General features: G+C 44.0%; 54 protein-coding genes and 5 pseudogenes (1 of these 59 running past the window's edge). 8 read left to right on the forward strand and 51 right to left on the reverse strand.

All coding sequences use genetic code 11. From position 1 onward, the window contains the following. A protein-coding gene (locus tag AB4Z30_RS08565; RefSeq protein ID WP_441925241.1) for a WXG100 family type VII secretion target crosses the window boundary here: on the reverse strand, positions 1 to 838 show its 5' portion. It extends 440 nt beyond the left edge of the window; only the first 838 of its 1278 coding nucleotides appear in the window; the start codon lies at positions 836 to 838; its stop codon lies off the left edge, out of view. Between the two features lie 194 nt (positions 839 to 1032). Next, positions 1033 to 1836 (reverse strand): DNA-binding protein, encoded by an 804-nt coding sequence (locus AB4Z30_RS08570; RefSeq protein ID WP_441925243.1) that lies wholly within the window; start codon positions 1834 to 1836, stop codon positions 1033 to 1035. Positions 1837 to 2003: 167 nt separating this feature from the next. On the opposite strand from AB4Z30_RS08570, the gene AB4Z30_RS08575 reads away from it, so the two are divergent. Further along, a complete protein-coding gene (locus AB4Z30_RS08575; RefSeq protein ID WP_441925245.1) occupies positions 2004 to 2357 on the forward strand; it encodes a helix-turn-helix domain-containing protein in 354 nt (117 codons plus the stop codon). A 74-nt stretch (positions 2358 to 2431) separates the two neighbouring features. On the opposite strand, the gene AB4Z30_RS08580 is transcribed toward AB4Z30_RS08575, so the two are convergent. Both AB4Z30_RS08580 and AB4Z30_RS08585 read right to left on the reverse strand, forming a co-directional pair. Continuing rightward, entirely contained in the window at positions 2432 to 4132 is a 1701-nt protein-coding gene (locus AB4Z30_RS08580; RefSeq protein WP_441925247.1) for a diguanylate cyclase, read from the reverse strand. Positions 4133 to 4464: 332 nt separating this feature from the next. Then, a complete protein-coding gene (locus AB4Z30_RS08585; RefSeq protein ID WP_441925249.1) occupies positions 4465 to 4800 on the reverse strand; it encodes a winged helix-turn-helix transcriptional regulator in 336 nt (111 codons plus the stop codon). A gap of 154 nt (positions 4801 to 4954) precedes the next feature. Between AB4Z30_RS08585 and AB4Z30_RS08590 the strand changes: the two genes are divergently transcribed. After that, entirely contained in the window at positions 4955 to 5626 is a 672-nt protein-coding gene (locus tag AB4Z30_RS08590) for an NAD(P)H-dependent oxidoreductase (RefSeq protein WP_441925251.1), read from the forward strand. Positions 5627 to 5724: 98 nt separating this feature from the next. On the opposite strand, the gene AB4Z30_RS08595 is transcribed toward AB4Z30_RS08590, so the two are convergent. The 4 genes from AB4Z30_RS08595 to AB4Z30_RS08610 all read right to left on the reverse strand — a co-directional run bounded on the left by AB4Z30_RS08595 (position 5725) and on the right by AB4Z30_RS08610 (position 11070). Continuing rightward, the gene (locus AB4Z30_RS08595) at positions 5725 to 6489 is read right to left on the reverse strand and encodes an AAC(3) family N-acetyltransferase (protein WP_441925253.1); all 765 of its coding nucleotides are present in this window, start codon (positions 6487 to 6489) and stop codon (positions 5725 to 5727) included. A gap of 293 nt (positions 6490 to 6782) precedes the next feature. Further along, the gene (gene araA / locus AB4Z30_RS08600; RefSeq protein WP_145335123.1) at positions 6783 to 8207 is read right to left on the reverse strand and encodes an L-arabinose isomerase; all 1425 of its coding nucleotides are present in this window, start codon (positions 8205 to 8207) and stop codon (positions 6783 to 6785) included. Between the two features lie 545 nt (positions 8208 to 8752). Continuing rightward, a complete protein-coding gene (locus tag AB4Z30_RS08605) occupies positions 8753 to 9448 on the reverse strand; it encodes an L-ribulose-5-phosphate 4-epimerase (protein WP_441925255.1) in 696 nt (231 codons plus the stop codon). Between the two features lie 2 nt (positions 9449 to 9450). Continuing rightward, positions 9451 to 11070 (reverse strand): xylulokinase, encoded by a 1620-nt coding sequence (locus AB4Z30_RS08610; protein WP_441925257.1) that lies wholly within the window; start codon positions 11068 to 11070, stop codon positions 9451 to 9453. Positions 11071 to 11569: 499 nt separating this feature from the next. Between AB4Z30_RS08610 and AB4Z30_RS08615 the strand changes: the two genes are divergently transcribed. Beyond that, positions 11570 to 12661 (forward strand): GntR family transcriptional regulator, encoded by a 1092-nt coding sequence (locus AB4Z30_RS08615; RefSeq protein WP_441925259.1) that lies wholly within the window; start codon positions 11570 to 11572, stop codon positions 12659 to 12661. 118 nt (positions 12662 to 12779) lie between these two features. On the opposite strand, the gene AB4Z30_RS08620 is transcribed toward AB4Z30_RS08615, so the two are convergent. From AB4Z30_RS08620 to AB4Z30_RS08630, 3 genes are all read right to left on the reverse strand, one after another. Next, on the reverse strand, positions 12780 to 14711 hold the full coding sequence (locus tag AB4Z30_RS08620; RefSeq protein WP_441925261.1) for a hypothetical protein: 1932 nt from the start codon (positions 14709 to 14711) through the stop codon (positions 12780 to 12782). Positions 14712 to 14827: 116 nt separating this feature from the next. Further along, complete coding sequence (locus AB4Z30_RS08625) at positions 14828 to 16042, reverse strand: ATP-binding protein (protein WP_441925263.1); 1215 nt, start codon at positions 16040 to 16042, stop codon at positions 14828 to 14830. Positions 16043 to 16220: 178 nt separating this feature from the next. After that, a complete protein-coding gene (locus tag AB4Z30_RS08630; protein WP_441925265.1) occupies positions 16221 to 16766 on the reverse strand; it encodes a 50S ribosomal protein L25 in 546 nt (181 codons plus the stop codon). 384 nt (positions 16767 to 17150) lie between these two features. On the opposite strand from AB4Z30_RS08630, the gene AB4Z30_RS08635 reads away from it, so the two are divergent. Then, positions 17151 to 18014 (forward strand): hypothetical protein, encoded by an 864-nt coding sequence (locus tag AB4Z30_RS08635; protein WP_441925267.1) that lies wholly within the window; start codon positions 17151 to 17153, stop codon positions 18012 to 18014. A gap of 167 nt (positions 18015 to 18181) precedes the next feature. On the opposite strand, the gene AB4Z30_RS08640 is transcribed toward AB4Z30_RS08635, so the two are convergent. The 4 genes from AB4Z30_RS08640 to AB4Z30_RS08655 form a co-directional block, all read right to left on the reverse strand. Beyond that, on the reverse strand, positions 18182 to 20047 hold the full coding sequence (locus AB4Z30_RS08640) for a hypothetical protein (RefSeq protein ID WP_441925269.1): 1866 nt from the start codon (positions 20045 to 20047) through the stop codon (positions 18182 to 18184). An 11-nt stretch (positions 20048 to 20058) separates the two neighbouring features. After that, positions 20059 to 22350, reverse strand: a complete 2292-nt coding sequence (locus AB4Z30_RS08645) for a glycosyltransferase family 2 protein (protein ID WP_441925271.1) — start codon at positions 22348 to 22350, stop codon at positions 20059 to 20061. Beyond that, entirely contained in the window at positions 22350 to 23444 is a 1095-nt protein-coding gene (locus tag AB4Z30_RS08650) for a GtrA family protein (protein WP_441925273.1), read from the reverse strand. The genes AB4Z30_RS08645 and AB4Z30_RS08650 overlap by 1 nt, the downstream gene beginning before the upstream one ends. Positions 23445 to 23830: 386 nt before the next feature. Then, positions 23831 to 25099, reverse strand: a complete 1269-nt coding sequence (locus tag AB4Z30_RS08655; protein ID WP_441925275.1) for an L-lactate MFS transporter — start codon at positions 25097 to 25099, stop codon at positions 23831 to 23833. A gap of 248 nt (positions 25100 to 25347) precedes the next feature. Here AB4Z30_RS08655 and AB4Z30_RS08660 point away from each other — a divergent pair, with 248 nt between their 5' ends. After that, entirely contained in the window at positions 25348 to 26070 is a 723-nt protein-coding gene (locus tag AB4Z30_RS08660; RefSeq protein ID WP_441925277.1) for a YheC/YheD family protein, read from the forward strand. Positions 26071 to 26198: 128 nt separating this feature from the next. Here the strand turns inward: AB4Z30_RS08660 and AB4Z30_RS08665 are convergent, their stop codons facing one another. Both AB4Z30_RS08665 and AB4Z30_RS08670 read right to left on the reverse strand, forming a co-directional pair. Continuing rightward, entirely contained in the window at positions 26199 to 26534 is a 336-nt protein-coding gene (locus AB4Z30_RS08665; protein WP_441925279.1) for a hypothetical protein, read from the reverse strand. A gap of 208 nt (positions 26535 to 26742) precedes the next feature. After that, complete coding sequence (locus AB4Z30_RS08670; protein ID WP_441925281.1) at positions 26743 to 28872, reverse strand: 5'-nucleotidase C-terminal domain-containing protein; 2130 nt, start codon at positions 28870 to 28872, stop codon at positions 26743 to 26745. Between the two features lie 554 nt (positions 28873 to 29426). Here AB4Z30_RS08670 and AB4Z30_RS08675 point away from each other — a divergent pair. Then, positions 29427 to 29666, forward strand: coding sequence for a hypothetical protein (locus tag AB4Z30_RS08675; protein WP_441925283.1), 240 nt, complete (start codon positions 29427 to 29429; stop codon positions 29664 to 29666). Positions 29667 to 30259: 593 nt separating this feature from the next. Here AB4Z30_RS08675 and AB4Z30_RS08680 read toward each other — a convergent pair. The 13 genes and pseudogenes from AB4Z30_RS08680 to AB4Z30_RS08740 form a co-directional block, all read right to left on the reverse strand. Next, a pseudogene (locus AB4Z30_RS08680) lies at positions 30260 to 30517 on the reverse strand (CD3324 family protein); the annotation flags it as partial. 11 nt (positions 30518 to 30528) lie between these two features. Further along, positions 30529 to 31233, reverse strand: a complete 705-nt coding sequence (locus AB4Z30_RS08685) for a hypothetical protein (protein WP_441925285.1) — start codon at positions 31231 to 31233, stop codon at positions 30529 to 30531. Between the two features lie 118 nt (positions 31234 to 31351). Then, a pseudogene (locus AB4Z30_RS08690) lies at positions 31352 to 31432 on the reverse strand (hypothetical protein); the annotation flags it as partial. Positions 31433 to 31488: 56 nt separating this feature from the next. Then, positions 31489 to 31611 (reverse strand): annotated as a pseudogene (locus tag AB4Z30_RS08695) (VOC family protein); the annotation flags it as partial. Between the two features lie 380 nt (positions 31612 to 31991). Continuing rightward, positions 31992 to 33521: a serine hydrolase domain-containing protein gene (locus AB4Z30_RS08700; RefSeq protein ID WP_441925287.1), complete on the reverse strand. Its 1530-nt coding sequence runs from the start codon at positions 33519 to 33521 to the stop codon at positions 31992 to 31994. 340 nt (positions 33522 to 33861) lie between these two features. Further along, the gene (locus AB4Z30_RS08705) at positions 33862 to 35637 is read right to left on the reverse strand and encodes a hypothetical protein (protein ID WP_441925289.1); all 1776 of its coding nucleotides are present in this window, start codon (positions 35635 to 35637) and stop codon (positions 33862 to 33864) included. A gap of 255 nt (positions 35638 to 35892) precedes the next feature. Further along, the gene (srtB, locus tag AB4Z30_RS08710; RefSeq protein ID WP_441925291.1) at positions 35893 to 36669 is read right to left on the reverse strand and encodes a class B sortase; all 777 of its coding nucleotides are present in this window, start codon (positions 36667 to 36669) and stop codon (positions 35893 to 35895) included. A gap of 22 nt (positions 36670 to 36691) precedes the next feature. Next, positions 36692 to 42778, reverse strand: coding sequence for a DUF7601 domain-containing protein (locus AB4Z30_RS08715; protein ID WP_441925293.1), 6087 nt, complete (start codon positions 42776 to 42778; stop codon positions 36692 to 36694). 404 nt (positions 42779 to 43182) lie between these two features. Continuing rightward, positions 43183 to 44673, reverse strand: a complete 1491-nt coding sequence (locus AB4Z30_RS08720; protein ID WP_441925295.1) for an aldehyde dehydrogenase family protein — start codon at positions 44671 to 44673, stop codon at positions 43183 to 43185. Positions 44674 to 44723: 50 nt separating this feature from the next. Next, the gene (locus AB4Z30_RS08725; RefSeq protein WP_441925297.1) at positions 44724 to 45809 is read right to left on the reverse strand and encodes a 5-methyltetrahydropteroyltriglutamate--homocysteine S-methyltransferase; all 1086 of its coding nucleotides are present in this window, start codon (positions 45807 to 45809) and stop codon (positions 44724 to 44726) included. A 281-nt stretch (positions 45810 to 46090) separates the two neighbouring features. Then, entirely contained in the window at positions 46091 to 47830 is a 1740-nt protein-coding gene (locus tag AB4Z30_RS08730; protein WP_441925299.1) for an ABC-F family ATP-binding cassette domain-containing protein, read from the reverse strand. 332 nt (positions 47831 to 48162) lie between these two features. Continuing rightward, positions 48163 to 49026: an aldo/keto reductase gene (locus AB4Z30_RS08735; protein ID WP_441925301.1), complete on the reverse strand. Its 864-nt coding sequence runs from the start codon at positions 49024 to 49026 to the stop codon at positions 48163 to 48165. Continuing rightward, positions 49026 to 49412 (reverse strand): ArsR/SmtB family transcription factor, encoded by a 387-nt coding sequence (locus tag AB4Z30_RS08740; protein ID WP_441925380.1) that lies wholly within the window; start codon positions 49410 to 49412, stop codon positions 49026 to 49028. The genes AB4Z30_RS08735 and AB4Z30_RS08740 overlap by 1 nt, the downstream gene beginning before the upstream one ends. Positions 49413 to 49775: 363 nt before the next feature. On the opposite strand from AB4Z30_RS08740, the gene AB4Z30_RS08745 reads away from it, so the two are divergent. Further along, positions 49776 to 50756, forward strand: coding sequence for a YndJ family transporter (locus AB4Z30_RS08745; protein WP_441925303.1), 981 nt, complete (start codon positions 49776 to 49778; stop codon positions 50754 to 50756). Between the two features lie 130 nt (positions 50757 to 50886). Here AB4Z30_RS08745 and AB4Z30_RS08750 read toward each other — a convergent pair. Beyond that, positions 50887 to 51077 (reverse strand): annotated as a pseudogene (locus AB4Z30_RS08750) (ABC transporter ATP-binding protein); the annotation flags it as partial. A 230-nt stretch (positions 51078 to 51307) separates the two neighbouring features. Continuing rightward, a complete protein-coding gene (locus AB4Z30_RS08755; RefSeq protein ID WP_441925305.1) occupies positions 51308 to 51559 on the reverse strand; it encodes a hypothetical protein in 252 nt (83 codons plus the stop codon). A gap of 513 nt (positions 51560 to 52072) precedes the next feature. Between AB4Z30_RS08755 and AB4Z30_RS08760 the strand changes: the two are divergent. Further along, positions 52073 to 52893 (forward strand): annotated as a pseudogene (locus AB4Z30_RS08760) (IS30 family transposase). A 24-nt stretch (positions 52894 to 52917) separates the two neighbouring features. Here the strand turns inward: AB4Z30_RS08760 and loaP are convergent. The 19 genes from loaP to AB4Z30_RS08855 form a co-directional block, all read right to left on the reverse strand. Continuing rightward, on the reverse strand, positions 52918 to 53442 hold the full coding sequence (gene loaP / locus AB4Z30_RS08765; RefSeq protein ID WP_441925307.1) for an antiterminator LoaP: 525 nt from the start codon (positions 53440 to 53442) through the stop codon (positions 52918 to 52920). Between the two features lie 112 nt (positions 53443 to 53554). Beyond that, entirely contained in the window at positions 53555 to 55210 is a 1656-nt protein-coding gene (locus AB4Z30_RS08770; protein ID WP_441925309.1) for an ABC transporter ATP-binding protein, read from the reverse strand. Further along, positions 55207 to 57003, reverse strand: a complete 1797-nt coding sequence (locus AB4Z30_RS08775; protein WP_441925311.1) for an ABC transporter ATP-binding protein — start codon at positions 57001 to 57003, stop codon at positions 55207 to 55209. Before AB4Z30_RS08775 ends, AB4Z30_RS08770 begins: the two co-directional genes overlap by 4 nt. Next, positions 56997 to 57248, reverse strand: a complete 252-nt coding sequence (locus AB4Z30_RS08780) for a phosphopantetheine-binding protein (RefSeq protein ID WP_441925313.1) — start codon at positions 57246 to 57248, stop codon at positions 56997 to 56999. The genes AB4Z30_RS08775 and AB4Z30_RS08780 overlap by 7 nt, the downstream gene beginning before the upstream one ends. Before the next feature lie 23 nt (positions 57249 to 57271). Continuing rightward, complete coding sequence (locus AB4Z30_RS08785) at positions 57272 to 60517, reverse strand: beta-ketoacyl synthase N-terminal-like domain-containing protein (RefSeq protein ID WP_441925315.1); 3246 nt, start codon at positions 60515 to 60517, stop codon at positions 57272 to 57274. After that, a complete protein-coding gene (locus AB4Z30_RS08790; protein WP_441925316.1) occupies positions 60510 to 68450 on the reverse strand; it encodes an amino acid adenylation domain-containing protein in 7941 nt (2646 codons plus the stop codon). Before AB4Z30_RS08790 ends, AB4Z30_RS08785 begins: the two co-directional genes overlap by 8 nt. Beyond that, entirely contained in the window at positions 68438 to 72232 is a 3795-nt protein-coding gene (locus AB4Z30_RS08795) for a beta-ketoacyl synthase N-terminal-like domain-containing protein (RefSeq protein WP_441925318.1), read from the reverse strand. The genes AB4Z30_RS08790 and AB4Z30_RS08795 overlap by 13 nt, the downstream gene beginning before the upstream one ends. A gap of 12 nt (positions 72233 to 72244) precedes the next feature. Next, on the reverse strand, positions 72245 to 73522 hold the full coding sequence (gene fabD, locus AB4Z30_RS08800) for an ACP S-malonyltransferase (RefSeq protein WP_441925320.1): 1278 nt from the start codon (positions 73520 to 73522) through the stop codon (positions 72245 to 72247). A 42-nt stretch (positions 73523 to 73564) separates the two neighbouring features. Further along, positions 73565 to 82927, reverse strand: a complete 9363-nt coding sequence (locus AB4Z30_RS08805) for an amino acid adenylation domain-containing protein (protein ID WP_441925322.1) — start codon at positions 82925 to 82927, stop codon at positions 73565 to 73567. 58 nt (positions 82928 to 82985) lie between these two features. Further along, positions 82986 to 90218, reverse strand: coding sequence for a beta-ketoacyl synthase N-terminal-like domain-containing protein (locus AB4Z30_RS08810; protein ID WP_441925323.1), 7233 nt, complete (start codon positions 90216 to 90218; stop codon positions 82986 to 82988). Next, the gene (locus AB4Z30_RS08815) at positions 90215 to 91501 is read right to left on the reverse strand and encodes an ACP S-malonyltransferase (RefSeq protein WP_441925324.1); all 1287 of its coding nucleotides are present in this window, start codon (positions 91499 to 91501) and stop codon (positions 90215 to 90217) included. The genes AB4Z30_RS08810 and AB4Z30_RS08815 overlap by 4 nt, the downstream gene beginning before the upstream one ends. A 471-nt stretch (positions 91502 to 91972) precedes the next feature. Next, positions 91973 to 93124, reverse strand: coding sequence for an acyl-CoA dehydrogenase family protein (locus AB4Z30_RS08820; RefSeq protein WP_441925326.1), 1152 nt, complete (start codon positions 93122 to 93124; stop codon positions 91973 to 91975). Next, a complete protein-coding gene (locus AB4Z30_RS08825; RefSeq protein WP_441925328.1) occupies positions 93121 to 93363 on the reverse strand; it encodes an acyl carrier protein in 243 nt (80 codons plus the stop codon). Before AB4Z30_RS08825 ends, AB4Z30_RS08820 begins: the two co-directional genes overlap by 4 nt. 15 nt (positions 93364 to 93378) lie before the next feature. After that, positions 93379 to 94221 carry a 3-hydroxyacyl-CoA dehydrogenase family protein gene (locus AB4Z30_RS08830; protein WP_441925330.1) on the reverse strand — a complete coding sequence of 281 codons (843 nt, stop codon included), beginning with the start codon at positions 94219 to 94221 and terminating at the stop codon, positions 93379 to 93381. Between the two features lie 40 nt (positions 94222 to 94261). Next, positions 94262 to 102415 carry an amino acid adenylation domain-containing protein gene (locus AB4Z30_RS08835; protein ID WP_441925382.1) on the reverse strand — a complete coding sequence of 2718 codons (8154 nt, stop codon included), beginning with the start codon at positions 102413 to 102415 and terminating at the stop codon, positions 94262 to 94264. A 21-nt stretch (positions 102416 to 102436) separates the two neighbouring features. Beyond that, on the reverse strand, positions 102437 to 103198 hold the full coding sequence (locus AB4Z30_RS08840; protein ID WP_441925332.1) for a class I SAM-dependent DNA methyltransferase: 762 nt from the start codon (positions 103196 to 103198) through the stop codon (positions 102437 to 102439). A 24-nt stretch (positions 103199 to 103222) separates the two neighbouring features. Then, positions 103223 to 104371: a serine hydrolase domain-containing protein gene (locus tag AB4Z30_RS08845; RefSeq protein WP_441925334.1), complete on the reverse strand. Its 1149-nt coding sequence runs from the start codon at positions 104369 to 104371 to the stop codon at positions 103223 to 103225. A gap of 14 nt (positions 104372 to 104385) precedes the next feature. Beyond that, entirely contained in the window at positions 104386 to 105129 is a 744-nt protein-coding gene (locus AB4Z30_RS08850) for a thioesterase II family protein (RefSeq protein ID WP_441925337.1), read from the reverse strand. 44 nt (positions 105130 to 105173) lie between these two features. Next, on the reverse strand, positions 105174 to 109136 hold a 3963-nt coding region (locus AB4Z30_RS08855; RefSeq protein WP_441925339.1), incomplete at its 5' end, for an amino acid adenylation domain-containing protein.

A 109136-nucleotide genomic window follows, 5' to 3' on the forward strand; every position in this document is an offset into this window, starting at 1 on the left:
TCTCTGCCACTTTATCATAATCCTTCATCCCGGAGCCGGTAAACTTATGACTTGGATTCACTTCGTGAATCTTGTTGTTTACGCTGGCCTTCTCTGCATTTGCCACATTAGCCTTCATCTTCGCCACAGTCGGATGAGAGGAAGGCAAGTGAAACGGGCCTTTGCGCCCAGGCATACTTCCGCGAACCATCTGAAAAGCCATTAAAATCTGGCTGAACTTCAGAGAAATCACCATCATCTGAGCATATCGATCATTCACTGGCTCACCTGTGAAGGGATGAATTCCATTTTCAAAGGCTTTGATCTGCAAGGCAATAATATCCTCCCCTGGTTCCTCAGTCCCCACAGCTTGCATCCGATTAAAGTCCAAATGCCCCTGATCCTTCTGATATGCCTGCAGAGCTGCCTGATCGGTAACGCCATCCTCGTTCACAGGCATCTGCACCAGTCTCCCAAACACATTCACTTGTGCCATTCGGTAGCCTTTATCCTCTGAACCCGTATCACTCCCCGAGCTCTTCATCAGCATTGCCGCACCTACAGCACCAATAACACCACCCAGACTGCCCTTCTCAGCATCTGCCTGCTCAAACCGCGTAGCAATCTCCGTTAACTCCTTCGAAGTATATACCATACTCTCCAGTGCTTTCTGTAACACGGTACGTGATCTTGCAAAATCACCATAAAAGCGCTCCTGTGTCACACCCAGCCATACGGCCTGAAGAAACATGATCTGCTTTGAGAGGTTATCCTGGATATGCTCCAACTGTTGTCTCGCCTGACCCACTTGATTCGATACGTGATGCAATTGTTCAGGGGTTACTTTGATTGTACTCATACGCTTTCTCCGCTCATTTGAAATAGGATTATCCTATGTTAGCAGAAGTATAATGTATTAAACCATCCGGCTAACATCCTGATTTGACCTATAACCCGACATCTAACACCCCACTCATCGGTGCTATAGTCCTATATGCATATACCCACATCCAAGCACACCCTACCATTTTCAGTAAACCCAATAACGCCCCCCTACTTTATCCCCTCCAAAAACACCCGAAACCGCTCAATCTGCTCCTCCGTCGCCATTTCTCGCAACGACTCCAATACCGCTGTACACTTGATCATATGCCTCTCCATCCCCAGTCTGTCCGCTACACACATCGCCTTCAAAATAAATTCCACCACCTCCTGTGGCCTTCCCATCCACTGTTCATATAAAGCCCTTTGATAAAAATAATGGTACACATCATCGTTGTTTAACGAATCCATCTCCACTCCTGGCCCATCGACCTTCTCCTCAAGCATCTGTATGACAAAATCAATCGGCCACCCATGCCTCACCGCGGCCTCTGTGATCACCTTCAACCCTGACAAACGTTCCTCCGGATACTCCAGCAACAGGTTCACATAACCCTCCAGCAGTTCAACCTGCCCTGCTTCAATCTCAAGTGCATACCGATGGATTTCAGCTTTACGTTTGAACTCCAGCACAACTTGTAGCTCTACCTCATCCATTCCTTCCATACACCCCAATACTGCATACTGCCGGATACAAGCTCGCGCTTGATCGATCTGCCCCAACTTCTGATAAGCCATGCCTCGCATCATATGACTCCATCCCATGTAATAAACCAATGGACGTTGCGTATGAATATGATGTTTAGCCCCACCTTCCTGCTGGCACTCCATCCGTTCTTCATATATACACTGCGCACACTGATACAACACGTCCGCTGTCTCCAGCACCTTGTTCCAATTTTCAAAAGCCACAGCCATATTCAGCATCTCAACGATAATATCCGGTTTGAGTGATTTTAGGATAGATTTTCGCAAAAAAGGAATCCTCCTTTAGTAAGCTCTTTTGAAATTATTGTATAAATAAACAAAAAGAAGATCAATATAAATTGTACTAATAAGTACTATTATGTCCGAATTTATTTCACATCCGTTAGTCTGTCATGACTCTATATCCTCTTCTAACCTTAAGTGGAGGTGATCAAATGAGTTTACCAGAAACTGTTGGTAATCGAATACGTGAATTAAGAAAGGCCAAAGGCTGGACTCAGGAGCAACTGGCTGAAGCTGCGGGTCTTCATTACAGTTATATTGGTGGAGTTGAACGAGGAGATCGCAATATTTCTTTGGAGACGTTGGAGAAAATAATGAATGGCTTGCAGGTTCCTGCGGAGGAAATCTTTAAATTCAAAGAAGACTCTTTGTACAAAAGAGCCTTGGATGAACATATAACTTTAATCGGCGGTCAAGATGCAGATCAAATCAAATCTTTAACCAGAATAAACAAGGAAATTTTGATCTCCATTGAAAATGCAAAAAAATGCTCAGATGAACGTTAATTTTAACATGTATATCATACATATTCTTTTTAAGAGTGGAGCAATTGTCTCCACTCTTTTTCACATTAACCATTTCACACCACACCCCTCGCCAACACCCCATACTCCACCCGATTACGCCCATTCTGCTTCGCCTGGTACAGCGCCTTGTCCACTGCATCAAATAGCTGAATTAAATAGCGTTCTCCATCTTCCGGCACATCTTCGTCCTCATACGCAAAATCATCAATCGATAGAATACCGACGCTAATTGTAATTGCTATTTCTCCCATCCCATAATTCAATGAAATACGGTTGGACTCCACGGCCTGTCTTACACGCTCCGCCATATCCATCGCTAGATCATGCTCCGTATGCGGCAGGTAGATCATGAACTCCTCTCCGCCATAGCGAGTCAAAATATCAGTACTGCGCACAGATTGCCGAAGTGCCTCTGCCGTGCGCACCAGTACTTCGTCCCCAACAACATGACCATAATGGTCATTAATGGCCTTGAAGTGGTCGATATCGAGCAGCATGAGGGAAAACGGCGTTTTATATTGCAAATTCGTGAGTACTTCATGATTCAGATGTTGCGTTAGGTAACGGCGGTTATAACAATGCGTCAGACTATCCGTCAGCACCAATTCTTCCAGCTTACGGTTGGCCTCAGACAACTCCTGACGAATCATATCCAATGCCTCATTGCGCTCATGAAGTATCTTATTCTGCTGATTCATCGCCTTCGCATAGAAGCGCTCCTGCGAGACATCTTGGAACGTCAGCAGGTGCCCCAGGGGTGCAAGAGCCGAGTCTACAATCGGAGATGATTGCAGAATGTAGTGACAGAGCTGGCTGTCTTTTTCGACGATTACTTCGATCTGGCACAGCTCCATTTTTTTCAAACGATACTTGTTCAGAAATTCCTGACCATTGCCATCGACAGACACCCCAGCGAGAAATGCCTCCATGTCCCAGACATCCCCCACCTGTTTTTCTATAAAAGAACGAGAGGCTTTATTCTCCTCCACAATGACTCCGTTCTCATCCAGCACCAGGATGCCATACGGAATCGTATTAATGACGTCCTCATGGGCGATGGAGACCAGATTGAACACGTTGTACCTTTTGATCACATACACGAAGAACAGGTCGGACAGGAAAATACCCAGCGAGGTCAGACCCGGAATAATTGGCAACCAGCGGCTCAGCAGCACATTAAGGATCGCATCCAGCGTTGCAAACATAGCCAGCACAAAAATACCCCAAAGGGTTATTCTGACCTGCTTTTGAATCATAACAGGTGTCTTGGAGGAAAATACCGCACGAAACATAATGACGAGGGAAGTAAGGAAATAGMTCACCAAAATGAACATGACCACCCAGAACCACGGGCCGTAGGCACGCTCGATATAACCGCCCTCCAGAGGCATGACAAAATCATGCCAAGGGTTCGCCACGACCCCAATTGCTCCGATCACAGCGGGTACAAACAGCAACACCAGCCGCCTTTGGCTCAGTCGTTCCGCATAACCGGTAATAAATAACGTCAGCAGCAGCCACCCACTCCCCAGTAGCGAGACCGCTACAAAGGACAGCAAAACATAGAATAATTGCAGGCCCGGATCATCTGTGAGCGTACTCGCAAATTGACAGAAAGGCCACATCATCATCAAACCGTGAAACAAAAAATACACCTTATGTAAATTCGTAATTCTAACGGTAGCAAACACATACACGCCCACACCAAACAATAGCACGAATAACGAAAGATCATACCACACTAATGGGTTCACGAATCTTCTCCTTCTTGGATGTGACACTGTTCCATGGTTATCAGGGATAACTCTGATACGTTACCAAACATTGAACTTTTATTTTTCTTCTGATCATTCTACAAACAACTAATATGAGATACATCTGCCAAGCTTTGATTTTGTTATGGTTAAATTACCCATATCGTACCACACCCCTGATACGCTGAGTAGCCCATTCACTGGAAGTCCGACCAACCTCTGATTGAAATCATGATCTATTTTGCACTTTTGTGAAAGTTTTTGAAGGTTATACGCAAAAAAACGCCCAGCTTGCAACTGAGCGTCATCCAGCACGTAGCGGGATACGTGATCTATTCGGTTACGTTAAATCCCTTGTATTCCTCACTCCAGGCCATAATGGAATCGAGAACAGGCTTTAGTTTATGTCCGATATCGCTTAATGAATATTCAACTTTAGGGGGAATTTGAGAATATACGTGACGTACAACAATTCCGTGTTTCTCCAGAGCGCGGAGCTGTTTAGTTAAAGTTGCATGCGTAATGTCCGGAAACAACCGCTGAATTTCATTAAATCGCATCGTTTTCTCACTCAAAAACAAAATAATCAGCATCGACCACTTGCCCGACAATACCCTTTGAGCGCTTGTAATTCCGCATTCTTCCAACATCTCATTGGTATAGTTCATCCTGATTTCCTCCAGTATCTATTCGCATACTAACGCTACAACAAGAGCGTAGAAACCCACCTGAACCTGTTCTATGATATGAATTGCACGATACAATCGTATCATAAGTACCCTTTTTGGAACATTAAAATAATACTCAGAGGAGGACAATAAAATGAGTACCCTTTTACCAAATTGCAAAGAACATGTACTATCCGCTTTTCATTATAGACACGCGACCAAGAGGTTTGACCCCACCAAGAACATATCCGAAGAGGATTTCAACTATATCCTGGAGACGGGAAGATTATCGCCTAGTTCAATCGGATTAGAACCGTGGAGATTTGTTGTTGTGCAAAATTCAGCTTTAAGAGACAAGCTGAAAGCTGTCTCACCCGGAGCCCAAGGTCAACTCGACACGGCGAGTCATTTCGTGATCATCCTTGCTCGCACAAATGTAAGATATGATTCCAAATACATTACCGAACAGATGAGGAATGTGCAAAACAGGCCTGAAGAGGTCGTTGCGTTGGTCTCCGGCGCTTTAAAAGAATTTCAGGAGGTAAGTGGAATGCTGAATGATGAGCGTTTAATGTACGAATGGTCTGCCAAACAGACGTATATCGCTATGGGCAACATGATGACTGCCGCTGCATTAGCCGAAATTGATTCTTGTCCCATTGAAGGATTCGACTATGCAGCAGTAGACCGGATTCTAAATGAAGAAGGTTTGTTAGAAGAAGGAAACTTTAAAGCATCCGTTATGGTTGCTTTTGGATATCGAAATGAAGAACCTAAACGGGAAAAAACAAGAAGTCCTATAGACCAATTGGTGAGATGGGCATAAAGAGATTTTCTTTGGATCGAGCCTGATGGCAATAACGGAGGTAGACAACTTACATTCTAATGAAGGAGCCGGCATAGCTCGGCCAGTCTGCCCCGTTATTACCTTTTCAATGGCTCATTGTCCGAGAACAGATCCGGGTTTTCCTTCAACATCTCCGTAAGCACCTCGGTGGTTCTGGCGGCATCACAGACACTTGCTACAGCATCCCCGAAGCTTCCTTTGTGCATCGCACCTGCTTGAACCAGCACCTCATCCACCTTCCAGAAATGCTCTGACCAGGATAGTCCGCAATGTCTGCGTGAAGGCACGGAAATTTTAGCTCCATCTGGCAATACGGTATACAACATCTCATGTTCATCGGTCATTCTGCCCGGAATGTCCACCCACTCCTCGATTCCATGAATAAACGTATTCCGTTTCAAATCCACGCCCACCAATAAGATTGTCGCTTTGCGATCGAGCAACTTACCCCATGCAGAACCTCGTGCACATGGCGTATCGAAGAGATGGTCGTCCTGTGTAAACTCCCGTGCATCCTTACCTAGTGCCGCTACAGAGTGTGTAGGATGCCAGGAACGTATCACGTTAGGACGTTTACGGAACAACTCAGGCAGAATGCCCACACAACAGGAAGACGTTTCCACGTGGAACAATGGATTGCTTTTGTTAATGGTAGACCACGTATGTGTAGGCAAAACGAGCAAGCCATCCTTCATATATTCGCTCAGCGCATCCAGTACGGTATCTGCTCCGCCTTCCACCTCCCCCATACTCTTCATGGAAGAATGCATCAGCAATGTGCCGTGACGATCTATGCCTAATTCCTCTAGCTGCACGATAAGACTGTCGTATGTATGTGTCATCTTGGAATAACCTCCTTAGGGATCAGTGATGTATCGAAAAATAAAACAAAGAGCCGAGATAGGTTCTCGGCCTCTGTAGTAAACTTTTATACAGCAAGCAGATGCTCGCTTTAACGTTGAATATGCTGATAAGCTTGATCTTAGATACTCTGATCATACTTCAGGCTTGATCGGATTACAACCGAGATTCTTTCTTTGTATTTGGAATCAAGGCATAGATTAAAGAACTTAGTGATGATTCTACAACGATATATACAATTTATAATCTCATAATTCCATGTTTGTCGGTATGACTATTTAATTACAACGTACTCCAAGTTCACCAGCTTCGCATACGTGATAATCTGATCTGTCGTCAGGTTCAGGGATACCACCGTGTGGTGTCCGCCACCGTTTTCGATCCAAGCTTTAACTCCGTCTTGGAAGTTCGGTTTAACCGTCCACAGAACACGAGCAACTGGCAGATTTGGCGCTGGAACCGTTGGCTCGAAGGCAGATACTTCGTTGATCAGCAGTTTGTAATGTGTACCGAAGTCTGCCATGGATACTACAACACCTTCGCCAGCTTTGCCGTCAAAGACGAGACGAGCGGGATCTTCACGATCGCCAATACCCAGTGGGGACACGATGATTCTTGGTTTTGTGCTGGCAAGTGTGGGGTCTACTTCAAGCATGTGAGATTGAAGAATCGCTTCTTGGCCCGCTGCCATTTCATACGTGTAATCTTCCATGAAGCCTGTGTTTTCGTTATGAGCCATAATTTTCAACAAACGATCCAGTGCCGCTGTTTTCCAATCTCCTTCACCCGCAAATCCGTAGCCTTGAGCCATCAGGCGTTGTACTGCCAGACCCGGAAGCTGCTTCATGCCGTGCAGGTCTTCAAAGTTCGTTGTGAAGGCTGTGTAACCGCCATTATCCAGGAACTTTTTGATCGCAATTTCATAGCTTGCTTGCACACGTACGCTGGCTTCCCATGCTTCTTTGCTGTTGGTGCCATAATCGAATTCATACAGATCTGCATATTGCGTGATCAACTCATCGATTTCTTGCTCAGTTACAGCGTTCACGTACTCGACGAGGTCGCCGATGCCATAGTAATCTACCGTCCAGCCAAACTGGATTTGAGCTTCTACTTTATCGCCTTCTGTTACCCCTACATTACGCATGTTATCGCCGAAACGAGCAACTTTGATGTTGAAGCTCTCGTTGTACGCCACCGCTACGTCCATCCAGTCTGCAACCTGCTGCTGCACTTCGGGACGCTCCCAGTAACCCACAACAATTTTATTTTGTTTTCTCAAACGAGCATTGATGAAGCCGTACTCACGGTCACCGTGTGCCGCTTGGTTCAAGTTCATGAAGTCCATGTCGATGGTTGCCCATGGGATGCTCTCGTTATATTGTGTTGCAAGGTGAAGAAGCGGCTTTTGCAGCAATTTCGTACCGCGAATCCACATTTTTGCTGGAGAGAAGGTATGCATCCAAGTGATAACGCCTGCTACTTCATCGCGATAGTTCACTTCTTTCATAATGCTGGTGATCTTGTCTGCGGTTACAGCCAGATCTTGAAGTACAAGTGGATAAGGGAGTACGCCACTAGCGTTCAGGGCATCTGTAATTTTCTGTGCGTTTGCTTTAACTTCACCGAGTGCTTCTTCACCGTACAAATGTTGTGAACCGACAACGAACCAAAACTCTTTTGCTGCTGTTGCTGACATGGAATCATCCTCATTTCATTAATTTATAGTTGGATAGGGTAGTTACACCGGGTCACTGCGATTGCAGTACCATCTTTCGATCGCTGGTTATCCTCGGATTTCTTTCCTTCCCCTCTTAAGGGGGAAATCCGAGGATAAACGCGAGCGCTTCGCTTCTACAGATTGGTTCTGCACTCTCCGTTTAATGGTGTAAAAGTTCTATACAACCTTGGGTTGGATAAGATAGTTACACGAGGTCACTGCGCAGACAGATTAATCTTCCGATCACTGTTATCCCCAGATTTCTTTGAATCCCTTATATATAAGGGGAAATCCGGTGATAAAGGTGAAGCATATCCTTCCGAAGTAGCTTTCGTGCCGAAAGCTTTTAGCTCCGCTTCTACAGCTTTCTTCTGTCTGCTCTGTTAATGGTGTAAAAAGGTTATTCAACTTTGGGTTGGACAGGGTAGCTACACCGGGACACTGCGATTGCAGTACCATCTTTCAATCGCTGGTTAACCTTCGGGATACTCTGATTGCACCATCCCAACCTCTACAGTTCCAGATTACTTCTGGCCGTAGTATGCGTCCTTGCCGTGTTTGCGCAGGTAGTGTTTATCCAAGATGCCTTGTGGCAGTTCTTTAGCAAAGTTGTTCAGTTGGCGCGCGTACAGGTTCATTTTGCACACTTCCTCCAGCACAACGCTGTTCACCACCGCCGACTTGGCGTCTTTGCCCCATGTAAACGGTGCATGACCATGCAGAAGTACTGCCGGAATCGCCATCACATCCAGTCCGCGCTGTTCGAATGTTTCAATGATTACGCGACCTGTCTCCATTTCGTATCCGCGGTCAACTTCGTCCTGATTCAAGAAACGGGCACACGGTACAGCTCCGTAAAACGTATCGGCGTGAGTCGTTCCCATGACAGGTACGTCCAGACCGGCTTGCGCCCAGATCGTTGCCCAGGTGGAGTGTGTATGCACAATGCCACCAATTTCCTTGTAGTGTTTATATAAGACAGCATGGGTTGCGGTGTCCGAGGAAGGTCTCATCTCCCCTTCCACCACGTTACCGTCGAGATCGACGACAACCATGTCGCTGGCTTTCATTTTTTCATAATCGACTCCACTTGGTTTAATAACGAACAGACCGCTTTCCCGATCAATCGCGCTCACATTGCCCCAAGTGAACTTCACCAGTCCGTGCTTTGGAAGCTCCAGATTGGCCTCAAATACTTCTTGTTTTAGTTGCTCCAACATGTTTAGTTTCCTCCGTTCTCTACCAGATGCTCTACAGCGGCATGTTCAATGGCAAGTCCGCTTCGGTAGCGTTCGATAAATGCTTCAAAGCCCTTCACATCGGCTGCGTCTGGTGCCACTTCGACCCCTTCTACGTCCTTGAACACCTTCTGCTCAAGGAATACGTCCAGCGTTTCATGCTGATCTTGGTTAATCAGGTACGATGCCAGCAAAGCCATTCCCCATGCTCCGCCTTCACCAGCTGTAGACATCACAGATACCGGAACATTCATAGCTGCTGCTACGATACGCTGTCCCACTACAGGTGTTTTAAACAGACCGCCATGTGCCAAAATGCTGTCGATGGCTACCTGCTCCTTCTCGGTCAAGATGTCCATGCCCAGCTTAAGCGCGCCGAAGGCACTGAACAGATGCGTGCGCATGAAATTCGCCAGATTAAACTTGCTTTCAGGAGAGCGAACAAACAGCGGTCGTCCTTGCTCCAGTCCTGTAATATTTTCACCGGAGTAGTACCCGTAGCTAAGCAATCCGCCCCCATCCGGGTCAGCCTCAAGTGCCTTGTTGAACAATACACTGAACAGCTTGCCGGAATCGGCCTCGATGCCCATTGCCTCAGCAAACTCGCGGAACAAACCGATCCATGCGTTCAGATCACTCGAACAGTTGTTAGCATGCACCATGCCGACTGGACTGCCATCTGGCGTGGTTACCATATCAATCTCGGGATATACGCTGGACAATTCCTTCTCCAGTACGATCATGGCGAATACTGATGTGCCCACCGAAATATTACCGGTCCGTTTGCGCACACTGTTTGTGGCAACCATACCTGTTCCCGCATCGCCCTCCGGGGCACAGAGTGGAATCCCCGCTACCAGTTCTCCTGACGGGTCAAGCAACTTCGCTCCAGCTTCCGTCAATGCACCTGCATGTTCTCCTGCGAGGTACACTTTCGGCAACAAATCTTCGACCTTCCACGGATAACCTTTGCCAGCGATGTGCTCATCGAACTGCTTGATCATTGCCGGGTTGTAATTATGCGTTGTCTCGTCAATCGGGAACATACCCGATGCATCGCCGATCCCAATTGCCTTATTGCCTGTCAGCAACCAGTGGATGTAACCCGCCAGTGTAGTCAGGTAATCGATCTGAGGTACATGCTGCTCTCCGTTCAGAATCGCCTGATACAGATGGGCAATGCTCCATCGCTCAGGGATGTTGAATTGCAACAATTCTGTGAGCTCACGTGCAGCCGCACCCGTCGTTGAGTTACGCCAGGTACGGAACGGTACGAGCATTTCGCCTGCCTGATCCAGCGCAATATATCCGTGCATCATTGCCGAGAAGCCGATGGAGCCTACGGTCGTCAGCGGTACACCATACTTATGCTGCACATCCTGCTTCAACTCGCGGTAAGCCGTCTGCAACCCGGTGATGATATCCTCCTGATTGTACGTCCAATAGCCGTCTTTCAGCAGGTTCTCCCATTCATAACTGCCGGAGGCAATTGTCTCAAAATGCTCATCAATCAATACTGCTTTAATGCGCGTTGATCCAAGCTCAATCCCAAGTGAAGTTGCCCCCTTGGCGATGGTTTCTTTCACATCCACATGACTCGTCACTTCCGCATATCCCCTCTCTTGTTGCCATCTACGTCCGAGGAATGGCATCTATTCAGGTGCAAGTGTAATAAAGTGCAGCTCCACTTCCGTTTATGGCTATAATCTATTTGAGCATTCCAAGAATGCGCTTTCCTGTTCTGACAGCCTTAGTATATTTTTTGTACGTACATTTGTCAATGAGATATCCAAGTTATACTCACAAAGAACCGATTTTGCAAAAAATCCAATAATACCAACGAATTTTTATTCATTTTTCTAGCATATATGTAAGGTTCAATTTGACAAATTGATTGCCAGTTGTACGTATCATTCCGATAAATGTACGGTTTATCTTGCAAGTAAAGCGATTCATGCTAGAATATGTACGTACAACTTAAGCAATGATTGAATAACTTATTGATCGAATTAATATTAATAGAAGGTTATTCTGTCATCGAAGCACAGTGCAAAGACCTATAATTCAATTTATATAGAAGTTACAACGAAAGAAGTGGATGATTTGAAGCCGAAATACCAAGTGATTATTGATGATATAAAGAGCGATATCCTGTCGGGAATATACAGCATTGGTGAGCAGATTCCCACGGAATCGGCTCTGCAAGATAGTTATAACGTGAGCCGCCAGACGGTTCGCAAGGCCATTTTAGAATTATCCAACGAAGGATTTTTACGCAGCGAAAAGGGGTCCGGCACCTATGTCAGCAATCAATACCGATCGCGAACAGGTGGCAGTACCTCCAAGAAGACGATTGGTGTCATCACCACCTATATCTCGGACTATATTTTTCCGTCCATTATTCGCGGTATCGAACGTCGTCTGAATGAGGACAACTACTCGCTGTTGCTCGCCAGTACGAACAATGATGTCGCCCAAGAGAAAAAGGCGCTTGAAATGATGCTCTCGTATGGTGTGGATGGTTTGATTGTGGAACCGACCAAAAGCAATCTGTATAACCCGAATATTGCGTACTACCTGTCCTTTAAGGAGCAGGACGTGCCGTTTGCGATGATTAATGCGTATTATGAGGAGTTAGAGGTACCCTTTTTCTGTCTGGATGATGTGCAGTCCAGTTATCTCGCCACTAAAGAGTTAATCTCTAAAGGACATACCCAGATTGGGATTATTGCCAAAATGGATGATCTGCAGGGCAAGTACCGGATGAAGGGATACATTAAGGCTCTGRGGGAAGCAAAACTGAGGTTCCATCCCGAGCATGTGCTCTCGTTTGACACCGCATCAAAGGCTGATCTGTCTGCGAACGTGACAGCCTATCTGCAAGAAAATCGGGATGCACTCACCGCAATCGTTTGTTACAACGACGAGGTTGGTTTGGAGGTAGTACATGCCTGTCGCCAGCTCGGTATTTCGATCCCGGATGAGCTGTCGATTATTGGTCAGGACAATTCCTACATCGCCAAGAATGCAAACATCCGACTCACCACACTCACTCATCCCCAAGAGCAGATGGGGCGTGACGCTGCCGATTGGGTCATTCGCAAGCTGCAGGGGAAGAAAGACCTTCCCAATCAAACCTACTATCAGCCTGAACTGGTGGAGGGTGAAACCGTGAAGGAGATGGAGATCGAGTAAGTATCAGAATAAGAAAAGGCTGTCCCACGGCAGCCTTTTTTGAACTTTTTTTAAATTCAGATGCGCTCGAACTCTTATTTTCATATTATTCCGCTGTGGTTCTCTTCAACGCTCTCAATCAAGGAAGGTTAGCCGCGACAATCTTGCCCGTGTTACCAAAAACGTAGATCTTTCCTCCGAACTCCGCAACCTGATACCAATCTTCCGTAGATAAGACCTCTTGCTTCGTCCATTTCTTTGCATCCCTAGATACGAAAATAGAACCCTCACTGCCTACGGCAATAAACAGCCCTCCGGCATGTGCAATGCCGAAGAACCCTGTTTCCATCCCATGCGCATATAATTGGTCAGGGAAACCGGATTCCACCCACTTTAGGCCATCAACCGATGTCAGAACCACTGCAGTGCTCGCATTGCCATAATAACTCGCTGTGGTTACGACAAATTTGCCATCGCCCCATGTTATATCATAGTTATGACCTGGAAACAGCGCCCGAATCTCATTCCATGTCACCCCATCTTGGGATGCTAGAAGAAGCCCGTTATCTCCTACGGCAACCAGCGTCTTGCCATCCGATGCCATGGCATTAATTTTTTTCTTCACCTTCGTATTTAACGTCTTCCACGTCTTACGGTCTTTGGACGAAAGAATCGTGCCGGCCTCACCCGCTACGTAATACGTATTACGACTATATATCACACTTGTGAGAGAGCGAGTAGTAGGGGATTTAATATTCTTCCACGTAAGCCCGTCCACGGAAGACATCATCTTCCCATCATCCCCTACAGCGAAGAAATCCTGACCAGACCAGATCACATCCCGAAGAGGAAATGTCTGTTTCACTTGCGCAGATGCCCATTTGCCCGAGGTGTTCATCCGAGCTGATCCTTGAGAGCTTATGGATATAAAGTCCAACCGACTGCGATTACCACCTACGATAACCAGTCGGTCTTTGTTTACTGCGGCTCCATATACATTCGTCGGGATTTGAAAAGAATGCTGTTTGGCCAGCTTCCACTTCCGTCCATCTGATGAGGTTTGAATACCGGCATCTGTAATCGTGACATACTGCTTCCCGTTATGAAGAGTAACGTAAGGATATTGCTCTGGCTTGGATACAAAACCTGCATCACTCCAGTTCTTCCCATCCTTGGATGACCAATTGATCTGCTTCAGAATATGTTTCTTTCTATCGACGTATTCAAAACCTGTAATGTAAAATCGGTCTTTCACCCAATGAACACTGGACCAAAATACATTGGATGAAACAAAGCTCCACTTCTGCCCATCTCTGGAGGTCATTATCGTCGCATCGCCTACGGCAACAAAAGCCCCGCCGCCATAGGTCATATTCCAGATCTGCTCAAAGTTTGGCTGATTCGTCTTCACCTTTTTCCATGTGATCCCGTCCTTGGATACTGCAGTTATTCCTCCCTCATATCCTTGAGCCACAAACATCTGATTGCCCCAAGCTACACCCGTGAAGTTGGTTTCAATCCCTGTTTTTCGCTCCGTCCACTTCACAGCATCTTCAGAAGAAAAAATCTGCCCGTCATATGACGTACCGCCAACTACGACATACCTCTTTCCATTCCATGCTGCGCTTCTCGGAAAACTTATATGTATTGGTTGATCGGACTTCTCCCAAGCGAGACCATCCTTGGATGTCCATACACTGACGAATTGTGCTTCCTGACGAAAACCTACAAATTGGTTCTTGCCCCATATGATCAAACTAAAATCTACTGGATAACCTGTATAGGTCGTCTTCCAGGACAGCCCGTCTTTCGACGTCTTCACATTACCTCCAACAGCCGGCATAACATATGTCCCGCTGCCGTAAGCAACGGAACGGGAAAAGTGATCATTCAACTCGTCCAGCGATGACCAATTCAGTTGCAGCAGGCTTTCTACGGCATCTCCATTCAGGTTACTTTCCTCATCTGCCGCGTAGGAAGATGTAGCGAAAACGGATAGCAGTACAAATAGCATAGCTGTTATCAACAGCATAAAACCCTTTTTCGTTGAACCCCATTGTTTACGAATCATACGTACCTCCTTCATGATGTACATTACAGTTTTACGTTATATTAGATATTACTTCGAATTAACCTCGACATAGCTAAGCTCGCCACAAGCAGGTAGATATCTACTATCCGCGCAACTCAGCTGCGGTCTGCAGTCGGAAACGTCAGGAGCACCGTCGTACCCACTCCCTTCTCACTCATATACTTGATCGTTCCGTTAACCTTCTCCACGATGCTGAAGCAGATCATCAGGCCCAGTCCCGTACCATTCGTTTTGAGCGAGTAAAACGGCGTACCCAAAGCTTTCACCTCCTCCTCGGTCATCCCACAGCCTTGATCCACAATCTTGATCTCTACCTTTTGCTTCACAACTCTTGCTGTTACGTGAACCATGGCTCCCGTATCCGAAGCTTCAAGGGCGTTTTTGATCAGATTAATGATAACCTGCTTGAACTCAACGGCATTCATGAGGATAGTACAGCCCTCCCCAATCTCGATATCGATATGTTTATTCGACAACATGGCGTAGGAGCCTAATAGACTGGCTACCCCCTCAAGCACCTCCTGCACATCCACCTTCTCGTCTACCAATATTTCTCTGTTCGGTTTGGCAATGGACAGAAATTGAGAGGTCACCTGTTCCACTGTATTCAGCTCATCGATCATCAGCGCAAACTTTGAGCGATCTGCAGCGTCGAAGGCCGGATTTTGTTGATACAACTGTAGGAATCCTCGTACTACCGTTACCGGGTTACGAATTTCGTGAGCAACCGCTGCCGTCAGATGTCCTACCATTTTGAGGCGTTCAGATTGTTGCACCTGTTCCAAATATAATTCTTGCTTTCGTACGCGATCAAAGGTCAGATAGAAAATGAGAAACAGGAGCAGCTGGCTCGCCAAAATATTAATCAGATTGCCAGTCAAATCTATATGTATATATTTGTATATATTATCTTGCTTATGAATATAAGTCGTCACAACCACCAACATGATCGTATTCAAACTGAGCGAAATATAAAACAGCTTGAAATCATAGAACAGAATCGCGAGTGCTGGAAGCAAACAGATCATAATGTACGTTGTCCACGTCTGAGGATATATCAAAGCAAGGGTGTAGAAATAGACAAACCCGAGCAAAATGATGCTCAATCGAAACGCAAACGTTTCATAGCGGGGGTAAATAAGTAAGCAGGCAGGTATAGTCACAGCACATAACAAATGAATGACATAACCGGTTGTAATACCCTGAAGCTCTGCGGTCGAGACTGCTAATCCGGCTGCCATTAGAACGATCATCAAAAGCATGGATATATAGTAGGTCTTTCGATTCATTGGGCTATGCAATTCCTTCATATATTCACCACCTTTGTTCATGAATTTCATATATATAGTATTGTATCTTATTTCCTGTATTCCCTTCCATGGATGCGAAATATTTTATTTCCCCCACTCCTTACTGCAACCAAAAACAAGCTGCATGGGCTAGTCGCCCATGCAGCATTTCAAAACATTTTTCAACATCAAGACATCGTTAAGGTTTAATCACGGAAAGAAGTGACTCATTGCCCTCTGAGATCACCGTTACTTCCGGTGCGAACTCGGCATCCTCAACATGTAGCGTTTGACCAATTTTCATCGCGCTAATATCAAACTCGACCACGGTTGGTAGATGACGAGGCAGCGCCTCCACTTCAATTGTAGCTAACTGAATCTGCACAACCCCGCCGTATTTCGCATCCACTGGGGTTCCGTTGAACTTGACCGGAATTTTGGTACGTAGCACCTCATTATTCTGCACCTGCTGAAAATCAACATGGAGCAATTCCCGTGTAACGGGGTCACGTTGCAAGTCTTCCAGCAACACGGTAAGTGAAGGTTTTTCTTCAAATTGCAGTTCAATGAACCCGGACGCACCTTGTTTCAACCATTTTTGAAAGGGTACCGACGGGATATGAATCATCTCATTCTCTGTATTTTTGCCAAAAACAATACCTGGCAGGCGGCCAGATTGGCGTAAATTCTGAAGTTTGGACGGCTTTAATTTGATACGGTTCTCCGCTTGTATAAGAGTAGTCATGCTATGTTCGCTCCTCTGTATTCTATGATTTTCTGTATACATTCACTTTCCATCATCCAACATTCCCCTACGGGGGCTAAAGAGAGAAACATAGCATCACCACCTCCACATGCTTTCATATAAAATACATTAAATGTAAACTCCCGTAATATACAGCAAGGCACTCTACTCGGAAAAGTAGAATGCCCTTGGGATATGCTCAGCCTATCATAGAAACCTATTTTTGTCGATATGAACCAGCTAACCGTCAAACTATAATATTCATCACTTAACAAACCGATAAAGTATTGGTATATTGTGGATTATAAGAAGTCATTTTACACTTATTATAATATAATTTAGAAATTGGAGCATTTATTCATTTACGAATAGGGGTGTTTACGAATGAAGGTTCAAAGCACAACCCCGTTTGACCTCAATACCTACACTCATTCACAACAACGCACGGGACAAGCGGCTCAACCAACAATAATCTCAGGGAAGTTCGAATTATCTCATGACACAGATACCGTAGAGATCAGCAATGCTTCCAGACAGCTCGCCTCCTCCGATATCGTAAATCATGCGGCAGTTTTCTTCGGAACCGTTCAGATTAACGAGTCACTGGAGCGCCTGCTCAAGAGTCAATCTTCTGAGGTTAAAGAAGCAGTGTACGGCATCATCCAGTCCAATCTGATTACGGATGTAACAGATGAGGACCAACGATCCACTTTACTAGAACTTGGTCTAACTCAAGCACAATACATAGCGAACAACTACATGAAAGGCAATCAGGCCACCGAGTTCATGACTACGATCCGCCAGATTGGTGCGATCTCCACAACCAGAACAATCAACCCTGAAACGAAACAAATCCAGTATAATACACCACCGCAACGGCCGGTTGGTGCACCAGAGGATTACGTTGATCTTAATTACATGATGCGTAAATTCCAGCCTCAGACCTATGATAAGTTGCAAGATGCCATTATAAACAACAAAGACTGGAGCAGCATTCTACAGAATTTTGCGAAACAGGCATCAACGAATCAGGCATGGATCAAAGAATACCGTGAGGATGCGGCCCGCTCTGCTGATAACATGCCCATCCAGAACCGGTTTGAGAAGGCTGACACGACCAGCCTAAGCACATTTGTCCATGCAGTGAAAGAGATCATTACCCGGACCGATTCGCCAAACAACAAGCTGCTAATCGATAATATCGAAGCCTTTATGCGAAAGCTTAAACCCGAGGGTAAGACCGTCTAAGCAGAAGTTCCACTTCATATATATCAAAAGCTCCACTCACCGGTTTCATGGGAGTGGAGCTTTTGTTCAGTCCGTCCTGGTTGCTTCCGCAGCAGAAGGATACAGACGGAATCTGCGCTTTTTTTTCGAATGATACATACCTTGGATCACTTAGTCGTAAGCTTCAATTAAACGGTGGTCAATGTCAGCACGATCCGGTCACCGGATCGGGTGATTTTGTAGATTCCTTTTTGCATATCAATGCCGTAGTGTTTTTTTAACAACCATTTGGCATCGAGATCCGGCTCAATCACCACTAGATAGTCATAGTTACTCAGCAGATTGTCCATATTATCCTCATAGAACAGCACAATACCGTCCACATTGGGAGCATATAAGAAGTATCTACCCACGTATTGCATGTAATAACTGGTGACCTGTTGATCCCGGTCGGATCCATAGAACAGATACTTGTTCATATCCTCCTTACCGCCTGTATACCACCGATCCCCTGTCACCGTGTGCACCTCGTAGGGAAGAGTCTGGTCATACGTTTTAGTGATCGAGATCATCCCGTTATACTCCGACAAGAGTGTGGTTGCTGCGAGTGCCATACAACCGATAATTCCCTGTTGATAATGCCTCTTCGTCTGAACCGTCTTGAATGCTTGAAAATCGGGAACCTCACCAATGCGGTAGTGGAACGTGCGCTCAATGTCAACGGCTGCACAAAGTACCAATCCACCAGCAAAGAGTACAACGATACTTGAGGCGTAACGCTCGAATCCTGCCAAGCGGACAGCCTCATCCACAGGCATGGAGAACAGATATAACGCCAGAATTCCGGCATAGTACAGTACAACGACCACGTTCAGTGCAATCAGCACTTTCCACAGGTTCCACTTCTTCTTGAGCACCACATAGGCGACGATGGAAGCAGCGATTGCAGCGATCTCAAAAATGACAATGCCTAGCACAGGTCTGGATGTAATATCCACGCTAGATTTCAAGAAGAGCACCAGAATGTCCCACTTTTGCTCCGCTGTTTTACCAGACTTTAGCGCTGCAGCGGCTCCCTCGAACTTGTTATTCACACCTTGGAATACCGTTGCCATGCGCCAGCTCCAGCTGAAATACGGCAACAATGCCCCTATAATCGTACCGAACACAGCGAGTCCAATCTTCCAGTTGGCACGTTGCTTATTCGCAAGCCAGATGTAGACGAGAAAGATAAGACCAACGGCCGCAAAAATAATGCCTGTGCTTTTAATCACCGTCAGCAGACCTGCCAGCGGCAGGATAATGATGCAAGCTCGCTTAAGATCATGACGATACTGGTATATCGCTGCCATAATCGCGAGTGCATAGATTGGAAGCAGGAAGTCTACCAGCAGGTTGGTGATACGAATCGTCAGGTTGAAAAAGGATAACGTGGATAAACCTAACCCGAGAAAAGCATACAATAGAAACCTTTTTTTCTCTGACACGATGCCAAACATGGCATAGAAACAGGAAAAGATTAGTAGCCCCTGCGCCAGCAGCATAATCGGCTCAGCATGTCCCATGAATCGGCAGATGTAGTAGATAAACGACGAAGTGCCGAGCGGGTAATTTTTAAACTCAATCAGGTCCGAATTCGGCGTTGGAAACGCATTAGTGCTCAGCATCTCCTTCACTACAATCGCCCAATGTGAGAAATTATCGTAGTGAGTCAGCTCCGTGTGGAACAGAATGAGCAGAAATACGAAAACCCCACCCAGAAAACTTAATTGAAATAACGAAAATGAAAAAGACCATGCTCCCCGTTTGCTCTGGTACAAGGCTTGAATCACTCTGCCTCTGAGTAACAATAGACCTGTGACCAGCACAACAATGCTGCCCGTGAAGAGCTGCCCTGTTAATCCGGCGAAATAGACGATACAGGCAATAGCCGAGAACACAAATATCGGAATAAACTCCCACCGGATGGACATGAATTTACGGACAAACTGCATATAACCAACCATAGATATTATGAGTAACATGCCCATCACAAGTTGAAGCAAAAACAGCATTTCTATCTCTCCTAACCCTCTTTGGTGAACCGCTCAGCTTGTGGACGGATCAAATCACTCAGCAACTGATCAATCAGACCACGCCCCAAGATCTCATCGATATTCTCTACGGAGAGAAGCACTTCACGTTTGTTCGCCGTTGTTTTTCCTGTATGTTTTAAGACCACTTCAATATTGCTTTCGGTGTAAAAGGTTACCTCTGCCCCCTCTGCTATCTTACCTTGCAGATTTGTGGCAGAGAAGAAACGATAATTGAAGCTGAGCAGTGTACAGCTTGCATGATTTGTGAACGTCACGGGAAGATGAAGGGACAGCCTCGGCATTTTCCGCTGATCCGACTTAGGCTGGATGATCCGCTTTTTCACATTGCGAAGCATGTCATCGTATGCCGTATCCCATAGATTCATCTGCTCTGGCAGCGAGTGCTTCCGGTCATAAATGAGCTGCATGTATTGCCGATTATCCGTCTCACTGAGCGGTTTAACCGTTGCGGAATAGCGCCATCCCTCGCCATCGGCCTTAACATATACAATAACAGCATCAAGTTTGGCTTCATATCGACTCGATTTGACGATCAGAGAGATCGTCTTCTGCTCCGGCAAATAAATAGGGTATGGAACGTAAAATGCGATGCCATTTTCCGACAGATCAACGGTTTTGGCCTCATATCGTAGCGTACTATCCGGATAACCGATGATAACATCCTCCTGTGCTCGTATCCGCTCATTCTCCCGATATGCCCGGCGTCCGATCATGAAGAAGAGGGCATAGAGCAAGGCAATCATATTGTGAACGAGCCAGAAGATGATAATGCTGCTGAAGAACAAGGCGATGCCGTATTTGCCGTTCACATACCGAATAATGGCGGCGATGGATAACAGGAGTAGAAAAATATGCGGCAGTGCATATTTCATCGAGGCAATCCACTCACGTCCGGTTGAACGGTTTTTATTCGTCACCTTGAACTTACGCTCACGGATGCCCACTGTCTCCAGAATGACTGGCCAGATCAGATAAGGCATGAAGATCGTATCAATGACCTGACTCCAGCGTTGATTTCGTATATTACTCGACAGATAACGCATCGACAGACTGTAAAAGAAATACGAAGGCAGCCAGAAGATTAGAATCTGCCAGAAGGTCGTATTTACAATCTGGAAATCAAACAAGGCAAACAGAATAGGAGACAGGATAAAGATCAGTCGATTAAAAAAAGACCACCAGTACAGGAAACTGCTTACATAGGTTATCCTGGTCCAGAAAGGCAGCTTCCTGGAGATCGGTGCACGCGTATTTTGCAAACTCTGGATAATGCCCCTCGCCCAGCGAATCCGCTGCTTGATCATACTCGAAATTGTGGTCGTGGTCTGCCCTGCTGCCTGTACTTCCTGGGTAGCATACGTGATATATCCTTCCTGCTGTAACCGGATGCTTGTCTCAAAATCTTCCGTAATGGTGTTCAGTGGGAATCCACCGATATCCACCATACCTTGCCGGGAAATCACCGTATTACTGCCCGTATATGCAACCGCATTGGACGCATTGCGCAGAATGTTAACCTCACGCGAGAAGAAATCCTGTTCATTCGGAATCCCTTGCTCCGCATATAGGTTGAACTGGAACAGATCGGGATTGTAAAAGCTTTGCGGGGTCTGAACCAGCCCCAGCTTAAAGGTCGGATCCATCTCATCCTCACGGCGAAGCCGCCATTCTCCATTCTCCTCGGTAAACGTGGAGAGCAGGAAATACGGGACAGTTTTCATTAGAAATGTATGCTGCGGAATCATGTCTGCATCAAAAGTGGCGATCAGCGGAGAAGAAGTCTTGCTCAGCGCATTGTTAAGGTTACCGGACTTGGCATCCTTGTTGCCTGGGAAACCCAGATACCCTACGCCGAACTCCTTCGCCAGTTCTTCCACTGCAGGTCTCGCCCCATCATCACACAGATAAATGTGCACCTTCGACTTGTCCGGATAATCCATGAACGTACAGGCATTCACCGTTTTATATAGAAGGTCAACGGGTTCGTTATGTGTGGCGATAAACACATCGACATGCGGGTAATATTCATCCGGGATCACCGGAAAATCGAGCTGTGCCCGTTTCTTTTGCATCTTTTGAAAAAACAACTCGAAGGTCGTGCCCACCGTGACCGCCTCCGCCATAATGAGCAGTATGCCAAAGATAACATTCAGCACCCCTTCTCCCCATGGTAGCGTAAAGAACATACGCCAGATCAGATAAATCGTCATGAGAATCATGGTGATGATGAAAAAAACATTTTGTCTTTTCTCGTTTTGCACTACAGCTGTTTCCTCCTTGCTGCAAATACCCACCTCCGCTGCAGTTGAAAGCTCAGCAGGAATAGAATGGCGTCACAGACGAATTTCGCCGCCTTCTCATCCACGAGGAATAGGGTATGGAATAAATAAACGCCTGTACTTGACAGCAATATAACCAAGCCGCACAACGTTAAGTAACGCCATAGACTCCCCCGGCTGTCTTCCTTTCGGAACACAAAATATCGATTCAGTACATAATTCACAACAATAGAAATGACTCGGGCGATGACGGTGGCGAGCAGAATTCTTAAATAATGCTGATCCCCCATCAGGGGACGCAGGAAATCAATCAAAAACCAGGCAATGCCCAAATCGACCACTGAGCTCGCGACTGACGATGAAATAAAACGAAAGAAATTAGAGAATAGTACACCCATCACCCGGGCACTATCCTGAATAGCTTTGAAATGTGTACCTGCATTTCCGTTTTCATAGATCACCTGAATGGGCACAGTGTGAATGGCTATACCGGATTGAATACAGGAAATCAGCATCTGCAGCTCATATTCAAATCGCTTGCCGCGCACATCTAGCATAAATGACAATAACTTTGTGCTGAATGCGCGAAGTCCCGTCTGGGTATCCGACAGTTTCTTTCCATATAACAGGGCAAAAATAAAAGAGGTCATGCGGTTGCCTAACAGGGATTTCGGCGGAATACTACCTTCGTTAAAATCACGCACACCGAGCAGTAAGTTATGGGGATGAAGTTTGGCTTCCTGGGCAATGCGATACACATCCTCCGCAGCGTGCTGACCATCAGAATCTGCAGTAACGACGTAATGAGCCTGTCCGTAATGCTGTGCTATGTAACGAAATCCGGTCTTCAGCGCCTCACCTTTCCCCTGATTTTCCGCGTGTCGCAGCAAAACACATCCATTATCTCCCAATTCTTCGAAAATGTGTTGATAGGTTTCACCAGATCCATCATCTACAATGACCAAATTCGTAAACCCGTAGTCTCGCAACTGACGCACATAGGACAAAAGCCTATCATCTGGTTCCAACGAAGGAATGAGGATAATTGTTTCGTCCTTTTCTTTTGCTATAATCATCCGAAATGAGCCCCAATTCGACATATTTTCATGAAAATTTTGTCGCAAATTAGCGTTATTATCTTCTTTGAATATAGGAGAGTATACCATCGAAAAGGTGGGTCGTAAACGAGCAATTTTGTAATCTAATGGTAAAAAAGTTTGACATTCTCATGTACATATATTAGTCGTAACAGACTATATCACTCTGACATATTAATCTTGCAGATGCCACATAAATAATAAAGAACCCCCGTCTATTAAACGGGGGTTCGGATGACATCGTATGACTTATACAACAGCTTGGTAAAATGAAAGAATCTTTGATATCCAATGCTGTATGAATCCCTTGATAAATTAATGTGGTGATTGCAGATACTTTTGATTTTCTTTTGAGTATCTTTCGCTTAAACAGTCAGTTTAGAGTTGTTACTTGTGCCTTTATTCTGATATTTGATAGCCCATTTGTATACAAAGGTCAGAACAAATCCAGTAAGACCACAGATCGCTGCAATAACAAAGGCTCTCTGATAACTGCCATCCGCGCTATACACATTCCTCATGATGGATGGTCCGAAATAACCCGCCAGTGCAAATCCGATAAACATGATCCCGTAATTCACACTGTTGTTTTTGGCCCCAAACTGATCTGCGGTGAAGCCGGGGAATACGCCCATCAGGGATCCAAAGCTTAAACCAATCATGGAAATCCCTATATAAAATGTCCCCACACTGCTCTCTCCTGAAAAATAAAGCATAGTCAGCCCAGCGACTGATAAGAGAGAGGTAATGGCAAGTGTATTGATTCGGCCAATTTTGTCTGAGATATATCCTGCCAGAATCCGTCCGCCTGTATTAAACAGCGCCAGGATCGAAACGACTGTTGTTGCGGCAGCAGCCGACAAACCAACCATTTTCTGAGCGATAGGTGAAGCTTGAGAGGTGCACATCAGTCCGGCAAAAGCTCCGCTGATTAACAGCAAGATCATCACGTAGAAGATCGGGCTTGCAAGCATACCTTTCCAGTTCTTATCTTCTCTCACAGCACGGCCAAGATTGGCTGCCTTCGGTGTCCAACCTGTCGGAACAAAATCGACTGGACATTTCTCAATAAAGAATGAAGCCACGCAGATAATAAGAAGAAAGGCACTCCCAATGATAAAAAATGCAGAGGTTACACCCGAGTTACTGATGAATGCATTGGCAACCGGAGGAATGATTACAGAGCTTAATCCATAGGCCGCCGTAGTGACGCCCCCAACCAATCCACGTTTATCCGGGAAAAACTTGATTGAGTTGCTGATGGTGCACCCATAGATCATACCTGTTCCCAAGCCAAGCACAATCCCGTATGCAAATACCAGAAAACCTACAGACGTCGCAAAGCCGGATAAAATCATACCGCCCCCAAATAAAATCCCTCCAACCAGAATGACATTCTTAGGTCCAAACCTGTCATTGATCCATCCACCCGATATCATTGTAATAGGCCCAACCGAATTGCAGATCGTAAACACAATAGCCAAATCTCCTGGTGTCAATGTACGCCCTGTGAGACCACTTAGATATGCTGCCATCGGAGCAGCGAATACACTCCATGCATAAATGGAGCCAATACATAGATTGATAAAGCAACTTGCAATCAGAATAATCCATCTCTTTTTTGTCAGTTCCACTGAGATCGTTTCCCCTCATGATTGTATTGTGAAATAATTCACTAACTTATGCGATAAAGTGTAGCACAGCTTTTGATATCCATCTATGACAACACGTATAGCTTTATCAGGGATTTTTTGTAGTTACCGAACGGAGTAAAGACTCTCATATTTAGACGAATGGTAGGTTATGTAAGAAACAGGTTTGAACTAAAATAAGATGAGAGTCGTATATTCTGATTTGACCCTGATTAAAGGCTGTGATGTCAATGTTATTTCAACGGGACAAATGGCTACAATATCGGGCCTTGAGCAGTGTCCCTTTACTCGCCAGCCGATTGCCGGAAACACAGTTGCTTGAGCAAGAAGCCTTCGACCAAATGCTGCTACAGCATTCCAGTGTCGTGCTGAAACCCTGCGATGGGCGCTATGGCAGAGATATTATGTTTATCCGGCGTCTGAAGACGGGCACCTATCGAATCCAGAATGAGAATAGTACCATTACGATGCAAAACAGAGACGAATTACAGGATTGGCTTGATCAAGTTGGTAAGGATCGTGAGTATATCATTCAGCAGCGTCTATATTTAGCTCGTATTCAGCAAAGGCCTTTCGATCTTCGAGTTATGGTTCAACGCCAGAAGACAACCTCTTCTGTTTGGCGCGTGACCGGCTCCTATGCCAAGATCGCGTCACGCGGATATCTGGTGACTAATGTGACCAACCGTACCATTCCTGTGCTCAAAGCGTTACAATTAGCACGTGCTGGTGGACGAAAGCAACTTCTTCAAGTGGAGCGCACTGCTCTGCTGGCTGCAAAGAGTCTCGAAGTGCACTACCCTGATCTGAGACAAATCGGTTTTGATATCGGCATCGATAAGAAAGGCCGAATCTGGATTATTGAAGGCAATTATCGACCCGACCTTCGTCCTTTTCGGCGCTTGAAAGATTCCTCGATGTATCGCCGAATATTGTGGTACCAGAAACACTAATTTTGAAGCTTTATGACGCAAAGAAGCGACTCACCGTTGATCTGGAGAGTCGCTTCTTGCGTTGCATACATTTTTTTACGCAACAATCTGCTTGATCTCGCCTTGCTCTACCATATTACTGATCATCCTTAACATTTCCGGCGATGTCTAGCGGAGCCTACCACACGCGTTACCCGAAACTGGTTCGGGCCGACCTGGATAATGGCAAATTGGCTGTAAGATGTCCCTGATGACGTGTACGGTTCGGCCTCGATGTTTCCACTCGGTGTGATCACAGTAGCTGTTATTCGAGTCACCAGACAAACACCGCGCCCTGAAGACTGCCACGTCCCTTCGCGTTGAACACTGTAACGGTCATTGCTACAGAAAACAGATGGATACTCGACCGTTCCATACGCATTAAACGAAGTAGAGTTATAAATCTGCACCGGATCATAACCACCTGTAGGTCTACGATTTCCCATTCTCAAAACCTCCTTATTGTTGATAGTTTATTAGATACAGTAGAGGGATTTTGGTGAGGGATAGACGTGGACAAGGCAGAAAAAAGTGTTTTTGCCTCACAAAAAAACCACCCGCTGGATTAGCGAGTGGTTCGTAACTGTTGTAGCCATGTATAATGCTCGTCACATGTTGATCTTGATTCGATCATTCATTGCTTGCAGGTGAGGATTAAGAAGCTTTAGCCGCTGCTGCTTTTTGAATCAATGCTTTGGCATCATTCATCGAAAGGCCTTGCTTAGGCTCTAGCATTTTTTTGTCTGTTACATTGAAAATACCTTTATCAATCAGTTTCGCCAGTGGCTTCACCGCATAAGCAGATACGGATGTTCCATCTTCAAAACCAGCAATAATGGTTGCTGCCTGCGCTTCGGACGCCGGGCTGTTTACCAATTTGGCCAAAATTGTTGCTGCCTCTTCCCGAGTAATATCACGTTCAGGATAGAAGTTACCGCCGTAACCTTGAATAAATCCGGCTTTGGAAGCTTCTGCAATTGCATCTGCATATGCGGCATTAGGAGAAACATCCTGATAAGATGGTGCTGTAGATACTTCGTTAAGCTTTAACAGATCGACGAGTGCAGTTACAAATTCAGCACGAGTAATAGGCTCATTGTTAACTGGTGCTGGTGTTTCTGCTGGCTCTGTAGCGACAGCCAGATTTGTGATACGTCCTTCTTTCTTAGCTTGGATGTCGCCGCCTTTGAACGTATCTGTGATGTACTTGTAGAACACATCCAGATCAATCGGACCAGCCAAAGATGATTTCGCATCCAACAGTACTTTGTAGTTATCTCCACCTGCGGCCATGAAATTGTTTACAACAGCGGTGTATGATTTTTTAGGATCAACCGGTGTACCATCTTCAAGCGTAAGAGCCGTCACACGCTCAGCAACCGGCTTGCTGAAGTCAGCGGTGTATTTCAAACCAGCGATTTGCAAAGTTTTTGTGTTTGGTGTGCCGTCTGCATTCGTTCCCCATTGCTGTTGCAGTAACGTTTTCACTTGCTCACCTGTCAGTTCCAGCTTCACGAGTGTATTGCCGAAAGGCTGGATTTTAGCCAAATCCGCAAAAGTCACATCACCTTTTGGCAGGTCTGCACGGATGCCACCTGGATTCATGAACGCAAAGTCAGCCTTGCTTGCTTTATCTCCAAAGTCCGCTTGACGCATCGCATCTGCGATCAGGTTGCCCAGCGGAGCTTCGTTATTGTAAGCATCTGTACGCAAAACGGAGCCATCTGTTGTACCTACTGGCTTAGTCAGCTCAGGGTGCTTGTCCAAAGACTTTTTAATGATAGCGAGTGTTTCAGGGTCTTCTTTTACACCCTCTTGGAACGTTGTTGTTACGGTAGCTGATTTTTCAGTTACATCCCCGGTAACAGGGTCAATCATCAGCTTGATATCTTCAAAAGCCGTACCATACGAGTACGCTTGCACAATCAGTTTGCCATTCACGACACCGTTTGCCAGAGCATGGTTGTCACCCGCAACGATAACATCAACAGGTGAGTTTGCAGGCAAGGCTTTTGCCAGATCAGCTGCTTCACCAGTTGTTACGCCTTCTTTAGTCGATGCTGGGTCATGGGCCAGAACGATGATCGTTTCAACGCCTTGGTCTTGCAATTCTTTTGCATATTTATTAACGGCTTCAACCTCTTCTTCAGCGCTCAGGAAACGTACGCCTGCTGTACCTGCTGGAGATACTTTGTTCGGCGTCGATTTCGTCACAAGGCCAATAAATCCGATTTTAACGCCGCCTACTTCTTTAATCACATACGGTTTAATCAGGGGTTTACCCGTGGAGTTTTCGATCACGTTTGCATTTACATAATCAAATTTCGCGCCGCCATGAGTTACTTTACCTTCTTTTGGATCAAGACCGCCGAAAATCTGTGCTTTCAATGCTGCGATCCCTTGGTCGAATTCGTGGTTACCCAGGGAACCCACATCAAATCCCATCATATTCATCCACTCCATCGTAGGCTCATCCCGATCAAGAGATGACACTGGAGCCGATGCGCCAACCGAGTCCCCGTTATGAAACAACAGAGAATGCTCATACTTGGCTTGAGCTTCTTTGAGATAGGTTGCTAGAATTGGAGCCGATCCTGCCTTTTTATCACCAACTATGGATGTTGTATCTAGCTGGCCGTGAAAGTCATTGATTCCAATCAAATGTACTTCTACATCTTTGCCTGCGGCAGAAACCGAACCTGCTGCACCGAATAGCTGAGTGAGTAATAATGTAGCAGCAGCCACACGAATGGTGCTTTTCCCCAAAACTTTTTTCCAAGACATGAGTAAACAAAACCCCTCTCCAATTTCAGATCCTGAGATATTTTACCATAGTTCAATTCATAAAAGGGGTTAATTCTATTAAATCTATGTAAAAAAATTATAGAAAAGATATAACTCTTCATATTGAATATGTTACATTTTATATTTTCCACTTGCTGTAATGGAATAAAATGTTATATATACTTTTTGTAATCACTTTCCGACTCTGTTACATGCATAAACTACCCTCTTTCACGACCACTACGCCTTCCTGCAACTTCTATATACATCCTAAATCTCATAACGATATAAACCATCTATTCTAGCACTTCATTTTCCATTAAAGGAGGTGACTATCGATAGACCTTGTAAAAACCGGCACGTTATAATACTCCCCAAATCCCCTCTCGTCAAGAAATAATGTGCGAATGAGCGATATAACGAGAGAGCCCCCCTTATGCTTTCTATACAGTAATGAATTTCCGGATATGCAGGGCAATATCGCTTTTTCCAATTCATCCGGTATCACGTAAAATATTGTTCAGATTGATGAGGAATTAAGAAAGGAGCTCAACATGAACAGCGTGGATAAAATCCAATTTTTGCTCTTTTATGGTGAAGTGCCTGAGGGAAATTGTTACGGGTATATGGAGATAAATCAGGATGGCAATATGATTGCTCTCTACAACAGTTATGGCGAGGAGATCGACCTGTTTGGCGGGCATGAAATGGTCAAGGTGCGGACGCTTGGCAAATTCGATGATGAAGACCGCGATAATTTTTACTCCCTGTTAGAAAGTGATGGCGTAGGATAAACTGCACAATGTTTGCTTTACTATTAAACTTTGCAGGGGTTCTCCTGTTTTTATCCCTGGCTTGAACCCTAGAGATCGTACTACAAAGAAAGAATTCATTTTCCGAATTACATTAAGGGCCTCCTTTACAGGATGGCCCATGTATGCAATCAAACTTTATCAACAAAAATAAATACATTGCCGAAATGTTTCATGAATCTTTTATATCCGGCATTTTCTTTCAAAACAATGATGGAGGGATAGGCGTTTACTTTGCGTTGTTTCAACGAAGCGAGTAATTCTTCCTGCATCATACAATGAAACGTTCCTTCCCTATACTGAATAAGGAGGGGGAGGGACATAGATTTACCATCACTTTCACTTTCGCTTGCTACGTTCTCCACGTTATCGAATTCTTCATGCTGAATGAGGCGTAACGGAAACTTAACCACTCCAAAGTATAAATCATCCTCCCCCAGGAGCTCCTGCTCATCGGGAGAGGCTTGCAGGGTGAGCAGCAAATAGCATTGAATCCATTCTTCAAGCATGCCGCTATTGGCGTAGCTTACAGCTGATTCGAGTGTCGCAGAATAAGCTAGTTGCACATCATTTTGCTTCGAGTAGATGATTTTCTTAATGGAGTCCAAGGATAAATAATACTCGTCCGCAAGTTCTGATACGGTACGCCCATGAGCGTACTTGGTTCGGATCATTCGATTGCGCTTTTTTAGTTGGGTTCGGTAACCGGATGTTTCTCCCCAGGCCCTTTTTTCCTCTCCAGAAGGAATATACAATAGTTTGCCTGCCGCATACTTTTGAATTTCTTTTATCAGTTCCTCGGGAAGGACATCGCTAGCATTGATATATTTCATAGCATCACCATCTATAAGGCGTAAATTCGATCTTTTAGTTCACTGATGGACTTCATAATGGACCGGCAAGACTCCGTATCGTCAATGGATGCATGCCAGCGCAAGACATCAATGCCTTTATAATAAGCCATACATAGAAATCTTTCCTGAAAATCTGGTATGTCCATATCCCTTTTTTTGCAATAATCGAATAATAATTCTGGAATACGCAAGTATGGCTTATTTAAATCCATAATAACAAAATCGAGAAGGAAATCACCGATGCCGGATCTGCTCCAGTCAGGGAATCCAACTGTTGTTTTGCCATCCGTGATCATATTAACGAAGAATGTATTGTTATAAACCAAATAACGTTTCCCCTCACAATACGGGATTCTATCCTTCATTTCCTGCAAATATGTTTCAAAAAATTCACGATCAAGTATCGTTGTCTCGAACATCTCCTGCCAATTGTACCAATAGCCCTCTTGTGGTTCTGCGAATGTTTCGATCAGAAATTCTTTACAGCTTCCGTATTCTGTTTTGCATTCCTCATCAAATTCACCGTAGCCCTCAATTCCCTGAATATCAGATACATGAATTTCCATGATCTTGTCGAAGAATAACTCGTGGCACTCAGCAAACTCTTCCGGGTTTAATTGATCGGCGATACGTCCATTCGGCGTCATATTTACTTTTTCAGATAACATCGAACGAATCATGTGGTCTTTACTCATCTCTTATTCTCCCTTTCCAATTTAAGGATTGATCAGGTGCGCATCTGACATAGGAAAAGGATACCACTCGAATGGTGCGCGATATAGGTAATGAATACCTTAAGTAAACTTTACATAGCAACGTTTCCGGGAACGGTCCGAAAGCTTCGAATACGGCCCACGTCATTGCGGGGACTTCTAGTTTTGCAAACCTATCTGGGAACTCCTCGAATGATGAGCTGTTTTTTTATGTGTTTATTTACGGATCAATGTCCCTCATTTTATTCGTTGAATTGCTTCCTCGGTTACCGGTTGAAAAAGGTTCACGAGGTTGCCCGCCGGATCGCGGAACAGCATCGAACGGTTCCCCCACGGCATCGTCGTCGGCTGCTGTATCCAAATCATACGTACAGAAGCAAATTTCACAACAGATCATCCTTCCTAGTCTTCTTCATTATTTCTCCCTAAGTCTTGATACTTACCTGTCTCCTTTGCTGTACTGATCTGATTATAAAAAAACACCACTGACAACGTTATGTCAGTAGCATTTATAGGCATGGTTCCGGACTTACATCTCACGAAGCAACGAGGTATCCAATTCCCCTCTCCCCAAATAACCACTGCAGAGGACAGGACGGCCAAGGATTTCATAAAGTTTTTTATTATTCCTTGAATGATCCTGAGACCACATTTCAAACGAATCAAATTCCTCCTTAGATATCTGATGGTACTCCGGGGAGTCTGTTACGCCGGTTAAAATCTCATATGCATAGATGCTATCACCAAACTTCCCTACAGACTGGGAACTGCCTAGATGTTGTCTTATGGGTGAAACTACGTAATATAACGTACAGATAATAAAGACTTATTGTAATGAAGGTACTATACAGTGACACACTTACCGTTGTTGGAGCCCAAACTTTCACAAATGACCACGATAGGCCCCCCATAAAAATAGGTGGTAATATAATTATACATTCTGTTACAGCAACCGCTGCTATCGTATGCACAAGAAAAGAGTTGCTCCTCCTAACATTCAACGAATTCCACATCCGCTCCTTCTTGGCAAGGTTCCGGATCATGCTCACAATGAAAACAATAAACAACGCACTGCAGCAGCCAAGAACGATACATACGAGAGTCAATATTTTATCCAATTCTTGAAGCATGTCGGTATGGTGCGTATTGACGTCATTTCCTTCCCAAAGATCCAGTACACCCTGACCTATCGCTGTCGTATAGGATGTATTCATATTGGATAAAATGGCCACACCCACCTGTTCCTCAGGCTGCAGGATAAAGTAGGAGGTGTAGTTGGGATTTGCTCCTTCGTGCAGTATATATGTCTTATCTCTTTTCTTATGAATAACCCAGCCACTACCGTAATAGCTGTCTTTATCAAAAGGTTCTACAGATGAATCAGGGACATGGGATAATTGTACGATTTGTTGATCAGCCTCATTACCAGTGCCCACTCCTAACTGGAAATTCATCCACTTTGCAATATCATTCGTGCTGCTGATCAAATATCCGGCAGGTATGTTGCCTCTATAGATCGGTGCTTCATAAGCCTGTGCTTGCATAAATCCAAGTTTGTATCCCGCCGCCACTTCAGCAGACTGTACTTGATGTCTTCCAACCAAAGAATCGTTCATTCCGATCGGCTCTAGAATCTTCTGTTTTATATATTGGTCATAAGGTTTCTTGGTTACTTCCTCTATAATGAGACCAAGCACATCATAATTGATTGTTGCATATTTCATAGAACTCCCTGGTTCACGATCCAGTTCCTGACCTAAAAGCGTCCTGACGGTCAGTTCAAGCGCGTTCTCTTCGTTACTCTCAGGAATATGTGCTATGGATTGAAAGGCAATACCACTGGTGTGATACAGAAGTTGATTAATCGTAATCGTCTGTGGGTTCCCTTTATAGTTCAGTTTGAACCAGGGAATATAGGACTGGACATCATCCGTTCGTTTTAACATCCCTTCCTTTTCCAACTGCAATATAGCTAGACCTGTAAATGCCTTTGTTGTTGATCCAATCTCAAAACGAGTCTCTGCAGTTACCGGCTGCTTCGTCTCCAGATCGGCATATCCAAACCCTTGCTGATAAACCGTCTGCCCTTTCTCCACGATTACGAGTGAAATACCAGGAATTTGACTGATTTTTTGCTGCTCCTCAATATATTTCTCAATGTTATGTACTTTGCTGTTTGGCTCGGCATCGACTGGAAAGGCTGATAAACCGTATGTTATTATCCCTACTAGGGCAACTAAAACTATTCCTGATTTAATATATTTTTTCATGCCGCCTCTCCTTCATCGAATTTAATTTTTCTGTGTAACCATGTGTGTAATTCTATGTAACCATAGAAAATCATGAAGGAACTGCACTAAATTTTCACACTTGATCGTCCACACTTTTTATTGTAGTTAAAGGTTCTGCCTGATCGTACAGGCTTGAGACTGATTTGTTCTTAGACCTAAGCCTGGGAAAAAATGATTCCGCTCTCCGATAGTAAAACTAAACTTGCAGGGTGCCATGAAATAACAGAAAAGCTGAACGGAAAACAGCACATTTTCCATCCAGCTTTGCTTCACTGATTTATTCTGCTATCAGGTTGGTTAATCAGCACCAAAACTTGCTTTACGGTTTGATACTAACAACTCTTAACCTTCCATTATACGTGTACGCCCAGTAGACAAGGCCTTCATGGTATATCGGCGTTTCATATGAATTTAACTGCATACTGCCAATGGAGGTTGCTGGTGTAATCACATCACCTTCCGCAGACAGCACCATATAAAAGGATTTGAACTCTGATTTCTGATCTTCTTCCGTCCACATGATCACAATACGGTCATCCGCAGTGACCACCTGAGGTGCGATAACATCCTTGTCTGTATAGTCGGTCAGCCAGATTACCCCACGATCCGTCACCTCTGTTAAAGGTTTGCTCTTGCTGTCATTAATATCAAACGAGGTTGCACCACTGCGATTAGTACCTCCGATAGCAGAAGACGAGGATAATTGGGAAGCACGTGGGTCAAATATTTGTATGAACAGATTTTGCTTTTCACTCTTGGCTGCCTCGCTGATCGACTTGGCAGATGCCCCTACAAGTACAATTCCTTTGCTTGTCTCGGTAAGCCCACCAAGCTGCGCAAAAGTTTTATTTACGATTCCCATATCATAGTTTGCATTGGCTCCAAGATAGAAATGGAATACAATTTCATCGTTATTTCCATATTTCCCATGACTATCATTTATTCTGAACCCACGCGGATATGCATCACCTTGACTCGCAAAAAGGAATCTTGAAGACAGCTTACTGTAAATGAGACTCTGATTAAATGAGTGGCCGCTGAAGGTATCATTAGGCAGTGAATAAGCTGACATATCTGATATTTTGACAGCAATTGCATTATCGCTTTGATGACCGTCATATCTTAACTTGGAATGATAATTGACCAAGATACCATTTGCGATCACAGAAACACTGTTACCATGCCGAAAGGGTGACTTCGTTTTGGCGGAGCTGCTGTCATGCCAAGGAGAAGATTTTCCTTCAAAGCCCGTTGTTTGGATGTGCTGACCATCAGATGAGTACTTTGAAATAAACACCGTTTCCACTACATCATTATTATCGTTTTCTTTTCCCCATACTACGTAAAAATTCCCATCATCATCGGATATCACATCCCCCAATACGGGATATTTCATCTCTATGCTCAACTTTTTACCAGATGTTACCATTTGAAGGGTGCTGTCCTCGACATAAGCATATGCCAAGCCTTCATTTTTGTAGGAAAACTGCTGTACTGGTGAAATTCTAGCCCAATTGCTTAAATAATCTTCTTGTGAATTATCTACTTTAATATTACTTATGTACGTTGAGGTGTCACTCGAATTTTCTGAAACATAACTGAACATGGATTCTATTTCGAGTGTATTGTTTCTTTCATCCCAATTAACATAGAAATCAAGTGTACTGCCCAGGTCTCGAAGTTTAAAATAATTGCTGCCATCGACCGTATAAGCCGTTAGGTTGATTTCTTTATTATCAAGATACACTTTTGATGTTGAACGTATTGCACTCTTTGTTCTGCCCCACGGTAACTTGGCCATCTCACCACCAATAACAGTATACGGTCTGCTACTTAAAAGGCTGATTGCATTCTTTTCTCCATCCCATGCCACATCAAACTGCTTTGTTGTACCAGACAGTAGGTTAGCAATATCACGCAGTTTAAAATAGTTATTACCCCCGATATTGTAACCGTCTAACGACTTCTCCATACCGTCGATCATGACATTTGATGCATTCTTCGTGGCGGGTAGAGAACCATCAGCAAACGCCGCGACGGGTACAAACGTGAGTACCATCACGATGGCCAGTAAACTGGAAAATATTCTTTTCAATTCGTCTTCCTCCTGTGTTTTATTGAACTGAGCTTTATATCCGCGACAATTACAAACGAAAAGAGACCTTGGAGTGATTATCCAAGATCTCTCTTCCAAACACGATGCTCAGCTCTTCCTAAGTCTATTAGCACTACATATTCCTGTCAATTGCAATTGCTGCAGCATTTAGAGGTACTTCTAAGTTTTAGATGGCCCCTCAAAATGATGATGGAAGGATAAGCATTCGATTATTTTCTTGTTTTTACAACGACCTTAACGCTTTACAGCCACCACCGCTAGCCGGCCATTTTCAGTCGAATATTCACATGTGGACAGTACAACAAGCTTATCACCATACTGAGCTGTTACACCTGTGTCATAAAGAGCGAGTTTTTTAATATTCTGAACATATGCATCGAACTCGGCTGGCGTCTTTACATTCTCAATCTGATAGTACTTAAACACGTCATCTGATTTACGATACACTTTGGACAGAATCACGGCAACAATCTCGTACTCTTCCTTCTCGTAAAGCGTGCTAAACTCAAATGTATTGTGCTCTTTATAAAAGCTTTCAGTCTTGTATTTCATTAGATCTTTAAACATCCAGCCACTCTTCATATGATGTCCGTGAATCAGCAAAATATCTGAACTCTTGATCTGGCTATTCCTGTCCAAAAAAGGAAGGCCCGCCTCGGTTTCATTCTTATCGAAATCATGATTGAGATAGTACCCCGCATCCTGTGGATTTTGCATGACTGGATACTCAATTCGAGTGCCGTTAATTTTCAGCCAGCCGACAATGTCGGAGTTCCGCTCGTAAAGGCCTCGAAATTCAGGAAGCACGACTGGCTTATCTTTCTTATTGAACAAAAAAGAGGGGATAGCATCCCCTCCGTTTTTATTCGACCCTTCCTCCCACATGCTCGTCAACTCATTCATTTTCTGTTGCTCCGCATAATCTCGCAGCAGTGATCTCGAAACACCAATGAGAGAAAATATTAACACAAGGGAGGAAATGGCGATAAGAATTTTTTTAGTTTTACCCATGTTCTTACCGCCTTTCCGGTCATTAAATGTGCTTTTTCTTCTTGTTACCGAGCAGACAGAATACAATCGTGATCAAGGACATTAATGCCAAAATCATATAAGACATTGGCGATATGCTGTTGTCTCCTGTTTTCGGAGCATCGTCCAGCTCATTGTTGCCACTACCTGTTTCGTTGCTACCCGTGTTCGCTCCACCGTTGCTGTTGTTCGTTTCTGGTGTTCCGGCGTTCGTTCCACTATTGTCAGTGTTTGTTTCTGGAGTCCCCGTGTTCGTTTCACTGTTGTCAGTGTTTGTTTCCGGAGTCCCAGTGTTCGTTCCACTGTTGTCAGTGTTTGTTTCCGGAGTGCCCGTGTTCGTTCCACTGTTGTCAGTGTTTGTTTCTGGTGTTCCGGTATTCGTTCCACTGTTGTCAGTGTTTGTTCCTGGAGTCCCCGTGTTYGTTCCACTGTTGTCAGTGTTTGTTCCTGGAGTTCCTGTGTTCGTTCCTGGGGTACCGTTATCGGTTCCACTGTTGCCATTGTTACCGCCGCCGGTGCCACCACCTGAACGGATTGGCTTCATTGGCACGTCGTATTTGACAATGTCAAAATCTACAGAAATCGTACCACTTGTGTGCGTTTCGTATCCGTCCTTCGTTACGACCAGATAATAATCCGCTTCTGGAAACACCATGTACGCATAGAATCCATTGGCATCGCTATCCTGCTCTGGACTCTTGTTGTCGTGCGGCGGGAAATTCGGAACCGCTGGAAGTGTTACTTTTGTACCCGGAATGCGGCCCTTATCTCTGTTCCGCTGTGTATCCGCATAATACAGTGTAACTTTGGCTCCTTCAATCTTCTTGCCCGTGCTCGCATTCCCTGTAGTTTCGTCATAGACCGTACCATAAGGGTCAACTAACTCTTCAGAGATATTGAGCTCTCCGTTAGCTTTCACGTCAAGTTGCGTCACTTTGAGGAGCAACTCCTCACCAGTCTCCACTTGATAACGGACTTCCATTGTGTACTTCTGTTCGCTTAACCCTTCCACTGAGAAAGTTCCGTTCGAAGCCATTGGAAAAGCCTTGGGACTACCATTCTCCATAATATAATTACCGTCTCTGTCCTTCAGGTAGATATACATATGGCTGGTATACAAGTTGTTAAATAGCTCTGTTGTTCCGTCCATTTGTTTGAGCAGAATGATACCTACAGCCGTAATATCCGCTGGAACGGTCTCGTCAGTAACACTGCTGTTCACATTCGCTTTTTGTGTGAACTTGACAGGCACATCTTTCCCGCCTACCCGATACACCTTCGTATATGTGATCGTGTAGTCCGTGTCAGCTACGGCTGGAACCGCATATTCACCCTTCTCGTTCGTCTTAATCTGAAGCTCTTCGCCTGTATTCAGATCGGTCACGGTGATGGATGCATTCGGAATGACTTCTCCTGTATTGTTGTCACGCAGTACACCTTCCAGATAAGGGCGAGTATTCATAAATTTAGCCTCCGCCGCTTTTTTCTCTGGAATCACACCCGTACGAACAAAACGTTCAGGATCGGTCACAAAACCATCTTTCGTATAATCGTCTTGGGTTACCTTATACTCGAGAGATGCCGGCAGTCCTTGCACAACAAGTGTCTGGCCATCTGTCAACTCGAAGCTATCGCCGTTCTTGATCATGCCCTTGCTGCCGTCTGACTTCTCGTAGACGTAGGATTCGTCCGCTCCCTCGCCTGTGAAGTCAACTGTGTACTTGAACAGCTTCTTCTTGTCGTCATCTTTGCCTTTAACGACGTTGCTGATGAGTAGTCCGCCCTTCAAGACGCGCACGTTCGTGAATAGAGCTTCTTCATCCTTGCCTTTCATCACTTCGGTATAATACCGTTCCTCAGGAGTAGTCATGTATTCATCGGTTGTGTAGTCTTTTTGGTTAACTGTGTATTTCAGATTTTTAGGCAGACCTGAAATATTCAGTGTTTCTCCGTCCTTGAGGCGGAAAATGTCGCCAGACTTGATCGTACCTGCACTACCATCCGACTTCATATAGGAGTAACTTTCATCTTTGCCTGTATTCTCAAAGTGAATGGTGTACTCAAACTCCTTCGTCTTATCGCCACCGTTGCCCATGACCGTATTACTAATGGTCAGCTTGTTAACGATTCGTTCGTTAATGAAGTCCGCTTTATGATCACCTTTGTTTACAATGGAGCCGGATAGCTCTCTCGTAGCAGGAGTGGTCGTATAGCCATCAACGGTTGTATAATCGTCCTCGGTTACGGTATAACCCAGATTCGCAGGCAACGCCGGAAGCATCACAGATTCCCCGTGCTTGAGGGTGATCTTGTCTCCATTTTTGAGCGTTCCAGACGTATTATCCGATTTCTTATAGCTATACTCTCCGTCCTTACCTTCACCAGTGAAGGTCACGGTGTATACAAACCCTTTGTTCGGATCACTGCCGTTGCCTTCTACCTTATTGGTAATGGTCAGCTTGCCTTGGGCAGGTGTAGGCACAACCAGCGGTTGATCCGAGGTTACTTTTACTCCGTCTACCCAGATCGGTTTCCCCGGTGTATTGCCTACATATACTTGATAAACTCTTGTCGTTGGCAACCAAGTATTTGTGTCAATATATGTTTCCTTCAGCTCATAGTATCCTGGGTCAGGGAATAGCAGATTACGTTTCCCTAAGCTATCGGTTTTCCCTTTGACAACTATAGTTCCTGTGTCCTTTTTATAGAGTGTAAATTCTACATCTTTCAGCGGATTCCCATTCGGATCTACTTTTATCAAAGGCAGTAGGGCATTAGAGCTTGAGCTACCTGCTACATCTGAACTGTCCAGTGTACTTTCACTTCTGGCACTGACAGCACTCAGACTGTCATCGCCCTCCAGTTTGACCTCGTTGCCCATTTTGTCTCCAGCTTTGGCTGTAGTAGGATCAACTTCTGTCTGGTACACAAACTGGTAAAATTTATTAGGATATTTCATTTTGAATTTCAGAACCGTAGTTCTTTCTGGGCCTGGTGCAACTTCTACTTGAACTTCAGCATTCGGGTCGCTCAGGTTAATTGCTGTGTCTTCTCGTTCCAACTTACCGCTGGCAGTCAATTTAGCAGGATAGACTGCCATACTAGGTGAAGACAGCACCAGATCTCCATTTTCTTCATAACGCAGGTTCATACCAGCACCCAGAGTATCCTCCAGATAAACGCCCTGCTTCATGTTAAATGGCGGAGTATAATTTACCGTCCATTCCAACACACCTGGAACAGGTTTAGTTACCGACTTGCCCAGAGTCTGAATAGGTACGATAATCTTACGCTGTTCAGAGACAGTCTTTTCGACTCCACCCCAAGACATATGGAGTTTAGCTTTGTTATATAACACCTGCTTGTCCGTACCACTCGTCGTGTATTCGTTCAAATATTCCTCTAAAGCTTCGTTAGATGGTCTTGCCTTCACTAAGATCACATAAGGACTTTCCAATTTAGAGAAAGTGAACGTTCCTACGTTGCCATTATGAGTGAAGGAGCTTACGACATGAGCAGCCGTGCCTGGTTCAATTACCGATTTAGCATCGTTTCTCGTACCGTATTCTGCACCTGCACCGTTGTCGGAAAGTCCTTTCCAAAGCTCATAATCTTTACCTTCAGAAAAAGGAACAAACTCCCAGCCTTCAGGCAATGTATCCACTAGCTTGATGTTGCTAATGACTCGATTACCGCCGTCCTTAGCCATCTCTTCTGTGTTATATCCAGGCATATTTACCCCTAAACGGAAGGTGACCGTCTTGGTTGTCCTGTCATAAGCAGAAATCGTCCATGCTTCATTGTTATCGTTTCTAATGTAACTGTTAACGTTATTTGGGCTAACATTTTCAAGTGTGCCATCTACTTTCAATGGCCTCGAAGCAAAGAGCATATCCTTGTTAAGCATACGTAGATGTAGATTGGCGTTGTTTTGTGCTTGTCTTACACTTTCGCCATCAATGAGCAACGCGCGATTCGTACTTGTTTTCCCTGCGTTGATATCCTGTCTGAAAAGGATGTCCGGGTTCGTTTCTAGTGCACGGAAGCTAAAGGATGCGGAACTATCCGTATATCCAGTCACCTTGATCAAATCCGCTACCACTTTTCCGTCTACCGTTAAAGGGATTGCCTTCATCGTCAGATTGGCTGCACTCGTCTTCAGCGTTCCTGCCTTATACTGCTTCCAAAGCTGCGCGGAAGTTACATTTGCTTTGATCTTCGCAATGGTTTCTGCACTCACTTCACCACTTACATCCAAGGCATTGTCCAAGACGTCCAAATTACCGCCATGTACCAGAACATCATATACTGCCGCATTCGGCAGAGCATATTGTGGAGCAAGGTCAACCGTCCACGTGATGCTGCCTTGGTTATAATCCTCTATTGAAACAGCACTTGATTTGGTGAAATCATGTGCACCGATGTTGACGATAGCCTCGTCCGTTACTGCTACCGGCCATTTACCCGCCTTCACATCGTTGTTTTGTATGCCAGCCGGTGTATCCAAATTCCAGTTGGCACGAGGATCAATTCTGAAGCTGGAACCACTTACTACTTTACTTTTAATAACTAAATCCACTTTACCGTTAATGTTTCCAAAGGAATACACGCCATTTGCATCCGGTGTAATAGGTGTTACTCCAGATCCAGCGCCCTCCTCTTGCCATTCAGCCGATAAAAAATTCAGCCCGGTAGGTAATACATTGGTAATTGTAAAGTCCTTCAATCCATTTTTGTTATATCGGTTAGCTGTGACTCTCCAGGTAATGGTTTCACTCGCATGATCGTAAGAGGCACTGGATTGAATCCAGTCGGGAGCAAAAGTTATCTCCAGTCCAGCCTGTACCAGCATGCTATTGTCTTGCCTCAGTTCCACTTTACCATTCGTATCCCGGTGGCTACGCCCCAGATTGCCTGGTGGGTTCCGATACTCGAAATAATACGATTCCTTAGGAATCCAGGTTTTATATTCCACTTTTGGTTCTGGACCTGTTCCTGATGGAAAGATGTAAGTCAGCGATCCGTCTTCTCCAACGTCTGGGGTTACGTTCTGATCGTTAACTTTGAAGGAACCCTCCACATAAATACCGCGTGAATTTCCAGGGAGCGTATTATATGCTGAGGGATTCGTATAAAATGTCTTCCCGTCTAATGGTAATTTGATCGTTTTATCAAACTTGTCAGACGCGGTTACGGTTGACTGCCAAGTTACCGCACCTTCTACGAACTGAGCCAGTTGAAGTACGCGATAACTATACTGATCCCATTTGACCATTCCAGGTGAGATTAGATTGATACTATACTCCGCTGTAACATCGGGATTCTCCAGTTGATATGTGCTACCAAAGATGTCGACAGGCTTTTTCTCGCCATACGCCAATCCCTTTACATCCGCTTCGGCGGTAGTTTCCAAGCTGATGACAATTCCTCTTCGGACACCATTGAAAAAGTCATCATCACCGTCAAAGACAATCCTGATGCTATTTGGAGTGAACATGGCTGTTCCTAGCGGCCTTGTACCTGATTCTGTCTGTGCCATCAGCGCTTTAGTCGCTGTTGGCAGTATTACTTCCTTGAAGTAATCTTCTCTTTTCAGCTCAATCCAGTCACCCTTTTGAATGTATTGCTCCGCATCTGCATTCGTTGGATTGGAGTCATCACCATTCACGGGTATCTTGAGCCCTTCTGATTTAAGCGTAAATGGCTGTCGCCCTTTAATAATACCGTTCGGATCAATAACAGTATCTCCCTGCTTCACTTCCAACGGAAATGATGAATTAGTTCCCATAAATACCGATGTTTTGTCCGTTGGGGCTGCTGTCATCATTATGGAATTGTCAGGTACATCCTGCACTTCCTCAGATACTGAGGGCGATTCGTCCACAATCGGCGTTTCGGGCTCGTTGACCGTTTCCTCGGATGTTTCTTCGTCCACAATCGACGAGTCGGGCTCGCTAACCGCTCCCACTTCAGTATCGTTAGGTACACTCTCTGCATATGCAGCAGTGGAGAACATCACTGTCTGCATAACAAGCATAATTGCCAATAATAAAGACAATAACGGTTTACCTACATTGCGTCTTTGCTTCAATACGAGAATCTCCTCCATTTCTAAAATTTTAAACAGAATCGAGAGACTTTTTCTCTCCCCTTACCCGCTTTTCTCCTTACGATAGGAAATGGATGAAAGATCTCATCACATTTGTATGGCATACTTGATCATTATAAATTAGAGGTCTAACCAAATTCTGACCACGGTTATATATGCACTTTAGACATGATTCGTACTGAGTTTCCTCCATTTAATATGTGCTACATTTTTAGCGATAATATGGATTACGAATCTTGTATGAAAGCAAAAAAGCGCCCTGTCTACTGATTTAACAATCAGTAAACAAAGCGCAAATGGGGAGCCTGAATTTAATTTTTAATTCTAAATCCACATCATATTTACTCCCTGCACGATGTAGAAGTCGTGGGCATTTCAATTAAAATCTATTCGGGTATATACGGAAGATCCAGCATGTTCGGAACGTTGATCACATGTTTTTCCGTATACGTGCGGATACCCTCCGCTCCGTATTCACGACCAATACCCGACTGCTTGAAGCCACCAAAAGGGAACCGGACATCAAGCCCCTGCACAGCAGCTGTATTGATCATCGTTGTTCCAGCTTCGAGTTGGCGGGCCAGAGAGATGGCATCCTCTTCTTTCCCCCACACAGAACTCGTCAGTCCATATATACTTTCATTGTGTAAACGAACAACCTGATCTTCATCGTCAAATGGCAGAATCGGAACGGTAGGGCCAAACTGTTCCTCCACCACAATCGGATCATGAACATCGCAATCCAAAACAAGCGTAGGTTGCAGGTAGTACCCTTGTTCAAATAGCTTCTGATCAAGAATTTGACCGAGAGGGATGACCTTAGCCCCGCGCTTTTGCGCATCTTCTACCAAACCCTGCACATAATCTCTCTGTTTCAGGTTATTAACAGGACCTATTGTCGTATTGGAATCAAATGGATCACCAATTCGAATCCAGCGATTTGCTGCCTCTATATATTTTTCCACAAAAGCATCATAAATCGAACGGTGTACATATACGCGTTTGGCAATCATACAGATTTGGCCTGTCGTCAAAAAGTTAGAGATGACAATCCGGCGCATCGCTCGCTCATCATGAACATCAAAGCTTTCCAAGAAGATTGCCGCGTCGTTCCCACCAAGCTCCAGCGTCATGTCTTTAATCGTTTCGGAAGCAGCTTTGATAATATGCTTCGCTGTTGCAGTTCCACCTGTAAAGGCGATTTTCGTAACAAGAGGATGACTCGTCAGTTCAACGCCCACATCCGCATCACCGTATACAACGTTGATTACACCAGCCGGGAACTCACTCGCAATGATCTCAGCCACCTTCGCCGCCGCCAGTGGTGCATATGGACTCGGTTTAAGCACGATCGTGTTGCCCGCAAGTAATGCAGGAGCGATCTTGATTGTAGATAGAGCAATCGGGTAATTCCATGGACTAATCGCTGCCACCACACCGATTGGATCATAGGATACAATCGTTTTACCATGGTCATGCTCATGGATCTCTTCTGCCAGAACGGATGTAGCTTCATTACAAGCAAACTCCATCCACATCAGTGAAACAAAAATTTCACCATGTGCATCATACAGAGGCTTGCCATGCTCTCTGGACAGCAAATGTACAATATCATTCTCCGCTGCTCTAATTTTCTCTATCGCCTTGCGCATCCGAATAATGCGCTCTTCAACGGAGGACTGTTTCCATGTTTTAAAAGCCCCTGCCGCCGCTTCAATGGCAGTGGCCGCTTGTTCTTTGGTTGTGACAGGAAAATAGCCTACAATTTCAGATGGATTAGCCGGATTTTCTTTTGCTAACTGCGAGAGGGATTTTATATGTTGACCGTTAATAAAGGCCTCAACTGTAACTTTCTCTTGATTTGCTTGAATCGTCATATGAAATCCCCTCCGTTAATGTGTAAATGAATTCAACTTATGAGAACTCCTTAATTCCACACTTCTTCTGCAATTTCCTTAACGTAACGAAGTTTACGCCATTGTTGTTCTTCAGTTAAAATATTGCCTTCTTCGGTAGAAGAAAAGCCACATTGTGGGCTCAAACAAAGTTGATCCAGAGGTACGTAAGTTGCCGCTTCTGCAATCCGGGCTTTAATCTGTTCTTTATTTTCTAATTCGCCGGTTTTGGATGTGATTAACCCAAGCACGATTTTCAAATCAGGTCGATTGACATATTTTAATGGCTCGAAACTACCTGAGCGCTCATCGTCAAATTCTAAAAATAAACCATCTACGTTTAAGCCTCCAAAAATAACCTCGGACGCGTAATCGTAACCACCCGTTGAGAAATAGTTGGATTTATAGTTACCCCGACAAATATGCATCGTCACAACTAAATCTGCCGGTTTATGAGCCAAAGTTTCATTAATCATACGCTGCATCGTTTTCAACTCTTTTGCCGGGTCCAAACCTTTAGCGCGCAGTTTATCATGACCAGCCTCTGAGAAAAGATCTGCCCAAGCTGTATCGTCTATTTGCAGATAACGACACCCTGCATCATAGAAGGTTTGAATGGCTTTTTGATAGGCCGCAATCGTATCTTCAAGAAATTGCTCCCGATCCGTATAGCTGTTGGCGCCGTTTTCCAATCGATAAAGAAGCATATTCGGACTTGGAATGGTTTGTTTTGCCACGGCGTCACCTGCATGTTTTTTCACAAATTTAAAGTGCTCCACAAAGGGATGCGTAGAGAAATCGACCTTACCTACAACCCGAATTCCACCCTTGCGAGTCTGCATGTTATGGAACTGAGGTCCATCAATCTCCTCATACAGCTCTACGCCATCCAAGCCGCCCAGAAAATCAAAATGCCACCAGCTTCTGCGGAATTCACCATCCGTAATAGCAAATACGCCATTTTCTTTTTGTTTCTCAATCAATCGGATAATCTCTTGATCCTCGACATCCCTTAGTTCCTCATATGTAATCGTGCCAGCTTTATATTGTTCACGTGCCTGACTCAAGTTCGCAGGACGTAGGAAGCTTCCAACATGATCGTTACGAAATGGTATCATAGAAAAATCTCCTTCTAACTTTTAGTTTACTGAGTATAGCATGATCAAAATGATTACCTGTAATATGAAAAAAGCATGACTGGTCATAGCTTTTAGGAATAACAAAAAGATTCCAACAGCAAAAAATCCACAACCTGATAGGGCAGTGGATTTATAGGCTGGAGCGAAATGCTGTGGTCATCATGATCATCTCATGTGCGCTGGAAACAAGCGTTATCATTTTGCATTGAATATAATCGAGATTACAACTTGGTCTACTTGCTGAGCGCCAGCATTGATGATTATAGCTGCTTGATAATGCCTTCCAGCTCATCGACCAAGCCTTTTGCACGTTCAAAATCGGTATCTTTCAAAGCCATTTCAATTTGCATTTCAACGGCCTTTTTATTTTGTTCATTTTGCAAATAGTCTTTATTGAAATGACTGGCGTATATCATTTGTCTGAACTTGCGCATACTCATTTTTCTGATCGTCTTATTCTCAATAATAAGTACATAATCCATACCGTTGACGACCGAATAGAAATCATGCGAAACCATGAGGATGGCGCCTTGATATTCTTCGATAGCTTTCTCCAGTGCGATCTGCGAATAGATATCCAGATGACTTGTCGGTTCGTCAAGAAGCAACAGGTCAGCTTGAACCCCCGCAGCTTTAGCCAGTTGCAGCATGTTTTTTTCGCCGCCGGACAGTGATTCGATCGTTTGATCCAGGATTTCGCCTTCAAAACCGTAGTTTACAAGATATGCCTTGATCTCATCATACGTCTCAAACCCGGCATCAATGAATTCATGGAGGATCGTATTCGAATCTTTGAGCGTTTCGCCTTGAAGCTGTGATAAATAAGCTAATTTGAGATCCTCATTGATTTCGATGGAATCCTGATTGTTTTTGAAAATATCCCGAAGCAACGTCGTTTTTCCAGTACCGTTCGGGCCAATAATGGCCACTTTATCTGTCGATTTGATCTCGAAGTTCACATCTTGCAGGATTAGCTCATCAAAGGAAACACTATAGTTATTGACCTTGATAGCAACACTGTCTTCGACTTGATGATCCAGATCAAATCGAATATTTGGCTGCTTAATATCGACAAACGGTGCTTTGATTCTACGCGCTTCCAAGCGTTCTTGAAATTTCACTCTCGCTTTTAACGCTCTTCCTCTGGAAGCTTCCGAATTAATTGTTGCAATCGCTCTGAGATTTTCAATGACACCGTCGTATCTCTCGATCTCTTCCGCTTCAGCAACCGCGATCTCTTGCAGCTCAATCTTCGTCTGAAGCAAGGAGAAATTGTACTCGATATATCGTCCATCAAACTCCTGAAGCTCCATGTTTTCAAGGTGAATGATTTTGTTGAAACAATGATTCAACAGATAGCGGTTATGCGTAACGACCAGTAGCATGCCTTTATGGGAATTAATCAATTTTTTAAGCGCATTGAGATTTTCGAAATCCAAAAATACATCCGGCTCATCCATGATCATCAGATTCGGACTGCGGAGCATTTCCTTCATGACTTGAATAAGCTTAAATTCCCCACCGCTCAAGGACGATAGGCTTGCATCCCTTAGCTTCATGAGGTTGGCCAGATTCAACTGTTTATGAATGGTGTTTTCATAATCATCTCCACCCATGGCCTCTAGTGCGTCCAAAGCCAATTGGACTTTTTCCATCAGCGAATCCATATCCGATGTGTTGGCCATTTCCGCATAAATCGCTGTGATCTCATCCTGAAGCTTAATAAACTCTTCTCCGATATATTCAAAAACCGTCATTTCTGTCGCTGGGTCTACCTGTGAGAACTGACTCATATACCCGATTGTACAATCTGGATCGATCTCCAGCTTTCCCTCGAACAGATGTCTTTCCGGGTCCATCAAGATTTCAATCAACGTACTCTTGCCACTACCACTTGTACCGATGAAAGCGCAATGTTGGCCCTCTTCGAGGGTGAATGAAATGTCTTTGTAAAGTTCTTTTTGTGGAAAAGAAAAAGATAGATGTTCAACTTTGATCATGGTGTTACCTTTCTTGGTATCTAAAATAGTGTGATTATTGTGTGGGATTGTTGCAAAACGTAAATTTGAATAAGCATGAGGTTTCGATTCTCAGCGTAACACCGATTGAGGGCAAGTACAATTGATTTGTATTGCCAGGCACGAACCAAAGTTTGGCTGTGTCAGATCACTGCTTAAAATGAACCTGTAAACCAGTTCCCAAAACATTGAATTGTTATTAGATGGTTCAGTTAACGATGACTTTGTGTTTACTTGTGGTACAATTCTCCGCACCGTCTATATCAGCACATTTAGGGCCATTCTTTGTCGGATGGCCCTTTCTTTATAAGTGATTATGGACGACTGAATAGCTTCATCAATTTGATGTAAATCGGATTGACCATAAGACCAGTCGGGCTTACGGAGTATCTTTTCCCCGTGTCCAAGTGGCGAATTTGTTCCATTTCCTCTGCGTTCAACTCAAAGTTGAATAGATCACTGTTCTCTTTTATCCGCTCAGGATTTGACGATTTCGGGATCGCAATAATGCCCTGCTCCAGATGCCAGCGCAAAATGACTTGCGCCACCGACTTTCGGTGCTTTCTAGCGATTGTAAGCAGTTCTGGATGCTCCAGCAGTTCTTTGCTCCCCTGTCCCAGCGGGCCCCATGCCTCATGCAGAATCTGATTTTTCGCCATATAATCATGCAACTCACGTTGTTGGAATTCCGGGTGTGTCTCGATCTGATTCACCATCGGCAAAATCCGGGCGTGTTTCTTCAGGTGCTCCAAATGCTCGATCTCGAAATTAGCTACGCCTATGACTTTGATTCGGCCTTCATCGTATAACTCTTCCATCGCTCTCCAGGCATCTACATAATGGGGACCCGCAAAATGAATTAAATACATATCGAGATACGTTACGTTCAGTCTTTGGCACGTTTGCTCGAATGTTTTTCTTGTCGCGTGGTATCCGAGATCCGTTGTCCATGCTTTCGAGGTGATGAAGAACTCTTCCCGAGGAATGTCACTTTTTTGAATGACTCGGCCTAGCGCTGCTTCATTCCCGTAAATTTTCGCTGTATCAAAATGGCGGTATCCGATTCGAATCGCCTCTTCAACCGTCTTTTCGAAGGACTCCCCCTGCTTGATTTTATATAAGCCGAATCCGAGTTGCGGAATATCCACTCCGTTTGATGCTTGCATTGTAAGTTTCATCAAAGATCGTCCCTTTCATTGGTTCGGGATCGTGATTCCGTGACTGGCTCCTCACATTGTTCAAACAGCTTATCAATTTCACTCGCCAAGTTTTTCAACGACTTCAGCTTGCTTCCGGCGTCCAGCCGATAAAAGTTACGAGTTCCTTCTTTGTGAACGCTGATAATCTGCGCGTCTTTCAATATTTTCAGATGGTGCGATACAGCAGGCCGGGAAAGGTGCGTTTGCACTCTGATCTCACCCACACGCATGCCCGTTTTCTGCGGCCCTTGAATCAAAGCCATCAAGATCGCCTGCCGAGTCTCGTCTCCGATGGCATTCAGCACCTTCTGGTTGTTCTTAAATTCGATCGCGATTGTATTCAAAAATTGCTGTTCGACGGAAATCTCCCCTTTCGTTGAACCGTTTAATTCTTTTGACGAATATAAGATACCATGATCTCAGACACCGTGACGCATCGGGAAAGAAATCCAAGAACAACATTTTTCCAATTGCACGGGAGTTCCCGATAACTTGCTGTTACTTGTGATGGTACGGTTCACCATATCGTCTAGAGGGTCTCGCTTTATATGCTAGGCAGGCATAGTGATATTCCATCTATTAAATAAATCCCAGTGTAAATGAACTAGGCCATATTTTGAAAATTAAATGTGTTAAACTTAAACGAGCATTGCCTATCTATCCTAAACGATGCTACATAACTGAATATAGGCCGTTTATACAACAAATATAGTTAGAAAGGAACCGCCATGAAGCTTTCTCTGAAGCAACCAATGAAGTCATTGTTAATACCTGTGATTCCCGGTGGAATCATGACAATTCTTATATTTTATTTGGATTACTTTCACTTCGAACTTGTTGAAAAATTTCTACTGTTTGCGGCATTTGTCATTGTTCCTCTTGTCATTTTGCTTTTGAGATATGATGCGAAAAATAAACAGCAACGAATAATGTATATCCTTATGAAATGGCTTCAATATCCGGCAGCACTTCTCACCCTATTTTCCGTCATGAGCAATAAGATGTGGGGATTCGAAGACACGGCAACACCAGGCTTGCTCTCCCTAGGATGGTTACTGTTCACATTACTGCTTGGCTTCTATGGCTTGATTACGATTGGGATTGCTAAAGGAAAAGCAGCGGAAATAGCAATTGGCGCGGGACTCGTTTACTTTTTTATCGGGGGAATATGGTTCACGTTATATCAATATCAAGTGGATCTCTTCAATGCTAATGTGGCAACACACGCGCTAAGCTCGGTTCACTTTCATTTCTCATCTGCGATTGTTCCGATTTTTATTGGTGCACTGGGAAGGATTATGACAAAAAAAAGCTGGTATCCCTGGGTGGTTGCCATTGATATCATCGGACCCCTGTTGATTGCTTTTGGTATGATTTTCTCCAAGCCGATTGAGTACGTTGGTGTCGCTTTGTTCGCATGTAATATTGTGGTTTATACCGCTTATCTCCTGGCTTACTTGAGAAAAAACACTTTAAATATGAAGGCATCCTTCTTCCTAGGCCTTTCTTGTCTAACCTTTTACACGGTTGTTGTCATTTCCATCTTCTATCCGTTACTGAAAAATATGTACTCCTTAACCATTCTCGATTTTATTCCCATTTACGGAGCTCTGCACGCGTTCGGTTTTGTCTTATGTGGATTGATTGGTTGGGTGTACATGGTGGACTCTATTCAGGAAAAAGACTTGCCTACGAAACTAGATGGATGATCACATACAAATTCAAACACCCTCCGTCCCCGTCCCATCTATTCCAGAACGAAACAAAAGATATTGAAATGCTATTCTTCAGTGTCTTCGGTAAGGATACTATTCTATGACTGTCATTAAAGCTGTTTGATTATTCCATCAACTCGTCAACCAAACTTTTTGCACGTTCAAAATCGGTATCTTTCAAAGCCAATTCAATTTGCATTTCAACAGCCTTTTTCTTTTATTCATTTCCCAAATATAGTATTTGTTAATATGACTGGTACAGATCATTTGCCTGAACTTACGCATACTCATTTTTCTAATCCTCTTGCCATCAATTGTTTTTTAACTCGGTTGTAAATGTACGTCGTTGTTGTTTAGGCATTGTATATATCCGCTCCTTGCACTAATTTGTAGGTTGACTTTAAGAAAATTTAAATTTAAGCATCGGCTTCCTTTTCAAAAAGTATATATGATGAAAATCTTACTGAGGTATGTCATTACTAAAAAAAATGACACCTCAGCCCTTAAATTGGGTGAGGTGTCATTTTTCTTTGATCAGATACAATTTAAACGGTTTGCTTCTGTTGATTAAGCACTCTACGATGTTTACCACGAAATGCGAGATTTACAGTGTTTACTGCTTTATCGGCAACTTTCGCTTCAACTGAACTACATTTTTTGCATACTGTAACTTGTTTTCCTTCCGAATTAGTCACAGTATAAAGTAGCTTAATGCGGGTTGATAGGCAAATTGGACAAGTACCTCTACCCTTAGAAGGCACATTCCATAAACCCTTACCGCGTTTCGTTTTAGCCATAAGGAGACCCCTTTCAATATAGAAACATAAATATATAATATCAACAAACAAAACGATTGTCAATTATCCCCAATGATTAAGTACTGTACAATCGCAAAATTAGTTCCATTTAGATGCAAAGTATATCTCTTCCCTTAGCTCCCGTAAACTTAGAAGCTCCATAACCACATCCTAAAAAAAAACGTCTCATACGTGTATTTTATTATCAATGGGACATTCAACTACTATACATTCGAGCACATTTTACAGATGTTTCGAATTAGGATTTATTGTTAAGGCTCTCATGAGCAAAACTTCTTGACAGGTAAATCCCCCGTTGAGCTAAATCACTTCACAGTGAATCATCCCCTTTAAGGTCTCATATTCTAATTTAATACTAAATAACCTTTTATTTTATGTGACAGATTGTAATATGAAGTGCGACACCTACTGGAAATAAATAAAAAATGGCCCATGGCCGGATTCGTGTAGAATGAAGGTTCCTACACCACATTCACACAAGGAGAATCCACCATGAGCTACACACATCTTAGCATAATCGAACGCAGCAAGCTAGAAATCCTCCACAAGCAGGGGAAATTTCCGCAGGGAAGTGGAATCCAGAACTGGCGAGTCGCATCGAAGAAAAGCTTCAGGCGACCTGGTCTCCGGAACAGATCGTAGAGCGTTTGCGTCAGGAAGGTCAAGCGATGGTAGGTTTTAAAACGGTCTATCGTTGGCTTTATACAGGCCGCTTGGTGAAAGGCGTGCTTGCCGTCCTCAGACACAAAGGGAAACGTCGRAAGCCGGCAGAAACACGCGGGCGGTTTGCTRTGGGCAAGCCCATCTCGCAGCGTCCGAAAGAGGTCCGTAACCGGGAAACCTTCGGCCATTGGGAACTGGATACGGTGGTCTCGGGCCGTAGGAAAAGCAAGGGCTGTGTAGCGACGTTCATCGAACGGAAAACCCGCTTGTACACAGCGATTCGCATGCCGGATCGTACCGCATTGTCCATGGAGATTGCCTTTGGGGTAGCGGCTTCGTAGTACCCTGTCCGTGCATTTCAAACCGGTACCGCAGACCGTGGCAAGGAATTCGCCTGTTACACCAGCCTGGAAGACGTTCATGGCGTGCAGGTGTATTTTGCAGATCCCTATTCCTCCTGGCAACGCGGCTCGAATGAAAATGCTAATGGCCTCCTGCGAGAGTTTTTTCCCAAAGGGACGGATTTTGCCCAGATCACGGATGAAGCTCTGGAAAACGCTCTGGACTTGATCAATAACAGACCACGTAAATGCCTGAGTTGGAGAACCGCTCACGAATCCTTTTCAGAGGAACTGTCGCACTTGGCTTGACAATCCGTCATGTAATTTTAACATTTATAAAATTTCTAAGCCCACTTCAATTATCTTTTTCTCATCTAATAAGCTAATTTGTATCTTAGCTCGTTTCTTTCTTTTATCAACTTTTTGAATGATGTCCTCTAGACCCTTTAACGGGCCGGAAAATACTTTTACATTTGTGTTGCTACAATCGACTTGAGAATACTCAATGATCTCATTTTCATTTAAAAGCCTCATGATAACTTTAATTTCTTGTGGGCATATCGTTTGAAAATACTCTTCTTGATTGGATGAGCTTTCATTATACGTATATCTTAATAATCGATAGACATTCGGAATTTCTCTAATCTCATAATAACGCTTTGCATTCATCACGGTATGTAAAAATAGGTATCCAGGAAACATTAGCTTTACCACATGTGTTACTTTCCCTTCTCTCCTCTCAGGAACTTTCCTTTTTGGAAGCAAACATTGGAGTTCATTTGAATCGAATCTTTTTTCAATTATGCTCTTTATTTGACTCTCGCGTCCCGATTGTACATATATAGCATACCAATTCATCTTTTCAACCACACTCCCGCGTAGCTTATCAAATAATTATCTTAAACTTAACCAGCACGCGAGAGTTTGTCAATATTTATATTTTATAACTTTAAAATTACTTCTTTGAAAATTAAATACTTAAAGATATAATTCTGTCAAAACCGTGGTGAGCACTTGGCTTATGCGAAACCATGATCACAGTCCGTTTATGCTTCTGTAACATTACTTCCTTCATTACCTTCTCTTCTGTTAGATAATCTAGGGAAGAGGTGGCTTCATCTAAAATTAAAATTGGAGAGTCTTTTATGAGTGCCCTAGCTAATGCAATACGCTGCCTCTGACCGCCCGAAAGATTTGTGCTTTCCTCATTCACCAGACTTTCATATTTCAGGGGTAGCTCCATAATAAACTCATGTATGGAAGCAGACTTTGCAGCTTGGATAATTTCCCCCTCCGTCGCATCCGGCTTTCCGAGCCGAATGTTTTCAGAGATTGTCAAATTAAACAAAAAACTATTCTGGGGAACGTACGCAATCATCTGACTTAGGTCCTCTGAAGAGTAGGTATAAATGTTTCTGCCGTTAAGCAAGATCTCGCCTTCATAGTCCACATTAAGTCCTAAAAGCAGCTTAAGGATTGTACTCTTTCCAGACCCGCTATCTCCAGTAATTGCGATTAACTCGCCCTTGTCGATTTTCAAATCTTTTTTATAAAGAATTTGTTTGCCGCTTTCGTCGCAGTAAGTGACTTGATTAAACTCGATATGGGAATTATTTTTTTGTTCTGTAGCTTGTCTCTCATACACTTTATGGTGCTCCGAATGGGGGAGATTATCGATTTCAACGATGCGTTCAATTGCAGGAATGGATGCACCCAGTTCAATAAGAAATCTACCAAGGTTGTTCAACATAAAGTTTAAACCGAATAACAATTGACTGATGGCCATCAGATCTCCTAACTCTGAAATACCCCGAACAAAAAACAGACAACCAATGAGAATTAAAATAAGGTTGGACAACCAGCCGAACAAATAGTTGGTGCTGTCTAAATAGGCATACCGTTGGTTGTTGCTAAGGAATGCTTCGGTAGCCTCTTTATTACTCTCCGAGAACTCCTTATACCTGAACTCTTTCATCCCGTACAACTTCACGATAAGTGATCCTGCTAGTAAATTATTCAATCTTTCTGTCATTTTCCCCATGCTTTGCTGCAAAGTTCTTGATGTCGCCTCGACTCCCCGAGTCATACGTGTATTTAAAATAGCAATCAATATCCATCCCCCTGTAAATACAAGGGCATAAAACCAGTTTAATATCATCATTGAGATTAATGAGCTAATACCGAACACGATTGCGAAGCAAATATTATAAACTTCTCTTGATAATACCCTCTGTACTACGTATACATCGTTCGTGATTCGAGAGAGCATATCACCACTTTGTACCTCCTTAATAGACTTTTCGCGCTTCTGAACCAGTTGCTTATAAAGCCTCAGCTTCAGAGATCCAATCGCATTGAGTACAATTCGATTAAAGAGGAAATGCGAACAGAAAATCACAATAACTGATGCAAGCACACAAAAAACAGTGAGTATTAATGTTCTAATAAGTGGCTCCGTATCATTTATTATTACAGAGTCGACTACATATTTAGTCACAAAACCAACAATGATATAAAGCGAAGCTTCCGCCATACTTTTGGCGATCATGAGAACAATGTAAAACGCTTTTCGACCATCCACTATTGATAATAGAAGTCTGCCTTTTTTCCATGCCGAGATATTCAATCTGTTACCTCCTTGATTGCCAGACGATTACTTCGGGATTGAATCTTATTTAATTCCTGATAAAGTCCTTCTACTCTTAAAAGATCTTGGTGCGTCCCCATTTGAACGATTCGCCCGTTGTCCATAACAAGGATTAAATCGGCATGTTCCATAGCTGATAATCGATGTGTCACAAACAACATTGACTTCTCACCCAATTTTTCTTGAAGAGATTTTAATATTTTCCTCTCGCTGTTCGCATCAAGAGCTGAAGTGGCTTCGTCCATTAATAAAATAGGAGCATCCTTATAGATACTCCTCGCAATCGCGACCTTCTGTTGCTGTCCGCCCGAAAGTCTATTTCCCCGCTCTCCCACGGAACTCCCAGTGCTATCCGGCAATACGGAGATGAATTCGTCTAAATCAGCCAATTCCACTGCTTGAGCCAATTTTCGACTGTCTGTGTACTCAGTACAACTAATGTTTTGCTCAATTGAGCCTGGGAACATATGAGGATCCTGCGCAACTAAAGCTATTAGGCCTCTTAAGCTCTCTATATTCCAATTTTTAAGATCTCTTCCATAGACAGCAACTGTTCCTTCAGTTGGTTGATATTGACCGCATATCAGCTTAATAAGTGTACTTTTCCCACTCCCACTGGGACCCACCACTGCAACGGTCTTACCCGCCTCAACCGTTAGGCAAATATCACGAAGGACAGGTTCCTCTGATTGATAACCGAATGATACGTTGCAAAATTCAATAGCTTTAGATGAACTCGGCGTTGTTGTATCTCCCCCTTGCTCTTCTGCCCGAATATCAAGATTATCAAATATTATTTGCGTAGCTCCTGTAACCCTTCTTACGTTCGATGTGAAATCGGGTAATGCTTTTAATGTTTCATTAATATAATTTTGAAGTTGAATAAAAGCAATTAATTGACCCAGTGTGATTTCATGATTAAGGGTCAAATAACCGCCGTATATACTGCAAATTAGCAGTGGAGCCAACCCTAAAGACACCGCTGCTGGAATAATTGAGCTCTCTATAAAAAGTACTTTCTTGGCATAATAAACGGATTTCAGGATAGCGGTTTTATATCTTTGATAGATATGGTCAAAGATGTTGAAACTTTTTATAATCTCACTTCCGCTTAAGCTCTCAAGAAGTATCGCATTACTTTTCCCATGTTCTTCTTGTTCACTACGCGCATACGTTCCAATTGCCTTGCTTAGCTTGTTACTAATAAATATAGCCACTGGTACTGCTATTAGCCCAGCTAACAGAAGTTTGATATTAATAATCGACAATATCACCAGTGCAAGAATTGCCCTCACATATTGATGCACGTAGCTTGGAAGTTCTTCCTTCAAAAATTGATGAAGCGTATTGCATGCCTCAAACAGTCGCGAAGTCAACTCTCCCTTCTTGGCTTGTTCTAAGTAAGGAAGAGAAATATCTGCAAGATGACGGAAGATTCGATTTCTGAGTTCTTCCAAAGTATAGGCTGCAAACTTGCCTGAATTGATAATGCTCATTGAATTTATAGCGAATCCCAGTATAATCGTTAGGCATGCTACTGTAGCGAATAACGCAACCTGCATGTAAAATTTATTCAAAGCCAAATCAATGATCTTCTGCAAAAAGAACGCCATGCCAATATCGATTCCAACAAAAATTAATGCACATATTATACTAATTATTCCGAACTTACGACTCCTTGCTATAAAAGGAAATAATCGCTTATAAAATGCGATTAGCTCTCGTATCATGACAAAACTCCCCATTATTTTCTTAATTAAAATAATTAACAATTAACACGCTCGGATAAATAAACAAGAAGTTCGCGTAATGACTTAAAGTATTGCTGGTCCAGCTTCTCCTCATCAAACTCAAAATCAAATTCTGACTCGATCTGGACAAGAATCGTAATATATGCAAGTGAACTTAATCCAACCTCTTCGATCCTTTGGTCCCAGAATTCGTGACCTTGAAGTTGCACCTGTAATACCTCTTCTACGATTCGTTGCATTATTTGTGCCAACTCAGTGTCTACCATGTTCCACCTGTCCTTTCTTCTCTTTATTCGGAATAGAGTAATTTTTGGGCATACTCTCGCTCCATCGTTATCACTAACGCCATCTTCTCTTTAAGCTGATTAACGTTCTCATGATTCCGACTACCCGAATTGGTTAGTCTGACAAAAAGAGCTCTAATCAAGTTCCATATCTTAAGGATATCGTCAGCACACCGTCCCACAAGCGGCACATTATGCATTAGCTTATTAAATCGATATGATTCTACTTGTTTGCACTTAATGATTTCATTAATTTTTTCAATGATCACACGGCCTTCTGTTATAGACAGATGATTAGCCTCAATATAAGAAATGAGATGACTGACAAAAAGCTCGAGATTGTTATTGCTTTCTTCAATAACAACTGCATGCTTTTGCAAAGCTACCATATATTCGCTGTCACTTGAATACGGATTTTCAAGCATAATAGTGTCTTCTCGCCTACTAAATATATAATAGGTAGGTATATTCTTTAATTGAAAACGCGTACAATATGCCTCATAGCCGTTTTGTACAATTTCAAAATCAACCCATTGTTTCTCATAGGACAACGTGTCTTTATGCACCTGCTCAATCACCAGATATTTTTTTTGTGCCTCATCGTAACCGCAGATCAATATAGTGTGTGGCAGATGTTCCTTTTTATATGTGTCTTGCCGATTAATCATTTCGTAGCAATCCACCCAAACAATTACTGGACAATCCCTATCCAAACTCAACTTTGCTATAAGCTCATTGAATGCTCCATGATGCGCCTCTGTTTCCATTTTAAGCCCCAGACGTTCCTGCATTTCCGACCAATTTTTCAAAACAATTGATTCCACAGCAAATTCCTTCCATGTAAATCCGTTGTGATATACAAATATGTCGTTCAAAAGCACTGTCTCTATCGAACAGTTGTAGTGACTTAACACAGGTAAAAACGAATTATAGAAGCAACTTTTGTAAAACAATTCATTAAAAGGAATCATCCCTTCAATTGTTACGGTAGTATCTTGCGTTATTGGAGTTCTCGATTCAGAGTTTGGATTCTGGAACGAATGAATAAACGAAGCTAAATTCTCTATTGTTTCTTGCATATAGATATCGGTAATAGTAATGCTTCCCGGATACTTTTTGTTAATCTCCACAGCCAACTGTGTAGCTAATATTGAATCTCCTCCAACGTCAAAATATTTACGCCGAACATCGATCTCCTCAAACCCCATAACCCTGGACCAAATTGAAATCAATTCGACGAGAGTATGCTCTAGTGATGAATCGGTATTGTTTACACCTTCTTTGTTGAGATGTCCACCTACCTCCGAGTTATTCAAAGAATTACTTCTAACATCACCAACCCAACACCGAATTGGATCAAAAGGGTATACAGGTAAATTTAATCTTCTAAGTTTAAATTTCGAATAGGCCTTATCCCAATCGATATCCGTCCCTTCGATGAAAAATCTAGCCAGCTCTTTCAAATTGCTTTTGCTGATACGGCCATCAACCATCTTATAGAGTAGCTCAGAGGCACGTTTTTCTTTCGCTACATCTGCGATACCTCTCCTCTCCCCCCCAAATAGATGGTCGATTTCTTTATTTCCTTCGTGAAAGGTCTGAAGTTGAAGTGTAAGCTCTTTAACGTTTTCAAATATGAAAGCAACTCGGTAGTCCAATTGGTCTCTTCCAGTGTTAACTGTAAAACAAAGACTAGCGGGATCAACATCAGGATTAACAAGCAAATATCTATAATATTTCTCGATAAGGGCTCTCATAGATCCTTCGCTCATAGCCGACAGTGTGAACAGATGCGGCATTTCTGACGGCCATCGATCACGCTCTCCAAGCCCGCCAGGAGTATAATCAGGAGCTTCCTCCAGAACAACATGGCAGTTCGTGCCGCTCAGTCCGAACGAACTTACACCACATTGTCGCGGCAAGCCGGAAGAGGCCCATTTCTCTAGCCGATCATTTAAATAAAAGGGCGTATTCTCGAATGGTATCTTTTTGTTAGGCCTGGCGACATGCAAAGTACGAGGTATTTGCTTATATTTCAAAGCAAGTACAGCCTTCAATAGTCCTACAGCTCCTGCCATATGATCTAGATGTCCAAGATTCGATTTGACTGATCCTATAGCACAATATTGATTCTTATTCGTATGGACTCGGAAAGCCATTGTCAATCCTTCTATCTCTATCGGATCACCCAGTTTAGTTCCGGTACCATGAGCTTCGATGTAGCTAATGTTACCCGCAGATGTTTTTGCCCGCTCCCAAGCGGCTAGAATTACATCTCGTTGTGCCATCGGATTAGGTGCAGTGATGCCGATCGAATTGCCATCCTGATTAATAGCACTTCCTTTAAGAACGGCATATATGGAATCGCCATCATGCTTTGCCTTAGCTAAGGGCTTTAAGGCGAAGGCAATAACGCCCTCGCCAAACCCTGTACCATCCGATTGATCGTCAAAACTTCTTGCTTTGCCATCAGTCGAAGCAATGCCAATATGCTCAATCACTGAACCCTTTAGAGGAAGCAAATTAATCTTAGCTCCCCCAACAATAGCTTGTACGCAATCCCCATTACGAATGGCTTCGCATGCAAGATGGAGGGCAACCAGCGTAGAAGAACAGGCAGTATCAATCATGAGACTTGGCCCTGTTAAGTCTAGTAAATACGCCAATCGGCTTGCTGTCATTGATTTTACATTTCCTGGAACGGAGATACCATAGGATTCGGGATCGAAAGCAGCTACAGCATCTTTGTACTCTTCTCCGAAATCAGAGCTGTGACCCAAGTAAATTCCGGTCTTAGTACCAGACCACTTGCCGCCCCCATATCCCGCATCTTCAATCGCCTGCCACGCTGTCTGCAAAAATAGACGATGGTTGGGGTCAATAAGTGCAGCTTCTCGCGGTGAAATTCCAAAGAATGAATAATCAAATTGGTCGATATCCTCAAGATACGCCCCCGCCATATACTGGTGGTTGTCGAGGGTTCCATTCATCATATTCAGCATACGGTCTGTATCTTTTCTCCGTTTTTCCGGGAATGAAGTATTGAAATCATCACCATTTTGGAGTCGCTCCCAAAATGTGCGCCAATCATGTACTCCTGGCAAATTACAAGCAAGACCAATGATCGCAATGTCTTCTGGAGTTGTATCTTTCTGCTCCTGCTGTAATTGAGAAATTAGCTCAGCTGCGATTAAAGGATCGATTGTACCACGCGACGTTTGCTCCACCACATAGCGCAACATTTTACTCATTCTTACGCTTCATCTCCCCAATGTTGTATAAAACCTCGTCTGTGCTTATATTCCCTTGGCTGACCTGATTCAGCAGGGCGAGAATACGTGCTTTCTCCTCTTGCTGATCCGTCTGATTCAATACCTCTTTCGAACCACTTAATCGCAATTCAAGGTATTTAGCAAGCTTGTTTATTGTTGGATACTTGAAGAAATCTACAATTTGAAGTTCTAAACCTATTACCGATTCCAATCTCGAATTGAGACGAGCTACCAGCAGAGAGTTACCACCAATGTGGAAGAAATTATCATTTGTACGAACTCCTCCGATACCAAGCACTTCTTCCCATAATTCCTTAATTCTATCAACCATTTCATTTGTTGATTCCTCATATGTGAGCTTTGTCTCTACCGAATGGGCATTCGCTAGCTTCTGCAATTGTCTCCGATCTAACTTGCTGTTTGGAGTCAGCGGCATTTCCTCAACAGGAATCAATAAGGATGGCATCATATAACTTGGCAGATGCCCCTCTAATGAACGAATGAGTTGCTGTTCATCGCAATTATCACTCGGTGTATAAAAACATACAAGACGTGCGATATCACCTTCGCCGTGGAGTACCACGCCACATTTTGTAGCCATCCCAGTTTGCAACACGCGACCTTCTATTTCACCGATCTCGATTCGATAGCCGCGGAGCTTTATAAGCCCATCATTTCTCCCAATATATTCTACATTCCCATCTGGTCTAATTCTTCCAATATCTCCAGTCCGATACAGAGTATTTCCAGAGGCATCCATCACAAATGACGTTCGGGTTTTATCGAGATCTTTATAATAGCCATTAGTAACATTTTTGCCCTTAATCCATATTTCCCCAGCTACGCCAATCGCACGACTTTGCCCGGATACAGGATCAACGATTCTAAACGTATTCCCGACGATTGGCTTACCTATCGGTATTATCGCCTTTTCGAAATCGCCTGCTGTAACACGATAGCTAGATACCCAAATGGTGGTTTCCGTCGGACCATACATGTTTAGCAGCTGGCAGTTCGGTAAGCAATGCAAAATAGCTTCTGCAAGATCTCCACCCCAAGGTTCTCCTCCAATCATAATAGTTCGAAGCTTCATAGCATCCAAGAGGGACGATGAATATTCAGTATTTTGGCATGCTTCTAACCAAATTGAAATAAGGGCTGGTACTGATTGCCACACGGTTATTTCGTTATCCACCAAGAAAGACAACAATCTCTTTGGTTGTCCTAACATATAGTCAGACGTCACGTATAGATGTGCGCCATTCAGAAGTGAGCCAAACAGCTCAAAAACTGAGATGTCAAAACTAATAGAAGTAACTGAGACCATACGATCATTAGTAGTAATGTCTATTTCCGTTGTTGCCCATTTCAAGAAATTCGCCACATTAGCATGTGAGACCATCACACCTTTGGGTACCCCTGTAGAGCCAGACGTGTAAGTTATATACATCAGTTGATCCTGATGGACCTTACGGTGTGGGTTTGTTTTGGGGTGCTCCCCCTCTGTCCGACTGAAGGATGCATAATTAATTACATCTTTGCCCTTATATCTCTCCGTCATTTCGTTGAAACGCGCGTTCAACGAGTCATCCACAATGATAATTTCCGCACCCGATTGCTCAATAATTTCGGCGATTCTTCCCTCAGGAAGAGTCCTATCGATTGGGACGTATGCTCCACCGGACTTCATAATTCCCAGCATGGCCTCAATAACTAAGCAACTCCGATCCATCAGGACAACTACAGGTTGATTCGGTTGTATGTTCTTCATTATTAGATAGTGGGCGAATCGGTTAGCACGAGCATTCAATTCTCCAAAGGTTACGGTTCCCGATTCATCCGTAACTGCCGGACGTTCCATATGTGCGTTTGCGGCATGTTCAAACAGTTGATGAACAGTCTCCGTCGCAATAAATCTGTCGCCGCCATTCAATTGCGTGTTAAGCCAATTCTTTTCATCAACTGGTAGCATATCAATCTCGCCCACTGCCATACGAGAATTAACGGTGACAGACTCTGTGATATTTCTAAAGTAGGTCTCCAACCTTACAATCGTCGCATGTTCAAATAAGTCAGTATTATATTCGAATCTAGCGGCAATTGTCCTCGAGTTCTCCTTACAATGCAAAGAAAGCTCATGCTGACTGATCCCTTCGTGCTTAAAAGGAACATTTTCATAGTATTGAAAGAATGCAGTATAGATCGGGTTGCGTGCCATATCCCGTTCAGGATTCAGAACTTCTACCAAGTCACTGAATGGGTAGTTTCCATGACGATAGGATCTGATACATTTTTCCCTTATTTTCTGCATGAGTTGCTCTACGGGGTCGTTCGCGTTCACAGATACGCGTATACATACTGTGTTCATAAATAACCCAATTGTATGCTCAAAGCGCTTTTCATCTCTTCCAGAGTATGGGGTACCAATAACAAGTTCGCTAGTACCAGAAAGTTTATTAAGCATAATAGAGAACACTGCCAGCAGTAGCATGTGCATAGTGACATTTAACTCGCGAGCTATTGCTTTTAATTGTGCCGTTAGAGCCTCATCCAGTTCAAATTCTAATGAACTACCGTTATACGTTTGAATTGGCGGCCTTGGGAAGTCAATTGGAAGGTCAAGAACAGGAACATTACTTCCAATTTCCTCTTTCCAGAACGCTTCTGCCTTCTGATAGCTTTCAGATTGTTTCCATTCGGCTTGCTGCTCTATCCAATCGGAGTAATGTCCTGCTAAAGGCTTTAGTAGCCCTTCGTCCCCTGTTGCCTCAATGTCGTAACAAACAAAGAGCTCCTCTATGAACAAACGGTACCCCCAGCCGTCAGTAATTAGATGATGCAAGCTTACATAAATGCGATGATCAGATATACCTAGCTTAAAGACCTTTACTCTGAAAAGTCTCTCCGAGAAGTTGAATGGTTGCCCCGATTCTTCCTCTACGGACTTCTTGAGTGCAAGCTCTGGATCAGACTCTCCAGATAAATCTACACATTCGATGCGATAGGGAAGCTTTTGCAATAACATCTGAATAGGTGAACCCGTTTGCTCCGATATAACCGTCTTCAGAACGCTTTGCCTATCAATTAATCTGGCTAGCCCGCGATTTAGAATTTCTAAATCAACTTCCCAATCTACCTTAAACACCGCAGGCATATGGTAGGCAGTCAATCCTGGATTAAGCTTGTGTAGAAACCATATCCTCTTCTGGGCCGATGATAATGGCAGTGCAGCCATATTAGGTTCCTCATCCAGTTTTGTCCCATGCGTCTCCTGTCCATCCCCATTTACATTGGAAATGTGCTCAGCAAGCTCACTGATAGTAGGATTTTCAAACAAATCGCTGACATCTAGCTTGTGAAGAATTGAATCGTTAATTTCGTTTACGATTTTGATAGCCTGAATCGAATCTCCGCCTATATTGTAAAAATCGTCAAATATGCTAATTTCATCTAATCCAAGGTATTTACTCCACACGGTACTAACCATAATTTCCATAGGCGTATACTCATTGGTGTTTTTTCCTGTAAGCGCTATTTTCCCTACCAAAGTTGCTTTATCCATTACTTTCTGTCGATGCTTTTTGGCTTCCCCGTAAATAGAAGAAGAAAGCTTAATAGGTAAAGGGACATCCAGATCGGCAAAAAGCTCGTGCGCATAATTTAATTCACCTGCAATTACATTGACTAATTGAGTTGACATTAGCGTTTGGAGTAAATGGACACCCTGGTCGGTTCCAATCGCTTTAAAAATGTTATCCTCATTAACTCCATAATCAACGGCCATTCCGGTTTCTTTCCAGGCAGCCCAGTTGATGGACAATGTTGATTTTCCTTTCAGCGCTCGACCCCCAGCATATGAATCCAGATAAGAATTCGCTGCCGTGTAATCACCCTGACCCATGCTGCCAAGCAAGGAAGCAATGGAGGAATACAAGATGAAAAAGTCCAGCGTGTCTTCTGAGGTGAAATGATCAAGAAGCCAAGTACCATTGATTTTTGGCGCAACCACCTTTTGGAATTCTTCGACTGATTTCCGAATAAGGAATCCATCTCCTGCTACGCCTGCACTATGAATTATACCGTTTATAGACGTAAATTTTTGTCGGATTTTATTAAACGTTTCCATCATTGAAGTTGCGTTAGAAACATCACATCGATACAGGTGAATTGTTGCTCCCAAAGCTTGAACTTCCTGCAATGCCTTTACTTTCATGGCCAGTTTAGCTTGGCTAGGCGTCTGAGTAATTTCCGTCCAACTCTCCGGTGTCGGAAACTCCGACCTATGTAGGAGAATTAGCTGAATCTGTTTTTGATGGGAAGCAAGCATTTTCGCACTTTCAAGCCCGATTCCACTCGTTCCCCCTGAAATCACATAAACCCCGTCGTTTCGAATCTGAAGATCACCATTTTGCTCTGACAGGTCTACTGCATTCTCCAAAACCTGTACATAACGCCTACCGTCGCGCGTCGACACAGCATACGAATCTGAGTACGTCTTGATCTCATCTAGGAGCATATCGTCGACAGCAGAATCTCCCAAATCAATCGTTCTACACAGCAAATTAGGATATTCTTGCTGAATGACTTTTCCTAAACCAGCTGCCGCAGCCGCTTCCGATTGTATAAATGTTTCCCTTCCATCGATCATGTACGCATTTCGAGTAATGATGACAAAGTCGATTGTCTGCCGCACCTTCAAACTTACCATTGTTCTAACGAAATGAAATAAACCATACAAGCTCTTATTGAGTCGATGGTCTAAATGTGCGATCGTCTCTGGTTCTACCGTCTCTTCTCCCCCTATGAAGAAGAGCACGCGACCAACATTTACCCAATCAAAACGAGCAAGTTTGGTTTCGAAACGCTGCTGTACTCCTATTCCTGTATCGTCTCCAAGTACATCACCATAATAGATCTCATTGACGCTCTCCCCCGATGCTCTTAGACGCTGCACTAATTGCTGACAGTGTTCACTTCCGTCACCCCATACCAGCGTGCTTCCGGAAACCTTACGAAGTTGGTGCCCGATCTCTTCGGGTTGCCAATTCAATTGAAATAAAGCATGATTATTTCGTGTTTGATGAAGTGTCTTGTAGATATTACCTACCCTTTTGAAAGAGAATCCTTCGATCTCAAGAACAACTTGTCCGGTGTGATCAACAACGGAAATGTCGAACTTTGCAATCTCACTTTGTCCATCCTTGCCCTTCCTCGGCTTAATAATGCTGTAAAGGCGTCCAGGCATACTACCATACACATAGACTCGGTCATAGCCAAAAGGTAAATAGATATCATTATTGGTTAGCGTTACGAATCCAGATCCGACAGCGATATCCAACAGTGAAGGATGAAGTATATACTGGCTTAAATCAGCTTCAAAGTCATTAGGTAGCTCCAGATAAGCAATCGTCACACTTTCATTTTTGTAAATATCCTTCAGACTATGCCAACGAGGTCCGAAGGTAAATACCCCCACCTGTTCGCTATGGTCAATATGCATGTGATCCATAGAAGCATCCAGTAATGTATTTATATCATATGAAGCTGGAGCAGGTACGGGAATCGCGCTCATTTCACCTGTTGCGTGAAGTGTCCATTCTTTATTGTTGCCTTCTTCACTCGAAAGGCTCGCAACCCGAAATGTCAGCTTATTTTGCTCTTTTCTGATCTGCGTATGGACAACCACTATATTTTCTTGCCCGACTACCAGCGGCTCATAGAATTGCACCCCTCCGATGGACGTTATCTGTTGATCTTCAAATGCGAGACCTGCCTGATAAGCCATCTCCAAATAGGTTGTGCCCGGAACTACACATTCATCAGCGATTTTGTGGTCGGTAAGCACCCATTGTTTATGGGCTTGAAATTCCGTCTTATAAATCTTCGTATCAAAAGAGTCCACAATACATTCGTCCAGTAAGGGATGAATTGAATGATACGTAGGCAGGGTCGGAGTACGACGGACATTCTCATTGCCCTCTTTGGCTGCAGATACCCAAAAGCGCTTCGCTTCGTACGGATAAGTTGGAAGATGGATCAAATTATGCACGTTATCATCGCCATAGTGTCCCTTCCAGTCAACGTCTGCCCCTTGCACATATAGCTCGCATATCTTCTCGTAATAGATTCTGTCTGTTGGTTTTGCGGATTTTATAAATTCATCTGCCTGTCTAGAAAGGATAAGCTTTCTCTCTTCTGTAGACATTTTGACGGCGTCCGGCTCCGGAAGGCTTGCATTTCCAGTCCATATACCTTTTTCTCTGAGCCATTCGTGACCAGCATCAAGTTCTCTTGCAGCGCGCAGTTTATGCTTCAATTCCTCGACACTCTCCACGATCATTGCCACTCGGCAAACCATGTGGTTCCTTCCAAGCTGGTTAGTATAGCAAATATCCGTAACAGATAGCTCCGAATTGTTTTCCAAATGGTACAGATACAAGTCGATATATTCCAACAATTGCTTATTGTTCTTAGCCGAAAGAGTAAAGATTGACGCTCCAGTCTGACTCATTTCTGATTTACGACTTAACGTCGGGGCCTCTTCAAGCACAACATGGCAGTTCGTCCCACTGAATCCGAAGGAACTGATCCCACATCTTCTTGGAACGCCAGGTTCAGTCTGCCAGCTTTGTAGACGACTGTTGACATAGATTGGCGAGTCCGCGAAATCGATCAGCGGATTCGGCTTTTCAAATTTTAATGTCGGTGGGAGCTGCTTATGCCGAAGACTTAATATAACTTTGATCAAAGACGCTATGCCCGAAGTTCCGTTGGAGTGGCCTATATTGGTCTTTACGGAGCCAATTCCGCAAAATTGCCGCTTATTGGTATGTCTTCTGAACGCTTTAGTGATGCCCCTGAGCTCGATTGGATCACCAATTTTTGTTCCGGTTCCATGGGCCTCGATATAGGATATGGTCTCCGGGTTCACCCCTGCTTTCTCCCATGTCGTGCATAGAACTTCTTCTTGCGATTCCGCACTAGGTGCTGTCAGACCATTGGAAGCACCATCGTTGTTGATTCCCGTACCTTTAATAACGGCATATATATCGCACCCGTCTTTAATCGCATCTTCCAACGGACGTATTAATACGGCACCAAGCCCTTCACCCCACACCGTACCGTCGGCTTTGTGGTCGAATGCTCTCAGCTCATAGTTAGGAGAGTCAAGCATGCTTCCTTGCGTAGGTAAAAGCATAACATTGACTCCGCCGACTAACGCAAAATCACAATCACCTTCTTCAATTGACCGGATAGCTGTATGTAACGCTACAAGTCCGGATGAGCAAGCCGTATCGATAACCATGCTTGGTCCGAACAGGTTCAAAATATAAGATACTCTTCGTGCCAAAATACAAGTAACGGAGCCAGTACCTTCAAGCTCGTTCTCCTCCGAAAGGAATGAGTATCCTAACGTATTGGAGGTATCCATACCAACAAACACACCGGTCCGCGAACCATACATCCGCTGCCCCCCGTAACCTGCATCTTCCAGTGCGGACCATGCTACCTGCAATAGAAGCCGTTGTCTAGGGTCCATCAATTCCGCCTCTTTCGGTGATATACGAAAGGAAGATGGGTCGAACTTATCAATGTCGTTCAAATAGCCGCCGATTCTGTAGCGTTTGGGATCGCTTTGCAGTTCTTTAGGCAAGAATAGATCAGTGTCTTTCCGCCGCTCCGAAGGAAAGTCACCGATCGTACATTTGCCCCTCGTTAACAGGTCCCAATACTCATCCAAATTCTCAACACCAGCAAATCGGCAGGACATCCCAATGACAGCCATGTCTTTCGACTTCCTCTTAGTAGAGCCTTCTGTGGTATATAGCTCCTCCATATACATCTTAGACTCATCAACTGAAAGCTGGTTGGTTCTCATCTGTTCGAAAATATACTGCTTTACTTTTTCCATATACCGGCTCCCCCTTTTTTAATCAACTGATCTAATTGTTCCGCTGTAATTTCCCCATCTTTGAAGCGCTCCATCAGTACATCCAGGGACATATGCTCGTTACTTATTGACGATGCAGGAGTAGTACCGGGTGCTGAATCTAGAATGCCCTCCAGATAACTAGCCAACTCCGAAATTGTCGGGTAAGAATAAATATCTACAATATGGACCTTATCAGGGAAATATTCGTTCAATTTCCTAGTCAACTGGGTTGTTGCGATCGAATCTCCCCCCAGTTGGTGAAAGTTGTCGTGGATGCTGATTTGTTCCCTTCCCAAAACTTCTGACCAAGCACTTCCTAATATTCGTTGGATTTCCGTATAACCTTTTACTTCCCCTCCCAAAAGCTCCACCTCCGAACTACCTCTGATTGAATTACCAAGCGGTTCTATTGGTGCATAACCACTGCCAGCTTTACTATGCAAATCTTGTTTATCAGATGCTCTTGCCGCTTCGCCAACAATTACATTCGCCATTTGCCTCTTCAAAATTTCTTCGAACATTTTGCTCGCCTTGTGAGGCATCAGTTCCTCATATGCCACGTCCCCGTAAGCAGTGGAACCAGCATCAATCTTTGAGCGATTTCCCATTCCTAATTCTGCCCATTTAACCCAATTAATGGATGTGTAGGAGCGACCATTCCTTCTTCTATAACAAGAGTAGGCATCCATGAAGGCATTTGCAGCTGCATAATCTGCTTGTCCGGGTCCACCAGTGAGTGCCGAAATGGATGAATACATAATAAAAAAATCAAGCGGCTCATCTTGTAACAAGCTATCCAAGATGACTGTCCCCAGAATCTTCGGGTATAATACAGCATTCATTGACGCAGCAGACTTACGGACAATATAATATTCTCCTCCTACACCTGCGCAATGCACAACGCCCCTTACCCTTTTGTACTTTATCTTTAACTGTTCGTACAACTCAGACATGACTACCTGATCAGCTATATCGGCCGAGTAGACCTCAACCGTTGATCCATCCTGTTCAATTTCCATCAATGCTCGTAATTGCCGAATCCGTCCTATCTCCATTCCAGCATCGATGATCGCTTGCCATTGTGTACGATCTGGGAATGGCCTCCTGCAAGTCAAGGCAAGCCTGATTCGTTTACGAGAGGAGAGAAATCTAGCCGTTTCCAATCCCAACTCACCGGTTCCACCAGTAATCAAGTAGACACCGTCATCCCTTAACGGAATATTTTGAACAGGGTAACGCTCACGGCTAAATTTCTCCACCACTTCCGTGTAGATCTGTCCCTGGCGATACGCAAGCAAATAATAATCTGAGGCCATGCTGACTGCATGAATTATCTGTGGCATAATGATTTCTTCCCCAATATCCAGAGCACGGCATCGCAAATTCGCATATTCTTGTTGAATTGACCGCCCGAATCCAAACACTGCATTACCCGCCGGATTCAGTGCTCTCTCTTTGCCGTTCACTTCATTTATATTCCAACCAATGAGCAGTAGTTCAATTTCATGCGTCCACTTCATCTTGCAAACAGCACGTGTCAAGTGATACAACTGGGTGACATTGGTAATCGCCCGCTTGCCTATTGCAGACGGAGACTGGTCTGTCTCTTCGGAAATACAATATACGACTTTCGAAAAACGGATAGCGCTTACTTGTTCAAGTAACCATTCGTAATCAGCTTCTTCCCCAGAAATCTCAAACGTCTCATTTCCTAGTTGACTTGAAGTGCTTGCCCCAAGGTGAACAATAACAATCTGATGACCCTTCTGCTCCAGCGACCTGCAAATCTCTGTGCTTTTCCCATATCTACCGCAGAAAAACAATACCGAACCGGGCCGACTTGGTGATTGTTGCTCAAAGGCAAGTGAAGGCAAGTCAATCGGTCTCCACTCAATTTGATGAAGAAGGGAGTCTGCTACATGCTGGGACGAGACCCAGCATCGTTGCTGTTCAAACGGTGTAACCGGCGCACTGACTCTATTTCCCGGACGGCCCTGATAGAACGTCTCCCAATCAATTGCTTGTCCAGCCAAATATGATTCCGCCAATCTAGATGCTTCACGATAATACAGCTCAGATTCTGGTACGGACACGGTTACCCTTACGTCTGCTGTCATGTTCAAATCTTCATCAGATGCTGCCATTTCCTCCTCTGATGCGTCATTAAGCCATTGTTCCAACCGTTCTAAACATTGTTTTTTATTACGTGCAATAATTGCCGTTCGAACCTGATTATGTGTGCGTACCGTTGCCATGGTGTAACAAATATCCTCTAAACTTGGACCATCCGGTGTGGCAAGCATGCGTTGAATCTGTTTAACTAACAGTCTAAGCCCGTTATGGCTTCTCGCAGACAATACCAAGAGATTCCAAGGGCTATTATTTTCGCGGTCAAGTGCCTGGGTAGGAGAATACTCTTCCAGAACCATATGGCAGTTCGTTCCGCTTAAACCAAATGCGCTGATTCCGCAGCGTCGAACTCCCCCATTTGTTTCCCATTCCACCGCTTTGTCATTGATGTACAAGGGCGAATCTTCAAACGCAATTTCCCGGTTAGGTTTCGTAAAATTCAGCATGGGAGGAATTTTTTTATGCTTCAAAGCCAATATGGCTTTGCAAAACCCTGCGATGCCCGCCGCACCGTCCAAATGACCAATATTAGTTTTTACGGAACCAAGTGCACAGAACTGCTTTTTGTCCGTAAAATGGGAGAACGCCCTCTTGACGGCTTCGGCTTCGATGGGATCGCCCAGCTTCGTGCCAGTACCGTGAGCCTCCCATAGCGTGATTGTGGAAGGATCAACTCTCGCATCCTTCCATGCCTTGAGAATGACTTTCTCTTGGGCTTGAACATTGGGTGCCGTTATCCCCAATGAAGCACCGTCTTGATTTACCGCGCTCCCCTTAATCACAGCATAGATATGATCTTTATCCCAGATAGCTCTGTACAGCGGCTTAAGTAGCACGGCAGCATGTCCTTCTCCGATCCCAGGGCCTTCTGAGCTATCGTCAAATGATCGCGTACGAGTGGAGCTTAATCCAAGATGGTCTGGTCCTTCTAAAGGAAACAGATAGGTTTTGACGCCACCAGCCAAAGCCATGTCACATTCTTGGTTTAGGATCGCCTTACAAGCTACATGCAGAGCAACAAGACTTGAGGAGCAGGCCGTATCAATGACCATACTTGGTCCGTTAAGGTTAAGGAGATATGAGATTCTGCTGGCAATGATTGATTTGACATTCCCCGGAATAGCCATAGCAATTTCCTTTGTTTCCATTAACTGAATGAATCGATAGTACTCCTCCTCCATATCTCCACTACATCCGACGTACACCCCCGTAGACGAACCATCAAGTTTCCCGCCTCCGTACCCTGCGTCCTCAATGGCTTGCCATGCAGATCGAAGGAATAACCGCTGGCGAGGATCCATGAGTCTGGCTTCCTTCGGTGTTAGCTTGAACAACTCATAATCCAATCGGTCGATCTCACTCAAGAATCCGCCTTCCCTGAATCCAGTTAACGGAGGAAGGAACGTCTGCTGGTCGTAAAAGGCTTCGATGTCCTGCTGCCGTTGTCGAGCGAGGGGACCTACAAAATCGGTTCCGTTAGCTAGATGTTCCCAATACTCTTGAAGATCTGTAGCTTTCCCAAAACGGCCGGCCATTCCAACCACAGCAATATCGTTATTGTCAATATCTTCAATTAATAAGTTCGAGACTGAGTCGGCTGGCGCGTTATTTGGAATCAGTATCTTTTTCATAGTAACTGCTCCTTACTCGACAAGAACGCGACTCCCAGTCATGTCAATGAAATTGGGCTGAAACTGATTGATGTTAGTCTCTCTCATTAATTGCTCAAACCGCTCGCGCTGCTCTTCTTCAGGTGTAAGTTTCGTCTCAAATACGCTCCGCAGCATATCCATTGCTTCTTCAAGCTCCTCGTAGTTTGGTTCGCGCCCTGTGGTTTCAAGTTGCTCTTCCAGCACTTTTATTCGACGATAAGGCATTAATACACCCCTCTCATATGCCTCGTTATCCCAATTGCGGTTGCGGGTGCATACGGCAATCGCTAAACAACGGCTGATCAGTTTCATTTTGGATTCACGTTCACTTTGCACTTCTGGCACGCTCAGAGCGCTCCACTGCTCAACATCATCAGCCAAATCAAACGAGAAGGCGCGAACAGAAGGATAATTCTTGAATAGATTTTTCAGTATCTTCTTAGGGCCAAGCTCGACAGCTGTATCGATGCCCTTTGATACTAAAAACTTCATCGTACCGTTCCAACGAACAGGCTCCACAATTTGTCTGCTTAATAACTCAACAATCGTTTCTTTGCTCTGGTAGGGTTTTGCATAAATATTGGAGATTACTGGGATTTGAAGATCGCTATACTTAATGGTCTTTAGCGCTTCTTCAAATCGGTGAGCCGCCTCCTCCATTAACGGGCTATGAAAAGGGGCGCTCACCTTCAGATACACCACTTCTCCACCTTCTTTTTTCAAAGCTCCCTCTACACGTTCAACTGCCAGCTTGTTACCAGATACAACGAGTTGATTGGGAGAGTTATAATTCGATATAACAGCTATGCTCTCATCCGTAGAGTGCAAACGGCATAACTTTCTGACCTGTTCCTCTTCGCAACCGCTGACAGCAATCATTGCACCGATATTGTCACCGAGCGATTGTGTCATCAATGATCCGCGGAGTCTTACCAGACGAACCGCATCGGCAAAAGAAATTGCACCACTGACCACTAATGCCGAAATTTCTCCTAGGCTATGCCCAGCTAGATAGTCTGGCGTCAATCCTCCATTGTACTTATAGACGCGATACGCTGCTATGCTAGCTGTAAGAATTGCCGGCTGAGCAAACTCTGTTGCTGTTAGTGTCTCGGGATCCCCCTCGAAGCAAAGTTTCGAAAGTGCAAATCCCAGGGCCTCATCACTTTCTTCGAACGTTTGTCTGGCCACGTCCCACTGATCGAACCACTTTTTACCCATCCCCACATACTGTGAACCCTGACCTGGAAACAACAGTGCTATTCTCATTTTGTTTTCTCCTTTTTAACGGTTGCTGGAATATAGTCATCTTTATGGCATGTTCAAAAATAACGACTCCATGTTCCTGATCCATCGTTTTAGCAAATCCTTAACAGTATCAGCTGCCCAACGATTGACGTCGTATTCGCAGTAGATTATGATATCCAACGGCTGAGAATCCGCTCTCATGATGAGATCGAATGAATCAATCGTTGCTCCTCCCGTTTCCGTTCCTTCGATATAGAGCAACGATCTTTGAGAAGAAGTTTTCGCAACTGCCGAGGGAATACTCAATATCTCTGCATTTTTCGTTTCACTGCTGAGTAAGCGGATGACATCCTTGATGTCTTCGCACATTTGAAAGTCAATATGTTCGATAAATATCTTATTCCGCTCAGACATCGGACGAAGATATGCAATCATTGAATCCTCGGTCACCTCGTAAAGCGTGTAGGCTAACACAGCCCTTAGAGTGTCCTCCAAACGAGCCCTTAAGGATTCCGCGTAATGATAAGCCCCTTCCTTAAGCTTCGATGGAAAACGGACTTGAACCTTATTCGACTTAACTTTTCTCAGATCATTTAATAGTAGATTATCTTTGAACGACAAGGTGAACATTCGATCAGAAGCAGTATGATTATTGCTCTGCTCCATCCATTCTGCTAGTAATCGAATCGTAGGGTAGGCGAAAAAGTCCGCAATGGTTACGTGTCCTGGTAGGCGATCAGCTAATTTGTCGTAGACATCGATGACCTTTAGCGAGTTGGCTCCATGCTCGAACACATTATCGTTCACATGAAGTGCAGAATATCTAAGTACGGAAGACCATGCTTCCAACAAGCGACCCTGCCATTCCGACTCAATTATTGCATCAGTCGTTCCCTTCGATTCTGGTAGCCGATAACGAGCCAATGTATGATAGTCCACTTTGCCGTTAGACGTAAGAGGCAGGACATCCAACTCGAGAAGCTGATCCGGTAGCATGTACCGCGGAAGCAGCAGACTGAGATGGGCATACATATTAGTTACTTCTCGGTCCGCTCTAGTAACATAAAACCCTAGCATCTCATCGGGGGAGTCAGACGATTGGATGACTGCGCATTCCTCGACATCCGGATGCTTAGCGATCTGTGCCTCAATCTCCCCTAGCTCGATCCGATAACCTCGAACCTTGACTTGTCTATCCAATCGCCCAAGTAGTATTACTTCTCCTGAAGACGTCCACTTAGCCGCGTCTCCCGTTCGGTACATACGATGCTTATCATCATGTAAATCCGGCACAAATCGTTCAGCTGTAAGCACTTCTGAAGTCATATACCCCCGAGCCAACCCCAGTCCTGCGATGTATAGCTCACCAGGAACGAAGGATGGGACGGGTTGCCCATACTTGTCGAGAATCCGAAATTTCGTATTCGATAACGGCAAGCCGATGGTGATGTCATCTGCAGACTCAATTCGTTTAATAGCACACCAAATTGTAGCTTCGGTGGGTCCGTAAACATTATGGATTGCTGCGGATGTAACGTCCATCAGCACCCTGCATAATGCAAGCGGCAATGATTCTCCTCCGATTAAGATATCAGCAATGTTCGACAAGCTACGTCTTGTTGATTCCGATTTTAGAAATAAAGTGAGTCGTGAAGGCGTCATTTGCAACATATTAATATTGTGATGACTGATAAGAGCGCTGAGCTTATCATAATCCCGTTGATCATTGGAGTCTGCTATCACAATTTCCATTCCCGATACCAGAGGTAGAAGCGCTTCGAGAATAAAAATATCGAAGGTAACCGATGTCAACGCAAGTATTTTTCTGCCTGGGGCAAACGACACTTGTTCAGAAATAGCATGAAAAAATGATGTGACCGAACGGTGTTCAATCATTACACCCTTTGGTTTGCCCGTCGAACCCGAAGTATAAATGACATAAGCCAGTCGGTCGGCCTTTAACCTTGAGCGTACCATATGACCTTTTGGCATATCTTCATCTAGTTGTTCGAAATCCACCTCGTTCCATTTCCCAAACGGCAATGGTTTCGCCAGAGTAGTGATTGTAATCAACTGCTGAACACCGCTGTCCTGAAGCATATCCTCCAAACGCTGTGCTGGAGTTTCTGGATCGATAAGCAGGAAAGCTCCCCCTGCCTTCAAAACACCCAGCATCGCTATCCACAGCTCTACTCGACGATCCGAGATAATTCCTACAACTGCATCCTCGAGGATCCCTCTCTCGATCAATGCTGCGGCAACGTGTTCTGCTCGTTCCCGCAGTTCCCCGTAAGTCAGCGATCGGCCCCCTGCATGCAACGCAATTAAGCCGGGATTGGCATCGACTTGTCTATCGAACCAGTCAACCACCGTATCTTCAGATCCAGTGAAGGTTGGGGCAGGCTGCACCAATTTGGCATGGTCTTCCGGCGTGAGCAAGTCGATTGTTGCTATACTGCAATCCAAATGTTCCAACATATGAATCAAAATATTCAGATAACAATCCCCGAATTGAACCATCGTTTCTTTCTTAAACAGCTCTGTGCTGTATTCAACGTCCAAGGCGATTTCCCCCTCGAACTCCGTCAGGCCAACAGATACATCGAAGCGTGAAACACCGCATTTTATCGGCTGAACCGTGACCTCTGCTCCTTCAATGAATGGTGTTGACCGTTGCATCTTGTGTAGCGTAAACATGGTATCGAACAATGGATGCCGGCTAGGATACCTGGGCAGATTGAGCTTGTCCACCAACAGTTCAAATGGGTAATCTACATTTTCGAACGCTTCAACTGTTCCCTCCCTAACACTCACCAGAAATTCACGCACAGTCGTTGTTGGACGGAAATATTGGCGTAATGCTAGTGTGTTTACAAAGTTACCTACCATCTCACTTGAACCAGGATAGTTGCGATTGGAAACCGCTGTCCCGACTGTTATGTCCTCCTGACCGCTAAATCGATAAAGCAGAATATAGTAGGCGGTAAGGAGGAACATGAATGGCGTTACATTCATATCAATCGCCGCTTGGTTAATACGCCCTGTTAGCGACTTGCTTAACACCCACTCAAGTTTGTCACCTGAATAGGTTCTTGCATCAGGTCTTGTGAAGTCCATGGGCAACTCCAGAAGAGGCACTTGGGTGGCAAACTGAGAGAGCCAAAATTCCTCCTGCTGTTCCCATGCACCTGAAATAAGCGCCTCATTCTGCCATCCGGCATAATCCCTATACGTAAAGTTAAGCTGTTGTATTTCGTTGCCCGAGTATAGCTGCGACAAGTTGTCCAACAAAATCTGCAGAGAGATGCCATCTGAGATAACGTGATGCATATCCCAGAGCAGTAGACTTTTAGTTGCACTCATCCTCACATGCTTCAGACGGAACAGCGGTGCGCGATCTAGTGAGAAGGGTTTCACGAATGACCTAATCAGTGCCTCAGTATCTTCATCGCTAGCCCCATTCAGCTCAGATTGCTCAATCTCAATATCAATTCGATCATGAATGATCTGTTCAACCTTTCCATTTTTTACAATAAAGGATGTTCGCAGAGACTCATGGTGATCAACCAAACGCTTCACACAAGCATTGAGTTTCTCAAGATCCACTTCTCCGTTGATGGCAAACGCAGCTGGAAGATTGTAAGCGATACTCTCTCCACCCAGCTTATCTAAGATTGCAAGCCGCTTCTGGTTGAAAGATACCGGATAGAAATGATTACCCAGTTCATTGTGCTGCGTATTATGAGTGGTAACTGCAACTTCCCCCTTCGCAGCCATTGCCTCGACCTCTGCAGTGAAGTCTCTCAAGACAGGTGCTTGGAATAGCTTGTGGAGTGGTATATTTACACGAAAACGGGAGTTCACCTCCATAATCAACATCATCGCTTTCAGCGAATCACCTCCGGCTTGAAAGAAATGAGTAAGGATGCCTAAAGTATCCATGCCCAACAGCTCTCTCCAAATGTACGACATTGTCCGTTCAGCTTCGCTCAGTGCATTTTCCTCAATCGTTTGTCCTAACCGTGTATTGGGAAGATACGACAACAAGACCTGTTTATTAACTTTCCCGTTAGCTGTGAGCGGCACATCCTCCACAATTACAAAGTGCTCAGGTATCATGTAAGAGGGCAACCGTTCAGCCAATAACCGCTTGATTTCCGCAAGATCGATCGTTCCGTCGCACACCATGAATGCGGCTAGACCTTTTACGTCATCCCCCAGTTCGGCATCCACTACTACAGCCTGCCGAATTTCAGAATGCTGCATTAAATGCCATTCGATATCCGCAGGTTCAATGCGATAGCCTTTAATCTTCAACTGGCGGTCAATTCTTCCGAGGAACTCAATCTTCCCATCAGGAAGCCAACGGGCGAGGTCTCCTGTTCGATACATCCACTCTCCGGGGCTTTCCGGATTAGCAATGAACTTCTGCTCCATAAGCTCAGGCATTCCAACATAGCCCGCTCCAACGGCCTGGCCACCGATACATAGCTCCCCGATAATACCTGGAGGTTGTAGCTGCATATTGTCGTTCATAATATACACACGAACGTTAGCAATCGGCTTGCCTATAGGTACTGAACCCCTACTATCCGACTCCGGATCAACGATGTGAGTAGTCACAACATGAGTCTCTGAAGGTCCATAATGATTATGAACCGCTACACCATATTCTTTGATAAGATGTCGAATGCCCTCTGTAAACATTAAAGCCTCGCCAGCAACAATTATGTGTTTAACTGTCCTCAATCCATCCGCATGCTCCTTTCTTCGGAACATGTAGTTGACCAAGGCCGAAGGAAGAAACACGACCTCCACACTCTGCACTTTAACATAATGCAACAATGCCGATAGGTCGTTCCTTAAGCTGGCGTCCACAATGTGCAACTCTCCACCATTCAGAAGCGCGGAACAAAGTTCTTGCATGGCAACGTCGAACGTGAGGTTTGCATATTGCAGAATTTTACAACGAAAGTCAATTTCCCCCGAAAGGTTCTGCGCATGGATCAAGTTGACGAGGTTCGTATGCTTCATCAACACACCTTTCGGTTTACCTGTTGATCCCGAGGTATAGACGATATAGGCAGCATCCTCCCCATCATGGGTGGAACTCAAGGCCGTTTCTGGTTGGAGAAGGACCGATTCCCAGTGCGCATCTAATGCAACATAATCGCAAGGAATATGAATTTCAGTTCGGCACAGGACCTTCGAGTGTGTAATGACCAGTTCAGCCAATGCATCCGATAGAATCACACGATTGCGCTCGGCAGGATCAAGCGGGTTCAGCGGCAAACAAATCGCTCCAGCCTTCATGATACCAAGAACTGTAACTGGCATTTCAATTGAACGATCAAGCATGATACCAACAACCGTTCCGGTTGTGATGCCCCGACTGTATAGCCAGTGCGCTATCTGATTTGACCTCACATCAAGCTCTTTATATGTCAGCTTTTCTACACCGTGAACTAAAGCTACATTTTCACCATAATCTAAGGCTTGTGTCTCGAACCATTCATTTACTGTGTCATACGGCAGTGGGACCATGTCCGAGAAGTTACATTCATTCAGAATGAATTCACGCTCCGAAGCAGTAAGCAGATGGAGATCGGCTAGCCTCTCCTCTGGTCGATCAGCCAACTGTGTAAGAAGATGGACGAAATGTCGACTCAACCTCTCCATCGTTTCGCTTGCGTATAAATCGGTGGAGTACATCCATCGGAACCGAATGATATCGTTTATCTCATATCCTTCGAAAAATAGATCAAAGTACGTTGATTTTAAATCAACATTGATAGGTTCAAACTGGATGTCATTGATTTCACGATTAAATTTTGCAGAAGGTTCTAAAATATCACCAATATTGTCCACATTATGCAGAACAAACATCGTATCGAAAAGCGGGTTTCTGCTCAAATCCCGATCCGGGCTTAGCTTATCGACAATCTGCTCAAATGGATACTCTTGATATTCAAACGCTTGGAGTGCATTCTGCTTCACTTCCGTTAGTAGATCTATAAATGATTTCTCAGGGCTTGCGAAATGCCTCAGAGCTATCGTATTTGCGAGCATACCGACAATTTTCTCAGAACCGGGATGTCGGCGTCCTGCTACAGGGGTACCAATGATGACCTCACTTTCCCCCGAATACTTGCTAAGGAGCACATTGAAAGCTGCAAGAAGTACCATGAACAATGTAGTTTGATATCGGGAACCCATCTGTCTAACCTTTGCACTAAGCTGTGGGTCGAGTTCAAACTCAATTTGATCGCCGCGCGTGCTTTGTATAGCCGGCCTAGTAAAATCAGCGGGAACATGCTGAATCGGGGAACTCCCCGACAGATGGTCCATCCAGAATCGTTCCATCTCGGACCATCTCGACTCGTTTACTTGCTGCAGATACATCGTGTAGTCCTTGTATTGCAACGCTGAGGCTGCATTCTCCCCATTCTGGTATAGCATGAGGTACTCTTCCATTAGAATGCTGGTCGATATCCCGTCGGCAATAATATGATGCATATCAAATTGCAAAATATATTTTGACTTCTCTAATTTGGAAAGTCGACAACGAAATAACGGTGCACACCCCAAATCAAAAGGTCTGATAAACTGCTCGATCAGAGCGTCGGGCTCTCCCCCCGTAAACTCTTCGTATTCGACTGCAAATTCCACTTCATCATAGATTCGTTGCACCACTTCATTCCCGACCAGTTCAAATGCGGTGCGAAGCGACTCATGCCTTGCTATAAGTGCCTTTATCGCATGTTCTAGGCGCTCTACGTTCATTTCCCCGGTTAACTGGAAAACGACCGGACGATTGTACACTTTTTCCATCCCTTCCAGTTGACGTAGGAAGTAAAGCCGCTTCTGCGGCGAAGAAGCCGGATAATAAGGAAGCTTCTCTTGCTTGGGGATATCTTGATAAATTGACTTATTTAGATGCTCGAGTTCCGTCGCCATTACTCGAATAGTCGGAGCGACAAATATTCGGTCCAGCGGGTATTCCACTTGAAATTCCTGATAGATGCTGGCGATTAAGCGTGTTGCTCTAAGCGAATTACCACCATGCTCGAAGAAATTATCCTTCACGCCGATTTCACGTTTCCCCAGAATGTCACTCCACAATCGGGCAAGTCTGAACTCTATCTCCGTCTGCGGTGGCTCATACGGACTGGAACTTTGCGTTTCCTTCAGTGCTCGTAATGTAGAATAATTGACTTTCCCGTTCGCATTCAGAGGTATTTGATCTAAAATGTAAATTTGGGAAGGCATCATGTAATTCGGTACCATACTAGACAACCGTTCCTTGATTAGATTTTCATCCTGTATGGAAGAACTATTTTTGAAAGTCAAATAAGCATGAAGCTCCTTCTCTCCCATGCTGTCGGTCTTAGCTATTACAATCGCTTCTTCAACTCCAGCTAGCCTTTGAATCAAACTTTCCACTTCCCGGAGTTCTATGCGAATCCCACGAATTTTGGTCTGGCTGTCCATCCTTCCAATATACTCTACCGATCCATCCGTGAGCCACCGCACTATATCACCCGTTCGATATAGCTTCTGACCAGGTAAATACGGGTTATCGACAAACTTCTCGACAGTTAACATCGTGTCGTTTAGATACCCTCTCGACAGTCCCTTTCCAGCAATGCATAGTTCGCCTACTGCACCGAATGGCTGTAGCTGCATTGTCTCGTCCATGACATACATCATCGTGTTGGAAACTGGCTTACCCAGCATAACCGGCTGGTCGAGAATACATTCGCAGGCCAACGCGTCGATGGAGACTTCCGTCGGGCCGTAGTGGTTATGCAACTGATATCCTAACGCCAATACTTCGTCTTTCAGCTTCTCATCCAATGCTTCCCCGCCGCATATGACGGAACGCACCGAAGGAATTCGTTCGTGCGCCGTGAACAGCACCTTCATGGAAGAAGGTGTAAAATTAAGAAGATGAATCTCAGATTCCCTTACATATTGAAGAAATCTACGCTTATCCAAAAGTATGTCCTTCGGGATACAATGAAGTGTAGCACCGGTTAATAAACTTCCAAACATTTGTTCAATGCTAGGATCAAACACTAAATTTGTCATCTGCAAGACATTCGTGCCACGCCCGACTTCATAGCGCTTAATGAACCAATATAGAGTATTTATCACATGCCGATGTTCAACAAGTACGCCTTTAGGTGTTCCACTAGTGCCTGAGGTATACATTACATAGGCCAGATTGCTGCACGATCCTAGCAATTCTACTTCTACTTGAGATGGACACTTTTCAGACTCCCATGTGTCCAGGGAAAGACAAGGCTTTTCTCCAAACCTGTGTAGTAGATGGCTCTGCGTCAGAATAAACGCCGCACTGCTATCCATAAGTATATATTCGACTCGTTCATTCGGATATTCCGGGTCAATCGGGACATAGGCTGCTCCCGCCATAAGCGTCGAGAGAATACCAATGACAGCGTCTGCGCCCCTTTCGGTCACAACGGCAATTCTGTCTTCTGGACCTATTCCTTGGCCTTTAAGATAGGTGGCAATTTGAGCGGTGCGTTGCAGGAGCGCCCGATACGTCCAGTATTTGTCCTGAAACCGTAGAGCAATGTCATCGGGATTCATGTTTGCCTGATTAACAAAAAGTGCCTGCAATGTTTCATGGCCTGGATATGGTATAGCCGCCGGCGTTAATACTGCCAGCATGGCAGACTCATCTTCCTTCGATTGCAATGGAAATTCATAAAGACGCGATGATGGGTTAGCCAAGCATACCTGAAAGGCATGCTTCAGGATTCGCAGCCAGTTATTAATAGTCTCAGCTGCGTAATGGAAAGTGTTGTACCAAATCTCCAAGGAAACCTCGCGATCACTGCGATCAATGACAACTTGAAAATCGTAGCGATCGCTCTGGAATACGGCATCCTTATGAAGGTTAGTAGAGAGACAGGCAATTCCGAAATAAGGCTCCCTGAAAACATCATCTGCCAGACCCACTGATAGTGCATTTCGCCATGAGGCTTGTCGGTTTTCGTTCGCATTGATAACGGTTTCCCGAACCTGCAATAGCAATATTTTAAATGTATCCTGGGAATCAATTTGGTCGTAAAATAACAGCTCGCTACCGTTCGCATTTATAGGATAGCCGATTATTGCTGTATCCTCTTCCCTGGAGCATCGATGCAGGATAAACTTCAGCAATGCACATGCCGTCAGATAAACCGATATATCTGAACCTTTACTGAGCCGTAGCAGTGATTCGCTGACCTCATGGTCAAGCTGCACTCTGCGGTGTCCTTTAACATATTGTCGGGGTGTGTTCCGATTCAAATCGTATGGTATTGCACTTCCCCTTGGACAATTGGCCAGCTTGTTCAACCAATAGGCCGTTTGTCTAGGGTAAGCCGACTCCTGTGTTGACCGTTCCAGTTGCAACTACAACTCCCCCTTCCTTCCCACAAGTTCTCAACCCAGCGAAAACTTTATATTTAGCTTAGAACTCGAAATCCGCCATATCAAATAAGTCCGTAGAACCGCTTCCTCTTCCTGCTGAATTCAACTCCAGAATAGTTGCTTCCGGCCGATCTGCTGCCACTTCCATCACTCGCACAATGTTCTCAGCAAAATTGAAAGCTGTGTTGGACTCCAATGTAGCAGGGGCATACAAGAAGCTACATTCCCAACCACTCTTTGTGACCACGACATGAAGCACTAGATCATATCTGGCTTTGCGGAGATTGCTCTGCATGGGACTTAACTTGATTTCTCCATCCTCAAATCTACCCTTTTCTTCATTATAATGCTCGAAAATTAGGACCACGTTGAACAAAGGATGTCGATCAGGGCCTTGATTACGCAGTTTATCCATCAATAGATCTAGTGGGTAATCCTGATTGTCTAAGCCTGCAGCGACTTTACGCTTCACTTGTGAGACATACTCGTCAAACGTAAGATGCTTAAGAGGTTGGCTGCGGATGGCTAACATGTTCACGAACATGCCAATAAGGGATTGTGCTTCCTCGATCGGTCGTCCAAGTACAGGAATCCCTACCGTCACATCCTCCATCCCACAAGTTCTGCCAAGCACGGCCTTTAAAGCAGATAGTGCCAGAACGAATGGGGTCGCGTGCGTCCTCTCCTGAAGCTTGTCGACCACGTCATTGGCAAGGGCAAAACGAACGATTGCATTCGTGCTGCACGTATCTTGCGATTGCGTAGGCACGGCTGGCAAACGCAATGCAGACGGATATTTCGCAAACTCGGATAGCCAGTAACGTTCCTGTTTCAAACACTTCTCACCTTGTACATAATCATTATGCCAAACAGCGTAATCCTGCATTTGGATCGGAAGCGGAGGAAGCTCAGCCCCCTCATAAAGCTGCTTAATTTCACGGGATAGAATCTCCATTGAACTGCCGTCCATCAAGATGTGATGTGTATCCAGTAGCAGTACCTGCTCGCTCCCCTTCAGATCGAGCAACTTCATTCTTAACAGAGGCGGCTTGTCCAGTGCAAACGGTTGACTAAAGGTTCGAATCGCGTTATCTACATCTTCATCCTCTACATTCTCTACTTTCAGCCGAAAAGGGAGTCCCTCATATACGAACTGCATCAGTTCCCCTTCTCTATTCACATAGGAGGTCCGCAGAGAATCGTGACGATTGATAAGCTGCTGGATAACTTGCTCCAGCCTTTTTGAATCGAATTTCCCTTTTACCCGATAGGCATGCGTCTCATTATAGAGCAACTTATTATTTGAGAGTGCATGCTGAATATAAATGCTCCTCTGAGCAGATGTAAGAGGGTAATAGTTATGCTTACTAGGAGGGGAGGACACAACTGGCAACACTGCTCCTCTACATTCTTCAGCCGCGACTACTGTTACCTGCTCACCAAAACTTGACGCTTCAAAAAGCTTCGAAACCGGAATATCACAACCAAACTCTTTAGAGATCCGGGTGGAAAGCATCATTGCTGTGATTGAATCGCCCCCACTTTCGAAGAAATCATCTTCAGGGCCGACATCTTGAATCCCTAGAATCCCCTGCCAAACTTTGGAAAGTCGGATTGCAATTTCTCTGTGCTCCAGTTCCCCGCGCAGTGTGACACCTTTATCCCGAACATCGCTTACTGTACTGTCTCCAACAGGAGCCATAAAGTTTACTGCAAGTCCGTTGGTTTCAAACCAGCAGCGGTCTTTATCAAAACAGTAAACGGGGAGATTAGTTTTTCTAGGCACTCTATTTCCATACCATAGTTCCCAGTTGATTTCTTTGCCCGCGATATATGCTTTACAAATTTCGAAAGGTCCCATTGGCAATTGTTCGGTCCCCAACAACGACAATAATCCCTGAGAGCCCTCCTTTACTCCAGTTCCGTAAAACATATCCTCTACCTCAGGCTGAACCAGTCCTCTTATTGCAAAGACCCTCAGTTGCCGGAGCAAGGAAGCTTTATCTCGAACTAGCGTGGCAATCCGATACTGATGATGACCACGTCCTGTATTCATGGTGTAGCAAATTGATCGTAAATTGGAAGACCGCTGAGATGGGAGATAAGTAATGAGCTCTTCAATTATGGCCATCAGCGCTTGCTTGCTTGAAGCGGACACAGTGAATACCTCTACATCTCCTTCAGACTTATCAGTTTGTTGCTCATCATTCGGGGGCTCTTCCAACACCAAGTGACAGTTGGTTCCCGACAATCCGAACGAGCTCACTCCGCACCTAAGCACATCAGCATTCCACGTAATCATCTTGTCGGCAAAGTACACCGCTGAATCCGCAAAATCAATGTTTCGGTTTGGACTTTCAAAATGTAAGCTCGATGGAATGATCCTGTTCTTTAAAGATAATACCGTTTTAAGTAGCCCCGCTGCTCCGGAACAATGGTCCAAATGACCGATATTGGTTTTGACTGAACCTATCGCACAAAATTGTTGCTTGTCTGTGTAATGAGAGAATGCTTTACGGATTGCACTAATCTCGATCGGGTCTCCAAGCCTAGTCCCTGTACCATGAGCCTCTATGTAAGTTATGGTTTCCGGCTCAATTCCAGCATTTACCCAAGCTTCATGCAGGAGCTCTTCCTGCGCAATCGGATTCGGAGATGTAATTCCGGTTGAACGACCATCTTGATTGACCGCCCCACCTTTAATTACTGCATAGATATGATCTCCATCCTCTACTGCGCGGTCGAGTGGCTTTAGTAGAAAGGACACAACGCCCTCGCCCCAGGCTGTTCCATCCGAACTATTATCAAACGTTCGCGTCCTGTTGGATTTTGAATCTATTCCAATGCCGCTAAGGCCTGCAATCGGCGAAGGAATTATTTTCACACTTCCTGCAATCGCTTGATCACACTCCCCATTTCGTATGCTTTGGCATGCCAAGTGCACGGCTACAAGCGAAGAGGAACATGCAGTATCGACCACTAAGTTAGGCCCTTTGAAATCAAGCAAATAGGATATCCGACTTGCAATGACCGACGTGACATTGCCAGAAAGCGCTAGTGGGGCTGATTCAGGATCGAGCATAGTTATCATTTGACCATAAACAGGCATTCCAATATGGCCGACGAAAACTCCTGTTTTGCTCCCTCTTAGCCGGTTGCCTCCATATCCTGCGTCCTCCAATGATTGCCATGCTGTCTGCAGAAACAATCTTTGATTCGGATCCATCATGCTAGCTTCTTTGTACGATAGATTAAAGAAGCGATAATCGAAATCATCAATTCGCTCCATATAGCCGCCCTCTGCGTAAGAGACGTCTTTCCCTGTCTGTCTTAGAAAGAACAGATAGGGTTCGCTGTCTCTCACCCGCGCCTCCGGATATCGTTGAATGCAATCCAGATCACTCACTAGATTATTCCAAAAATCACTTGTATTATCTGCATAAGGCATCCGCGTAGCTAAACCAATGATCGCAATGTCTTGTCCCTTTGGAGCGGCTTGCAAACGAGGGCCGGTTGGTCCGGAGATCTTACCAACTGCCTGTTCCCCAATATAGACCGCTAACCGTTCTATCGTGGGATGAGCGAACAGATCAGTAACGGAAATCATACCAGGGTAATGAGTCACCAGCCTTTCATAAACCTGTGTGAGCAATATGGAGTTGCCACCTATTTCATAAAAATTATCATTGATATGAAATTCTCTATAGCCCAATACTTGGGACCACACCTCGCCTATAGTGCTCGCGACCGCTTCCCACTGTTTATTCGAAGCACCATGGATGATAGAACTGGTCGCCCCCTCTGTACCGTTTGCCCTATGAAGCTTGGCTCTTAATGGTTCCGATAAACCGATGCCAAGACTCTCGGCTGACCGACCATATATATGGCCTCCTTGCTGCACAAGTCCTACAGCAACATACTGACATGACAAGGACAATATTTGGGTAAACAGGCTCCGCGCTACATTTACGGATAACGCCTTAAAAATGCCCTCTTCTCTGCTGTTGTCGTGCAATCTCGCCATTCCAGTATTCTCCCACGCCGACCAGCCGATAGTTATGGTCTTCTGGTGTGGGTGTGTTCTACGACGGTATGCGGCAAAAACATCCTGGAAGTGATTAGCTGCTGCATAATCACCCTGACCAGGCTCTCCAGACAATGATGTCACTGATGAGAATAAAATAAACGCTCGAAGCGGATCATCCTTGGTAAGGGCGTGAAGATTTAAAGTACCCTTAATCTTGGGATCGATTACCCTCCAAAGGGCTTCAGGCGTTTTGTTCACCAATGCCCCTTGTCCCGGTTTCCCCGCACTATGAATCACACCTCGAATCGGTCCTTCTGAGCTTCTGATCTGATCAAGCACACACTGCAAACCAGCATCATCGGCAATATCTGCCTCGTAAAAAGTAATTGTAGAACCATTCTTTTCGATCCTGCCAAGAATATCAACTTTTTTACGTAACTGCTCGTTATGATGTTCAACCAAAATGTCCCGCCAATGCTCTTTCTCAGGGAATCGAGTCGTTCCAATGACAGCAAAACGGAGCCTTGTTGTTTGGGAGAGCTCTAGCATAATCTCCAACCCTATACCGCCCGCACCGCCCGCTACTACAAATACGTCATCGTGCTCGGCAAAACTCTCTCTTGCAATTGGTAATGATTCTTCCTCATGCAATCGCCACTTCTCCACATAACGAGTTCCTTCCCGATACGCAACCGAGTAATTCTTGAAGGGACTAGCAATTTCATTCAGAAGTTGTTCAGTCGTGGTCACGTCATCGATGTCGATAGCCCGACATAGGAACGGTCCCTCCAGACGAACGGTTCTTCCGAGCCCATACAACGCTGCATTTACTGGATTCAGATACGGCTCCCTACGAGTTACCTCGTAGACATGATTCGAAATGAGAATAATTTCTGTTTCCTGCGTAAATTTATAGTTCATAAACTGCTGAATGAAATAATAAAAGCTGATTAAACCCTTATTAAGCAGATCCAGATGCAATTTCGAATTCGAATAGCCTTGTTTCGATGGTTTATCATTAAGTGAGACGGATGCAATGTGTATGATTCGGGTGATCTTAAAATACCTTAAATGCTCATATAGTTCTCGAAAGCTACTATAATCTATTCCTACCGTGAAACAGTCCTCGCCTATACGGCTGTATCGATCGCCAAGGCATACTTCTAGAACCCCAATTTTAGCTGAACGATACGCTTTAATTAATCGATCACCAATTCCACTATTGTCATTAAACACCACGATAAAGCCTTCCTTGTCATCACGTTCATCACGCCGACGTTCCAGTGAAGCAACAAGTGACAATTCTTCAACTATCCAGTGTGCAGATAACAATGAAGGGGATTCCGCTTCAATGTCTGTATAAGGTAACCAGCATCGGCTAGTCTGGAAGGGATACGTTGGAATGCTAGTTTTCCGAATCTCCTTATCTTCATAAATTAGTTGCCAAGGCACCTCAGCCCCACGCCTGTAGCTCTCACATAAATTTCGGATTGATGTTAAGGCCGATTTGTCTGTAGTTAGCGGTCTGAACATAGTTGTCTTGAGCACATCGATATCCCAATCTTGTTCAACATGCTGCTCCGTCTCCTTATCTATAGGAAGACCAACGAAAATACCGCGGTTCGGATCATGACACAATTCATAGACCAATTGTTCCAGCTTATCATGGAGCTCTTGACTGTTAGTGGCAATGATCGCGACTCTACATTGATAGTGGGAACGGGAGGTGTTAGCTGTGTAGCAAAGCTCGTCAATCTCATTATCCAAGACATACGTCTGCCATGATTTAAGGAGTTTCTTCAATCCAGCTTCGGTTTCCGCTGATACGGTAAGTACGCGAAGTTGCTCTCCCGACTCATTATCGTACTGCCCTGGGCTCTCTGCCAGAGGAGCTTCCTCTAGCACAATATGACAATTCGTCCCGCTGATGCCAAAAGAACTAACACCACACCTTTTCGGATAGACTTGTTCAGGCCAATCGCTCAATTCCGTGTTAACATACACGGGCGTGTCAGGGAATGTAATTTCACTGTTAGGATATTCGAAATGCAAACTAGGCGGAATTTTTCCATTTTTAATGGACAAAATCGCCTTTATTAATCCGGCAATCCCGGCTACATTATCAAGATGACCAATATTCGTTTTCACCGAGCCGATTGCGCAGAACTGTTTCTTTCCAATTCGTCGAGTTTCGAATGCCTTACGAATACCTTCGATTTCTATAGGATCGCCTAAACGAGTGCCTGAGCCATGCGCCTCCCACATCGATAGTGTTGCCGGGTCGAGACCAGCATCCTCCCAAGCCTGCAGGATAACCTCTTTTTGTGCTTCTGAATTAGGAGCTGTTAGTCCAATTGAAGTTCCGGTCTGATTGATAGCGCTCCCTTTAACAACTGCATAAATTTGATCATGATCAGCTAACGCCATTGACAATGGCTTAAGCATAACCGCTGCTGTGCCTTCCCCTAGTCCGGTTCCATCCGCTCCTTCATCAAAAGAGCGAGTCCTGCCGTCAGATGCTTCTACTCCTATTCTCTCTTTACGAACTGGTAGAACATGAATTTTGACTCCTCCAGCGATCGCTTGATCGCACTCGCCTTTTCGAATGCTCTGACACGCGAGATGGACAGCCACGAGCGATGAAGAACAAGTTGTGTTGACAAGCATCGACGGCCCTTTAAAATCCAACATGTACGAAATACGGGAACCAATGAACGGCTGTATATTTCCCGGTGCTGCCATTGCTGCGAGAGAAGGAAACAATTGGTCAATAAGTCTTTTGTACTCATTATCATTACCGAAACCAACGAAAACACCGGTCATGCTTCCTTTCAGTTGGTCTCCCCCATACCCAGCATCCTCCAGAACCTCCCATGCGGTTTGTAGAAATAATCGCTGGTTAGGGTCCATAAGGTTTGCCTCATTGGGAGATATTTTAAAGAAAGAATAGTCAAAATCGTCGATTCGATCCAAGTAGGCTCCTTCTTCGAATATTAACTTCTCCATCGACTGACCGGTATGCCGATAATATTGTTCAACATCAGCCTTTCTTCCATCAGGAATTGTACCCACACAATCCAGTCCTTGGCTAACCACTTTCCAGAAATCGTTTGTATTATCTGCATTGGGAAACCGTGAAGCAATCCCAATAATTGCGATATCCTCACGGAGATCTCCGACATTTTCGGAATTGGCACTGCTTTGAACACTACTGAACAAATCATCAATTCGAAAATCTATCTTCATTCTTTTTCGATCCTTTCAACGTACTCGGAAAAGATATGTTGAACTCCAGTTTGGGAAAGAAGGGCTCGAATCTTCTCTACTCTCTGCTGTCGAGGCACCCGCTTCGCAGCGAGAATTCTTCCAAGTAACGTTAATGCCGATTCGGAAGCTGCATGATCAGGATAAAGCCCCTCTGCATCCCACTTTCTATTAATGGACTCCAGCTCCCGATAAGGCTTAACTACTCCTTCTTCATAATCCCTCGAGTCGATACTTGCATTTCTCGTTGCCGCGACTATCGCCTTGCAACCTTTTGGAATAGATAAGGTGAACCCGGTCTCCCTTATTGCACCGTCCGTAGTCCTTGTACCTGCTAATCGATTTTTGAGTTGTTTGCGATCCTCAGCCCGATGGTATGCCGTACAACGGATGTGCATATGTTCCTGATTGCACAGGTCGGTTAAAATCGAGGACGGTCCAATCTCGATGAGTTCCGTCACTCTTCTCGACATAAACTGCATCGTTCCATCCCATTGTACAGTACGAATTAACTGATTGGTCATTGCATCAACAACCTGCGTTTTATCTATAATTGGTAGAGCGTTCACATTCATCACTACTGGGTACCGCGGCTTGTTAATGGTTACGGTTCCCATCAGCTCTTTGAATTCCATCCTTGCTGCGTCCATTAATGAAGAATGAAATGGTGCTCCCGTAAATATGGGAGTTACCGATGCCCCTGACTGACTACATAGGTTCTCTAGAAGATGAAGAGTTTCCCGGTTTCCAGATACCGCTACTTGGTTGGCTGTGTTGAAACAAGCAATCTCAACTGTTCCGCCAATAGACTCGGATGCTTTACTACACAGTCCTGACACTTCCGAAGAGGTTAGACCCTCGATAATACTCATATGTGCCTTGCATGAACGAGCAGTCTGCATTGCCAGCCTGCTTCTTTCCATTACGATTCGCAGCCCATCCTGAAAAGAAAGAAAGCCTCCGCATGTGAGAGCGCTAATTTCTCCCAAACTGTGCCCAGCCACAAATTGAGGGTGAATGCCTATGTCCCTCTTATATGCTTGGTAGGCTGCAATGCTCACTACATATATTGCAGGCAACGCGTATTCCAGCCGGCTTAGATCCTTTAGGGTACCATCGAAGCAAATGCTTCTTAAGTCGTAACCTAACACTTGCCTTGCTTCGCTAAATACCATCTTTGTGGTTTCGTATTCCTCGTAAAGGGACCGGCCCATTCCAACATGTTGGGCACCTTGTCCCGGGAAGATGAGCCCGATTTTTCGCAAATAAGTTCGCTCCCCTTTAAGCGTTTCGCTGAATGGCCAAAACGACTTGACTTAGTTAACGGTAACCTTCATATATGGCGGATACGACTCTTCTTATCCTACTCAATCTCTGCCATGACTAAGCTGATGATTCCGTGGCTCCATCTATAAAGAAGAGAAAGAAACAGGCTCCCGATTTAGTTTATCTGCAATATCTTTGATGGATTTCAATATAGGCTTCCATCCCAGATTCGGATATAGGAAGAGTAGAATTATACCTTCGGATCAATCAATTAACTCCAAACATGAACATAGGCAATCTTGCTAGCGTTAGGCCGTATAATTCTGTATTATCCAATTCTTCTATAAATATCATCAACTGCGAATCCAGAACGACTACTTTATCCTCCGACAAGGTTCACTTCCAAAATGGTATTGTCCAGATCCAATACAACACATTTGACTAGCGATCTGCTGTGTTTAGTGAATCTATTAACCATTTGTCCTCCTCCGTGCCAAAGCTTGGTCAGCTATGAGAATTTCGTGCATTTCATTCGTACCTTCGATTAGCTCCATTATTTTTGCATCTCTAAAATGTCGTTCCACCAGTGACCCTCCCACACAGCCAGCGGCACCGTGTATCTGGACAGCATAACCAGATGCTTTACGTGACATTTTAGATGCTAAGTATTTAGCTTCCCAAGTCTGAACTATTGCATCAGGCAGTTTGTCTTCTCTGCTCTCTGCCACCTTCTCACATAAAGCTCTTGCAGCCTTGCTCTCCACTACCATCTCGCTAATCATCTTCTTGACTAACTGATTACTCTGAATGGGCATTCCAAATTGTACTCTATTCTCTGCATAATCCAGACTTTCTTGAAGACACGACTGTCCCATGCCAACACAGCCCCAAGCAATAGAATATCTGCCAAAATCCAAGGCAGTCATTGCAATGAGCGAAATTCCCGTTCCAACCTTACCAAGAAGATTAGCTTTGGAAACCATGCACGCATTGAATTCTATCTCTGTCGTGCCGGAGGCTCGAAGCCCTAGCATTTCGATTGCAGGCTTTACCTTTAATCCGGGTGTACAGCGATCAATCAACATAGCGGCGAGTTCTCCTCCAATTTTTACAAACACAAGAAAGATATCCGCCCATTGGCCGAACGTAACCCAACTCTTGGATCCGTTTAAGACAACGTAATCCCCGTGATCGACAGCAATTGTCTCAATCGCTTTTATATCACTTCCCGCACCCTTCTCAGATAATGCAAAGGCAGCAGTCAAACTCCCATTCGATAAGGAAGGGAGCCAGGTGCTCTTCTGCTGGACCGTTCCAAAGCGATGAATGACAGTAGCTACCATGCCATGCACGGTGAGTAAACTACGTGTAGAAGAGCACCATTTTCCGAGTTCTTCAAATACTTCGCCAACCTGTAACATGCCCGCCCCTTCTCCACCAAATTGCTCGGGAAGAAACGGACACAACAACCCCTCAGTACCAAGCTGTCGGATGATCGAAATCGGATAAATCCGATTTCGATCCCAATTATCAGCGTCGAAACGAACGTGAGCATTGACAAAATGGCTCAGGCGTTCTGCCAGTGCACCTTTTAAACCCTGATTACCTCTCAATCGGATCACACTTGCACTTTCGAACGAATAAAATTGCTAATCACCTCTATGGACCTGAAATTATCCATACTTAGTTCCTCATTCTCAATAACAATCTCGAATTCTTGTTCTATAAAGGCGATTAACTGCATAATGAACAAAGAATTAAAATACCCGGACTTTAAAATATCCTCGTGATCCTTCAATTCGTGCTGCCGATTCAGATAACGCAATAAAAATTTTCTTATCGTGTCCTTGTAGTCTTCCATTGTCATATCCCCCAATTAACGATACTTGTAAAAACCTTCACCACTTTTCACACCATACATGCCCGCATCTACCATTCGTTGAAGAAGAGGACAACAGCGAAACTTAGAATCCTGATAACTATTGTACAGAACCTTTAGCGAGCTAACGACTGTATCAAGACCGATTAAATCGGCTGTTTCCAGAGGGCCCATTTTATGTCCATAGCAGGATTTGAATATTTGATCTACGGCTGACGGCTCTGCCACTTGATCCTGGACAATAAAAGCGGCCTCATTCATAAATAAGTGAGATATTCGGTTTGACACAAAACCGGGGAAATCATTCACAACAATGCATTTTTTACCTAAATTCTCTAACATCACTGTTGTCTTAGATAAAGTTGATGGCGAAGTGTGGTACCCCTTAATAACTTCTATCCCTTCAATCAGCATGACGGGATTCATAAAATGAACTCCGATCACATTGTGAGGGTACCTAAGTAAGGAAGCTATTTTAGTAATAGAGATGCAAGACGTATTGGCCAAAATGGTTGTTTTATCATTAACGTACTTGTCTAACTCTTGGTATACACGCTTTTTTGCTTCCCAATCTTCAGTTACACATTCGACGATGAAATCAGAATCAGCAATGTCCGAAATTTCCAGGGTGAATTCTGTTTTACCTTGCTTTAAGGCAGGTGACTTATTACTTCCCAGCAAGGTTGACATACGTTGCTGTTTTTTTATTTGCTGTTTGGCATTATCCAAAATAGATTCTGATAAATCTACGAGTCTAACAGAGTAGCCCGATTGAGAAAAAAAGTGTGTGATCCCAGTTCCCATCACCCCTGCACCGACAACGCTAATTCTAAGGCTCACAAAGTTTCATCTCCGTTCTATATGATTGCGCGTTTTGTGTCTAAACCTGAGATATTCGATAAACTGCCTGTTCAACTTGCTTAACTAGATCATTCATTGTATCTTGCTTGAATTTACTAGCAGAATAAGAGTAGCTTACATATAAACGATTCTTATTCATAGAAGAGGTAACGATTACGTCAAAGAAGCGATAGCAGTCTAATTCCTTCTCAGCACTGTTATCATAAACAAAAAGGGGCATGAAGGCGTTATCATAAACAAATGGCTCCAAAAACATCGGATCTTCTATGTTTTTACCGCTTGTCGCTGTATCAATAGAACGTACAGCCTCTACCTCTTTGACATAATCTAAAATGCCTCGCTTAGAATCTAAGGTAACTACCGACAGATCAATAACCTTTCTCCTGCTCAAGCTTACTGAAGACATTGCAAATGAAGCAGTACCCAAAGAACGTGCTGATGCGAGAGCAAAGAGTGTAAATATTACACTTGATGCTGTGGCTTTTGCACGACTGCCGAAAGAATCGAGAATGGCAGTAGTTTTCTCGTCGAAGTCCAATATAATAACGTCCCGATTCAGAGCGCCCCCGTTTCCTTTGCTTCTCCACGAGGAAGTGATCGGGTTAAATCGTCCTTCCAACCATGCTTTAGCAGTCTGCTTTTGAACAAGAGCTCCAATGTGGCGAATGGTAGGGTTATCGAAAAGCTCAATAATTCTTATGCTACCGGGATACTCCTGTTCAAGGCGAGAATGCACTTGGGTAAGTAATATCGAATTTCCGCCAATATCAAAAAAGTGATCGTCAACCCCGATCTCGTGCTGCTGTAAGACCTGACTCCAAATTTGTTGAACCTTACTTTCCAGATAATTGATTGGCTTAATCAATTCAGCACTTTTTCGATTTTCAAACCTAATTTTCCGAAGCGCTTCACGATCAATTTTTCCATTCGTGTTTAACGGAAAACTATCTAATTGAATGAATCTATTAGGTACGATTGACTTTGGCAATTGAGTATACATGTATTCCTTGAGACCGTCCAAATCGATATCTTTTTCGGCAACAATAAAAGCCGCAAGCTCTGTTTGGCGTCCCGGTTCAGTGCAAGGCAGTACCAGTGTGTGCTCAATACCGAAGTATTCCAATATCTTACTTTCGATTTCAGCAGGTTCAACCCGAATGCCTCTGATTTTAATTTGTTGATCTATCCGACCGATGTATCGTAGCTCTCCTTGTTTTGTCCACTCAACAAGATCGCCTGTCTTATATATTCGCGTATTAGAATGTAGCGGATGCGAGACGAATTTCTCTTCGGTCAACTCCCTTAATCCTAAGTACCCCCTTGCCAAACCTGGACCAGATACGCATAGTTCTCCCGGGACGTTTGGCGGTAACGGATTCATATGCCTATCCAGAACCAAGCATTGGACATTCTGAATTGGCGTTCCAAGAAGGACCTCCTGATTATCTTTGTTAAAGGCATAGAAAGTCGAGCAAACACTATTCTCTGTAGGACCATACTCATTGTAAAGAGAAACATTTCCTAATATTTTATAATGCTGCGCCACAAGGTCCTGGCCAAACGGTTCACCAGCCAGTGTCACCGACTTTAGTAGGATTAGCGCATCCGGAATTTCGTTTAACATGGCTTGATACAAGCTCGGAGTAATCAGCAGATGCGTAACCTTTGCGGAATGTATTGCGTTTCTAATGTAAGTTAAATCCAACCTTTGTGCTTGAGGCAGTATCACCAAACCTGCACCTACGCTTAACGCAGTGAAGATATCCTCTACAGAACTATCAAAAGAAATAGAAGCAATTTGCAGGAAAATATCTTCTTCCGAGAATCGGTAAGCTTCTGCCCTCCAGCGAATCGTGTTGACAATGGAGCGATGCTCTATCAGGACACCTTTAGGATTTCCTGTACTCCCAGACGTGTATATCACGTAGGCCAATCCTTTCGGATCGACCTTGTCAGTAGAACTTCCAGTGCTCTCGGTCCGAGGCATAGCTAAGGCTTCATCTATTAGCAGAACAGCCAACGAACCAGTCACGTTACTGGACAATGACGATCGTGTTAGAATGCAACCCGCACCGCTTTGGTTTATCATATATTCTAATCGCGCATGCGGAAGTTCCACGTCAAGTGGCAGATATGCTCTGCCTGATTTCAGAACTGCTAGAATAGCAATGACCAGTTCAAAGGAACGATCCAGATATACACCAACGGTTTGCTCAGGGTGGAGATCCATCCTACGCAGTGCACTTGCAACTTGTTCAGCTCGTTCATTCAATTCTGCATAGGTCATTTGCGCATCACCTTGTCGAAGTGCTGTTCGATTAGGATAACGACGTACTGCATATTCGACCAATTCATGAAGTGTACATGTTTCCTCAGGCGCTACATATGAAGGTGCCATCAGCGCTTTCTCCTCATCCTCAGTGAGCAGAGACAATCGGCTAACATCGCAATTCGGGTCTTTGATAACTTTATTCATAATAATGAAAAATCGCATTATCATGTCTTCCACTTTTTCTAAAGGGAATAAGTCACTATTGCATACAACCTGGGCCGATAGTCTATCGCGCACTTCAAACAAAAGGTTAAACGCATAATGCGGTAAAGAGCTCACCTCATATCGTTGAAGCTTTAGTCCGCTTCTTTGAAGCACTTGCTCGTCGAGCGGATAATTATCAAAAGATAAGACGTGGTCCAACAATTCGCCTTGTATAGAAGTCTGGATTTCATATAAGGGGTAATATCCATGTGCAAGATTATCCATACCCTCTTTACGCACCTTAAGAACAATTTCCTTAAAGTTAGCCCGACTAGCTTTCAATCTCAAAGGAAGTACAGTAACGAAGTGTCCTACGGCGCGTTCAAAATTATCATGGTTAGGTCTTATCGTTGATACGCATCCGAACACTACATCATCCATGTTTTTATATTTTTGTAAGAACACACCCCATATGGCTTGGATCAATACACTGATTGACACCTTATACAGTCCAGCGAGCCGTCTCAACCCCTCTTCTGTCTCATGTTCCAGTAGAAATCGCTGCTCAAGCCTTTTTCCCTCTTGGTATGACCCCTCAGGACTTTGAAGAGTTAACAATCCGCTTCCCTCATAATTTTCCAAATACTTTTTCCAGTACAAACTTGCTCCCCACATGTCCTGTCTCTCAAGCCAGTTAACAAAAGCAACATACTGCGGTGGCTTTTCTTTGTACAGGGTCAGATTAGCAGGCGATAAATATTCGTCGAACCACTCTTGAAGCATATTTGACAAGCTCCAGCCATCCATAACGATATGATGGTAGCTAAGCAAAATAAGATGATCTTCCGGGTCTAAAGTGAACACGCTAGCCCTGACAGGTGGCTCTGTGCTTAGATTAAACCCCCGCCTCCTGTCTTCTTCTCGTACCAGATCGAACCATGCCAGCTTAGAGTCGAATGAAGGGGCTTGGAGATACAAGTATTCACAAAAACCAGATTTTTCTGTGACCTGCATGGGCTCATTTTGTCCTCCATACATAAATACGGTCCTCAACGCATCATGCCTAGACATTACGCTTCGGTAGGCGGACTCAAAGTGCTCTGGCTTCAATTCTCCTGTCAATCTAAATGCCACCTGCTCCATGTATGCGGGAGAGCTTTCGTTCAACTGCTTATATAACAAAAGTCCCCGTTGCATAGAAGACAAGCTGTAGGGGCCGGTATTGGAGATAATCCTAATAATCTTCCCAAAGGCATCCATAATCTGACCAGCAAACTTTTGAACATCAATGAGACGGTTATCGTAGTTGATATTAATGGCCATAATTCCATTTTGCATATAGCAATTAAAGATAATATCATAATGAATTTTCGCTTCGGCATCCAGATGACTGCGGAATGAGCTTGGTACTAGTTGGAATACCGATTCCGATGAGGTTTCAACCTCACCTAAATAATTGAATAAGCATGGTGGCGACAAATCGAATCTTAATCCCTGGCCCTCCACACGTTTTTTGGCATATTTGAGAGCACTATAACCGATCCCACGGTTTGGTATCCTTCTTAACTCTCTTAGCATCGCAAACAGTGCCTGTTGATCTATTTCAGGTAATTGAATCACGGTTGGGTACACTGATGTAAACCAGCCAATCGTCCTAGAGACATCTGCCCTTTCAAAGATTGAGTGACGACCATGACTTTCAATATCGAGCCAAAACTCGCCAGATCCAGTCCATTTCATATACGCAGCGGAGACAATAGCGAGTAATATTTCCTCAGTACGAATCCAATTTGACCCGTCCAACGGAGTCATGAATATTCTACTTTCCTCCACACTAAGCCTGATCTCCATATCCGATCGATCTCGCCAGTAGCTCGGTGCAAAACGACGTGCGACCGAATTGTGATAGCGCTCCTCTAGCCGTTTCCAATATTCGAACTCCTCGGGAGAGGCTGATTCCATACCGTAATTCTCCAGGTGCAGACACCATTCCTGGAAAGGCGTTGTTCTTGGAAGCAAGGCAGGTTTATTCTCCTGTATAACCAAAGAGTAGATGGACTCCAAATCCTCAAAAATTATACGCCAAGAAACACCATCAACAAGCATGTGGTGAATGACGAAAAGAAGGTAGTCCGCGTCAACAGCATGAATGAGCCCAACTCTAACGAGCGGTCCCTTAATGATATTGAAATCGCGTATCAGGTCCTCATAACAGCTTTTGAATTCTTCCTCGCTTACGAATTCCTCATGATGTCCATATTCCACGAGTTGAAAAACGCTGGTGTCGTCCCGGTATTTCGGTATAATTTCATCCTGGCTTATTACAAATTGCATCCGTAGAATTTCATGAGCATTAATTAATTCGTGAAGTAATTTGGTCGTCAATGTTGCATCAATTCTTTTTGATCCGCGTAGAAGAACGCTCTGCAGAAAGTTATTTTCCTTTCCATTCCATTCAGTCAGGTACTCTCTTTGAATCGGAGACAACAGCACCTCCCCGACTTTTGTTTTTTCTCCAGAAACAGCAGACCTTTCAGACAAAAGGACCATTTTATCAGAGCACTGAGCAAGATTTGCTGTTTCCAAAACATCTGCCACGGCTAAACGATAGCCCTTTTTTCCAGCCCGTGAAACGACTTGCATAGCTTTGATGGAATCTCCACCTAATGTGTAGAAGTCGTCCCCGGCAAATATCTCTCTCTGTAATCGAAGTACATCCTTCCAAATTTCCATCAACACTACTTCCTTATTACTTTTCGGTTGATATGGTGAATGGTCGATTATAACTTCAGGCATAGTCATTTTTGACAAAATTGACCGGTCAATTTTTCCATTTGCATTGATAGGCATTTCATTTAATCTGATAAAATGATTCGGTATCATGTATGAGGGAAGGTATCTTGTCAGATAAGCTCGGATACTATCCTCGGATACCCCCATCTTGGATACATAGTAAAGGCGTAATGATGGAGATGCTATTTGGTCCTGTTCGGTTACAATTGCTACTGCCTGACTTATTGCTGACATTTGTAAGGCAAATGTCTCGATTTCACCAAGTTCGATTCTATAACCACGTATCTTGACCTGATAATCTCTACGACCTATATATTCAATGATGCCATCCGCTCTCACCCTTGCCAGATCACCCGTTCGATAACATCGCTCTCCAGATATCGAAGGGTGCAAAACAAACTTTTGAGCTGTCTGCTCTTCTAAACCCTTGTAACCACGAGCAATGCCGTTTCCGTGTAGCCATAATTCACCGACTGCTCCTATTGGCATTAATCGCCCTTTCTTATCTACCACCATTGTGTGAGTTCCCTCTAAAGCCTGTCCGATTGGAATCGTCTGTTCAACTTTACTAAGATCCACTTCATAGGCAGTTGCGAATATAGCAGCTTCCGTAGGACCGTATAAATTGACCAATCGGGCATCGGGGAATAATTCTTTTGATTTCTCACATACGTTTTTTGGTAGTGCTTCCCCAGCAGCAAAAATGAACTTCAAACTATCTGGAAGTTCACCTCCCACAGTCTCAGCTGACTCTAGAATCGCAAGAAGATGTGAGGGGACAAAATGAATGTGGCTAATGTGGTATTGCCTTATTGCTTGCAATAATAGAAGTGGATCTCTCTCTTCGGTATATGGTAACGCTACCAAACTTCCTCCGTTCCAGAACCATCCGAACAGCTCCGCAACGGAAACGTCAAACATACAAGACGTCTTCAACAACATCCGGTCCGATGCCCCTAACGGATAAAGACCTTGTATCGCTTTTAAAGTCGACAACACCTGCCTGTGCTCAATCTCAACGCCTTTAGGAGCGCCAGTAGAACCTGAGGTGAAAATGATGTATGCCACATCATTCGGTCGGCAAACCGGTTCGAAATGAATATTTATGTCCTCGGCATAATCCTCGACCCGAACAATCGTATTGCAACTCGTAATCCTTGCCGCTAAATCAGCATGTTTACGACTGGCAAGTAGCCTCACGGAATTGCTTTTTTCATAACAATATCGAATCCGCTCCTCTGGGAGATCCGGTGCTATCGGAACGAAATTCCCACCTGCCATAAGAATCGCGTAATAACTAATAATCATTTCAACAGAACGATCCGCTATAACCGCAATCGAGTCTCCCAGCCGTAATTGATTATTTGTCGTCAGCTTAGAGGCCATGCTTGTAACTTTTCGGTAAAGATTTTCATATGTCATCATTTTGCCGTTAATTTCATGTATTGCAATACGGTCAGCATATTTCTGAACCCGTGCAAGAAACGCTGAAATAAGCGTATCTTCCTGCTGACCTTCCAACAGTTTGGGCGTTAGTTTTGAATTGCTATATTGCACCTTCTCGTCGGAATCCAGGAATTCCAACACCTCAAGGGAAGCAGATCGGTTATGAATAATGAACTCTATAACATTATTAAAATGCCTTAATATACGATCAGCTGATTTGGAATCAAAACGTCCGGGATTATAATCAAGTTGCCAGCTTAGTCCGTCAAAGTTTGCTACTTTCAGTGTAAGATCGAAATGATTCATCTCATGAAGCTGATATGAATGGAAGAGAATCTGTTCACTTCCATTCCTTAACACTTGTTCCATCGGATAGTTCTCAATCACTACGATAGATTCAAACGGACTTATTCGGTTATCCGCCCCAAGAAGCGATTTAGTTTTGACTAAAGGTGTTTTATCATGCTCAGACCGCTCTCTCATCTCTTTATTGATCCGATTAATGAACTCGGTTACAGATTCCTGATCTTTCAATTCCACCATGCAAGGGATTGTATTCATAAATAGACCTACCATCTTCTCTATTCCTATCAATTGAGGAGGTCTGCCAGAGACCACTGTGCCGAATAAGACACAATCGTGATCGTTATAACGGTGAATGAGCAAGGCCCATGCTGAATAAACTAAGGCTGCAAGGGTGATTTGCTCAAATTTAAGAAACGACAGTATTTTGTCAGAACACTCCCTTGATGGTTGGTGAACTGCCGTTTCCCTAACAGCTACATCCGTTTTGTATGCCTTCGCAGGCAATAAGCTGTCGGCAATATCTGTATGTAGCTTTTCCCTCCAATATTGCTCGCTATCATCATCATTCCTATTCATCTGCCAATCGACAAATTTTTTAAACGAAGGCTTGCCTAATGAAGGCGTTTTCACACCATGAGAAAGGTCTCCGAACTTTCGAATCCATTCTTCCAATACAACGGCACAACTCCAACCATCCAACAGTATGTGATGGTAACTAAAAAGAACATCATATTGTTCGGGTGCCCACTGTATAATCCATATTCGATATGGCTCATGCGTAAGAGCAAACGAGTCTTCTAAATCTTCAAGTAACAGGTCCCCAAGCATACTTTCTCTCTCTTTATCGCTATTTATCGGCATATACTTGTACCGATAAGTCGGTTCGTATTGTTTCAGTGTGATTTGGATAGGCCTATCTATATTTTCCCATCTAAAAACAGTTCTAAGCATGCCATTGCCTTGAATTACCGCTAGAAAGGACTCACGTAACACTTCAAGGTCAATTACTCCTGTTATACGGAAGTTTAGTTGCTGATGATAATACATACGCTCTTCTTTTTCCAAATAGTGAAATAGTATTCCTTCCTGCATTGGTGTTAATGGAGCAATTTCCTCAACATTGTTGCGGGCAAGCTTCATAGAGACCGACATCAAAACCCCAGCCCTCTCCCTTTATTTTTGGCAAACAAAGAAAACCCGTGGCTGCTTCTCAGGGTTCTCTATAGGTACTTCAAGATTCTCGATTCTTGAAAAATGTACGTTACTGAACCCTGTTTCAAGCAACATTGACCGAATTTCTAACATCTCATATGAACGATTGTACAGTGTTTCGTCAAAGCGCTCATAATTTCCTGACTCAGTCTTAATAAATCCCGTGATTTTTATATAGGCTGTATCCATTCCGTTACTATAAATACCCCGCTCCGAGACAAAGACTTCTTGATTGTCAAAGAACTCCATCTTATTGGAAAGCTCCAAACCCAAACGGGTATTCATATCAAATATAAAATATCCATGATTCTTTAACGAAGCATACACTCGTGCAAAGCATTTCGATAACGCATCCCTATTCTTCAGATGATTCATCGCATCGTACAAAGCGAAAGCAAATCCGAAAGAATCGAACCCCTCTACTGAAAAATCAGTCACATCAGCTTCAATAAGAGTAGCCCGATTTTTAAGGATGTAGTAATACAGCTTTGTTCTTGCTTTCTCCAGCATAGATGGAGAATGATCAATCAAAACGACGTTGGATCCTAGTTTCAAGAAGGGCAGAGAAGAAGTTCCTGTTCCCGAGCATAAATCCAAGATTGGTCCATTAAGCCCCTTCTTTTCATAGAAATCGACAAGTGAAGGAGTATGTGCTCTGGCAAACCCCCCCCATTTTTCAACAATGTCATACATACTAGACATATGTTCGCCGTACTGCTGCATCAACACTTCCCCCATATTTCCAGATTAGTGAATTAACCTTTGTTGCTTTCTTGAAAGATAATGGTATTTCATATAGGACATCAAAGGATTTCGCTTCTTTAAATCCATATACTTAATATATATCTCGTCAATAGAACCTAACACTTGACTAATCCAATCTGATAATATGATCGAGATTAGATTATGTCCGCTATTGCTGTTGGACAAAATTGCAATGCCCGCTCTTTTACCCGGGAAGATAGCAAAAACCGAACTATACCCAATCGTTTCGCCTCGATGGTAGATAAGTTTATTATTATCTGGAAAAGTAATTAATCGGTAGCCAAGACCGTAATTCACCTTCCTGAATACCCTTGTCGTCATCATCCGGAGGGATGATGGCATAAGAAAGCAAGGTGCGTCTACTTCCCTGTTGGCTATATGTTCACCAATGAATTTGGACATGTCACTTATCGATGCATAGAGCCCCGTCGCTGCCTTTTCCACAAAGAATAGTGGGCTTATTGGTCTGTTCAGCAAACTATAAGGGATAGCTAACGGCTTTTCAAAATCTCCGGCATTGTCGAATGTTGCATCCTTCATTCCTAGCGGCACTAAAAGATTATGATGCATGTATTCTGCAAAGGGCATCCCTGTCTGGCTTTCAATAATCGCCTGCAGAAGCGTATATCCGCCGCCAGAGTAATAAAACCCTCGATTAGGATCGTAAATAATCTTAATTCCATGGCGATGATTAAAGGTTGGCGAGTCTACCAAATCGGGCATGTTTTGTTTCTCATAGCCCAAGTAAGAAGAGATGTTAACACCACCCGTGTGGCTGAGCAAAGACTTTATTGTAATTTGACTATTATTGAACGGAGATGACGGTATGCTCCACCAGGGGATCAATTTCTCTACAGATGCTTGTAAATCCAAGCTTCCCTCCTCAGCCATATTCATCACTGCCCATGTTGTGAACGTCTTAGATATAGAGCCTGCCTGAAAGAGCGTATGCTCGTTAACCCGATTTTTGGGGTTAGCCTGACCGTAACATGTTATACGGCTACATTGCCCATCTTCCCAAATCGCTAGTGCTAACCCAGGAACTTTATGGTGTTTCATCAACATAGGGATTCCGTTCAGCCACTGATCTACCCCGCCAACATTCAGTCCAAAATCATCGTAAGGAAACAATAGTTCTTCTCCCCTTATGTGTAATTCTTGTATATCTTAAACTGATTCTCAATTGATCTATTAATCAAATCAACAACCTCACGTTCGTGTTCATTCAAATAGAAGTGTCCACCTGAGAACGGATACATATTAAAATTACCGCTGGTCAACTGCCCCCAACTCTGAAGCTTCTCTTTAATCATCCCGTCGTCAGTGCCATATAATAATGTAAGGTCAACTGAAATCTGTTTTGTTTTAGGTTCTATTAAATATTGATCTAACATATTAAAGTCTGCTCTTGCAATAGGAAGAAAAATTCTCATCAAATCGTCGTTCTCAGCCACCTCATTTGAAAGCCCACCCATCTTAATTATTTTTTTTGTTAGTTGTTCGTCATTAAGCAAGTGATAATTTCTTTGTTCCTTTTTATAAATTGGCGCATCGTGTCCAGAGACGAATGTTATGTCAGGAAGCGGGTTGCCTTGTTGCTCCAAACTGCAACATAGTTCATATGCAAGCAGACTCCCCATGCTATGTCCAAACAAGACATACGGTCTGTCTTGAATGGCCGGAACGATTATCGACTCAATATCAGCCACAGCTTCCGTAAACGAATTGTAGAAAAAGTCCTTTGACCTACGCCCCCTCCCTGCTATCTCCACTGGGAAAATCTCAACGCTCGGATTCAGATAACGCTTCCATTTATAAAAAAAATGACTGCTACCCCCAGCATATGGGAGACAAATCAATAGCGTTTTTTTTGTGCTGGCTTTTAACAAAAGAGTACACTCCTTTTGCCCTTGATAAATTCAATCATTACACATCAGTCAAATAGTATTGCAATATCCTCTGAGGACAACGTAGCAGATTGTATAACATCATTCCATATTGCCTCATACTGATGGGCGAACATTTGCAATGCCACTTCGTATTTATCCAACATTTGCATAACATCAGCTGTGTCTAGACAGTCATAGGTCAGACCGATTCTTAGCTTTCCATCAACGATAAGAAGATTTGCCTCTAACAATGCCGTAAGCATATTATCTGGACTACTAGACTTCTGACAATATTCCGGAATTAGGGAAAAATAATCGTTATTTGCTTCGAAAGCACCCATATAGTTAAACATCAACTGAGGAGCTCGTTTTGCGAACATCTCTCCAGTGCCATATCCCAGACCATGATTAGGAACACTACTCATTCTGCTTTTCACATTTCTGATCGAATCCTCCACAGTGAGATCTGTTCTAACTTTAAGAGGATACAATGTTGTGAACCATCCTATCGTTCTACTGACGTTAAGCTCCTTTAGCCCACCGTAGCGTCCATGGGATTCCAGCATAATCCACAACTCCCGACCATGTTGATATTCACCAAGGACATTGGCAAATATTGCTAATAGTATGCAATCTGCACCCACATTTAGCATTCTTGCTGCCTCTCTCGTTATTGCCAAGGTTTGTTGAACTGTCAGTTCCCGATAAACCGTTTGTTGTGCATTAAGAAGGACAGGCTTTACACCCCTCAGGCATTCCAGATCAGAAGCATTGTTTAGCTGTTGAATCACTTGTTGCCAATAATCTCGCTCGTCGTTAGATGGTTCATAACAGGCTAATGCATCAGCCCAACTTTGCAAGGGGTCGCTGTTAACCGGCAAAGTCAAATCATCCAAAGAGCCTCGGTCATAGGAACTGAAAAGCGCATGAAGGTCATCCAGCAAAATTCGCCAAGATACACCATCAATAATCAAATGATGTGCAAGAAGAATCAGGATGCTTCGATCAGCTGCCATTCTAAACAAGACACCTTGAAATAACAGGTCGCAAGACAAGTGAATTGTTGACATCTTATCGTTCAAAATCGAGTATATTTTTTCATAGTGTCTTTCCTGAGAAATATCCGTTAAATCGAACTCTTCCAAAAGTTGCTCGCATTGAAAATGTGAATCATTATAAAATAAACATTTCTCGCTGGAGTCCCAGTTTAATCGTAGCTCATCATGATGCAAAAGAAGTTCGCGTAGTAAACCATTTACAGTTTTCAAATCTATAGGGTGCAGGATTTCTATTCCTATGTTCATAAAGTAAAAAGATTCGTTAGCTAGCCTTTGTTCTAAGAACCAATTTATTATTGGCATTCTTTGAATAGTACCACTGATTTGGACATGCTTTTGCTGTTTGTTGGGTAGGAGTGGATCCGCTCTTTCAATCATCTCCCCCAGTATTGGCGTAGCTAGAATATCCTTTATGCTCAATTTTATTCCCTTATCTAATAGTCTTGAAGACAATTGGATAGCTTGAATCGAATCCCCCCCAAGCATATAAAAGTTACTGTTGAGAGCAATCTGTTCGTTAATAAACAACTCTTTGACTATTTCCAGAACATCTTTAGCCGTCTCTGATAGATCGGAATAGCTTGTTGAGATCATCTGTTCTTCTGTAGGTAAGGGGAGTACCCTTTTGTCTACTTTACCGTTTCGATTAACAGGTATTTGGTCCAATTCCAAAATAAAGGTTGGCTGCATATATGCAGGCAAGTTCCTCCGCAATCGCTGATGAATCGTTTGGTTTGATATATACTTGTTCTTGACCACATATGCACAAAGCATAGCAGTACCTTGTATCTGAATCGGTTGAACTGTGACAGAATCGATCTCATCAAACGTCAGCAGGGAGGACTCAATCTCCAGTGGTTCAATCCGATATCCACGGATTTTGACTTGTTCGTCGTTCCTCCCCCTGTACTCTAAAATCAATGAAGGTGAAAACAGCCCTTTATCTCCAGTCCTATACATCTGCATATTTGCAACGAAAGGATTGGTTATAAATTTCTCAGAAGTAAGCTCAAGGTTATTCATATATCCTCTGGCCACACACTCACCAGATATATAAATCTCTCCCTCTACACCTATAGGCACTGGATCATGATTATCATCAAGGACATATATTTTCGCATTGTATATCGGCCTGCCAATTGGAACAGTCACATCAGTGTCTCGTTTCTTGTCATATCGATGTATCATGCAACCGACTACAGTCTCTGTAGGCCCATACTCATTAAAAATTTGAATTCTATCATCAAACATTTCACTAATTTTGGCCGCCAGGCTCGTTTTCAAGGCCTCTCCACCAACGATAATTACCTTAACCGCCCTAAGAAACTTTTCGTTTTTCGGCATCCTTTCCAGTATGGACAAATGTGCCGGAGTCACCTTGATAACTGAAGCCCGGCCATCCTTATAAGCATCAAGTAGAGCATTCTCCCCCGTATCACCGTAGACAGCAATTGCTCCGCCGCATACAAGCGGAGTGAATAGAGACGTTATGGTCAAATCAAATGCGATGGTAGAGTATAATGCAAACACCGGACTATCCTCCACTACGTAAGTACGGCTAGCGAAGGTTATATAATTCACTAGTGCTCGGTGTTGCACCGCCACGCCTTTTGGATTTCCTGTTGTACCTGAAGTATAAATGACATAAGCTAAATCATCAGAGTTGCTCAAATTCGATCTTGTTGATGATTTCGATTGATTTCTAAATGATTTTATATCAATGACTCGTGTATTGGGCGATATGTTGGCTAAACTTTGTCCCTGTGTTACATACATAACGGCATTTGAATCATCAAGAATATATTGGATTCGATTGGCAGGTGTATCCGGTTCAATTGGGAGAAATGCGCCTCCAGCCTTCAAAATAGCAAGCATAGCGAGAAGACATTCCCCACTTCTCGGAATGGATAACCCGATAACTTGGTTACGTTGTATTCCCTCTCCAACGAGGTAGTCTGCAATAAATTGTGACTGCTCTACTAATTGGCGATAAGTCCATATCCTATCGCCGTCTATTATAGCGATTTGATCAGGTGTGCGCGCGGCTTGTTCTTCAATTAGGTTATGTATCGTTTGATTCCTTGGAAATTCAACCGCAGTATCATTATAAACATGGAGTATACTATCAAGCATTGAGGCAGAAGCAATCCTCAACTCTCTTAACGGTGTACTTATTGAAATTCCTATAAAATCAACAAGCGTGTCAATATAGTCTGCAAACTGCATAATTAACCATTCTGGGAATAAACTAGGTCTATAATCGATTTCAACAGTCAACTGACCTTTTTCGTCCCACTCCTTAACAATAAACTGGATCGGAACAAGCTGTTGACTGCTATGGAACTGTTGGTTTTCAATCAATAAATCCCCAGCATGATTAGCAAGACTCGTACTGTAGCAATTAACCCCGACCTCAAATAACGGGAAATTAATACCATAATAGGGGTCAGCCTGCAAAATCTCATTATAAGGGTATCTGCGATGGTGCAATCCGTGCTTTACCGAAGCACGACATCCTTTAAGAACATCTAACATCGTTTGTTCGGCCGAAATACGTATACGTACAGGAATTGTATTAGTAAACATACCAAAAGAACGTTTCTGAGCCTTGCCTGTGCGATTAATGATTGGCATACTAACTATAATGTCATTACGAATATAGTGCTTATGCATTATCACTGCGACTAGAGCCGTGGCAAAATCATTCATGGACAGGTTGTGCTGATTCAACATCATTCTAATTGCACTAGTCTGTTCTTGTGTTAACTCTTTCCGTAAGCGTTTACCAATTAAGTCTGAAGAATTCATACCTAATATCGGCTCAGGCAAATCCTTAAGGGTTTGATACCAGTATTCTTGATCCCTCTTAAAACGACTAGATAATAATCGATACTCTTCCTCCGCTTGTAGAAAATCTTCTAGATGGGTTGATTGTCCTTCATAAGATTT

This window comes from Paenibacillus sp. 2TAF8, assembly GCF_052114825.1.
Taxonomy (GTDB): Bacteria; Bacillota; Bacilli; order Paenibacillales; family Paenibacillaceae; genus Paenibacillus.

What these genes read in the sequence shown, in the direction of transcription:
- AB4Z30_RS08575 (WP_441925245.1), top strand. Translation starts at nt 2,004, where the DNA reads ATGAGTTTACCAGAAACTGTTGGTAATCGAATACGTGAATTAAGAAAG.
- AB4Z30_RS08585 (WP_441925249.1), bottom strand. Translation starts at nt 4,800, where the DNA reads ATGAACTATACCAATGAGATGTTGGAAGAATGCGGAATTACAAGCGCT.
- AB4Z30_RS08590 (WP_441925251.1), top strand. Translation starts at nt 4,955, where the DNA reads ATGAGTACCCTTTTACCAAATTGCAAAGAACATGTACTATCCGCTTTT.
- AB4Z30_RS08595 (WP_441925253.1), bottom strand. Translation starts at nt 6,489, where the DNA reads ATGACACATACATACGACAGTCTTATCGTGCAGCTAGAGGAATTAGGC.
- araA (WP_145335123.1), bottom strand. Translation starts at nt 8,207, where the DNA reads ATGTCAGCAACAGCAGCAAAAGAGTTTTGGTTCGTTGTCGGTTCACAA.
- AB4Z30_RS08605 (WP_441925255.1), bottom strand. Translation starts at nt 9,448, where the DNA reads ATGTTGGAGCAACTAAAACAAGAAGTATTTGAGGCCAATCTGGAGCTT.
- AB4Z30_RS08620 (WP_441925261.1), bottom strand. Translation starts at nt 14,711, where the DNA reads ATGATTCGTAAACAATGGGGTTCAACGAAAAAGGGTTTTATGCTGTTG.
- AB4Z30_RS08625 (WP_441925263.1), bottom strand. Translation starts at nt 16,042, where the DNA reads ATGAAGGAATTGCATAGCCCAATGAATCGAAAGACCTACTATATATCC.
- AB4Z30_RS08630 (WP_441925265.1), bottom strand. Translation starts at nt 16,766, where the DNA reads ATGACTACTCTTATACAAGCGGAGAACCGTATCAAATTAAAGCCGTCC.
- AB4Z30_RS08635 (WP_441925267.1), top strand. Translation starts at nt 17,151, where the DNA reads ATGAAGGTTCAAAGCACAACCCCGTTTGACCTCAATACCTACACTCAT.
- AB4Z30_RS08640 (WP_441925269.1), bottom strand. Translation starts at nt 20,047, where the DNA reads ATGCTGTTTTTGCTTCAACTTGTGATGGGCATGTTACTCATAATATCT.
- AB4Z30_RS08650 (WP_441925273.1), bottom strand. Translation starts at nt 23,444, where the DNA reads ATGATTATAGCAAAAGAAAAGGACGAAACAATTATCCTCATTCCTTCG.
- AB4Z30_RS08660 (WP_441925277.1), top strand. Translation starts at nt 25,348, where the DNA reads ATGTTATTTCAACGGGACAAATGGCTACAATATCGGGCCTTGAGCAGT.
- AB4Z30_RS08665 (WP_441925279.1), bottom strand. Translation starts at nt 26,534, where the DNA reads ATGGGAAATCGTAGACCTACAGGTGGTTATGATCCGGTGCAGATTTAT.
- AB4Z30_RS08670 (WP_441925281.1), bottom strand. Translation starts at nt 28,872, where the DNA reads ATGTCTTGGAAAAAAGTTTTGGGGAAAAGCACCATTCGTGTGGCTGCT.
- AB4Z30_RS08675 (WP_441925283.1), top strand. Translation starts at nt 29,427, where the DNA reads ATGAACAGCGTGGATAAAATCCAATTTTTGCTCTTTTATGGTGAAGTG.
- AB4Z30_RS08685 (WP_441925285.1), bottom strand. Translation starts at nt 31,233, where the DNA reads ATGAGTAAAGACCACATGATTCGTTCGATGTTATCTGAAAAAGTAAAT.
- AB4Z30_RS08700 (WP_441925287.1), bottom strand. Translation starts at nt 33,521, where the DNA reads ATGAAAAAATATATTAAATCAGGAATAGTTTTAGTTGCCCTAGTAGGG.
- srtB (WP_441925291.1), bottom strand. Translation starts at nt 36,669, where the DNA reads ATGGGTAAAACTAAAAAAATTCTTATCGCCATTTCCTCCCTTGTGTTA.
- AB4Z30_RS08720 (WP_441925295.1), bottom strand. Translation starts at nt 44,673, where the DNA reads ATGACGATTCAAGCAAATCAAGAGAAAGTTACAGTTGAGGCCTTTATT.
- AB4Z30_RS08725 (WP_441925297.1), bottom strand. Translation starts at nt 45,809, where the DNA reads ATGATACCATTTCGTAACGATCATGTTGGAAGCTTCCTACGTCCTGCG.
- AB4Z30_RS08730 (WP_441925299.1), bottom strand. Translation starts at nt 47,830, where the DNA reads ATGATCAAAGTTGAACATCTATCTTTTTCTTTTCCACAAAAAGAACTT.
- AB4Z30_RS08735 (WP_441925301.1), bottom strand. Translation starts at nt 49,026, where the DNA reads ATGAAACTTACAATGCAAGCATCAAACGGAGTGGATATTCCGCAACTC.
- AB4Z30_RS08745 (WP_441925303.1), top strand. Translation starts at nt 49,776, where the DNA reads ATGAAGCTTTCTCTGAAGCAACCAATGAAGTCATTGTTAATACCTGTG.
- AB4Z30_RS08755 (WP_441925305.1), bottom strand. Translation starts at nt 51,559, where the DNA reads ATGGCTAAAACGAAACGCGGTAAGGGTTTATGGAATGTGCCTTCTAAG.
- loaP (WP_441925307.1), bottom strand. Translation starts at nt 53,442, where the DNA reads ATGAATTGGTATGCTATATATGTACAATCGGGACGCGAGAGTCAAATA.
- AB4Z30_RS08780 (WP_441925313.1), bottom strand. Translation starts at nt 57,248, where the DNA reads ATGGTAGACACTGAGTTGGCACAAATAATGCAACGAATCGTAGAAGAG.
- AB4Z30_RS08785 (WP_441925315.1), bottom strand. Translation starts at nt 60,517, where the DNA reads ATGAGTAAAATGTTGCGCTATGTGGTGGAGCAAACGTCGCGTGGTACA.
- AB4Z30_RS08790 (WP_441925316.1), bottom strand. Translation starts at nt 68,450, where the DNA reads ATGGAAAAAGTAAAGCAGTATATTTTCGAACAGATGAGAACCAACCAG.
- AB4Z30_RS08795 (WP_441925318.1), bottom strand. Translation starts at nt 72,232, where the DNA reads ATGAAAAAGATACTGATTCCAAATAACGCGCCAGCCGACTCAGTCTCG.
- fabD (WP_441925320.1), bottom strand. Translation starts at nt 73,522, where the DNA reads ATGAGAATAGCACTGTTGTTTCCAGGTCAGGGTTCACAGTATGTGGGG.
- AB4Z30_RS08810 (WP_441925323.1), bottom strand. Translation starts at nt 90,218, where the DNA reads ATGAAGATAGATTTTCGAATTGATGATTTGTTCAGTAGTGTTCAAAGC.
- AB4Z30_RS08825 (WP_441925328.1), bottom strand. Translation starts at nt 93,363, where the DNA reads ATGGAAGACTACAAGGACACGATAAGAAAATTTTTATTGCGTTATCTG.
- AB4Z30_RS08835 (WP_441925382.1), bottom strand. Translation starts at nt 102,415, where the DNA reads ATGTCGGTCTCTATGAAGCTTGCCCGCAACAATGTTGAGGAAATTGCT.
- AB4Z30_RS08840 (WP_441925332.1), bottom strand. Translation starts at nt 103,198, where the DNA reads ATGCAGCAGTACGGCGAACATATGTCTAGTATGTATGACATTGTTGAA.